The 114,766-nt window shown below is 67.5% G+C and carries 100 protein-coding genes and 5 tRNA genes (2 of these 105 cut by a window edge); 76 read left to right on the top strand and 29 right to left on the bottom strand.

The features are described 5' to 3' along the window. The 3 genes from BMX85_RS03625 to clpB all read left to right on the top strand — a co-directional run. Nucleotides 1-1,088 carry the final stretch of a DUF349 domain-containing protein gene (locus tag BMX85_RS03625; RefSeq protein WP_090314302.1) on the top strand. 1,435 nt of this gene lie to the left of the window's left edge, so 1,088 of the gene's 2,523 nt are visible here — the last part of the coding sequence; the start codon falls outside the window, past its left edge; it ends in the stop codon at nt 1,086-1,088. Then, the gene (locus BMX85_RS03620) at nt 1,085-1,555 is read left to right on the top strand and encodes a molybdenum cofactor biosynthesis protein MoaE (protein WP_090314301.1); all 471 of its coding nucleotides are present in this window, start codon (nt 1,085-1,087) and stop codon (nt 1,553-1,555) included. The genes BMX85_RS03625 and BMX85_RS03620 overlap by 4 nt, the downstream gene beginning before the upstream one ends. Before the next feature lie 102 nt (nt 1,556-1,657). Continuing rightward, nucleotides 1,658-4,258 (top strand): ATP-dependent chaperone ClpB, encoded by a 2,601-nt coding sequence (gene clpB / locus BMX85_RS03615; RefSeq protein ID WP_090314300.1) that lies wholly within the window; start codon nt 1,658-1,660, stop codon nt 4,256-4,258. 21 nt (nt 4,259-4,279) lie between these two features. Here the strand turns inward: clpB and BMX85_RS03610 are convergent, their stop codons facing one another. After that, nucleotides 4,280-5,071, bottom strand: a complete 792-nt coding sequence (locus BMX85_RS03610) for an AraC family transcriptional regulator (RefSeq protein WP_090314299.1) — start codon at nt 5,069-5,071, stop codon at nt 4,280-4,282. A gap of 114 nt (nt 5,072-5,185) precedes the next feature. On the opposite strand from BMX85_RS03610, the gene BMX85_RS03605 reads away from it, so the two are divergent. Beyond that, nucleotides 5,186-6,412, top strand: a complete 1,227-nt coding sequence (locus BMX85_RS03605) for an MFS transporter (RefSeq protein ID WP_090314298.1) — start codon at nt 5,186-5,188, stop codon at nt 6,410-6,412. A 37-nt stretch (nt 6,413-6,449) separates the two neighbouring features. Beyond that, nucleotides 6,450-6,944, top strand: a complete 495-nt coding sequence (rraA, locus tag BMX85_RS03600; RefSeq protein WP_090314297.1) for a ribonuclease E activity regulator RraA — start codon at nt 6,450-6,452, stop codon at nt 6,942-6,944. Nucleotides 6,945-7,009: 65 nt separating this feature from the next. Here rraA and BMX85_RS03595 read toward each other — a convergent pair whose 3' ends face one another. Together BMX85_RS03595 and BMX85_RS03590 are read right to left on the bottom strand one after the other, a co-directional pair. After that, complete coding sequence (locus BMX85_RS03595) at nt 7,010-7,246, bottom strand: hypothetical protein (protein ID WP_090314296.1); 237 nt, start codon at nt 7,244-7,246, stop codon at nt 7,010-7,012. After that, a complete protein-coding gene (locus tag BMX85_RS03590) occupies nt 7,243-7,500 on the bottom strand; it encodes a hypothetical protein (RefSeq protein ID WP_090314295.1) in 258 nt (85 codons plus the stop codon). The genes BMX85_RS03595 and BMX85_RS03590 overlap by 4 nt, the downstream gene beginning before the upstream one ends. Nucleotides 7,501-7,673: 173 nt before the next feature. On the opposite strand from BMX85_RS03590, the gene BMX85_RS03585 reads away from it, so the two are divergent. The 3 genes from BMX85_RS03585 (at nt 7,674) to BMX85_RS31290 (ending at nt 10,159) form a co-directional block, all read left to right on the top strand. Then, complete coding sequence (locus BMX85_RS03585; RefSeq protein WP_090314294.1) at nt 7,674-8,603, top strand: 23S rRNA (adenine(2030)-N(6))-methyltransferase RlmJ; 930 nt, start codon at nt 7,674-7,676, stop codon at nt 8,601-8,603. Nucleotides 8,604-8,701: 98 nt separating this feature from the next. Continuing rightward, nucleotides 8,702-9,970 (top strand): EAL and HDOD domain-containing protein, encoded by a 1,269-nt coding sequence (locus BMX85_RS03580; RefSeq protein WP_090314293.1) that lies wholly within the window; start codon nt 8,702-8,704, stop codon nt 9,968-9,970. A gap of 54 nt (nt 9,971-10,024) precedes the next feature. Beyond that, nucleotides 10,025-10,159, top strand: a complete 135-nt coding sequence (locus BMX85_RS31290; RefSeq protein ID WP_255372368.1) for a hypothetical protein — start codon at nt 10,025-10,027, stop codon at nt 10,157-10,159. 124 nt (nt 10,160-10,283) lie between these two features. Here BMX85_RS31290 and BMX85_RS03575 read toward each other — a convergent pair whose 3' ends face one another. Both BMX85_RS03575 and BMX85_RS03570 read right to left on the bottom strand, forming a co-directional pair. Then, nucleotides 10,284-11,009: an SAM-dependent methyltransferase gene (locus BMX85_RS03575; RefSeq protein WP_090314292.1), complete on the bottom strand. Its 726-nt coding sequence runs from the start codon at nt 11,007-11,009 to the stop codon at nt 10,284-10,286. 6 nt (nt 11,010-11,015) lie between these two features. Continuing rightward, the gene (locus BMX85_RS03570; RefSeq protein ID WP_090314291.1) at nt 11,016-11,645 is read right to left on the bottom strand and encodes a Maf-like protein; all 630 of its coding nucleotides are present in this window, start codon (nt 11,643-11,645) and stop codon (nt 11,016-11,018) included. 136 nt (nt 11,646-11,781) lie between these two features. Between BMX85_RS03570 and BMX85_RS03565 the strand changes: the two genes are divergently transcribed. From BMX85_RS03565 to BMX85_RS03430, 28 genes are all read left to right on the top strand, one after another. Beyond that, nucleotides 11,782-12,279, top strand: a complete 498-nt coding sequence (locus tag BMX85_RS03565) for a YceD family protein (protein ID WP_090314290.1) — start codon at nt 11,782-11,784, stop codon at nt 12,277-12,279. A gap of 206 nt (nt 12,280-12,485) precedes the next feature. Then, nucleotides 12,486-12,668, top strand: a complete 183-nt coding sequence (gene rpmF / locus BMX85_RS03560; protein ID WP_008449924.1) for a 50S ribosomal protein L32 — start codon at nt 12,486-12,488, stop codon at nt 12,666-12,668. A gap of 186 nt (nt 12,669-12,854) precedes the next feature. Next, entirely contained in the window at nt 12,855-13,916 is a 1,062-nt protein-coding gene (gene plsX, locus BMX85_RS03555) for a phosphate acyltransferase PlsX (RefSeq protein ID WP_090314289.1), read from the top strand. 15 nt (nt 13,917-13,931) lie between these two features. Beyond that, entirely contained in the window at nt 13,932-14,936 is a 1,005-nt protein-coding gene (locus BMX85_RS03550) for a beta-ketoacyl-ACP synthase III (RefSeq protein WP_090314288.1), read from the top strand. Nucleotides 14,937-15,065: 129 nt separating this feature from the next. Continuing rightward, nucleotides 15,066-16,007 (top strand): ACP S-malonyltransferase, encoded by a 942-nt coding sequence (fabD, locus tag BMX85_RS03545; protein WP_090314287.1) that lies wholly within the window; start codon nt 15,066-15,068, stop codon nt 16,005-16,007. Between the two features lie 59 nt (nt 16,008-16,066). After that, nucleotides 16,067-16,813 (top strand): 3-oxoacyl-ACP reductase FabG, encoded by a 747-nt coding sequence (fabG, locus tag BMX85_RS03540; protein WP_090314286.1) that lies wholly within the window; start codon nt 16,067-16,069, stop codon nt 16,811-16,813. Nucleotides 16,814-16,967: 154 nt separating this feature from the next. Next, on the top strand, nt 16,968-17,207 hold the full coding sequence (gene acpP / locus BMX85_RS03535; RefSeq protein ID WP_008449912.1) for an acyl carrier protein: 240 nt from the start codon (nt 16,968-16,970) through the stop codon (nt 17,205-17,207). Between the two features lie 31 nt (nt 17,208-17,238). Further along, a complete protein-coding gene (fabF, locus tag BMX85_RS03530; RefSeq protein WP_090314285.1) occupies nt 17,239-18,486 on the top strand; it encodes a beta-ketoacyl-ACP synthase II in 1,248 nt (415 codons plus the stop codon). A gap of 52 nt (nt 18,487-18,538) precedes the next feature. Further along, nucleotides 18,539-19,087, top strand: coding sequence for a hypothetical protein (locus BMX85_RS03525; protein ID WP_143067891.1), 549 nt, complete (start codon nt 18,539-18,541; stop codon nt 19,085-19,087). A 79-nt stretch (nt 19,088-19,166) separates the two neighbouring features. Beyond that, nucleotides 19,167-19,769, top strand: a complete 603-nt coding sequence (gene rpoE, locus BMX85_RS03520; RefSeq protein WP_090314283.1) for an RNA polymerase sigma factor RpoE — start codon at nt 19,167-19,169, stop codon at nt 19,767-19,769. Nucleotides 19,770-19,859: 90 nt separating this feature from the next. Continuing rightward, complete coding sequence (locus BMX85_RS03515) at nt 19,860-20,195, top strand: sigma-E factor negative regulatory protein (RefSeq protein WP_090314282.1); 336 nt, start codon at nt 19,860-19,862, stop codon at nt 20,193-20,195. Nucleotides 20,196-20,384: 189 nt separating this feature from the next. Continuing rightward, a complete protein-coding gene (locus tag BMX85_RS03510; RefSeq protein WP_373923153.1) occupies nt 20,385-21,920 on the top strand; it encodes a Do family serine endopeptidase in 1,536 nt (511 codons plus the stop codon). A gap of 53 nt (nt 21,921-21,973) precedes the next feature. Further along, on the top strand, nt 21,974-22,222 hold the full coding sequence (locus tag BMX85_RS03505) for a glutaredoxin family protein (RefSeq protein ID WP_090314280.1): 249 nt from the start codon (nt 21,974-21,976) through the stop codon (nt 22,220-22,222). Nucleotides 22,223-22,407: 185 nt separating this feature from the next. Continuing rightward, nucleotides 22,408-24,201, top strand: a complete 1,794-nt coding sequence (gene lepA / locus BMX85_RS03500; protein ID WP_090314279.1) for a translation elongation factor 4 — start codon at nt 22,408-22,410, stop codon at nt 24,199-24,201. After that, the gene (gene lepB, locus BMX85_RS03495) at nt 24,198-25,118 is read left to right on the top strand and encodes a signal peptidase I (protein ID WP_090314278.1); all 921 of its coding nucleotides are present in this window, start codon (nt 24,198-24,200) and stop codon (nt 25,116-25,118) included. Before lepA ends, lepB begins: the two co-directional genes overlap by 4 nt. 46 nt (nt 25,119-25,164) lie before the next feature. Continuing rightward, nucleotides 25,165-25,563 carry a DUF4845 domain-containing protein gene (locus BMX85_RS03490; protein ID WP_090314277.1) on the top strand — a complete coding sequence of 133 codons (399 nt, stop codon included), beginning with the start codon at nt 25,165-25,167 and terminating at the stop codon, nt 25,561-25,563. A gap of 54 nt (nt 25,564-25,617) precedes the next feature. Further along, the gene (gene rnc, locus BMX85_RS03485) at nt 25,618-26,424 is read left to right on the top strand and encodes a ribonuclease III (RefSeq protein WP_090314276.1); all 807 of its coding nucleotides are present in this window, start codon (nt 25,618-25,620) and stop codon (nt 26,422-26,424) included. 55 nt (nt 26,425-26,479) lie between these two features. Continuing rightward, nucleotides 26,480-27,382, top strand: coding sequence for a GTPase Era (gene era, locus BMX85_RS03480; protein WP_090314275.1), 903 nt, complete (start codon nt 26,480-26,482; stop codon nt 27,380-27,382). Between the two features lie 10 nt (nt 27,383-27,392). Further along, nucleotides 27,393-28,331 carry a DNA repair protein RecO gene (gene recO, locus BMX85_RS03475; protein WP_090314274.1) on the top strand — a complete coding sequence of 313 codons (939 nt, stop codon included), beginning with the start codon at nt 27,393-27,395 and terminating at the stop codon, nt 28,329-28,331. A gap of 53 nt (nt 28,332-28,384) precedes the next feature. Continuing rightward, nucleotides 28,385-29,143, top strand: a complete 759-nt coding sequence (gene pdxJ / locus BMX85_RS03470; protein WP_090314273.1) for a pyridoxine 5'-phosphate synthase — start codon at nt 28,385-28,387, stop codon at nt 29,141-29,143. Next, entirely contained in the window at nt 29,140-29,535 is a 396-nt protein-coding gene (acpS, locus tag BMX85_RS03465) for a holo-ACP synthase (RefSeq protein WP_090314272.1), read from the top strand. The genes pdxJ and acpS overlap by 4 nt, the downstream gene beginning before the upstream one ends. 21 nt (nt 29,536-29,556) lie before the next feature. Continuing rightward, on the top strand, nt 29,557-31,434 hold the full coding sequence (gene uvrC / locus BMX85_RS03460; RefSeq protein WP_090314271.1) for an excinuclease ABC subunit UvrC: 1,878 nt from the start codon (nt 29,557-29,559) through the stop codon (nt 31,432-31,434). A gap of 134 nt (nt 31,435-31,568) precedes the next feature. After that, nucleotides 31,569-32,150, top strand: a complete 582-nt coding sequence (gene pgsA, locus BMX85_RS03455) for a CDP-diacylglycerol--glycerol-3-phosphate 3-phosphatidyltransferase (RefSeq protein ID WP_090314270.1) — start codon at nt 31,569-31,571, stop codon at nt 32,148-32,150. A gap of 116 nt (nt 32,151-32,266) precedes the next feature. After that, a tRNA-Gly gene (locus BMX85_RS03450) sits at nt 32,267-32,342 on the top strand. A gap of 79 nt (nt 32,343-32,421) precedes the next feature. Then, nucleotides 32,422-32,497, top strand: a tRNA-Gly gene (locus tag BMX85_RS03445). 53 nt (nt 32,498-32,550) lie between these two features. Beyond that, a tRNA-Gly gene (locus BMX85_RS03440) sits at nt 32,551-32,626 on the top strand. Between the two features lie 54 nt (nt 32,627-32,680). Next, a tRNA-Cys gene (locus BMX85_RS03435) sits at nt 32,681-32,754 on the top strand. Nucleotides 32,755-32,771: 17 nt separating this feature from the next. Beyond that, nucleotides 32,772-32,847: transfer RNA gene (locus BMX85_RS03430), tRNA-Gly, on the top strand. Between the two features lie 116 nt (nt 32,848-32,963). On the opposite strand, the gene BMX85_RS03425 is transcribed toward BMX85_RS03430, so the two are convergent. Both BMX85_RS03425 and BMX85_RS03420 read right to left on the bottom strand, forming a co-directional pair. After that, entirely contained in the window at nt 32,964-33,218 is a 255-nt protein-coding gene (locus BMX85_RS03425; RefSeq protein ID WP_090314269.1) for a type II toxin-antitoxin system Phd/YefM family antitoxin, read from the bottom strand. Nucleotides 33,219-33,339: 121 nt separating this feature from the next. Next, nucleotides 33,340-33,624, bottom strand: a complete 285-nt coding sequence (locus BMX85_RS03420) for a hypothetical protein (RefSeq protein ID WP_090314268.1) — start codon at nt 33,622-33,624, stop codon at nt 33,340-33,342. Nucleotides 33,625-33,857: 233 nt separating this feature from the next. Between BMX85_RS03420 and BMX85_RS03415 the strand changes: the two genes are divergently transcribed. Beyond that, complete coding sequence (locus tag BMX85_RS03415) at nt 33,858-34,304, top strand: hypothetical protein (RefSeq protein WP_090314267.1); 447 nt, start codon at nt 33,858-33,860, stop codon at nt 34,302-34,304. Here the strand turns inward: BMX85_RS03415 and BMX85_RS03410 are convergent. Then, nucleotides 34,232-35,185 (bottom strand): LysR family transcriptional regulator, encoded by a 954-nt coding sequence (locus tag BMX85_RS03410; RefSeq protein ID WP_218147297.1) that lies wholly within the window; start codon nt 35,183-35,185, stop codon nt 34,232-34,234. The two genes, BMX85_RS03415 and BMX85_RS03410, sit on opposite strands and share 73 nt — an antisense overlap. A 243-nt stretch (nt 35,186-35,428) precedes the next feature. Here BMX85_RS03410 and BMX85_RS03405 point away from each other — a divergent pair, with 243 nt between their 5' ends. Next, the gene (locus BMX85_RS03405) at nt 35,429-35,869 is read left to right on the top strand and encodes a MarR family winged helix-turn-helix transcriptional regulator (RefSeq protein ID WP_090314266.1); all 441 of its coding nucleotides are present in this window, start codon (nt 35,429-35,431) and stop codon (nt 35,867-35,869) included. Nucleotides 35,870-36,005: 136 nt separating this feature from the next. Next, on the top strand, nt 36,006-36,977 hold the full coding sequence (locus tag BMX85_RS03400) for an alpha/beta fold hydrolase (protein WP_090314265.1): 972 nt from the start codon (nt 36,006-36,008) through the stop codon (nt 36,975-36,977). A gap of 2 nt (nt 36,978-36,979) precedes the next feature. On the opposite strand, the gene BMX85_RS03395 is transcribed toward BMX85_RS03400, so the two are convergent. Further along, entirely contained in the window at nt 36,980-37,795 is an 816-nt protein-coding gene (locus BMX85_RS03395) for an alpha/beta fold hydrolase (protein WP_090314264.1), read from the bottom strand. Nucleotides 37,796-37,839: 44 nt separating this feature from the next. Here BMX85_RS03395 and BMX85_RS03390 point away from each other — a divergent pair, with 44 nt between their 5' ends. The 3 genes from BMX85_RS03390 (at nt 37,840) to BMX85_RS03380 (ending at nt 39,925) form a co-directional block, all read left to right on the top strand. Further along, nucleotides 37,840-38,769 (top strand): AraC family transcriptional regulator, encoded by a 930-nt coding sequence (locus BMX85_RS03390; RefSeq protein WP_090314263.1) that lies wholly within the window; start codon nt 37,840-37,842, stop codon nt 38,767-38,769. 101 nt (nt 38,770-38,870) lie between these two features. Continuing rightward, nucleotides 38,871-39,416, top strand: coding sequence for a nuclear transport factor 2 family protein (locus BMX85_RS03385; protein ID WP_090314262.1), 546 nt, complete (start codon nt 38,871-38,873; stop codon nt 39,414-39,416). Nucleotides 39,417-39,433: 17 nt separating this feature from the next. Then, nucleotides 39,434-39,925, top strand: a complete 492-nt coding sequence (locus tag BMX85_RS03380; RefSeq protein ID WP_090314261.1) for an EF-hand domain-containing protein — start codon at nt 39,434-39,436, stop codon at nt 39,923-39,925. 46 nt (nt 39,926-39,971) lie between these two features. Here the strand turns inward: BMX85_RS03380 and BMX85_RS03375 are convergent, their stop codons facing one another. Beyond that, nucleotides 39,972-40,622, bottom strand: coding sequence for a glutathione S-transferase family protein (locus BMX85_RS03375; RefSeq protein ID WP_090314260.1), 651 nt, complete (start codon nt 40,620-40,622; stop codon nt 39,972-39,974). A gap of 143 nt (nt 40,623-40,765) precedes the next feature. On the opposite strand from BMX85_RS03375, the gene BMX85_RS03370 reads away from it, so the two are divergent. The 9 genes from BMX85_RS03370 (at nt 40,766) to BMX85_RS03325 (ending at nt 68,774) form a co-directional block, all read left to right on the top strand. Then, the gene (locus BMX85_RS03370; protein WP_090314259.1) at nt 40,766-41,329 is read left to right on the top strand and encodes a TetR/AcrR family transcriptional regulator; all 564 of its coding nucleotides are present in this window, start codon (nt 40,766-40,768) and stop codon (nt 41,327-41,329) included. Nucleotides 41,330-41,574: 245 nt separating this feature from the next. Further along, nucleotides 41,575-44,673 carry a putative Ig domain-containing protein gene (locus BMX85_RS03365; RefSeq protein WP_090314258.1) on the top strand — a complete coding sequence of 1,033 codons (3,099 nt, stop codon included), beginning with the start codon at nt 41,575-41,577 and terminating at the stop codon, nt 44,671-44,673. Further along, nucleotides 44,670-45,260: an NF038129 family PEP-CTERM protein gene (locus tag BMX85_RS30375; protein WP_090314257.1), complete on the top strand. Its 591-nt coding sequence runs from the start codon at nt 44,670-44,672 to the stop codon at nt 45,258-45,260. The genes BMX85_RS03365 and BMX85_RS30375 overlap by 4 nt, the downstream gene beginning before the upstream one ends. 213 nt (nt 45,261-45,473) lie before the next feature. After that, nucleotides 45,474-48,401 (top strand): sensor histidine kinase, encoded by a 2,928-nt coding sequence (locus BMX85_RS03355; protein WP_177196637.1) that lies wholly within the window; start codon nt 45,474-45,476, stop codon nt 48,399-48,401. A gap of 47 nt (nt 48,402-48,448) precedes the next feature. Next, a complete protein-coding gene (locus BMX85_RS03350) occupies nt 48,449-49,084 on the top strand; it encodes a response regulator (RefSeq protein WP_090314255.1) in 636 nt (211 codons plus the stop codon). Between the two features lie 184 nt (nt 49,085-49,268). Then, nucleotides 49,269-50,159, top strand: coding sequence for a LysR family transcriptional regulator (locus tag BMX85_RS03345; RefSeq protein ID WP_307172724.1), 891 nt, complete (start codon nt 49,269-49,271; stop codon nt 50,157-50,159). Between the two features lie 231 nt (nt 50,160-50,390). Further along, on the top strand, nt 50,391-66,872 hold the full coding sequence (locus BMX85_RS30370; RefSeq protein WP_177196636.1) for an autotransporter outer membrane beta-barrel domain-containing protein: 16,482 nt from the start codon (nt 50,391-50,393) through the stop codon (nt 66,870-66,872). Between the two features lie 97 nt (nt 66,873-66,969). Further along, on the top strand, nt 66,970-67,923 hold the full coding sequence (locus tag BMX85_RS03330; protein WP_090314251.1) for a GGDEF domain-containing protein: 954 nt from the start codon (nt 66,970-66,972) through the stop codon (nt 67,921-67,923). A 68-nt stretch (nt 67,924-67,991) separates the two neighbouring features. Then, nucleotides 67,992-68,774 carry a substrate-binding periplasmic protein gene (locus tag BMX85_RS03325; RefSeq protein ID WP_090314250.1) on the top strand — a complete coding sequence of 261 codons (783 nt, stop codon included), beginning with the start codon at nt 67,992-67,994 and terminating at the stop codon, nt 68,772-68,774. A gap of 65 nt (nt 68,775-68,839) precedes the next feature. On the opposite strand, the gene BMX85_RS03320 is transcribed toward BMX85_RS03325, so the two are convergent. Further along, entirely contained in the window at nt 68,840-69,928 is a 1,089-nt protein-coding gene (locus BMX85_RS03320; RefSeq protein WP_090314249.1) for a calcium:cation antiporter, read from the bottom strand. Between the two features lie 272 nt (nt 69,929-70,200). Between BMX85_RS03320 and BMX85_RS03315 the strand changes: the two genes are divergently transcribed. Further along, complete coding sequence (locus tag BMX85_RS03315) at nt 70,201-71,700, top strand: tryptophan halogenase family protein (protein WP_090314248.1); 1,500 nt, start codon at nt 70,201-70,203, stop codon at nt 71,698-71,700. Between the two features lie 33 nt (nt 71,701-71,733). On the opposite strand, the gene BMX85_RS03310 is transcribed toward BMX85_RS03315, so the two are convergent. From BMX85_RS03310 to BMX85_RS29925, 3 genes are all read right to left on the bottom strand, one after another. Beyond that, the gene (locus BMX85_RS03310; protein WP_090314247.1) at nt 71,734-72,027 is read right to left on the bottom strand and encodes a hypothetical protein; all 294 of its coding nucleotides are present in this window, start codon (nt 72,025-72,027) and stop codon (nt 71,734-71,736) included. A 241-nt stretch (nt 72,028-72,268) separates the two neighbouring features. Continuing rightward, entirely contained in the window at nt 72,269-73,114 is an 846-nt protein-coding gene (locus BMX85_RS03305) for a 3-keto-disaccharide hydrolase (RefSeq protein ID WP_090314246.1), read from the bottom strand. Between the two features lie 129 nt (nt 73,115-73,243). After that, nucleotides 73,244-73,477, bottom strand: a complete 234-nt coding sequence (locus BMX85_RS29925) for a hypothetical protein (RefSeq protein ID WP_143067890.1) — start codon at nt 73,475-73,477, stop codon at nt 73,244-73,246. A 50-nt stretch (nt 73,478-73,527) separates the two neighbouring features. Between BMX85_RS29925 and BMX85_RS03300 the strand changes: the two genes are divergently transcribed. Then, nucleotides 73,528-73,854 (top strand): NIPSNAP family protein, encoded by a 327-nt coding sequence (locus BMX85_RS03300; RefSeq protein WP_090314245.1) that lies wholly within the window; start codon nt 73,528-73,530, stop codon nt 73,852-73,854. A 93-nt stretch (nt 73,855-73,947) separates the two neighbouring features. Here BMX85_RS03300 and BMX85_RS03295 read toward each other — a convergent pair whose 3' ends face one another. Next, nucleotides 73,948-76,179 (bottom strand): NADP-dependent isocitrate dehydrogenase, encoded by a 2,232-nt coding sequence (locus BMX85_RS03295; RefSeq protein ID WP_090314244.1) that lies wholly within the window; start codon nt 76,177-76,179, stop codon nt 73,948-73,950. 299 nt (nt 76,180-76,478) lie between these two features. On the opposite strand from BMX85_RS03295, the gene BMX85_RS03290 reads away from it, so the two are divergent. From BMX85_RS03290 to BMX85_RS03275, 4 genes are all read left to right on the top strand, one after another. Continuing rightward, nucleotides 76,479-77,207, top strand: coding sequence for a Crp/Fnr family transcriptional regulator (locus tag BMX85_RS03290; protein WP_090314243.1), 729 nt, complete (start codon nt 76,479-76,481; stop codon nt 77,205-77,207). Beyond that, the gene (locus tag BMX85_RS03285; protein WP_090314242.1) at nt 77,204-78,895 is read left to right on the top strand and encodes a hybrid sensor histidine kinase/response regulator; all 1,692 of its coding nucleotides are present in this window, start codon (nt 77,204-77,206) and stop codon (nt 78,893-78,895) included. The genes BMX85_RS03290 and BMX85_RS03285 overlap by 4 nt, the downstream gene beginning before the upstream one ends. Further along, nucleotides 78,892-79,713 (top strand): response regulator, encoded by an 822-nt coding sequence (locus BMX85_RS03280; RefSeq protein WP_090314241.1) that lies wholly within the window; start codon nt 78,892-78,894, stop codon nt 79,711-79,713. Before BMX85_RS03285 ends, BMX85_RS03280 begins: the two co-directional genes overlap by 4 nt. 128 nt (nt 79,714-79,841) lie before the next feature. Further along, nucleotides 79,842-80,792 carry a bifunctional Delta(1)-pyrroline-2-carboxylate/Delta(1)-piperideine-2-carboxylate reductase gene (locus BMX85_RS03275; protein ID WP_090314240.1) on the top strand — a complete coding sequence of 317 codons (951 nt, stop codon included), beginning with the start codon at nt 79,842-79,844 and terminating at the stop codon, nt 80,790-80,792. Here the strand turns inward: BMX85_RS03275 and BMX85_RS03270 are convergent. From BMX85_RS03270 to BMX85_RS03240, 7 genes are read right to left on the bottom strand one after another with little or no spacing between them, the layout of a single operon-like run. Further along, nucleotides 80,783-81,745 carry a hypothetical protein gene (locus BMX85_RS03270; protein ID WP_090314239.1) on the bottom strand — a complete coding sequence of 321 codons (963 nt, stop codon included), beginning with the start codon at nt 81,743-81,745 and terminating at the stop codon, nt 80,783-80,785. The two genes, BMX85_RS03275 and BMX85_RS03270, sit on opposite strands and share 10 nt — an antisense overlap. 49 nt (nt 81,746-81,794) lie before the next feature. Next, complete coding sequence (locus BMX85_RS03265) at nt 81,795-82,538, bottom strand: hypothetical protein (RefSeq protein WP_090314238.1); 744 nt, start codon at nt 82,536-82,538, stop codon at nt 81,795-81,797. Between the two features lie 43 nt (nt 82,539-82,581). Further along, the gene (locus BMX85_RS03260; protein WP_177196635.1) at nt 82,582-83,541 is read right to left on the bottom strand and encodes a hypothetical protein; all 960 of its coding nucleotides are present in this window, start codon (nt 83,539-83,541) and stop codon (nt 82,582-82,584) included. Between the two features lie 59 nt (nt 83,542-83,600). Beyond that, entirely contained in the window at nt 83,601-84,032 is a 432-nt protein-coding gene (locus BMX85_RS03255) for a hypothetical protein (RefSeq protein WP_090314236.1), read from the bottom strand. After that, nucleotides 84,029-84,904: a CsgG/HfaB family protein gene (locus BMX85_RS03250; protein ID WP_090314235.1), complete on the bottom strand. Its 876-nt coding sequence runs from the start codon at nt 84,902-84,904 to the stop codon at nt 84,029-84,031. Before BMX85_RS03250 ends, BMX85_RS03255 begins: the two co-directional genes overlap by 4 nt. After that, nucleotides 84,901-85,359, bottom strand: coding sequence for a curli assembly protein CsgF (locus BMX85_RS03245; RefSeq protein ID WP_090314234.1), 459 nt, complete (start codon nt 85,357-85,359; stop codon nt 84,901-84,903). Before BMX85_RS03245 ends, BMX85_RS03250 begins: the two co-directional genes overlap by 4 nt. Nucleotides 85,360-85,375: 16 nt before the next feature. Then, nucleotides 85,376-85,810, bottom strand: coding sequence for a CsgE family curli-type amyloid fiber assembly protein (locus tag BMX85_RS03240; protein WP_090314233.1), 435 nt, complete (start codon nt 85,808-85,810; stop codon nt 85,376-85,378). Nucleotides 85,811-86,063: 253 nt separating this feature from the next. On the opposite strand from BMX85_RS03240, the gene BMX85_RS03235 reads away from it, so the two are divergent. Beyond that, nucleotides 86,064-86,396, top strand: a complete 333-nt coding sequence (locus BMX85_RS03235) for a DMT family transporter (protein WP_090314232.1) — start codon at nt 86,064-86,066, stop codon at nt 86,394-86,396. 38 nt (nt 86,397-86,434) lie between these two features. On the opposite strand, the gene BMX85_RS03230 is transcribed toward BMX85_RS03235, so the two are convergent. Beyond that, the gene (locus tag BMX85_RS03230; protein ID WP_090314231.1) at nt 86,435-87,457 is read right to left on the bottom strand and encodes a GlxA family transcriptional regulator; all 1,023 of its coding nucleotides are present in this window, start codon (nt 87,455-87,457) and stop codon (nt 86,435-86,437) included. A gap of 141 nt (nt 87,458-87,598) precedes the next feature. Between BMX85_RS03230 and BMX85_RS03225 the strand changes: the two genes are divergently transcribed. From BMX85_RS03225 to BMX85_RS03185, 9 genes are all read left to right on the top strand, one after another. Continuing rightward, a complete protein-coding gene (locus tag BMX85_RS03225; protein ID WP_090314230.1) occupies nt 87,599-88,705 on the top strand; it encodes an S-(hydroxymethyl)glutathione dehydrogenase/class III alcohol dehydrogenase in 1,107 nt (368 codons plus the stop codon). 36 nt (nt 88,706-88,741) lie between these two features. Beyond that, entirely contained in the window at nt 88,742-89,461 is a 720-nt protein-coding gene (locus tag BMX85_RS03220; RefSeq protein ID WP_143067889.1) for a transglycosylase domain-containing protein, read from the top strand. Between the two features lie 153 nt (nt 89,462-89,614). Then, nucleotides 89,615-90,190, top strand: coding sequence for a TerD family protein (locus tag BMX85_RS03215; RefSeq protein WP_090314228.1), 576 nt, complete (start codon nt 89,615-89,617; stop codon nt 90,188-90,190). Nucleotides 90,191-90,389: 199 nt separating this feature from the next. After that, the gene (locus BMX85_RS03210) at nt 90,390-91,436 is read left to right on the top strand and encodes an ATP-grasp domain-containing protein (protein WP_090314227.1); all 1,047 of its coding nucleotides are present in this window, start codon (nt 90,390-90,392) and stop codon (nt 91,434-91,436) included. Beyond that, the gene (locus BMX85_RS03205) at nt 91,433-92,635 is read left to right on the top strand and encodes a phosphoribosyltransferase domain-containing protein (RefSeq protein ID WP_090314226.1); all 1,203 of its coding nucleotides are present in this window, start codon (nt 91,433-91,435) and stop codon (nt 92,633-92,635) included. Before BMX85_RS03210 ends, BMX85_RS03205 begins: the two co-directional genes overlap by 4 nt. Beyond that, nucleotides 92,613-93,365, top strand: a complete 753-nt coding sequence (locus BMX85_RS03200; protein WP_090314225.1) for an HAD family hydrolase — start codon at nt 92,613-92,615, stop codon at nt 93,363-93,365. The genes BMX85_RS03205 and BMX85_RS03200 overlap by 23 nt, the downstream gene beginning before the upstream one ends. Beyond that, nucleotides 93,362-94,510, top strand: coding sequence for a cysteine protease StiP family protein (locus BMX85_RS03195; RefSeq protein WP_090314224.1), 1,149 nt, complete (start codon nt 93,362-93,364; stop codon nt 94,508-94,510). The genes BMX85_RS03200 and BMX85_RS03195 overlap by 4 nt, the downstream gene beginning before the upstream one ends. Then, complete coding sequence (locus tag BMX85_RS03190) at nt 94,503-95,459, top strand: HpcH/HpaI aldolase/citrate lyase family protein (RefSeq protein WP_090314223.1); 957 nt, start codon at nt 94,503-94,505, stop codon at nt 95,457-95,459. Before BMX85_RS03195 ends, BMX85_RS03190 begins: the two co-directional genes overlap by 8 nt. A 5-nt stretch (nt 95,460-95,464) precedes the next feature. Continuing rightward, a complete protein-coding gene (locus BMX85_RS03185; protein ID WP_090315193.1) occupies nt 95,465-96,700 on the top strand; it encodes a TerD family protein in 1,236 nt (411 codons plus the stop codon). A 4-nt stretch (nt 96,701-96,704) separates the two neighbouring features. On the opposite strand, the gene BMX85_RS03180 is transcribed toward BMX85_RS03185, so the two are convergent. The 4 genes from BMX85_RS03180 to BMX85_RS03165 form a co-directional block, all read right to left on the bottom strand. After that, nucleotides 96,705-98,075, bottom strand: a complete 1,371-nt coding sequence (locus BMX85_RS03180) for a chemotaxis protein CheW (RefSeq protein WP_090314222.1) — start codon at nt 98,073-98,075, stop codon at nt 96,705-96,707. 3 nt (nt 98,076-98,078) lie between these two features. Next, nucleotides 98,079-100,166 carry a methyl-accepting chemotaxis protein gene (locus tag BMX85_RS03175; RefSeq protein ID WP_143067888.1) on the bottom strand — a complete coding sequence of 696 codons (2,088 nt, stop codon included), beginning with the start codon at nt 100,164-100,166 and terminating at the stop codon, nt 98,079-98,081. Nucleotides 100,167-100,374: 208 nt separating this feature from the next. Beyond that, nucleotides 100,375-101,334: a sensor domain-containing diguanylate cyclase gene (locus tag BMX85_RS03170; protein ID WP_090314220.1), complete on the bottom strand. Its 960-nt coding sequence runs from the start codon at nt 101,332-101,334 to the stop codon at nt 100,375-100,377. Nucleotides 101,335-101,514: 180 nt separating this feature from the next. After that, nucleotides 101,515-102,033, bottom strand: a complete 519-nt coding sequence (locus BMX85_RS03165) for a hemerythrin domain-containing protein (RefSeq protein WP_090314219.1) — start codon at nt 102,031-102,033, stop codon at nt 101,515-101,517. A 28-nt stretch (nt 102,034-102,061) separates the two neighbouring features. On the opposite strand from BMX85_RS03165, the gene BMX85_RS29920 reads away from it, so the two are divergent. From BMX85_RS29920 to BMX85_RS03130, 7 genes are all read left to right on the top strand, one after another. Next, on the top strand, nt 102,062-102,313 hold the full coding sequence (locus tag BMX85_RS29920; RefSeq protein ID WP_143067887.1) for a hypothetical protein: 252 nt from the start codon (nt 102,062-102,064) through the stop codon (nt 102,311-102,313). Between the two features lie 236 nt (nt 102,314-102,549). Further along, the gene (locus BMX85_RS03155; RefSeq protein ID WP_090314217.1) at nt 102,550-104,562 is read left to right on the top strand and encodes a hybrid sensor histidine kinase/response regulator; all 2,013 of its coding nucleotides are present in this window, start codon (nt 102,550-102,552) and stop codon (nt 104,560-104,562) included. Nucleotides 104,563-104,695: 133 nt separating this feature from the next. After that, nucleotides 104,696-107,671 (top strand): glycoside hydrolase family 2 protein, encoded by a 2,976-nt coding sequence (locus BMX85_RS03150; RefSeq protein ID WP_090314216.1) that lies wholly within the window; start codon nt 104,696-104,698, stop codon nt 107,669-107,671. Nucleotides 107,672-107,779: 108 nt separating this feature from the next. Continuing rightward, nucleotides 107,780-108,457, top strand: a complete 678-nt coding sequence (locus tag BMX85_RS03145) for a GntR family transcriptional regulator (protein WP_307172693.1) — start codon at nt 107,780-107,782, stop codon at nt 108,455-108,457. Nucleotides 108,458-108,502: 45 nt separating this feature from the next. Beyond that, nucleotides 108,503-109,144, top strand: a complete 642-nt coding sequence (locus BMX85_RS03140; protein ID WP_090314214.1) for a TetR/AcrR family transcriptional regulator — start codon at nt 108,503-108,505, stop codon at nt 109,142-109,144. 118 nt (nt 109,145-109,262) lie between these two features. Further along, nucleotides 109,263-110,105 carry an oxidoreductase gene (locus tag BMX85_RS03135; RefSeq protein ID WP_090314213.1) on the top strand — a complete coding sequence of 281 codons (843 nt, stop codon included), beginning with the start codon at nt 109,263-109,265 and terminating at the stop codon, nt 110,103-110,105. A 21-nt stretch (nt 110,106-110,126) separates the two neighbouring features. Then, the gene (locus BMX85_RS03130) at nt 110,127-111,128 is read left to right on the top strand and encodes an NADP-dependent oxidoreductase (protein ID WP_090314212.1); all 1,002 of its coding nucleotides are present in this window, start codon (nt 110,127-110,129) and stop codon (nt 111,126-111,128) included. Between the two features lie 24 nt (nt 111,129-111,152). Here BMX85_RS03130 and BMX85_RS03125 read toward each other — a convergent pair whose 3' ends face one another. Together BMX85_RS03125 and BMX85_RS03120 are read right to left on the bottom strand one after the other, a co-directional pair. Continuing rightward, entirely contained in the window at nt 111,153-111,998 is an 846-nt protein-coding gene (locus BMX85_RS03125) for a universal stress protein (protein WP_090314211.1), read from the bottom strand. 8 nt (nt 111,999-112,006) lie between these two features. Beyond that, entirely contained in the window at nt 112,007-112,702 is a 696-nt protein-coding gene (locus BMX85_RS03120) for a Crp/Fnr family transcriptional regulator (RefSeq protein ID WP_177196634.1), read from the bottom strand. A gap of 337 nt (nt 112,703-113,039) precedes the next feature. Here BMX85_RS03120 and BMX85_RS03115 point away from each other — a divergent pair, with 337 nt between their 5' ends. Next, nucleotides 113,040-114,266, top strand: a complete 1,227-nt coding sequence (locus BMX85_RS03115; RefSeq protein ID WP_090314209.1) for an efflux RND transporter periplasmic adaptor subunit — start codon at nt 113,040-113,042, stop codon at nt 114,264-114,266. 11 nt (nt 114,267-114,277) lie between these two features. Continuing rightward, nucleotides 114,278-114,766, top strand: the 5' portion of a protein-coding gene (locus tag BMX85_RS03110) for an efflux RND transporter permease subunit (protein WP_090314208.1). It continues 2,844 nt past the right edge of the window; only the first 489 of its 3,333 coding nucleotides appear in the window; the start codon lies at nt 114,278-114,280; the stop codon falls past the right edge of the window.

Genomic DNA, 114,766 nt, shown 5'->3' with positions numbered 1-114,766 from the left:
TCGCCGCCGCCGGCCAGCGCCTGCGCCAGGTGTGGGGCCGGTTGGGCACCATCGACCGCAAGGAAAAGCGCAAGCTCGACCAGGCGTTCGACAAGGCGCTGGCGCAAATGCTGGCGCCGCTGTCGGAGCAGCGCAAGATCGAAACGGCCAAGCGCGAACAATTGATTGCCGAAGCGGAGCAGTTGCAGCCGTCGGAGCGCCACACGCTCGACAAGCTGCGCGGTTTGCAGGAGCGCTGGCAGGAGCAGGCCAAGGCGCTGCCGCTCGAGCGCAAGGTCGAGCAGGCGCTGTGGCAGCGTTTCCGCGCCGCCTGCGACGCGATCTTCGCCAAGCGCAAGGAGACCGCCCACGCCGCCGACCACGAGCGCAAGGAACATCTGCACGCGCGCGAGGCCATCTGCAAGGAACTGGAAACGGCCACCTTCAGCGGTGACGACAAGGCGCAACTGGCGGCCATCGCCAAGGCGCTGCGCGACGCCGCCGCCGCCTGGAACGCGTCCGGCACCGTGCCGCGCGCGGCCGAAGCCAAGATCGGACAGCGCTACCAGGCCGCCGTGGCGGCGGTGCAGGGTCAGGCGGAGGCGATCAAACGCCGCGCCGGCGCCGCCCAGGCCAACGCGTTGCGCGACAAGTTGCGGCTGTGCCAGGCGCTGGAGGCCGCGATCTGCGGTATCGACGGCGCCGACGGCATCGACGCGGCCGACTGGCAGGCCCGCTGGGCCGCCTTGCCGCCGCTGGCGACCGAATACGAGCGCGCGCTGCACGGACGCTTCACGGCCGGGCTGGCCGCGTTGGACGGCAAGCGCGAGGCCTACGCCGCGCAGCTGGAGCGCAACCGCGCCAAGCTGCTCGACGAGGTGCTGCGGCTGGAGATCGTCGCCGGCGTCGACAGCGGCGCCGAATTCGCCCGCGAGCGCCTGAAAATGCAGGTCGAGGTGCTGCAATCGTCGCTCAAGTCCGGCCAGAAGCCGCTGACGGCGGCCGCCGCGTACCTGCAACTGTGCGCGATGCCGGCCCTGGCCGACGCCCGCACCGCCAGCCGCATCGAGCAGCTGTTCCGCCGCATCGGCGCCTCGGAGCGCGCATGAGCTTGAATGAGCGCTTGAACCAGGTCCGTATCCAGACCGAAGATTTCGATCTGAGCGCCGAGGTGGCCGCCTTGCGCGCCGCCAATCCCAAGGTTGGCGCGATCGTCACGTTCGTCGGCGTGGTGCGCGACCTGAACGAGGGCGCGACGGTGGCGGAGCTGGAGCTGGAGCATTATCCGGGCATGACCGAGCAGTCGATCGGCGCCATCATCGAGCAGGCGAAACAGCGGTGGCCGACGTTCGGCGCGCTGGTGATCCATCGGGTCGGGCCGCTCAAGCCGCTCGATCAGATCGTCTTGGTGGCGGCCACGGCCGCGCATCGCGGCGAAGCGTTCGCGGCTTGCGAATTTATCATCGATTATCTGAAGACCGAAGCGCCGTTCTGGAAGAAGGAACAAACGCCCGACGGCGCGCGCTGGGTGGACGCCCGCGTCAGCGACGATGCCGCGCTGGCGAAGTGGCAATAGCGTCGGCGTCCACGCCGCAAACCGGCGCTAGGGGCGGACGCCCTTGAAAACCGCCGATATAACACTATCTACCTGATAAGTTAAATATATCGGAGCAATTCCATGCGGCAAGACAAACTCACCACCAAACTCCAGGAAGCCCTGTCGGACTCGCAGAGTCTGGCCGTGGGCAACGACAACCAATACATCGAGCCGGTGCACCTGCTGACGGCCCTGCTGAACCAGGACGACGGCAGCGCGCGCTCGCTGCTGCAACGCGCCGGCGTCAATGTCGGCGGCCTGACCAAGGCGCTCAAGGCCTCGCTCGACCGTCTGCCGAAAGTGTCCGGCACCGGCGGCGACGTCCAGGCCAGCCGCGAGCTGGTCTCCGTGCTCAACCTCGCCGATAAAGAGTCGCAGAAGCGGGTCGACCAGTTCATCTCCAGCGAGATGGTGCTGCTGGCGCTGGCCGACGACAAGTCCGACGCCGGCAAGCTGGCGCGCGAAAACGGCCTGTCCCGCAAATCGCTGGAATCGGCCATCGACACCGTGCGCGGTGGCGCCAAGGTCGACTCGCAGGAAGCCGAGGGCCAGCGCGAGGCGCTTAAAAAATACACGTTGGACCTGACCGAGCGCGCCCGCGCCGGCAAGCTCGATCCGGTGATCGGCCGCGACGACGAAATCCGCCGCGCGATCCAGGTGCTGCAGCGCCGCAGCAAGAACAATCCGGTGTTGATCGGTGAACCCGGCGTCGGCAAGACCGCCATCGTCGAAGGCCTGGCGCAGCGCATCGTCAACAACGAGGTGCCCGAGTCGCTCAAGGGCAAGCGGGTGCTGGCGCTCGACATGGCGGCGCTGGTCGCCGGCGCCAAGTATCGCGGCGAGTTCGAGGAACGCCTGAAGGCCGTGCTCAAGGAACTGGCCATGGACGAGGGGCAGACCATCGTCTTCATCGACGAGATGCACACGATGGTCGGCGCCGGCAAGGCCGAGGGCGCGATGGACGCCGGCAATATGCTGAAACCCGCGCTGGCCCGCGGCGAGCTGCATTGCGTCGGCGCCACCACGCTCGACGAATACCGCAAATACATCGAGAAGGACGCCGCGCTCGAGCGCCGCTTCCAGAAGATCCTGGTCGACGAGCCGACCGTGGAGGCGACCATCGCCATCCTGCGCGGTTTGCAGGACAAGTATGAGCTGCACCACAAGGTCGCCATCTCCGACGCCGCCATCATCGCGGCGGCCGAGCTGTCGCACCGCTACATCACCGACCGCTTCCTGCCCGACAAGGCGATCGATTTGATCGACGAGGCGGCGGCCAAGATCAAGATCGAGATCGATTCCAAGCCGGAGGTGATGGACAAGCTGGAACGCCGCCTGATCCAGCTGAAGATCGAGAAGGAAGCCGTCAAGAAGGAGAAGGACGAGGGCTCGCGCCGCCGCCTGGACCTGATCGAGGAAGAGATCGTGCGCCTGCAGCGCGAGCTGAACGACTTCGAGGAGATCCTCAAGGCCGAAAAAGCGGTGGTGCAGGGCAGCACCCATATCAAGGAAGAGATCGAGCGCATCAAGCTGCAGATGGAGCAGGCCACGCGCGAGAGCAACTGGCAGAAGGTCTCGGAACTGCAGTACGGGCGCCTGCCGCAACTGGAGGCGGAGCTGAAGCAGGCCGAGACGGCGTCCGCCAACGGCGTGTCGCTGGAAAAGAACACGCCGGCCAAACAGAAGCTGCTGCGCACCGAGGTCGGCGCCGAGGAAATCGCCGAAGTGGTGTCGCGCGCGACCGGCATTCCGGTGTCGCGCATGATGCAGGGCGAGCGTGACAAGCTGCTGCACATCGAGGAGAAGCTGCACGAGCGCGTGGTCGGCCAGGACGAGGCGATTGCCGCCGTCTCGGACGCGATCCGCCGTTCGCGCGCCGGCCTGTCCGATCCTAACCGTCCATATGGTTCGTTCATGTTCCTGGGACCGACCGGGGTCGGCAAGACCGAGCTGTCGAAGGCGCTGGCGGGCTTCCTGTTCGATACCGAGGAATCGATGATCCGCATCGACATGAGTGAATTCATGGAGAAGCATTCGGTGGCCCGCCTGATCGGCGCGCCGCCGGGCTACGTGGGTTACGACGAGGGCGGCTACCTGACCGAGGCGGTGCGCCGCAAGCCGTACAGCGTGATCCTGCTCGACGAGGTGGAGAAGGCGCATCCGGACGTGTTCAACGTGCTGCTGCAGGCGCTCGACGACGGCCGCATGACGGACGGGCAGGGGCGCACGGTGGACTTCAAGAACACCGTCATCATCATGACGTCCAACCTCGGCTCGCACAAGATCCAGGCGATGGAGGAGTCCGACCCCGGCGTCGTCAAGCTGGCGGTGATGGCGGAGGTGCGCTCGCACTTCCGGCCGGAGTTCATCAACCGTATCGATGAAATCGTCGTGTTCCATGGCCTCGACGAGAAGAACATCGGCGCCATCGCCAAGATCCAGCTGGCGATCCTGGAGCAGCGTCTGGCCAAGATGGAAATGACGCTGACGATGACCGACGCGGCGCTGCACAAGATCGCCGAGGCGGGCTACGATCCGGTGTATGGCGCGCGGCCGCTGAAGCGCGCGATCCAGCAGCAGATCGAGAATCCGCTGTCGAAGCTGATCCTGCAGGGGCGTTTCGGGCCGAAGGACACGATCCATATCGATGTCGACAACGGCGAGCTGTTGTTCCGCGCTTGATGGTATGACGTGGCGGCCCGCTCAGCGTTGATCGAAAAACGCTGACGGGCTGTTGCCGAACGTCTTCTTGAACATCGCGGAAAACGCCGACTGGCTGGCGTAGCCCAACTCCGCCGCCACCTGCGACAACGGCACGCCGCGCGCGATCAACGGCGCGGCGTGCGCCAGCCTGACCTGCTGGCGCCACTGCACGAAACCCATTCCCAATTCCCGCTCGAACAGCCGCGTCAACGTGCGGTCCGACGCGCCGACCTGGCCGGCCCACTGCTGCAAGGTGAGCTCCGCGCCGGGATCGGCGATCAATGCGTCGCACAACGACTTCAACCGTTTATCGGCCGGCAGCGGCACCCGGATCGGACGCACCGCGCAGCGCGGCAGCTCGTCCAGTATCAGCTCCCCCAGCAGGCGCTCCCTTCCTGATTGTTCATGTTGATCGTGCTGCTCCAGTGTGGCGATCAGCTCGCGCAGCAGGCCCGACACCTCCAGCACCCTGCATTCGTCTCCCGCAAACGGCGAGTGGCCGGCGTGCACGCACAGCGGCCGCAGGCGGGTCGGTTCGAGCACCGTGACCGCGTGCACCACGTTCGGCGCGATCCAGATCGCCCGCTGCGGCGGCACGATCCAGCTGCTGTTGTTGGCCGTCACCCGCATCACGCCCTGCACCGCGTAGGTAAATTGACCCCACGGATGGTGGTGCGACAGCAGGTGCGCATCGGCAGGCAGATCGCGGCCGGACATCGTCAGCGGACGCTCCGGCGTGGGGTGGTCGCAATCCCAGTTGAATTGCGTGTGGGTGACGATGGGAATTGGCATGGGGGGCGGTTTTGGCGCAATCGCGATAAAAGTTGTCGCCCTATCTTAAATCAGACTTCCACCGATTGCTACACTAGGCGCGTAACTTTGTAAAAGCTTAACAAGGAAGGCCGAATGACCCCAAACACATTGCTGCGCCAGGACGCCAAAGTCATCACGCTGGTCGGGCTGGCCCATGGCACCTCCCATTTCTATCACGTGATCCTGGCCGCGCTGATCCCGTGGCTCAAGCCCGAATTCCACCTCAGCTACGCCGAACTGGGCCTGCTGATGACTGTCTTTTTCACCGTCTCCGGCGTCGGCCAGGCGATGGCCGGCTTCGTGGTCGACCGCTTCGGCGCGCGCGCCGTCCTGTTCACCGGTATCGCGCTGCTGGGAGTGTCGGCGGTGATGCTGGCCAGCGCGCACAGCTACGTCCAGCTGATGGCCGGCGCCTTCGTCGCCGGCTGCGGCAACTGCGTGTTCCACCCGGCCGACTATACCTTGCTCAACCAGCGCGTCTCCAAGGCCAGGCTGACGCACGGGTTCTCGGTGCACGGCATCAGCGGCAATATCGGCTGGGCCTTGTCGCCGCTGTTCCTGACTTTCGCCGCCGCGCGCACCGACTGGCGCACCGCGTTGTTGGGCGCCGCGCTGCTGCCGCTGACGGTGCTGGCGGTGCTGCTGTGGAACCGCCACGCGCTGCGGCCGGAAGCGGTCGCCGCGCCGGCCGCCACGCCGGCCGGCGCACCGGCGCCCGCCGGCGCGCTCGATTTCCTGCGACTCAAGGTGGTGTGGATGTGCTTTGGCTTCTTCCTGATCTCGGCCGTCGCGCTGGCCGGCATCCAGACCTTCGCCGCCACCAGCCTGGTGAGCCTGTACGGCATGTCGCTGCAATGGGCGACGTCGGCCTACACCTGCTTCATGTTCGCGTCGGCGGTCGGCATGCTGTACGGCGGCTTCCTGGGCGCCGGCAGCCGCCACCACGACCGCATCATCATGCTGGCCTTCGCCAGCGCGGCCGTGCTGGCGCTGGTGCTCGCCGCCGCCGTGGTGCCGGCGTGGATGGCCATCGTGCTGATGGGGATGATCGGGCTGGTCACCGGCATCGCCGGGCCGTCGCGCGATCTGATGATCCGCGGCGCGGCGCCGGCCAACGCCACCGGACGCGTGTTCGGCGTCGTCTATTCGGGGCTGGACAGCGGCCTGGCGCTCGGCCCGTTGCTGTTCGGGGCGCTGATGGACGCCAATCATCCGGCCGGCGTGTTCGTCTTCATCGGCGTGTTCCAGGCGCTGGTGATCGTCACCACCATCGGCGTCGGCAACAACAGCCGCGTGGCCGGCGTCCCCAAAACAGCATAGAATTGGCTTCATCCCCATTCCGCCGCGAGGTAAGACGATGAGCTTTGCCACCACCGATTTGTGCGACGACCATCCCAATCTGCTGGAGGACGGGCGGCTCGCCGTGCTGCCGCCGGTGTTCCGGCACTTCGGCAAGCATGTGCGCTTTTCCGGGCGCGTCACCACCTTGAAGGTGCACGAGGATAACGCGCTGGTGCGCGCGGTGCTCGAGACGCAAGGCGACGGCAACGTGCTGGTGATCGACGGCGGCGGCAGCCTGCGGCGGGCGCTGGTCGGCGGACAACTGGGCTTGCTGGCGCAGGATAACGGCTGGGCCGGCATCATTGTCGACGGCTGCATCCGCGACACGGACGAAATCAATGCCTGCGAGATCGGCGTGCGCGCGCTCGGCGCCCATCCGCAAAAGAGCGCCAAGAAGGGCGCCGGCGAGCGCAACCTGCGCGTCCACATCGCCGGCGTCGCGGTCAATCCGGGCGACTGGATTTATGCCGATGCCGACGGCATTTTGGTGGCGCAACAGAAGCTGGCCTGAACCGGGGCGCCAGGCTAGGCACCGGTGGAAAAAAAGCCCCGGTCGGGGCTTGGTTTTGCACGCGCTCAGGCCTTGGGATGGGCCTTTTGCATGTGCTGGTCCAGATGCTGGCGCAGACGCTGCTGGAAAACCGTGGCGTCGTCGACGGCGCCCATGTCGTCGTCCACCTCCATCAGGTGGGTCTGATAGCCCTCCGCGAACGAGACGCTAGCCTCGACCTCGCCTTGTTTCCCCGACAGGGAGTGACCCTGCACGGCACCAAGAATGTTCCCTTGGTCGTCGGTGATGATGGTCATTTTCATACCACGCCTCCGCCTTGTAAGTTGTGAAAGGCGCCACCGATGCCGCGGTTGTGGATCTGCACGAAATAAGTGGCGTTGCCGTTGTTTTCCTTGCGCTTGGCCTGCTCGTCGGCGACGTGGACCGCACCCTGGTTGGGTGCTTTGACATCGGCCGACGCGAACTGCGTGCCGCGGTCGCCCGGGTAGCTGTAGCTCCAGAACGCCGTTGCACCGGGCGCCAGGAAGGTCAGCGGGCCTACATTGTTGAATGCCATAATCTCCTCCAAAAAATGCGTCGCACCGGCGAATGCCCGCGCGGCCACTTCATCTTAGTCACCGCGCCCGCGCCCGCTTTGATGCAAACGATGCGGGGCCTTTTTTGTCCGCCGGTGCTTTCTAGTGGATAATGCGGGATTGCGACGCACCATTTATTAGGAAGCACCAAGCTATGTTGAGTTACCGCCACGGCTTTCACGCTGGCAATCACGCCGACGTATTGAAGCATTTCGTGACCATCCAGCTGATGCAGTATCTGAACCAGAAAGATACCGCGTACAGCTACATCGATACGCACTCCGGCGCCGGCGTCTACGCGCTCGACAGCGCCTTCGCCTCCAAGAACGCCGAATACGACACCGGCATCGGCCCGCTGTGGGAGCGCACCGACCTGCCGGCGCCGATCAAGGAATACGTCGACCTGATCAAGGCCATGAACCCGAGCGGCAAGATGCGCTACTACCCGGGTTCGCCGTACATCGCCGACCAGGTCGCGCGCGAGCAGGACCGCCTGCGCCTGTTCGAGCTGCACCCGGCCGATTCGAAACTGCTGGCCGACAATTTCCGCAAGCTCGACGAGCACGCCGCCCAGCAGGGCATCCGTCCGACCACGCGCGGCAAGCGCGTGCTGGTCACCCGTGGCGACGGCTTCCAGGCGCTCAAGGCGCTGCTGCCGCCGCCTTCGCGCCGCGCGCTGGTGCTGATCGACCCGCCGTACGAAGACAAGATGGACTACAAAAAGGTCAAGGACACCCTGGCCGAGGCGCTGGGCCGGTTCCCGACCGGCACCTACGCGGTCTGGTATCCGCTGCTGCAACGTATGGAATCGCGCCAGTTCGCCGACAAGCTCAAGCAGTTGCCATGCAGCGACTGGCTCAACGTCGTGCTGACCACGCACACGCCGATGCCGGACGGCTTCGGCCTGCACAGCAGCGGCATGTTCATCCTGAACCCGCCGTACACGCTCGAGCCGATGCTCAAGGAAGTGATGCCGTGGCTGGTCAAGGCGCTGGCCAAGGACGGCGGCGCCAAATTCACGCTGGAGAGCGGCAAACCGACCTCTACGCGCAACACTGCCGTGCGCCGTCCTGTTACTCGATAGAAAAATGTTGTCAAGACGGTAGGTGCGGGTTAGTCTGGCGATGAGCGGGTCGCTCCGAGATGGCGACCCGGATAATGCCATCGCAGATTGGGAAATGAATGATGACAGCTCCGGAGCTGCCGCCGTCCAAGCTTGCGGACAATTTCTTTCTGGCCCGCCAGCCCATCCTTAACCGGGGGCAGCGGCTGGTCGGCTACGAATTGCTGTTTCGGGACGCGCACACCAACAATGCCGCCAACATCACCGACCAGGCCGCGGCGACGGCCACCGTGATCGCCCACGCGGCCGAGCTGGGCATGGGCCACGTGGTCGGCGACCAGATGGCCTTCGTCAACGTCGACGGCGTCGGCTTGATGAGCGATTTCATCCGCTTCCTGCCCAACGACAAAGTCATCCTCGAAATCCTCGAAACCGTCAAAGCCACGCCGGACGTGCTCGACCGCATCCGCGAGCTCAAGCAGGCCGGCTTCCGCTTCGCGCTCGACGACGTCGTCGGCGCGTCCGAGGACGTGCAAAAGTTGCGGTCGCTGTGCGACGTCATCAAGGTCGACATCCAGGACATGCAGCCCGGCACCTTGCCGGCGCTGGCGCGCGTGCTCAAAAATCCCAGGCAAAAGCTGCTGGCCGAAAAGGTGGAGACGGTCGAGGAGTTCCGCCAGTGCATGGATCTGGGCTTCGAATATTTCCAGGGATATTATTTCGCCCGCCCGGTGATCTTGAGCGGCAAGAAGATCTCGCCGTCGCAGCGCAGCGTGCTGCACCTGCTGGAACTGCTCGACGCCGACGCCAGCAGCCACGAGATCGAAAGCAGCGTCAAGCATGACGCCCTGATCACGTTGAACCTGCTGCGGCTGGTGAACACGCCGGCGGTCGGCACCCGTTACCGCATCAACTCGGTGGGGCACGCGCTGATGGTGCTGGGCCGGCGCCAGCTCAAGCGCTGGCTGCAGATCCTGCTGTACGTGAAGGGCGCGGGCGCGCAGGAATTCACCTCGCCGCTGCTGCAACTGGCGACCACGCGCGGCAAGACGATCGAGTTGCTGGTCGAGCACCTGCGGCCGGGGCAGCGGGTCAGCGCCGACATCGGGTTCACGGTCGGCGTGATGTCGCTGATGGACACCTTGTTCTCGATCCAGATGCGCGACGTGCTCGACAGCGTGAACGTGCTCGACGAGGTGAGGGCGGCGCTGTTGCATCGCAGCGGCGATTACGGCGGCATGCTCAGTTTGATCGAACACATCGAGCGCGGGCGCGACAGCCAGGTGTTGGCGCAGATGCTGAGCCAGATGTCGCTCAGGCCGGCGGACCTATACGCGATCCAGTTGGCCGCCATCGAATGGGTGACGGAATACACGCGCGGCTTTTAACGGCGGTGCCGGGGTCAAGTCTGGCATTCGGACACGGGCTGATCACTAGACCCCTTGGCATTGTTGATCGGCCTGGATGAGGTCTTGTGGCCGCAACTGGTGCTGACGACATTGTTTTGGCTGGTTGTCGTGGTGATCGGCAGGTTGGCGTGGCTGCGCCGGGGCAGGGCGATGCAGCGTGACAGCTGAGGTCGTGTCCAAATGTCAGACTTGACCCCCGCTGGTTTTGGTTGGCGTGGCTGCGCCGGGGCAGGGCGATGCAGCGTGACAGCTGAGGTCGTGTCCGAATGTCAGACTTGACCCCCGCTGGTTTTTATTGCGCGAGCAGCAGGAACACTGTCGGTTTCTTGTGGAAATCCGGGGCTTTGGCGCTTTTCCATTGCGCCGCAGTCATCGTGCGGATCGTTTCCGAGGCCAGGCTCAGATCCGTCGCCACGCACACCAACGTCGACGGCGCGCATGCGGCCACCAGCGCCTCCAGCATCGCGGCGTTGCGGTACGGCGTTTCGATAAACAGCTGCGTTTGCTTTTCCTTGCGCGAGCGCGTCTCCAGTTCCTTGATGCGCGTGGCGCGCTGCGCGGCGTCGGTCGGCAGATAGCCGTTGAAGGCGAAGCTCTGACCGTTGAGGCCGCTCGCCATCACCGCCAGCAGCAGCGACGACGGCCCCACCAGCGGGCGCACCGGGATGTTGTGCTGATGCGCCAGCCGCACCAGGTCGGCGCCGGGGTCGGCCACCGCCGGCACGCCGGCCTCCGACACCAGCCCGCCATCGCTGCCCGCCAGCAGCGGCGCCAGCAGGCCGGCCAGCGCGGCCGCCGGCGTGTTGACGTTCAGTTCGGCGATGGTGATCTCCTGCAGCGGCTTGGCCAGCGCATGGTTGGCGTTGACCAGCTTGAGGAAGGCGCGCGCGGTCTTGGCGTTCTCCGCCACGAAATAGTCGAGCTGCGAGGTGATCTGCTGTACCTGCTCGGGCAGGACGGAGGCGAGCGCTTCGGTCTCGCCCAGGGTGTTCGGTATTAAAAAGAGGGTGCCGGGCATATGAATCTACTTGATGTTGAAAAAGGAAACGCCTATCTTGCGCAGCATGCCTGTCAGCGCGATCAAAGGCAAGCCGGTGAGGGCGGTCGGGTCGCCGCTGTCGATGCGTTCGAGGATGGCGATGCCCAGCGCTTCGTTCTTGGCGCTGCCGGCGCAGTCGTACGGCTGTTCGATGCGCAGGTAGGCGTCCAGCTCGGCATCGGGCAGGTCGCGGAACTTGACGATGGTGCGGATGTCCTCGACCTGCGCGGCGGCGGCCTGGTTCGCGGCGCGGCCGTCCCACACGCACAGCGCGGTGTGGAACACCACTTCGCGCCCGCGCATCGTCTGCAGCTGGGCCAGCGCGTTGGCGTGGTCGCCCGGTTTGCCGATCTGTTCGCCGTCCAATGTGGCGACCTGGTCGGAGCCGATGACGATGCAGCCGGGCAGCCTGGCCGCCACGGCGGCCGCTTTTTCCCGCGCCAGCCGCAGCGCCGTGGCACTCGGCGTTTCGCCGGCCAGCGGCGACTCGTCGATGTCGGGCACGGCCACTTCGAACGGCAGTTGCAGCCGTGCTAATAATTCCTTCCGATAGGCCGAACTGGAGGCCAAAACGAGCCGTTGTGCGGGGATTTGAGCGGTTGCGCTTGATGTCATAGGGGGAATGTTATATGCTCTGTCGCCGGCTTGAACAGCGACGGAAAAAGACGAAAAACAGGAAAAAGCCGCGCAGGCTTTGACTTGATGCCGAAAACCCTGTTATTATCGCAGGTTTTCCGGGGAATTTTCTGTAATGAATGCTATTGTCATCGACGCTTTTGAGTTCTGTCGGAGCAACGGCAGCCAGCAAGGCGTGACGCCTGTTGCCGAAATGACCCGCCTGACCAAGGATTGTGCCGATACCTCGGGCACCATCACCTGGAAGGTCGCAGGAGGCACCGGCAAGATGGGCTTCCCGCAGTTGACGCTGTCGGTCGCCGGCACCGTGCAATTGGTCTGCCAGCGCTGCCTGACCCCCTACGCGCACACCATCGATTCGTCGACGTTGTTGATGCTGGGTAAGGACGATCAGCAGGCCGATGAAATCGAAGAAATGATCGACGACGAGACGATCGACGTGATCGTCGGCAGCCGCACCATGACGGTGGCGGACCTGGTGGAAGACGAAGCGCTGCTGGCCCTGCCGCATACGCCGAAACATGATGTCTGCCCCGACTCCGCGCTGCTGGACAAGGCAAAAAGCGAGAAGATCTCGCCGTTCGACGCCCTCAAGGGCCTCAAATCCGAATAAGCAGCAAAACCGCAAGACCGAATATGTAGTACGGAAAGTACGTGCCACGCACGTGTTGTAGTCGAGTATGGCAAGTCAGTAGGGCAATGTAGTAAATCTCAGTTTAACTATGCCGGTTCCGTTTTGCCGGCAGGATACTCGATTCGCATGTATTTGCTGGTCGAATGTGTTAAAATTTTAGAACTTATGTATTAGGAGTCATTAACATGGCCGTTCAACAGAACAAGAAGTCCCCTTCGAAGCGCGGTATGCACCGTTCGCACGATTTCCTGGTAGCTCCACAACTGGGTATCGAGCCAACCACCGGTGAAACCCACCTGCGTCACCACATCAGCCCTAACGGCTTTTATCGTGGCCGTAAAGTCCTGAAAACCAAAAACGACGAGTAATCGACGCTTTTGCTGGACCCGGAATAGGCGGTGCTGTCTTATGAAGCATCGCTTTTTCTTTTTTCATCGGCTGCAATCCTCTTTTGCACACCGTCATTTTGAAACGCGTAGACCTGGGTTTCAGTGGTCCGCCGCTTGCCGCAGCTTGCCCAGACAAGGGCTGGAGCGTGGTACTGAATCAAAACAATGACAATCAAAATTTCTATCGACTGCATGGGCGGAGATCACGGTCCATCGGTCACCATCCCCGCAGCTATATCCTTCGTCAAACGCGAACCCGAGGCTGAACTGATACTGGTCGGTTTGGAAGACGTCATCCGCGCAGAATTGAAAAAACATCACGCCGAAGCGCATCCGCGCCTGACCGTCGTGCATGCATCCGAACAAGTCACGATGGACGATCCGCTGGAAGTGGCCTTGCGCCGCAAGAAGGATTCGTCGATGCGCGTGGCCATCGAGCAGGTCAAGGGCGGCAGCGCCCAGGCTTGCGTCTCGGCCGGCAACACCGGCGCGCTGATGGCCGTGGCCCGCTACGTGCTCAAGACCATGACCGGCGTCGACCGTCCGGCCATCTGCAGCATCATGCCGAACCAAAAGGGCGGGCCGACCTACATGCTCGACTTGGGCGCCAACGTCGACTGCGAACCGCATCACCTGCACCAGTTCGCCATCATGGGGTCGGTGCTGGTCTCCGCCATGGAAAACATCGAGCGCCCGACCCTGGGCCTGCTCAACGTCGGCACCGAGGACATCAAGGGCAACGACGTCGTCAAGGCCACCAGCAAGCTGCTGCAGGCCGACCACGAGCGCGGCGCGTTGAACTTCTACGGCAACGTCGAAGGCAACGACATCTTCAAGGGCACCACCGATATCGTCGTCTGCGACGGCTTCGTCGGCAACGTCACCTTGAAGGCGGTGGAGGGCGTGGCGCGCTTCTTCGCCGACACCGTCAAGACCGAATTCAAACGCAATCCGCTGACGATGCTGAGCGCCCTGATCGGCGGCGGCGCGTTGAAAGCCATCAAGAACCGGCTGTCGCCGTCGCGCTATAACGGCGCCAGCCTGCTCGGTTTGCGCGGGCTGGTGTTCAAAAGCCACGGCGGCGCCGACGCATATTCTTTTGAATGGGCGATCAAGCGGGCGTATGATGCTGCAAAAAATGATGTGTTGCCGCACATTTCGACGTTAATCGCCGAACTCATGCCACGCAACACGGAAACCCCGGAAGTACCAAGCTCAACTATTTAGTGGATGGTAGACGGCATGACTTTGTACAGCAAAATTATCGGCACCGGCAGCTATCTGCCTGAGCGGCGTGTCACCAACCAGGATCTGACCGATCAACTCGCCGCCAAGGGCATCGAAACCTCGGACGAATGGATCGTCAGCCGCAGCGGCATCTCGGCGCGCCACTTCGCCGAGCCGGGCGAGAAGTCGTCCGACCTGGCCGTCAAGGCCGCCCAGCGCGCGCTCGACATGGCCGGCTTGCAAGCCAACGATATCGACCTGATCGTGCTGGCCAGCTCGACCCCCGATTTCTTCGGCAGCTTCCCGAGCACCGCCTGCGTCGTCCAGCAAAAGCTGGGCATCACCAACAACGGCGCCGCCGTCGACGTGCAGGCCGTTTGCAGCGGCTTCGTCTACGCCATGTCGACCGCCGACGCCTTCATCCGCGCCGGCATGAACAAGAACGTGCTGGTGATCGGCTCGGAAGTGTTCTCGCGCATCCTCGATTTCAACGACCGCACCACCTGCGTGCTGTTCGGCGACGGCGCCGGCGCCGTGGTGCTGACCGCGTCGCAAGAGCCGGGCATCCTGGCGACCGCGCTGCACGCGGACGGCCGCCATTCCGGCATCCTGTGCATGCCCGATTCGTTCGGCGGCGCCGTGGCCGGCGAGGCTTACCTGTACATGGACGGCCCGGCGGTGTTCAAGCTGGCGGTGTCGGTGCTGGAGAAGGTGGCGCACGAGGCGCTGGAGAAAGCCAATATGGCGCAAGACCAGATCGACTGGCTGATTCCGCACCAGGCCAACATCCGCATCATGAACAGCACCGCCAAGAAGCTCGGGCTGCCGCTGGAGAAGATGGTGGTCACCGTCGACCAGCACGGCAACACGTCGGCGGCGTCGATTCCGCTTGCGCTGGACGCCGCCGTGCGCGACGGCCGCGTCAAGAAGGGCCACAACATCATGATGGAAGGCGTCGGCGGCGGCTTCACCTGGGGCGCCGTGCTGGCCCGCATCACCGACGACCTGGGCGCCCGCTAAGGCCCGGGGCTGCTGTTGCGCGTGAATTAGAATTAGAACTCTAACGGGCTCCACGGTAGCGGCGCGGTCGTCATCGCGTGCTAGCGTAGCGGCCAATTAGCGAGATCAATCAATCGGATGGATGACGTAATGACTAAATTTGCTTTTGTATTTCCAGGCCAGGGTTCGCAGGCGATCGCGATGATGGACGGCTTCGCCGGCAACCCGGTGGTGGCGCAGACCATCGCCGAGGCGTCGGACGCGCTCAACTTCGACCTGGGCAAGCTGATGGCCGAAGGTCCCAAGGAAGAGCTGGACCTGACCACCAACACGCAGCCGGTCATGCTGACCGCCGCCGTCGCCACCTACCGCGCGTGGATCGCCGCCGGCGGGCCGGTGCCGTCCATCGTCGCCGGCCACAGCCTCGGTGAGTACTCGGCGCTGGTCGCCGCCGGCGTGATCGCCTTCAAGGACGCGGTGCCGCTGGTGCGCTTCCGCGCGCAAGCGATGCAGGAAGCCGTGCCGGTCGGGCAGGGCACGATGGCCGTGGTGCTGGGCCTGTCGGACGACGACGTGCGCGCCGCCTGCGCCGAGGCGGTCGCCGCCACGCCGGGTTCGGTGGTCGAGGCGGTCAACTTCAACGCGCCGGCCCAGGTGGTCATCGCCGGCGAAACCGCCGCCGTCGAGCGCGCCTGCGAAATCGCCAAGGCCAAGGGCGCCAAGCGCGCCATGAAGCTGCCGGTGTCGGCGCCATTCCACTCGTCGCTGCTCAAGCCGGCGTCGGACCGGCTGCGCGACTACATGGCCGAGCTGAACTTCTCGGCGCCGCAAATCGCGCTGATCAACAACGTCGACGTCGCCGTGCTCAACGATCCGGCCGCCATCAAGGACGCGCTGGTGCGCCAGGCCGCCGCGCCGGTGCGCTGGGTCGAGACGATGCAGCAAGTCGCCGCCGAGGGCATCACCCAGGTGGTCGAGTGCGGCCCCGGCAAGGTGCTGATGGGCTTGACCAAGCGCATCGACGCCACGCTGCTGGGCGACGCCATCACCGACCAGGCGTCGCTGGACCGTATTTTGACCTCGCTCAAGTAGGCGGCAGAGGCAAATCAAAGAACTTCAGGCACACTCGTTATTTACGTAGAAGGACAACCATGAATTTAGCAAATCAAGTCGCGCTGGTCACCGGCGCGTCGCGCGGGATCGGCAAGGCCATCGCGCAAGAACTGGCCCGCCAGGGCGCGCGCGTGATCGGCACCGCCACCACCGAGGCGGGCGCCGAGGCGATCAGCGCCTACCTGGCCGAGTTCGGCGCCGAGGCGGGCAAGGGCATGGTCCTGAACGTCACCGACGCCGCGCGCTGCGCGGCCGTCATCGACGAGATCGGCAAAACCTTCGGCGCCGTCGGCATCCTGGTCAACAACGCCGGCATCACGCAGGACCAGCTGGCCATGCGCATGAAGGACGAGGAATGGGACAGCGTCATCGCCACCAACCTCAGTTCGGTCGGCCGTTTGTCGCGCGCGGTACTGCGCGGCATGATGAAAGCGAAGACTGGGCGTATTATTAACATCACTTCGGTGGTGGCGTCGTCGGGCAATCCGGGCCAGATGAACTATGCCGCCGCCAAGGCCGGCGTCGAGGGCATGGGCCGCGCGCTGGCGCGCGAGATCGGCAGCCGCAATATCACCGTCAACAGTGTGGCGCCGGGCTTCATCGACACCGACATGACCAAGGCCCTGGGCGAAGAGCAACACGCGGCGCTGCTGACGCAGATTCCGCTGGCGCGCCTGGGCAAGCCGGAGGATATCGCCGCGGCGGTGGCCTTCCTGGCGTCGCCGCAAGCGGCCTATATCACCGGTACCACCTTGCACGTGAACGGCGGTATGTATATGAATTGACGGTTTTCGGCGTGAATAAAGCGCCGATTCCCGTCTTTTACCAGTGATTTCGAAAGAGTTTGCAGTAAATTAGCGGCAGACATCGAAATTAGTTTTTCAGTGCGCAAACCTGATAAAATGCGCGCTTTCCGTAACAAACAAATGGAGCCATAACATGTCGGATATCGAACAACGCGTTAAGAAAATCGTCGCTGAGCAACTGGGCGTCGCCGAAGCAGACATCAAGATCGAATCCTCGTTCGTCGACGACCTGGGCGCTGACTCGCTGGACACCGTCGAGCTGGTGATGGCCCTGGAAGACGAATTCGAAATGGAAATCCCTGACGAACAGGCAGAAAAGATCACGACCGTTCAGCAAGCGATCGACTACGCTACTGCACACGTCAAGGCCTGATTTACCGCCCGATCGACTTTAGGAGAATCGCTTGAGAGGTTCTAAAAACCGTCGTGTTGTCATTACCGGCCTGGGCGCCGTTTCCCCGATCGGCAACAACGTTGCCGACACGTGGGCGGCGGCGCTGGAAGGCAAATCCGGTATTGCCACCATCACCAAGTTTGACGCGCAAGCTTTCAGTACCCGTTTTGCCGGTGAAGTCAAAGGCTTCAACATCGAGGACTACATCTCGGCCAAGGAAGCCCGCCATATGGATACATTCATCCATTACGGCATGGCGGCCGGCATCCAGGCCGTGCAGGATTCCGGCGTGGTCGTGACCGAAGAGAACGCCGATCGCATCGGCGTCATCATCGGTTCCGGCATCGGCGGCCTGCCGATGATCGAAGAGCAGAAGGAAGACTACGACAAGCGCGGTCCGCGCCGTATCTCGCCGTTCTTCGTGCCGGCCTCGATCATCAACATGATCTCCGGCAACCTGTCGATCAAGTATGGCATGCGTGGCCCTAACCTGTCGATCGTGACGGCCTGCACCACCGGCCTGCACTGCATCGGCGCCGCCGCTCGGCTGATCGAGTACGGCGATGCCGACGTGATGGTGGCCGGCGGCGCGGAATCGACCATTTCGCCGCTGGGCCTGGGCGGTTTCGCCTCGGCCAAGGCGCTGTCGTCGCGCAACGACGATCCGGCCACCGCGTCGCGCCCATGGGACGCGGACCGCGACGGTTTCGTGCTCGGCGAGGGCGCCGGCGTGATGGTGCTCGAAGAGTACGAGCACGCCAAGGCGCGCGGCGCGACGATCTACGCCGAACTGCACGGCTTTGGCATGAGCGCCGACGCGTATCACATGACCTCGCCGTTGGAAGACGGCGCCGGCGGCAGCAAGTCGGCGCAAGCGGCGTTGCGCAACGCCGGTGTCAATCCCGACCAGGTGCAGTACGTGAACGCGCACGGCACCTCGACGCCGCAGGGCGACGTGGCCGAGGTGCAGGGCATCAAGCGCACCTTCGGCGAGCACGCCAAAAAGCTGGTGGTCAACTCGACCAAGTCGTTGACCGGCCACCTGCTGGGCGGCGCCGGCGGTCTGGAAGCGGTGTTTACGGTGCTGGCGGTCCACCATCAGGTGTCGCCGCCGACCATCAACATCTTCAACCAGGACCCCGCCTGCGACCTGGACTTCTGCGCCAATGTCGCCCGTCCGATGAAGATCGAGTACGCGCTGAAGAACTCGTTCGGCTTCGGCGGCACCAACGGCAGCCTGCTGTTCGGTAAAATGTAAAAAAGTTTGACTTCGCGTTGAACTAAATCCGGGCTCACCTGGTCCAACCAAAGTGAGCGAGGATTCGGCGCTGGCATTCGCCAGCGCCAGAATTGCCCAGCCTTGCGCTGGCGCTTCCAAGCTGTGTTGTTTCCCCCTATTTTTTGTGTACGCGTTTTGTGGTGCTGCCGTCATGTCGATTGCGGTGTCCGTCATCGTTCGCCCCTCGGCTGGCCTGCGTCTTTTGCATGCCGGGCTGTGTAGTTGCGTGACGATGTCGGGCGCCGTTTGTCCGGGCGTGCTGGCGCCGCTACTGTGTGTGTTGGCCGGCGTGTTCGGCTGGGTGATGGGGCGTCCCTGCGGTTTCGCGCTGCAGCTTGATATATCCGGTGTCGGCAGGTTGCGGCTGGCGGTATACCAAGAACCAGGGACGGTCCTGCGCCTGCTGGACGGGTCGACCTTGTGGCCGCGCATCCTGTTGTTGCGCCTGGGTGGCGACGACGGCAGGGTGCGGTGGGTGCTGGTGCTGCCCGACGGTGTCACGCGGCCCGAGCTGCGTGCGCTGTCGCTGGCGTGCCGTTCCGTTGCTGGACGCACTGAAATAAAAACGCCAACACTGTGAACTTCTTGCAGCGGGCTAACTCTATAGCATATATGACTATACGATTTGGCGATGCTGCAGGCCACTGAGGAATGCAGGAGTGACGACAGAACGTGAGTGTGACCAGATGCTGGTCGACCGGGTCCGGACCGGTGACAAGCAGGCGTTTGACATGCTGGTGGCGAAGTATCAACGCCGCCTGATGCGCTTGCTGTCGCGTATCGTGCACGACCCGGCCGAGGCCGAAGATGTGGTACAAGAGACGTTTATCAAGGCGTACCGGGCGCTGCGGCATTTTCGCGGCGACTCCGCCTTCTACACGTGGCTGTACCGCATCGGCATCAATACCGCCAAGAACTTCCTGGCGACGCAGGGCCGCCGCACGCCCACGTCGACCGAAGCGGACGCGGAACAAGCGGAAGCCTTTAACGATGGAGAGCATTTACGAGACATTAATACGCCGGAATCCATGCTGGCAAGCAAGCAGATCGCGCAGACGGTCAATGCGGCGATGGATGCCCTGCCTGTGGACTTGCGGACCGCGATCGCGTTGCGCGAGATCGAGGGATTGAGCTATGAGGAGATTTCAGACATCATGGCCTGTCCCATCGGCACCGTCCGCAGTCGCATATTCCGTGCCCGCGAAGTCATCGCTGAAAAATTGAAGCCTTTACTGGACATGCCGATTGACAAGCGCTGGTAAGGCAGTAATGATGGCAATTGTTGTTGGCGTCCGGAAAGTGTCGACTAGGCGGCACTTAGGTGGACGTGTTTTAAGATGGCGGGATACGCGATGGATACCCAGAAAAGACTGCACGAAAACATCTCGGCGCTGGCCGATGGTGAACTGCCGCACAGCGAACGGGAGCTGGCATTCGCCGCCCTCGACACTGCGGACGGGCAGGCGGCCTGGCGCGCTTACCACCTGATCGGCGACGCGCTGCGCGACGAGGCCGACGGCATCCTCAGCGACGGCTTCGGCGCGGCGCTGGCGCAGCGTCTGGACGCCGAGCCGGCCCACGAACTGTCCCCGTTCACGCCCGGCGCCGGCGATCCGGCCGCGCCGCCGTTCGACGCGCCGCCGCCGGAGGACTTCCCCGAGTCCCGGGCCGACGTGATCTTGCCCTAGCGCCGCCGTAACGCCGCCGTAACGCCGCCGTAATTCTGCCTTAAGCCAGCGGCCTTCACATACTCTTATAATAACTTTGCGCAAGCTGGCGGGCGACTTTTCGCTTACCATGTATGCTAACCACCCATGACGCCTGGCGCCACGGGTGGTTAAACGCATCCAAGAACTTTATAGAGACCGATACTTTCCATGAAAAACAATTTCACTGCTGGTGGTAAAACTCTTTCCGCGCTGCTGGTCGGCGCAAGCGTATGGATGTCTCCGGCCCTGCTGGGCATGGCGCCCGCGACGGCGGCCGCGCCGGTCACCGGCGCCGTGCTCGGCTTGCCCGATTTCGCCGATCTGGTCGACAAGGTTGGCCCGGCGGTGGTCAATATCCGCACCACCGAAGTGGTGAAGCAGGGCGGCCGCGGCGAGGAGCTGGGCGACGAGGAAATGCAGGAGTTCCTGCGCCGCTTCTTCGGCGGCGCCATTCCGCAGCCCGGCCCCGGCGGCAAGGCCACGCCACCGGGCCGGGGCAACCCGCGCGGACGCCGCCAGGCGCCGGAAGAGCCGGTCCAGCGCGGCGTCGGCTCCGGCTTCATCCTGTCGGCCGACGGCTATGTGATGACCAACGCCCACGTGGTCGAGGGCGCCGACGAGGTGTTCGTCACGTTGACCGACAAGCGCGAGTTCAAGGCCAAGGTGCTGGGCGCCGACGCCCGCACCGACGTCGCCGTGCTCAAGATCGAAGGCGACAAGCTGCCGTTCCTGATCATGGGCGACTCCGACAAGATCCGCGTCGGCGAATGGGTGATCGCCATCGGCTCGCCGTTCAACCTGGAAAACACCGTCACCGCCGGCATCATCTCGGCCAAGCAGCGCGACACCGGCGACTACCTGGCGCTGATCCAGAGCGACGTCGCCGTCAATCCCGGCAACTCGGGCGGTCCGCTGATCAATATGCGCGGCGAGGTGATCGGCATCAACTCGCAGATCGCCACCTTGTCCGGCGCCTACAACGGCATCTCGTTCGCGGTGCCGATCGACGAGGCGATCCGCGTCTCCGAGCAATTGAAGAAATCGGGCAAGGTCACGCGCGGCCGCATCGGCGTGCAGATCGGCGAAGTGAGCAAGGAAGTGGCCGAATCGCTGGGCTTGAAGAACGCGCAGGGCGCCGAGGTGTCGCTGGTCGAGCCGGGCGGTCCCGCCGACAAGGCCGGCATCAAGTCGGGCGACATCATCCTGAAATTCAACGGCGCGCCGGTGACCCGCTCGTCGGACCTGCCGCGTCTGGTGGGCGGCACCGCCATCAACAGCAAGGCGACCGTGACCGTGTGGCGCAAGGGCCAGCAGATCGACCTGCCGGTGGTGGTGGCCGAGCTGGAGCCGGAGAAGGGCGCCAAGGCGTCCAAAGGCAAAGGCAAGGGTGAGCAGGCCCAGCCTGAAGCGCAGGGCAAGCCCAACGCGCTGGGCCTGGTCGTCAGCGATTTGACGGCCGACCAGAAGAAGACGCTGGGCGTCGGCGGCGGCGTGGCGGTCGAGTCGGCCGAAGGGGTGGCGTCGCGCCTGCAGGAGGGCGACATCGTGCTGCAGCTGAATAACAGCGAGATCAAGGACGCCAAGCAGTTCAACGCGCTGGTGGCCAAGCTCGATCCGAAGAAACCGTCGGTGCTGCTGGTGCGCCGCGGCGAGGCGACGCAGTTTATTTCGTTGCGCCCGAGTTCGACCGCGAAAGAGAAGTAATCGCTGAATGACCCGTACCCCGGCGGCCTGGGGTGCGGGTGCCTCCGATCACCATGCACTTCACGCTATATTCCCGTGGCTACTGCCACCTGTGCCATGACATGCTGGACGCTTTGCTGCGCCTGCAAACCCCGTCGCGCCCGTTCACGGTCGACGTGATCGACATCGACACCTCGGACGACCCCAGCTTGCTGGCCCGCTTCGACGAGCTGGTGCCCGTGCTGTACGCCGATCTGTCCCAACCCGAGCTGTGCCACTACTTCCTCGACCAGCCCCGCGTGCTGGAGTTGCTCAATAAATAAGCAAATCCATGTCGCAGTGCAGAAGTCGGCCTTTCCCCTCTGAAATCCGGTAAAATGCGGGGTTAGCTACATTAGGCGCTCGCCAGGGCATTCCCGCCCCGCTCGGAGCGCTTTTTTTGTATTGCGCACAGGATGACACTCCCACGCGCGCCCGTCGTCTCACCCCCGTTTTTGAATATTTGTTAATGAACAACATACGCAATTTTTCCATCATCGCCCACATCGACCACGGTAAATCGACCCTGGCAGACCGCATCATTCAACTGTGCGGCGGCTTGTCCGACCGCGAGATGGAGGCGCAGGTGCTCGATTCGATGGATCTGGAGCGCGAACGCGGCATCACGATCAAGGCGCAAACCGCCGCCCTGCAATACAAGGCGCGCGACGGCGTGGTCTACAACCTGAACCTGATCGACACCCCCGGCCACGTCGACTTCTCGTATGAAGTGTCGCGCTCGCTGTCGGCGTGCGAAGGCGCGCTGCTGGTGGTCGACGCCTCGCAAGGCGTGGAAGCGCAGACCGTGGCCAACTGCTACACCGCGCTCGACCTGGGCGTCGAAGTGGTGCCGGTGCTTAACAAGATCGACTTGCCGAACGCCGATCCGCCGACCGCCATCGCCGAAATCGAAGACGTCATCGGCATCGAAGCGGGCGACGCCGTCCATTGCTCGGCCAAGACCGGCCTCGGCGTCGAGGACGTGCTCGAATCGATCATCGCCAAGGTGCCGCCGCCGAAGGGCGACCCGGACGCGCCGCTGCAGGCGCTGATCGTCGACTCGTGGTACGACCCGTACGTTGGCGTCGTCATGCTGGTGCGCGTGATCAACGGCACCCTGAAACCGAAAGACAAGATCAAACTGATGGCGACCGACTCGCTGCAGCTGGTCGAGGACGTCGGCATCTTCGCGCCGCGCTCGGTCTCGTTGCCGCAGCTGTCGGCCGGCCAGGTGGGCTTCATCATCGCCGGCATCAAGGAATTGAAGGCCGCCAAGGTGGGCGACACCGTCACCCTGGCCAACCGTCCGGCCGCCGCGCCGCTGCCGGGCTTCAAGGAAGTGCAGCCGCAGGTGTTCGCCGGCCTGTTCCCGGTCGAGGCCAACCAGTACGACGCGCTGCGCGACTCGCTGGAAAAATTGAAACTGAACGACGCCGCGCTGATGTACGAGCCGGAAGTGTCGCAGGCGCTGGGCTTCGGCTTCCGCTGCGGCTTCCTCGGCCTGCTGCACATGGAGATCGTCCAGGAGCGCCTGGAGCGCGAATTCGACATGGACCTGATCACCACGGCGCCGACCGTGGTGTACGAGGTCGTCATGCGCGACAACAGCATCCTGAAGGTGGACAATCCATCGAAGATGCCGGAGCCGACCAAGATCAACGAGATCCGCGAACCGATCGTCACGGTCAACCTGTACATGCCGCAAGAATACGTCGGCTCGGTGATCACCTTGTGCATCGGCAAGCGCGGCGTGCAGATGGACATGGCCTACCACGGCCGCCAGGTCAAGCTGGTGTACGAGATGCCGATGGGCGAGATCGTGCTCGACTTCTTCGACAAGCTGAAGTCGACCTCGCGCGGCTACGCCTCGATGGACTACGAGTTCAAGGAATACCGCGCCTCCGACGTCGTCAAGGTCGACATGCTGATCAACGGCGAAAAGGTCGATGCGCTGGCGATCATCGTGCACCGCTCCAACTCGGCCTACCGCGGCCGCCAGGTGGCCGCCAAGATGCGCGAACTGATTCCGCGCCAGATGTTCGACGTGGCGATCCAGGCCGCCATCGGTGTCAACGTGATCTCGCGTGAAAACGTCAAGGCATTGCGCAAGAACGTGCTGGCCAAGTGCTACGGCGGCGACATCAGCCGGAAGAAGAAGCTGCTCGAGAAGCAAAAAGCCGGTAAAAAACGCATGAAACAAGTGGGCTCGGTCGAGATTCCACAAGAGGCATTCCTGGCAATCTTACAAGTGGACGATAAATGAGCCTGCAAGTAATCTTAGGTAACTTCGCATTAATCCTGTTCGTGCTGATGGTGATCACGGGCGTGATCTGGTTCCTCGACGTGTTCTACCTGGCCAAGCAGCGCCGCGCCGCCGCCAACCGCGCGCTGGCCGAGTACGACGCGCGCAACGCCAAGCTGACCGCCGACGGCATCAAGGTCGACAACACCGGCAACCGCGCCGCGATCGAGGCCGGCATCCTGCGCCAGCCGGTGTGGATCGAGTATTCGGGCAGCTTCTTCCCGGTCATCGCGCTGGTGTTCTTCCTGCGCTCGTTCCTGTACGAGCCATTCAAGATCCCGTCGTCGTCGATGGTGCCGACCCTGCTGGTGGGCGATTTGATCCTGGTAAACAAGTTCACCTACGGCATCCGCTTGCCGGTGCTCAACCAGAAGGTCATCCAGATCAACGACCCGCAACGCGGCGACGTGATGGTGTTCAAATATCCGCGCGACATGAGCCAGGATTACATCAAGCGCGTCGTCGGCGTGCCGGGTGATAAGATCACGTATGCCAACAAGCGCTTGACCGTCAACGGCGTGGAAATCAAGTACACCGCGCTCGACGACTACCTGGACGACGAGCGTTTGGTGTACAACAAGCAATATCAGGAAGGCTTGACCGGCGTCACCCACCGCATTCTGAATAACGAACGCGCGCCGACGTTGAATCCGGCCGAAGTGCAGCAGTTCCCGTTCAAGGACGAGTCGTGCACCTACACCTACGACAGCTTCACGTGCGTGGTTCCGAAAGGGAACTACTTCATGATGGGTGATAATCGCGACAACAGCCTCGACAGCCGTTACTGGGGCTTCGTTCCTGACAAGAACATTGTCGGAAAAGCATTCTTTGTCTGGATGAACCTGGGTAATCTGCGCCGCATCGGCAGCATCCAGTAAGTGGACACCAGGTTGTCGAACGCGGGGCGGACCGAAAGGGACTAACATGCAATCAGTTCTTCAACACAGGCAACGCGGCATTTCACTGGTGGGACTGATCGTGGTGCTGGCCGCGCTGGGTTTCATCGGCGTGCTGGGGCTGAAGATCGTGCCCACCTACACCGAATACCGGGCGATCCAGAACGCCATCGTCACCGCCAAGTCCATCGGCGGCAATTCGGTGGTCGAGATCCAGAAGGCGTTCGACGCCAGCGCCACGACCGGGTACATCAGCTCGATCAACAGCCGCGATCTGGTCATCGGCAAGGAAAACGGCGAGATGGAAGTGAGTTTCGCGTACGAAAAGAAAATCCCGCTGGTCGGACCGGCCAGCCTGCTGCTCGAATACCAGGGCACGACCGCCAAGTCCGGCCTGCCGGCGGCGACGGCGAAAATCGATGAATAAGCCAGCCGATTAATTTAAAGCGTCGAAACGACGTCACACAGAACCGATCAAACAATGAATCTTCAGTTATTGCAAACCCGTTTAGGCTATACGTTCCAGGATGCCGGCCTGCTGCAGCAGGCCTTGACGCATCGTAGCCACAGCAGTTTGCATAACGAGCGGCTGGAGTTCCTCGGCGATTCGATCCTCAACTGCGTGGTGGCGTCGATCCTGTACGAACGGTACGTGGCGATCGACGAGGGCGACCTGTCGCGCCTGCGCGCCAACCTGGTCAAGCAACAGTCGCTGTACGAGATCGCCCAGAAGCTGGAGCTGTCGCAGTTCCTGCGCCTGGGCGAGGGCGAGTTGAAATCGGGCGGCTTCCGGCGTCCATCGATTCTGGCCGACACGCTTGAGGCGCTGTTAGGCGCCATTTTTTTGGATGGCGGCTTCAATCCGGCGCGCGACGTGATCCGCGCCTTCTACATCCCGATCCTCGACACCGTCGATCCGCAAACCCTGGGCAAGGACGCCAAGACCCTGCTGCAGGAATTCCTGCAAAGTAAGAAGATTTCGCTTCCGCTGTACAATGTGGTGGCCACCCATGGCGCCGCGCACAGCCAGGAATTCGAGATCGAATGCCTGGTGCCCAAGCTGGGCATCCAGGTCTACGGACGCGGCGGTAGCCGCCGCGCCGGCGAGCAGGCCGCCGCCAAGCTGGCGCTGGAAGTGGCCGAGCAGGCGTTGCTGAAGACCCCGGCCGCCGGCCGCAAGGCCAAGCCGCGCGCCGCCCAGCTCAAGCTGGCCGGCATCGCGACCGTGCAGGGCGAGGCGGGCGGCGACCAGCCGGCCGCGGCGCCGGCCAAGGCGGCCACCAAGTAATTGCTGGAATAAAGTATTACATAAAGCGCAACACCATACTCTGAAGCGATATAGCATGACTACCGAAACGACCCCCGCCAACTTCCGTTGTGGCTATATCGCCATTGTCGGCCGCCCCAACGTGGGCAAATCGACGTTGATGAACACGCTCATCGGCGCCAAGGTCAGCATCACCTCGCGCAAGGCGCAGACCACGCGCCACCGCATCACCGGCATCCAGACCCATGACGACGCGCAGTTCATCTACGTCGACACGCCGGGCTTCCAGACCCGCCACGCCAACGCGCTCAACAAAACGCTCAACAAGACCGTCACCAACACGCTGATCTCGTCGGATTTGATCCTGTACGTGATCGAGGCGGGCACCTTCGGCCCGGCCGACCAGCAGGTGATGGACTTGCTGCCGTCCGAAGTGCCGGTGATCCTGGTGATCAACAAGGCCGACCGGGTCAAGGACAAGGCGGTGTTGCTGCCGTTCGCCCAGCAGGTGGCAGCCAAGTTCAACTTCGCCGCCATCGTGCCGGTGTCGGCCAAGCTGCGCTTCCAGCTCGACGGCCTGGAAAAAGAGATCAAGAAATTCCTGCCGGAGAACCAGCCGATCTTCGGGCCGGACGACATCACCGACCGCAGCGAGAAATTCCTGGCGTCCGAGATCGTGCGCGAAAAACTGTTCCGCTTCGTCGGCGACGAGCTGCCATACACCAGCACCGTGCTGATCGAGCAATTCGAGCAGGAGGGCGACCTGCGCCGCGTGTTCGCCGCCATCCTGGTCGAGCGCGACACGCACAAGTCCATGATCATCGGTAACAAGGGCGCGCGCCTGAAGGAAGTGTCGACGCAGGCGCGGCTGGACATGGAAAAGCTGTTCGGCGGTCCGGTCTACCTGGAGATCTGGGTCAAGGTCAAATCCGGCTGGGCCGACAACGAAGCGGGTTTGCGCGCCTACGGCTACGAATAAAAGAGGACCGATGTCCAACACCACGCACGACGCCGAGGCTGATGCCGATAGCACGGCCGAACCGCGACAGGCAGCGCCTGGCGCGGAGCGTGGGGTGGTGCCCGTCCCTGTATCGGCGCCGGTGGTCGCCGACCCGGCCGCGCCCACAACTGCCACAACTGACACAACTCCCGCGACGCCCACAGCGCCCACAGCGCCCGCCAAGCGTGCGCGCGCGCCATCGCGCGAGCGCACCTTCGGCACCAAGGTCGCCGGCCAGCCGGCCTTCGTCCTGCACAGCTACCCCTACAAAGAAACCAGCCTGATCATCGACCTGTTCACGCGCGACTTCGGCCGCGTGGCGCTGATCGCCAAGGGCGCCAAGCGGCCGCACTCGCAATTGCGCGGCGTGCTGCAAACCTTCCAGCCGCTGTCGTCGAGCTGGGTCGGCAAATCGGAGCTGCGCACGCTGACCGACGCCGAATGGGTCGGCGGCATGCTGCCGCTGGAGAAAACCGCGCTGCTATGCGGCTTCTACCTCAACGAACTGCTGGTCAAGCTGCTGGCGCGCGACGACGCCCATCCGGCGCTGTTCGACCACTATGTCGCCACCTTGAACCAACTGGCGCACAACGAACCGGCGCCCATCGTCTTGCGAAAGTTCGAACGGGCCTTACTTAAGGAGACGGGGGTCTCGGCCGACCTGTCGCGCTGCACCGCCACGCGCGCGCCGGTGCGGGCCGACGTGGTCTACGTGGTCGATCCGGAGCGCGGTCCGCGTCCCGAGCGCGCGTCCGACCAGTCGCCGCGCGTGGCCGGCAAGACGCTGCTCGACATGGAGCGCGAAGACTACCAGGACGCCGCCACCCAGTCGCAGAGCAAGCAGCTGATGCGCTTCCTGCTGGCGCACCACCTGGGCGGCGCGCCGCTGAACACGCGCCAGATATTGATCGACCTGTCGCAGTTATAGGACAATCCGCAGTTAAAACACCCGCAGCGACAAAAACATAACGGTAAAGACAAATGAGCTACCTGCATCCTTCCGGCACCATCATCGACCTCGGCGTGAACATCGATCACGTCGCCACCTTGCGCAACGCGCGCGGCACCATGTATCCGGACCCGATCCGCGCCGCGCTGCTGGCCGAGCAGGCAGGCGCCGACTGCATCACCTTGCACCTGCGCGAAGACCGCCGCCACATCAAGGACGCCGACGTCATCGCGCTGGCGCCGCAGCTGCTCACCCGCATGAACCTGGAGGCGGCCGTCACGCAGGAGATGATCGATTTCGCCTGCCGCATCAAGCCGGCCGACGTCTGCCTGGTGCCGGAAAAGCGCACCGAGGTCACCACCGAGGGCGGCCTCGATGTCGTCACCCACTTCAACGCCGTGCAGGCGGCCGTCAGGCAGCTGCAGGCCGAGGGCATCCGCGTCAGCCTGTTCATCGACGCCGACGAGGCGCAGATCGCCGCCACGGTGGAAGCGGGCGCGCCGGTCATCGAGCTGCATACCGGCCGCTATGCCGACACCGAGGGCGCCGAGCAGCTGGCCGAGCTGGAAAGGGTGAAGCGCGGCGTGCTGTTTGGCGTCTCCAAGGGGCTGAAGGTCAACGCCGGCCACGGCCTGCACTACACCAACGTACAGGCCATCGCCGCCATTCCGGACATCGCGGAACTGAACATCGGCCACGCCATCGTCGCCCATTCGGTGTTCGTCGGCTGGGAGAACGCCGTGCGCGAAATGAAGGCCATCATGGTCTCGACCCGACTGGGGGCGCGGTGATCTACGGCATCGGCACCGATATCTGCAAAATCCCGCGCATCGAGGAGGCGCTGGCGCGCCACGGCGACCGCTTCGCGAAGAAGATATTGGGCCCGCAGGAGATGGAGAAGTACCTGGCGCGCAAGGCCAAGAACCCGGTGCGCGGCATCCGCTTCGTCGCCACGCGCTTCGCCGCCAAGGAAGCCTTCGCCAAGGCCATCGGCCTCGGTATCCGCATGCCGATGACATGGCCGGCCGCGCAGATGCTCAACGCGCCGAGCGGCAAGCCGATGATCGTGTGCAGCGGCGTACTGAAGGAATTCATGGACAAGAATAAGCTCACGACGCAGGTGACGGTCAGCGACGAGGCGGAATACGCCGTCGCCTTCGTCATCGTCGAGCAGCAGCAATAAGCAGGCCAACTGAGATTCGTAATGACCGACGTCGCACCAACCGCACCAACCTCACCGGCGCCCGACCCGCGCGAACAAGTGCTGGCCACCGTGGCCAAGCTGCCCAACCTGCCGGGCGTGTACCGCTATTTCGACGCCGAGGACAAGGTCCTCTACGTCGGCAAGGCGCGCGACCTGAAAAAACGCGTCTCCAGCTACTTCCAGAAGAACATCGCCAGCCCGCGCATCGCCATGATGGTCGAGCGCATCGCCCGGCTTGAAACCACGGTCACGCACAGCGAGGCCGAGGCGCTGATCCTTGAAAATAACCTGATCAAGGCGCTGGCGCCGCGCTTCAACATCCTGTTCCGCGACGATAAATCGTACCCGTACCTGAAGATCACCGGCGGCGACTCGCCGCGCATGGTCTACTACCGCGGCGCGGTCGACAGGAAAAACCAGTATTTCGGCCCGTTCCCCAGCTCGTGGGCGGTCAAGGAATCGATGCAGATCCTGCAGAAGGTGTTCTTGATCCGCACCTGCGAGGACAGCGTCTACTCGAACCGCACGCGCCCCTGCCTGCTGCACCAGATCGGCCGCTGCAGCGGACCGTGCGTCAATTTGATCAGCAAGGAAGACTACAAGGTCGACGTCGAAAACGCCGCGCGCTTCCTGCGCGGGCGCCAGAGCGAAGTGATGGAGGACCTGGAAAAGAAAATGCACGCCTACGCCGCCGACCTCAAATTCGAGCAGGCCGCGTCGGTGCGCAACCAGATCCAGTCGCTGTCGCGCGTGCTGCACCAGCAAAGCATGGAAACCACCGGCGACGCCGACGTCGACATCATCGCGGTGCTGGTGCAGGGCGGGCGCGCCTGCGTCAACCTGGCGATGGTGCGCGGCGGCCGCCACCTGGGCGACCGCGCCTACTTCCCCAATCATATCGGCGACGCCGCCGCCATCGCCGAGGACCCGATCGAGGTCGAGGTGCTGGCCGCCTTCCTGGTCCAGCACTACACCGAGAAATTCATCCCCGGCACGCTGATCCTGAATATCGAATTCGACCAGCCGGCGCTGATGGTGGCCTTGCAGGAGCAGTGCGGCCACCGCATCAACCTGATTTTCCAGCCGCAGGACCAGCGCCGCAAGTGGCTGGAACTGGCGCAGAAGGGCGCCGAGATTTCGCTGGCGCGCCTGCTGTCGGAGCAGGGCTCGCAGCAGTCGCGCACGCGCGCGCTGGTCGAGGCGCTGGCGCTGGAGCCGGAGGACGTCGACTTGCTGCGCATCGAATGCTTCGACATCTCGCACACCCAGGGCGAGGCGACGCAGGCGTCGTGCGTGGTGTTCCACCACCACCAGATGCAGAACGGCGAATACCGCCGCTACAACATCAACGACATCACCCCCGGCGACGATTACGCGGCGATGCGGCAGGTGCTGTTCCGCCGCTACGAGAAGGTGGCCAACGGCGACGGCGTCATGCCCGACGTGGTGCTGATCGACGGCGGCAAGGGCCAGATCGAGATGGCGCGCCAGGTGTTCGCGGAGCTCGGGCTCGATATCAGCCTGATCGTCGGCGTCGCGAAGGGGGAGGGGCGCCGCGTCGGCCTGGAGACGTTGATGTTCGTCGACGGCCGCGCGCCGCAGGAGCTGGGCAAGGAATCGGCGGCGCTGATGCTGGTGGCGCTGATCCGCGACGAGGCGCACCGCTTCGCCATCACCGGCATGCGCGCCAAGCGCGCCAAGACGCGCCAGACGTCGCGGCTGGAGGAGATCGAAGGCATCGGCGCCAAACGCCGCCAGCGCCTGCTGGCGCGCTTCGGCGGCCTGCGCGGCGTGGTCAACGCCAGCGTCGAGGACCTGAAACAGGTCGAAGGCATCTCCAGCGCGCTGGCCGAGGAAATCTACCGCCAGCTGCACTAGCGGCGTTGCGCAAGGACCGGGCGCCGGCGCCCGGGGCAAACGTGCTGGTTTAATGTGCGGCGGCAAGGTAGACTAGCGGCGCATAACAAAGTAGTCACAGCGGAAATATCACACCAGCACCTTCATTCAAGCCTATGCCTTTCAATATACCGATACTGTTAACCTGGTTGCGCGTCGCGCTGATTCCGCTGGTGGTGGGCGTCTACTATCTGCCGACGACGATGCTGCCGGTGGCCGATCAAAACCTGGCGGCGACGCTGGTGTTCATCGTCGCCGCCGTCACCGACTGGTTCGACGGTTTCCTGGCGCGCCGCTGGAACCAGACCTCGGCGTTCGGCGCCTTCCTCGATCCGGTGGCCGACAAGTTGATGGTGGCGGGGGCCTTGCTGGTGCTGGTGCAGCTGGACCGCGCCAACGCCGTGCTGTCGTTCGTCATCATCGGGCGCGAGATCGCCATCTCGGCGCTGCGCGAATGGATGGCGCAGATCGGCGCCTCCAAATCGGTCGCCGTCAGCTCGCTGGGCAAGATCAAGACCACCGCGCAGATGACCGCCATCCCGCTGCTGCTGTACCACGACGTGCTGTTCGGCGCGGTCGACACGCAGTTCTGGGGCGCGCGCCTGCTGGAGATCGCGGCCTTGCTGACGGTGTGGTCGATGTTCTACTATCTGCGCCTGGCGTGGCCCCTGATCAAGGAAAAAGCCGGCACGTTGTAGTGGCGGGCGCCGGAACGAAATAAACTATTTCCAATCTTTTTTATTCGACAAAGTTTTGACCATTGACAGCCGGCACAGATACTCTATAATGCTGGCCTGTTGTTGCTGATGACGACGCGGGAGTAGCTCAGTTGGTAGAGCGCAACCTTGCCAAGGTTGAGGTCGAGAGTTCGAGACTCTTCTCCCGCTCCAGTTTGATGGAGCGCCAAGCGTCAGAAAAAAGTAGGACTAGAATTAGCAACAAGTTGCTGCTATGATGTTGGACTCCGATGCGGGAGTAGCTCAGTTGGTAGAGCGCAACCTTGCCAAGGTTGAGGTCGAGAGTTCGAGACTCTTCTCCCGCTCCAGTTTCCCGGAAGCTGGCCGGCGTAGTAAAAAGTGGTAAAAACGTAACTCCAATGCGGGAGTAGCTCAGTTGGTAGAGCGCAACCTTGCCAAGGTTGAGGTCGAGAGTTCGAGACTCTTCTCCCGCTCCAGAATTCCGGATCGCAGCGCGTAACCCGCTGCGCTCTTAGTCAAAAGTTTCCTCTGGCGAGGTAGCAAAGCGGTTATGCAGCGGCCTGCAAAGCCGTGTAGACGGGTTCGACTCCCGTCCTCGCCTCCAGACAATTTGAACTCCAAGCGGGAGTAGCTCAGTTGGTAGAGCGCAACCTTGCCAAGGTTGAGGTCGAGAGTTCGAGACTCTTCTCCCGCTCCAGTATTGAAGAAGGGCAGCCATGTGGCTGCCCTTTTTGCACATGCCGTCACATTTCTGCCGGCCTTGCCCAGCGTGCCCTACGCAATTCGACACCATGTTGGTATCGAGAACAAACATCATGAGAAATCGGCAGGCCGGGTCTCGATTGCCACACGCGGCGGTTTGAACTCGAAGTCGGCATCCTCCGGCGTCGCTAACGCGTCGGCGATGTTACGCCGCTGCTTGTTGAGCCGCTGATAATCCCCAAAGGTCATCATGACGTGGGCAGGCCGACCCCGATCCGTTATAAATACCGGTCCGTTGCTTGTGGCCCGTTTGGCCTCGCTCACGCCTTCGTTAAATTCCCGGCTCGAAATGGTGGTAATTGTCATAGCGTCAATCCCGTGTGGTGGGTGATGTGGTGATGTTACTACGTGGGACGCACGGCTTCAGTGAGTGTGGTTAGAAAGGGCAGCCGGCGTGGCTGCCCGTTGAACGGATGGCGCGGACCGCTCAGGCGGTGACGTTGATGCGCTGACCGGTGGTCGGGTGGGGGCTGGCGGCCTGCTGGCCCACCACAGGGGGACGTTGCTCTTCCTGGGCGCCGCGCGCTTTCAGCAATTCGGCGAAGGTGGTTGGCAGACCGGACACCGGCTTGGGCAGCGGATGCTCGGTATCCAGGGAGGCATAGTAGGCCGCGTTCGGACTGGAGGCCCAGCCGCCGCCCGCCGATTTCCCTTGCGCCTGCATGTCCCGGATCCAGGCGGTGCCCGAGTTACTGATCGTTAGTGTGGTCATGTTGTTCCTTTGCTATTGGTTGAGGAAATATTTGATAGTTGCTCGTTGACTATACGTATTCGACGACCCTGTTTCTATGCCCATCTGCACAAGACTGTGATGTCGAAACTGGAACAATCGCCGAGCGGGGATTGTCCCGTTGCCGACAATGATGTAGTGCGTCAGGGCTGTCGCCATGTCGCCGGCGGTCCCCTACAATCGCCGCCATCGCACACCAACCACAGGGACCATCCATGCACAAGCTGATACAACTGCGCGAAGCCGGCGCGGGCATCGAGGAAATCGGCGCCATCCTTGCGCCCGACGTCGTGTTCCACAGTCCTATCTTGTCGCGCAGCGTCATCGGGCGCGAAGCCGTGGCGCGCGCCATGGTGGGCGCCATCGCCGTGCGCGAGGGCCACTACGTTACCGAAATGTCGGACGGTAAAATGACGCTGTTGGTGTGGCGCGGCACGGTCGATGGCCTGCCGCTCGATAGTTTTGAAATGCTGCTGCACGACGACGCCGGGCTGGTGGTCGAGCGTAGCGTCGCCATGCGGCCGTTCGCCTCGCTGCTGGCGTTCCGCCAGGCGTTCCACGAGCGGATGAAGGACGTGCTGGACCCCGCTTATTTCGCGTTGCAGTCCACGTCCACGCCGGCGTCGGCGGGGCCGTCGGACGCTTCTCGCGGCAAGGACTGATACAGCGCCGTGAACCAGTCGATGAAGGTGCGTAGCCGCTGCGGCATGTGGCGGTTGGGCCTGAATACGATGGACACCGGCCGTGGCGGCGCGGCGTACTCCCGCAGGATCTGGCGCAGCAGGCCGCGTGTCACTGCGGGACGCAAGGTGTACTCCGAGGCGCTGACGATGCCCAAGCCGGCCACGCCGCAGGCGAGGTAGGCATCGGCGTCATCGACGAAGACCGCGTGCGCCATCGGCACCTGCTCCAGCCGCTGGCCGACGGTGAATTCCCAAGGCCGGCTGCGGCCACCATGGTCCCACACATAGCCGACGCCGACATGGCGGGCAAGATCGGCCACGCTGCGCGGCTCGCCGTGCCGCCGCAGGTAGTCCGGCGAAGCGCAGGTGATGCGCGCCACCTCGCCGATGCGCTTGACGACCATGTTGGGATCGTCGCTGGCGCCGACCCGGATCGCACAATCGACGCCGGCCTCGATCAGGTTGACGCGGCGGTCCGAGATGGCCAGCTCGAAGTCGATCTCCGGATAGCGGGCGACGAACGCCGGCAGCGCGGGAATCAGCACGCCTTTCGCCATCGCCCCCGGCACGCCGACCTTCAGCCGTCCGCGCGGTCCCTGCCGGGCGCCGGCGGTGGCCGCCTCCATGTCGTCGATCTCGCTCAGCACCCTGGCGCAGCGCTCGTAGTACGCGCGGCCCTCGTCGGTTAGGGTGACATTGCGGGTGCTGCGGTTGAGCAGGCGCACCTTCAGACGCGCCTCCAGCGCCTGCACCATGCGCGACACCGACGCCGGCGGCAGGTGCAGCGCCTCGGCGGCGCGCACGAAGCTGGCCGCGTCGGCCACCCGCACGAACACCTGCATCGTGGCCAGGCGGTCCATCAACGCGGCGCGGCCTTGGCAAGGCGGCGGGCCGGGCAGGGGCCTTGCCTGGTGGGTGGGACGATGACAATCTCCATGAAATATCCGTGCGTCGCCGTTCGAGGGTCTCCATTTTACCTCTTTATGTGCAATTGCACACATAAAATTGGACGGGGTGGCGGTTTCGGCTCCAGGCCAACGCCGGTGCGGCGCCTGCGGTACACTGGCATCCGCACCGAACATCCTGTTATTGATTGAAACGCCATGACCAAGCAACCCGCCAAGCCACTCGCCATTTTGGACTGCAATTGCCTCGCTGTACGCCAGGCCGCGCGCGCGATCTCCTCGGTGTATGACCGGCATCTCGCGCCGACCGGCTTGAGTTCGTCGCAATTCAGTATCCTGGCCGCCATCCACGAGCGGCGCGACATGCCCGTGCAGGAATTGGCCGACGCGCTGGTGATGGACCGGACCAGCACGGTGCGGGCGCTGCAACCGCTGACGCGCGACGGCTACGTGCTGCAGCAGCCGGACCCGGCCTATCCACGCAAGCTGCTGCTGTCGCTGACGGCCGAGGGGCGCGCCACGTATAAGCAGGCGCGCAAGCACTGGCAGGCGGCGCAGGCGGAGTTCGAAGCCGGCGTCGGCCCGGCCGAGGCGGCGGCACTGCGACAGCAGCTGGCCGCCTGGAGCCGAAAACCGTAAGCTATCGAGCATCCATGATCGCGCAATGATCGCGCCGTAAGACCGTAGCGCGGCTTGCCGCTTGACAGCGGTCGCCGCGCATTTTACTATCTGCTTAATCTATCTACCGATAGATAGTTAACTTAACAGGACTATCATGACGATCAACCACACCACCACATCCCGCCGCACCTTGCTCGGCTCCCTGGCCGGCCTGGCCGCCCTTACCGGACTAGCGGCAGCCGCCAGCCCGGCCGCCGCAGCGACGGCGAAACCAGCCAAGCCGGTGCCATTGGCCCCGCTCACGTCCAGCACATTGACGCTGGACGACGGCACCACGCTGTACTACAAGGACTGGGGCAGCGGCCCGGCGGTGGTATTCAGCCACGGCTATCCATTGTCGTCGGACGCCTGGGAATACCAGATGCTGTTCCTGATGCAGCAAGGCTATCGCGTCATCGCCTGCGACCGCCGGGGCTTCGGCCGTTCGAGCCAGCCGGCCGGCGGCTACGACTACGACACCTTTGCCGACGACCTGGCGGCGCTGATCGACGCGCTCGACCTGAAGCAGGTCACGCTGGTGGGCCATTCGATGGGCGGCGGCGAAGTGGCGCGCTACATCGGCCGCCACGGCGAACGGCGCGTGGCCCGGGTGGCGCTGGTGGCCGCCGTCACGCCGTTCCTGCTGCAAACGCCGGACAACCCGGGCGGCGCGCCCAAAGCGCTGTTCGACACCTTCCGCGCCGCCGTGCAGGCCGACCGCTCGCAGTGGAACCGGGACGTGACCATGCCTTACTACAGCTACAACCGCGCCGGCGCCAAGGTGTCGGAAGGTGTGCGTGAGGACTACTGGCGCCAGGGCATGAACACCGGCGTGCTGGCCGCCTATCACGCGATCACCGCGTTTTCCGAAACCGACTTCCGCGCCGACCTGAAAAAAATCCGCGTGCCCACGCTGGTGGTGCACGGCGACGACGACCAGATCGTCCCGCTGGAAATTTCCGGCAAGCTGACGGCGCAACTGGTGCCCAACGCCACCTTGAAGGTCTACGAGGGCGGCTCGCACGGCCTGTTGATCACGCAGAAAGACCGGTTGAACGGCGATTTGCTGGCCTTCCTGCGCTCGTGATGCTACAGCCCGCCGACGCTGCCGACCGCGCCCAGGATGCTGTTGGCCACTTCGGCGGGATGTGAAATCAGCGCCACGTGGCTGGCGCCGCCGATGGCGCTGACACGGGCCTTGATCTGCGCCGCCTCCGCCTGCTGGAAGGCGCCGGGGATGATGCCGTCGGCGTCGCCGTACACCCACCACGACGGCTTGGTTTTCCAGGCGGCGGTGCCGACCTTATCGTCCAGCACATGGTTGAAGATCGGGCCCTGCACCGACGCCAGCACGGCGCGCTCGGCCGCCGGCACGTCCGGCGCGAAGCTGGCCGCGAAGGTGGGCGCGTCGAGCGACAGATAGCCGGCGCTGTCGACCACCAGGCCTTTTTGCCAGGCGCCGGCCGGGTAGGGCCTGGTGATGTCGTTGATCGACTGGCCGTCGCCGGGCGCGAAGGCCGACACGTACACCAGCGCCGCGACCTTGCTGTCATTGCCCGATTCCGTGATCACCGCGCCGCCGTAGGAGTGGCCCACCAGCACCACCTGGCCGCTTTGCGCGGCGATGGCGCGCCGCACGGTGGCGGCGTCGTCCGCCAGCGACTGGCGCGCCAATTGCACGGCCACCACCGTCAGGCCGCGTTGTTGCAGCAGCGGGATCACCTTGGACCAGCTCGAGCCGTCGGCCCAGGCGCCGTGCACCAGCACCACCGTGGTGGGTTTGATCTCGGCCGGCGCGGTGGCGGCGACTGCGTCGGAACCGCCGCAGCCGGACAGGGACAGGGTGCCGGCCAGCGCGGCAACCGCGAGCGCGATCGCGCCCAGGGGTTTGCGTAGTTGTTTCATGAGGTATTCCCGAAAATGAAAAAGAAATTGAAAGTGCTGCAGCGATGGACATCATAGGCACGCCCCTTCGGCGCGACCATGACGCGAACGCCTTGGTTCATGCCCCATCGTCCGAAACAGCGACCGTTCCGCCGGCCGATGCCGACCTGCTGTCGCAGGTGCTGACGCAGGTACGCCTGCGCGGCGGCGTCGTAGACCGGGCCGAATTAAGCGCGCGGTGGGCGCTGCGCTTTCCCGCCGGCGTCGCGCATTTTTACTATGTCGAGGAGGGCGCGGCGTGGCTGCAACTGGAAGGGCGAACGCCATTCCCGCTGGCGCGCGGCGACCTGCTGCTGTTGCCGCACCGGCAGCATCACACCCTGCGCGCGGGGCAGGGCGACGCGGCCTGCCGATTGATCTGGGGCCAGTTCCACTTTGACGGCGCCGCCGCGGCGGCTGTCGCAGCGGCGCTGCCGCCCATCCTGCATTTGCCAGCGCAAGACTCCGCCGCGCCACCGTGGCTGAACGCCATCACCCGTTTCCTGCTGCAGGAGGCCGATGGCGGCGGTCCCGGCTCGGCGCTAATGGTCTCGCGGTTGGTGGACTTGCTGGTCATACGGGCGCTGCGCGGCTGGGCCGAGGGCCAGGACCGGCACCCGGGCTGGGTTGCCGGCCTGTCGGAGCTCCGGCTGGGCAGGGCGCTGCGCGCCATCCACGCCGAGCCGCATCGTCACTGGACGGTGCAGGCGCTGGCGGAGCTGGCCGGCATGTCACGCTCGGCATTTGCGGAACGCTTCACCACGGCGGTGGGCAAGGCTCCGCTGCAATACGCGCAGCACTGGAAACTGACGCTGGCGCATGACATGCTGGCGCAGGGCACGCCGGTCGGTCGAACGGGATGGCGCAGCGGATACGCCTCGGAGGCCGCCTTCAGCCGGGCCTTCGCACGCCATTTTGGCTATGCGCCAAGCACGGTGCGCGGGCGGCGCGCTTGACTGAGTGTGTAATTGCACATATCATCGAGCCAGACTATCTGGCGGGGCGCTACGTGCCCGACACCCGGTGGTTTTTCAAAAAATATCTTCGAGGAGTTGTTATGCAAGCTTTTCCCGCCATCGCGCGCGTCAGCCCCGTGGACGCCGCCGACCGCGCCAGCGCCGTCGATTTCGTCAACCGTGTCAACTGGCTGTTTGAAACCTGGGACGTGGAAGGCATGATCGACGCCTTTCTGCCCGACGCCGTGGCCTACCACTTCCACGGCACCATCAGCGGCCACGCGGAAATCCGCCATTTCTTCGAACACGATTACCCGTATCTGATTCCGGGCGTGAGCCGTCATGCGACCAACCACGTTGTCGATGCGGATGGCGACGGCGTGCAGGTGCGCTATCACAACCTGCTGGTGCGCCACGCGTTGCCGCAGGATGCACCCGCGCTCGGCGCGGGGCAGGTGATGACCAGCCACGACGGCCTGCCGGCCATCTGGCTGTACTCGCCGATGCGCGACCGCCTGGTCCGCACGGCCGATGGCTGGAAGATCGCCGAGCGCTATATCGGCGGCTCGACCACCAATGCCGCCCTGACGCCGGCCGATACCTCGGCTGCCGCTTTCGAACGACTGATGCCGGTCCTGCCGGCCTGATAGACCAAGGAGATGAAATGAATGTTATCAAAGCCATGCCTTCCAACTTCGAGCCGCCTTTCGCCCTGAAGATAAAGGCGACCATGGCGCAACCCGACGCATCGAACGGACCGACCTTGCGCGCGCTGTCGTTTAGCGAAATGATCAACGGCACGGTCGCCGATGTCGTCGACGCCAACCACGATATGTTGATATCGCAGCAGGAGTACCTCGGTCAGATCGTGTCGGCCGGCGGCACGCAGGCGCAGTCGGACGCCTTGTACCGAAAGCTCGATGCCAACGGCGATGGCCAGGTGTCGTCGTTCGAGTTGCGCGACAGCCTCGCCGATCCAACGGCGGGAACAACCCACGACGCGTTGGTTAAGGAACTGTTCGACCAGATTCAGGCCGGGCAGTCGACAACGCGGCCGGCGGGTACGGTGCTTAACGCGCAGGGCCAGATCGCCGACGCGGCGTCGGTGGCGCGCTATATCTACACGCATTTCCCGGGCAATGTGGACGTGGTCTAGACGGCACCGGCCTGCATGAAAAGGGAGTCCCCGGGGACTCCTTTTTTTATTGTCCGCTGCGGTTTTTCACACTCGGACGCTCCGCCACCGTCGCTTGCCAGGCTTGCAGCGCCGGGTATTCGTCGGTGACCGTGATGCCGACGAAGGCCGCGTGCAGCAGCGCGCAGTAAACGGTGATGTCGGCCATCGAGAATTGTGCGCCGGCCAGGTAGGGCGACCTGGCCAGGATGCCGTCGAAATAGCGCATGCCGGTCTTGAATTTCTCCAGCTGGCGCCCGCCCCATTCCTTGCGGCCGCCCCAGTCCGGGCTCTTGTGGGCCTCGAGGGCGGCGCCCAGGCCCGGCGTGGCGTAGTGGAAGTAGCCGCCGATGCCATCGATCATCCAGTCGTCGGCGCGTTTCTGCATCATGTGGACCATGGCTTTTTCACGCGGCGTCTTGCCGGTCAGGACCGGGTTGCCATCGAGGTTGTCCAGGTATTCGGTGATCGCCACGCATTCGGCGATATGGGTGCCGTCGTCCAGCTCCAGCACCGGCACCACGCCGTTTGGATTCTTCGCCAGGAAGGGCGGTTGCTTGTGCTCGGCTGCGATCAGATCCACCGGGATGAAGGTGAACAACTGGTCGATGCCTTTCTCCGCGAGCACGATGCGGATGCGGGCGGGGTTGGGGAAGCCTGGGGTGTCATAGATTTTCATGTGGAGCTTTCTGTGAGTCTACCTTTCGGTAGATAGAGTAAAATAAACGATAGAGACGCCTTCCAGAGTTGTCTATCTATCGATAGGTAGATAATAGCTCCGGCGGTTTTGTCGCGTCAAGCGAAAATTTTCCAGGATCAGGTATGGCAAGCGATAAAAAACAGGAAGTGATGATGGCCGCAAGGCTGATGGTGCAGGCGCGGGGCTACAGCGCGCTGAGCTTCCGCGACCTCGCGGAGGCCGTCGGCGTCAAGAGTTCCAGCATCCATTACTATTTCCCGACCAAGGGCGACCTTGGCGCCGCCCTGGCGCGGCAGTACACGGACGAGTTCATGGAGTACCTGAACGGCCTGCAACAGCAGGGACTGGACTGGAAAACCTGCCTGGACAAATACGCCGACGTGTTTCGCGAAACACTGCTGCGCGAAAACCGTATGTGCATGGCGGGCGTGCTCGCGGCCGAGCGGCCCGGCCTGGCGCCGGAAGTGAGGGCGGAAGTCGAGCGCTTCACCGAACAGATCGTCGGCTGGCTGGCGCGCGTGCTGGCGGTGGGACATCCGCGCATGGACGCCGAGGCGGTGAAGGGCCGGGCGTTCGCGGTGTTCTCCGCTATCGAGGGCGCGCAACTGGTGGCGCGCGGCTGCGACGACGTGTCGGTCTTCGATAATACCCTAGCGGCCTACCGCGTGGCCGGTCTGTTGCCGTAAAGGATAAGGATCAGGTAAACCAGCGCTGTTGTTTGTTTGATACAGCCAATCGACAGTCTCGTGTTACATTCCTGACTCCCTTAATCAATTCCGCGATCGTGTGCGTTTTAAATTGTTATCGATAACCACCGTGGTTCGTTGGCCTATTCCGCAGTAACCGGGCTTTTTTTTGTCGGCATTTGTTATCGATAACATTATGTGTTGCAGGCAGGGGGACATCAGCATTTCTAACTATCAGGAGACATATGGACAACCAAACCCTTCAGGGCGTCAAGCGGCAAAGTCCGCAAGCGCCCGCCCACCGCAGCCTTACTCTGTGCGCCGCGATCACGTCGGCGCTGCTGGCTTTTTCGAGCCCTTGGGCGACGGCCATCAGCTTCGTCGCCACGCCCCAGGCCCAGCCGACGGTCAGCGACGCCGGCTTCAAACATCCGGCGCTCGGCTTCACGCTCGAGCAGCTCGAGTACGCCCGCCAGCAGGTCAGGGCCGACGTCGAGCCGTATAAAACCTACTACAACACCCTCGCCACGGTCTGCTGCAACTACGCCAACATCAACCTGCAGCCGACCAACCGCGACGCCACCAAGATCGACACGCCCAACACGCCCAACTTCAACAACGGCACCGCGCAGACCCGCCTGATCAACGATTCGCAGGGCGCGCTGACGCAATCGCTGCTGTACTACATGACCGGGCAGAACGAGTACCGCCGCAACGCCATGCGCATCCTGCGCACGTGGAGCAACATGAATCCCAACGGCTACGCCTACTACCCGGACGCCCACATCCACACCGGCGTGCCGCTGTTCCGCATGCTGCTGGCGGCCGAGATCATGCGCTACACGCCGGCCGATGCCGCCTACGCCGCCTATCCGCTGGCCTGGACCGCCACCGATACGCAAAAGCTCAAAGACAACCTGATCGACCCGATGGAGCGCACCTTCTTCGCCAGCAACGAGCGCTTCATGAACCAGCACGTGTATTCGATCGTCGGCCGCCTGGCCGGCGCCATCTTCACCGACAACCGCGCCCGCTACGACGAAACGGTGGAGTGGCTGACGGTCAACGCCAGCTCGACCCGGCCGGACATCAACGGCGGCATCCTGCCGCTGATCCCGTTGATCGATACCGACAACCCGCACAACACGGCGGGCTACCCGTTCTATCAGATCCAGGAAATGATGCGCGACCAGGCCCACGGCGGCGACAATGTCGACAACCTGATCGGCTTGCTGCGGCTGGTGACGTCGCAGGGCACCAAGGTCGACCCGTACACCGGCAAACCGTCCAGCGCCGGCGACGCCGTCAGCGTTTACAAATTCGGCGGCAACCGCGTGCTGATGGGCGCCGACGCCTATGCCCGCTTCATGCTGGGCCACGACACCCCGTGGGCCGACACCAGCGGCGGCACTTCGGGCATTTCCGAGGCTTACCGGGGACGGTTGAACCAGGTCGAAGGCATTTCCGAGGTCTACAACGTCTACAAGTACGAGGAGGGCGTGGACGTCGACACCGTGGCGCCGTATCTGGCGACGGCGGCCGCGCACGCGAACGGTCCCGTCACGCCATGGGGGCAGGCGAGCCCGGCGAACAAGGACATGGGCGCCGAGGCGTTCCTGACGCTGCCGAAGGCGCTGACCGGCGTCCCGCTGCCCGTCAACACCGGCATGCTGGAGACCGAGCGCAAGTCGGTCTACCTCAACGGCGACTGGACCACGGCGACGGAAGGCGAGCGCACCTACGGGCGCGCGCGGCTGACGCCCACCGGCGCCACGGTGGTGTTCCACGACATCGCCTACGCCGACCGCAGCAAGTACGCGCCGGTCGGCTTGATGGTGCGCACCAACGCCGTGACCAAGCTGGCCGCCAGCGCGACCGTGGGCGCCAGGCCGTGGAGCGAGATGACGGTGCCGGACACCGGCGGCCAATGGCGCTACATCGTGCCGGACAGCGCCAACGCGGCGACCGCCGGCAGGCGCCTGGGCGACAACATCATCTACTTCAAATTCTCCGGTCCGGAGGGCGCGACGGTCGATGTGGACTACGTCAACCTGGCCGCGCCAACGCAATTGACGCCGCCGCGTTTCACCATGCCGGTGTTCCCCGAGACGGAGCTGGTGGTACAGGGCATGCCCTATCAAGCCCTTTACACGGCCACCGACGCCAACGCCGCCGACACCGTGGTCTACAAGGCCGTCAGCGCGCCGCCGGGCGCCACGCTGGACACGACCACCGGCGCGCTGGCCTGGACCCCGGCCGCGCATCAAGTCGGCGTGCACGACCTGGTCGTCAGCGCGACGGACGGCGTCTCCATCAGCACCATGACGGCGCGCCTGAGCGTGCAGCCCGACCGCCAGACGGCGTTCGCCGCCGCGATGGGCGCCTATGACACGGGGTCGGCCTATACGACGCCATCGCTGGCGACGTTCAAGGCCGAGCTGGCGCCGTTGCGCCAGGCCATGGCGAGCGCGCCCGACGCCGAATTTCCGGCGCTGCTGAAAAAAGTGCAGGAAGTGACGCGCAAGCTGGAGCTGCTGAATCCCCGGCTGGCCTCGGACGGCAGCCTGGACTGGAGCAAGAACATGGTCACCCCGACCGTGCTGAGCCCGAACGCCATCCCGTCCTTGGTGGACGACGACTACACCACCACCTCCGGCGATTTGCGCAACGTCGTCACCCTCGACTTCGGCGAGAACTACCGCGTCGCCGCCAACGCCTTCGGCATCCGCGCGCGCTTCATGTTCGGCAACCGTTCCCAGGGCATCAATGTCTACGGCTCCAACGACAACGCCGGCTGGACTTTGCTGACCAGCCGCGAGACCACCGACACCGGCGGCCAGAACTTCGCCATGGAGGTCATTCCCGTGCTGCCCGGTCTGGAAAACCAGCGCTATCGGTACTTCATGGTGCGGGTCGACCATCCGGGTCCACCGACCGATCCGGCCTATCCCGGCATTTCCTCGTACAGCGAACTGCATTTCCACGGCTCGCGCTTCGATTTGCTGGCGCCGGTCGATGTCGGCGCCAGCGTCAGGATGCTGCAGTCGGGCCTGACGGTGAACCGTTTCACGCAAAAATATAGCGGCACGGTGTCCATCACCAACATCACCCAGCAGGCGCTCAAGGGGCCGTTGCACTTGCGCCTGGAGAACCTCACCGCCGGCGTCACGCTCGACAACGCGACCGGCGTCGACGACGGCGTGCCTTACATCACGCTGCCCGCCGGCGAGCTGGCGCCGGGCCAGGGTGTGACCTTGACCACCACCTTCAGCAACCCGTCCAGGGCGGCCATCGGCTATGGCCGCAGGCTCGTCAGTGCTAAATACCAGGGAGATCCGCAATGAACCATGTCAAATACCTGTTGGCGAAGCTGCTGCTGGCCGCCTGCTTGCTGGGCGGGGCGGGCCAGGCCGGCGCCGCGCCGCAGTACACCATCACCATCGACACCGCCACCCTGGGCAGCGGTCCGGCGTATCTGGGACTGTACTTCCTCGGGCTGGCCGATGCCGCGCCGGCCACGGCGACGGTGAGCAATCTGGCCGGGGCGTTTTCCGGCAAGCCCCAGCTCACCGGGGCGGTCACCGGCATGCCGCCAGGACCGCTGGTATTCGGCAACGCCGGCGCGGGCGGCGAGCTGGTGATGACGATCAGCCTGGGCGGCGTGCTGTCGTTCGACGTCGGCTTCACTTTGGGTGCCGGTGACGTGGGCACGACCTTCGGCTGGTCGCTGTTCGACGAGACCGGCTATCTCGGCGCGGACGGCGATCTGGGGACGGTGTCGCTGCAGCCCGGCGCCGCGCCGGGAGCGGTCTTCACGGTCAACAACGCCAGCGGCCTGAGTCATGTATCGGCGGTTCCGGAGCCGTCCGCCGCGCTGCTGATGATCGCCGGCATGCTGGGCCTGATGGCGCACGCGCGCCGCCGTCGTTAGGCGCGGCACGCGACCAGGGCGGGGCGAGGGCATTGAGCTTAGGCGGGCTATGCTGTAATCTGTTGCTTTTTGGTTACTAAGTATGCCGCCAGTATGATTTACCCGTCGCCCGCTCCCTTGGCCGGCGCGCCGCGCGCGCGCCGGCGTCGCGCCCCGTGGGCGGCGGCCTTTGCGGCCACGGCCACGATGGTGGCCACAGCGATGGCCACAGCGATGGCCACAGCGGCCGCCGGCGAGCCGCCGCCGTTCTGGCGCACCAATCTGTCGCACAAGGCGTGGATCAAGCAGGACGGCGCGCCGTCCGACGCCATGGCGATGGTGCAGGACCGCGCCGGCATGCTGTGGTTCGGCGCGTCGGACGGCCTGTTCCGCTTCGACGGCGTGCGCTTCGAACGGCTCGACGATATCGCCGGCAACAAGCTGCTGTCGCCCAACGTCCGTTCGCTGGCACTGTCCGGCGACGCGCTGTGGGTGGGCTACTCGCACGGCGGCATCTCCGTGTTCGAGCATGGCGCGGCGCGGCACTACGGCGAAGCCGAGGGCGTGCCGCCCAGCGCCATCCTGCAGATCGCCCAAAGCGGCGACGGCACCCGCTGGTTTTCCAGTCCCGCCGGCATCTACCGGCTCGACGGCGAGCGCTGGCGCCGGTTGTCGCCGGCCGACGGCGTGCCGCCCGGCGACCAGCCGACCTTCAATGTGCTGCGCGATGGCGGCCTGCTTGTCACGCAGGTTGACGGCTTGTACCGCCAGATCCCCGGCACGCACCGGTTCCGCCGCGTCGACGGCTTCGGCAGCATGCAGCCGAGCCAGCTGCTGTCCGATGGCCGGGTGCGGGTGTTTCGCTTCGGCATGCAGCCGCGCATCTTCGACCCGGGGACGGAGACGTCGGCGCCGCTGTCCTTGCCCGACGTCGGCGTCATGCCCTACAGCGTGCACCGCGACCGCCGCGGCGCCTGGTGGATCGGCCCCGGCGACGGCATGCGGCTGTACACGCCGGATTTCGCCTTGAAGAAACTGCTGCCGGCGCCCAATGGGTTCAGCGCCAGGCGCGTGTTCACCGGCCCGTTCGACGACCGCGAGGGCAATCTGTGGTTCATGACCGAGAACGGCGTCGACCGCATACGGGAAACCCGCTTGTCGGTGCAGGACATGCCGACCGGTAGCACCGATTTCAGCATCACCGCCGGCGCGGATGGCGAGGTCTGGATCAACAGCCACTCGTCGTTGCACGCGCTGTCGCCGCCGACGTTCGCCATCGCGGCCGACGGGCGCCGCATCGACAGCGCGATGGAGTCGGCCACCGCCGGCGCGCTTGCCGCCGACGGCACGCTGTGGTTCGGCAACGTCCACGCGCTGTGGCGGCGGCGCGATGGCGCGGTGCGGCGCTGGCCGCTGCCGCCGGCGCTGATACAGCAGCCGATGCAGGCGCTGGCGATCGGCGGCGACGGCCGGCTGTGGGTATCGATCATGCGGCGCGGCGTGCATACCTTCACGGACGGCGTCTGGCAGGCCGGCGGCGGCCACGCCGAACTGGCCGGGCGCGACGCCACCGCCTTGCACACCGACCCCTCGGGGCGGCTCTGGCTCGGCTACGCGGGCAACGCCATGGCGATGCTGGAGCACGGCAAAATCCGGCGCTTCGGCGCCGCCGACGGCCTGGCGGTCGGCAACGTGCTGGCGATGTTCAGCCGCCGGGGCACGCTGTGGGTCGGCGGCGACCAGGGCCTGGCCCGCTTCCACAATGGCCGCTTCGTCGCGCTCGACGACGGCGCCGGCCGGCCGTTCACCGGCGTCTCGGGCATCGTGCAGACGGCGGCGGGCGACCTGTGGCTGCACGGGCTCGATGGCCTGGTGCGCATCGGCGCCGCCGACCTGGCCGCCGCGACGCGCGCGGACGGCAAGGGCGGCCGGGTCGCCGCCGAGCGTTTCGACCATCTGGACGGCCACGAGGGCGTGCCGGCCCAGGTGCTGCCGCTCGAGACGCTGGTCGAAGCCGGCGACGGCCGCCTGTGGTACGCCACCTCCAGCAGCGTCGGGCTGATCGATCCGCGCCGCATCGTCCGCAACCCGGTGGCGCCGACGCCGCTGATCACCGCGCTCACCACCGACACGCGGCGCTACCGCGCCAGCGCCGGCCTCGGGCTGCCCAGGCACACGCACAACCTGCGCATCGACTTCACCGCCGCCGTGCTGTCGGTGCCGGAGCGGGCCCGCTTTCGCACCCGCCTGGTCGGGCAGGACCACGGCTGGCGCGACGCCGGCGCGCTGCGCCAGGCCTTCTACACCAACCTCGGTCCCGGCGACTACCGGTTCGAGGTGATGGCCGCCAACGAGGACGGCCTGTGGAGCGCCGCGCCGGCCAGCCTGGCGTTCCACATCGCCCCGGCGTTCTACCAGACGTTCTGGTTCAAGCTGGCGTGCGGCGCGCTGCTGGCCGCCGGCGCGTATCTGCTGCACCGGCGCCGGCTGGCCAGCCTGACGGCGCGCGCCGTCGAGCGCATGCGCGCCCAGCTCGAGGAGCGCGAGCGCATCGCCCGCACCCTGCACGACACCTTCCTGCAAAGCGTGCAAGGCCTGATCCTGCGCTTCCACGGCATCAAGCACGCGCTGCCCAAGGACGACGCGGCGCAGTCGCGCATCGACGCCGCCCTCGACGCCGCCGACGCCGTGCTCGACGAGGGGCGCGACCAATTGCTGGACCTGCGCGTGCACCACGCCTGCCGCGACGATCTGGCGCCGGCGCTGGCGGCCGCCGGCGACGCCGCGTGCGCCGAGCGCGGCGTGGCGTTTTCATTGCAAGAGCGCGGCGCGCGGCGCGCGCTGCGGGCCGACGCCCAGGACGAGTTGTACGCCATCGCCAAGGAGGCCATCGCCAACGCGCTGCACCATTCCGGCAGCGCCACCTTGGCCGCCGAGCTGGCGTATGGCGCGGCCGCGTTCACGCTGACCATCCGCGACCAGGGCAAGGGTTTCGGGCTGGCGCCGGGCGACGCGCCGGTGCCGCGGGGCGGGCGCCACTGGGGCCTGACCGGCATGCGCGAGCGCGCCGCGCGCATCGGCGGCGCGCTGCGGCTGCGCAGCGCGCCCGGCGCCGGCGCCACCGTCGAGGTGTCGCTGCCGGCCGCGCTGGCCTACCGGTAACGGCGCGCTTGTGTCAGAATGGACGCTCCCATTTTCCCCTGGTTTTTATGAGCGCCTTCACGCCGCTGCCGATCACGATCCTGAGCGTCGACGACCACCCGCTGTTCCAGCAGGGCATCGCCAGCGTCATCGCCGCCGAGCCGGACCTGTACCTGGTCGGCCAGGCCGCCAGCGGCGCCGAGGCGATCGCGCTGCATCGCGCGCTGCGTCCGGCCGTCACCTTGATGGACCTGCAAATGCCCGACATGGGCGGGGTCGAGGCCATCGCCGCCATCCGCGCCGAGTTTCCCGCCGCGCGCATCGTCGCGCTCACCACGCTCGAGGGCGACTGCCACGCGGCGCGCGCGATCATGTCCGGCGCGGTCGGCTACGTGTTCAAGAGCGCGGTGCGCAAAAGCCTGCTCGAGACGGTGCGCCACATCCACGCGGGCGGGCGCAGCATCCCGCCGTCGCTCGCGTTGGCGATGGCCCAGAGCCGCAACGGCAGCGTGGTCACGGCGCGCGAGGTGGACGTGCTCAGGCTGGTCGCGCGCGGCAACACCAACGCCGCCATCGCCGAGACGCTGGGCATCTCGAGCGAAACCGTCAAGGGCTACATGAGCAACATCCTGCTCAAGCTGCAGGCGCGCGACCGCGCGCACGCGGTGATGATCGCGCTCGAGCGCGGCATCCTCGGCCTCTGACGCCGCGCGCCGCCGGCCGCGCCGGCCCGATGGTGGCGGCGCGGTCGTGGCCCCCCATTTCAGGGGGGTAAACCGGCGCCATCTGCGCGGCGCACCACCCCGGCGGCGGGAAAATCAGGCAAGCTGGTCGCTACGACGACGACTTCCAACGGGGACCGCTTTGGCAATGGACCAGATACATCTCATGCGCGTGTTTGTCGCGGTGGGCGAACAAGAGAGTTTTTCCGGCGCGTCGCGGCGGCTCGAGCTCTCGCCGGCGGCCGTCACGCGCGCCGTGTCCGCGCTCGAGGCGCGCCTGGGCGTGACGCTGTTGCTGCGCACCACGCGCAACGTGCGCCTGACCGAGGCCGGCCGGCGCTACCTGGACAACAGCCGCGAAATCCTGGCCAGCATCGAGGAGGCGGGGCGGGCCGCCGCCGACGTCAACGCCGCGCCCAAGGGCCGCCTGTCGGTCGCCGCCTCGGTCTTGTACGGCAAGTCGTTCGTCGTGCCCTGCGTGGTCGAGTACCTGCGGCGCTATCCGGAGGTCGAGGTGCTGGCCCATTTCCTCGACCACAACGTCAACCTGGTCGACGAGGGCATCGACGTGGCGGTGAAGATCGGCCCGCTGCCCGATTCGAGCCTGAAGGCCATGCGCGTCGGCCAGGTGCGGCGCGTGCTGTGCGCCTCGCCGGAGTACCTGGCCACGCACGGCGTGCCGCGCCATCCGGGCGAGCTGCAGCGCCATACCGTGATCGCCGCGGCCGGGGTGTCGCCCGGCGCGGAATGGAAGTTCGGCGGCGCCGGCGAGCCGACCACGGTGCGGATGAAGCCGCGCCTGACCGTCACCAGCAACGACGCCGCGGTCGAGGCGGTGATCGCCGGCCTGGGCATCTCCCGGCTGCTGTGCTACCAGGTGGCCGCCGGCCTGGCCGAGGGCCGCCTGCGCATCATCCTGGCCGACTACGAGGAGGCGCCGTGGCCGGTGCACATCCTGCACCGCCACGGCACCCTGGGCTCGTCGAAGGTGCGCCACTTCATCGACCTGCTGGCGGCGTCGCTGCGCGCGCATCCCGGCATGCAGCACCGCGCCTGAGGCCTGGCCAGCGCCTGGCGGCGGGCGATTGTTTCAAAAATACCACATTCCGCTAGCACATTTCCGGGGTACGTGGCGCGCGATACGCGCCCCGGCGCGGCCCACCGTGCGGGTCGGCGCCGAAAATTGTGGTCTCGACATTAAAATTAAAAATTTGACATGTCAAAAAATTAAATATAAAGTTTCCCGCTCCGGGCCGCGTCGCGCCCGCCCGCCCGCCAGGAAACCACCATGAAATACGCCGCCGTCAACCCCCTCCGCCTGTCCTGCTCCATCCTCGCTCCGCTGGTCCCGGCCTTGTTGCTGTCGTCCTCGGCCATGGCGGGGACGGCGGCCACGCCCGGCACCAAGGTCGGCGACGTCGTCACCAATCCGGCCACCAACCAGGACGTCGAAGTGGTCGCCATCATCAACGACCCCAAAGGCAACCCGGCCTACGCGCTGACGGCCGACGCGGTCGGCATCCTGCTCACGACCACGCCCGGCAGCACCCTGTTCATGGAGGATCCGGCCCATCCGGGCACCATCCTCGAGTACCAGGTGGTGTCGGTGGTGCGCGACGCGCACAGTAACATGGTGTCGCAGGTCAACATCCGGCTGAGCACGGCGCCGGCGTCGGACCAGGGCACGCCGCAGGACGTGGTCGTACTGGCGCAGCAGGAGGCCAACCCGCTGCCGCGGCCGCCGAAAAATCCGCAGGTGGGCGCGGTGACGCCGAGCGTGCAGGCGAGCGGCCTGGTCAACAGCGTCGCGGTCGGCCGCGGCGGCTCCAACGGCCGCGACGGCTACGGCGTCAAGATCCCCTTCGTCGGCACCATCGGCCGCGACGCCACCGCCGGCGACGACGGCGGCGCCGGCGGCGACAACCGCGACCCGTCCAACCCCGGCGCGCCGCTCGTCATCGGCCGCGCCCATGGCAGCGTCACGGGCAGCGCCGCCAACACGGCCGGCATCCTGGTCGGCAGCGTCGGCGGCCGTGGCGGCGCCGGCGGCGACGCCTACTCGCTGTACGGCATCGACGCCGCCGCCGGCGGCGACGGCGGCCAGGGCGGCAACGTCAACGTCCGCAACGAGGTCGCCGTCACCATGGGCGGCACCAATTCCCACGGCCTGTACGCGTTCAGCCGCAGCGGCGACGCCGGCAACGGCGGCGACGGCTGGTCCGTGATCGGCGGTTCGTCCGGCGGCCGCGGCGGCGCCGCCCGCGCCGGCGGCACGGTCAACGTCGCCAACGCCGGCGCCATCGGCACCGCCGGCGATTCGGCGCACGGCATCTACGCGCTGAGCACCGGCGGCTCGGCCGGCGACGGCGGCGGCAGCTGGGCGGTGGTCGGCGGCGCCGGCGGCAGCGGCGCCAAGGGCGGCGACGGCGGCGCGGTGAGCGTGCGCAACGACGCCACCGTGGTCACCGAGGGCGTGGCGGCGCACGGCATCCTGGCGCAGAGCATCGGCGGCAGCGGCGGCAACGGCGGCTCGGCGGGGGCGCTGGTGGTCGCCTTCGGCGGCGGCGCCGAACAGGGCGGCAAGGGCGGCAACGTCGCCGTCGCCACCGGCGCCGGCTCCAACATCGTCACCAAGGGCGATTACTCGGCCGGCGTGGTGGCGCAAAGCATCGGCGGCGGCGGCGGCGACAGCGGCGCGGCCGCCGGCCTGGTGGCGATGGGGGCGTCGGGCGCGGCCGGCGCCGACGCCGGCACCGTCAGCATCGACAACGAGGGCGGCGCCATCACCACCTCGGGCGCGCGCGCCCACGGCGTGCTGGCGCAGAGCATCGGCGGCGGCGGCGGCAATTCGCGTTCCGCCAGCGGCCTGGCGAGCATCGGCGGCACGGCCTCCGGCGGCGGCGCCGGCAACACCGTGACGGTCGCCAGCGCGGCCGACATCACCACCGCCGGCGAAGGCTCGCACGGCATCTTCGCGCAGTCGATCGGCGGCGGCGGCGGTTCGGCCAGCGGCGGCCAAGGCGTGGTGGCGATCGGCGGCGCCGGCGCATCCGGCGGCGACGGCGGCGCCGTCACCGTGCGCAACAGCGGGGCCATCGCCACCGGCGCCAATGTGGTCGGCGCGGCGCCGGCGAGCGGCGACGACGCCCACGGGATCTTCGCGCAAAGCATCGGCGGCGGCGGCGGCGCCGGCGCCGGGGCCGGCGGCGTGTACGCGCTCGGCGGCAGCGGCTCGGTCGGCGGCAACGGCCGCGACGTCCTGGTGACCAACAGCGCCGGCGCCAGCATCGCCACCCGCGGCGACGGCAGCGCGGCCATCTTCGCGCAGTCGATCGGCGGCGGCGGCGGCGCCGGCGGCGCCAGCGCCGGGCTGTCGGCGCTGGGCGGCAGCGGCGACGGCGGCGGCGTCGGCGGCAACGTGCGCGTGGCCAACGCCGGGGCGCTCGAGACGGCCGGCGACGCCGCGCGCGGCATCATGGCGCAGTCGATCGGCGGCGGCGGCGGCAGCGGCGGCGGCGCCACCGGGCTGGCGGCGATCGGCGGCAGCGGCGGCGCCGGCGGTGGCCTGGCGCGCGACGCCGGCGGCGTGTCGATCAGCAACAGCGGCGCGGTCACCACCGAAGGCGCGCGCTCGGCCGCGCTGTACGCGCAGTCGGTCGGCGGCGGCGGCGGCAGCGGCGGCTCGTCCGGCGGCGCGCTCGGCATCGGCGGACGCGGCGGCGCCGCCGGCAACGGCGGCGCCGTCAGTTTCGACAACAGCGGCGCGATCGAGACCGGCGGCGCCGGCGCGGTGGGCATCTTCGCCCAATCGGTGGGCGGCGGCGGCGGCGACGGCGGCACCGCCGGCGGCCAGGTGGCGATCGGCGGCGGCGGCGGCGCCGGCGGCGACGGCGGCACGGTCGGCGGCGCCCAGGCCGGCATCATCCACACCGCCGGCGACGATGCCGCGGCGCTGCTGGCGCAATCGGTCGGCGGCGGCGGCGGCAACGGCGGCGGCGCCTACGCGGGCGGCCTGCTGGCCGGGCTGGCGCTGGGCGGCGGCGGCGGCGCCGGCGGCGTCGGCGGCAACGTCGCGTTGCGCCTGAGCGATGGCGCGGCGGCGCCGTCGCTGATCGTCACCACCGGCGCGCGCGCCACCGGCATCCTGGCGCAATCGGTGGGCGGCGGCGGCGGCAACGGCGGCAGCGCGCTGCAGGGCAGCGTCGGCGTCGGCGTGTCGCTGTCGGTGGCGCTGGGCGGTGGCGGCGCGCGCGGCGGCGCCGGCGGCCAGGTCGCGCTCGACGGCCGCGGCGACGTCTATACGGGCGGCGACGGCGCGGCCGCCGTGGTGCTGCAATCGGTCGGCGGCGGCGGCGGCAACGGCGGCGCCGGCATGGCGGCGGCCGGCACGGTCGGCGACGGCATCGCGCTGGGCCTGGCGGTGGGGGGCACGGCGGGCGGCGGCGGCGCCGGTGGCGCCGTGTCGGCCGATCTGGCCGCCCATCTGGAGACGCGCGGGGCCAATGCCAGCGCGCTGCTGGCGCAGTCGGTCGGCGGCGGCGGCGGCAACGGCGGCGCCACGGTGGCCGCCAGCGGCGCCATGGGCGCGCTCGGCGGCGCCGGCCTGGCGCTGGCCGTCGGCGGCGCCGGCGGCGACGGCGGCGACGGCGGCCGCGCCGACGTCACGCTCGACGGCTCGGTGTTCACGCTGGGCGAGCGCTCCGGCGGCGTGGTGGTCCAAAGCGTGGGCGGCGGCGGCGGCAACGGCGGCATGACGGTGGCGGCGGCGGCCGCCTCCGGCGGGGGCGCCGCCGCCGCGCTCAACGCGGCGCTGGGCGGCGCCGGCGGCCGCGGCGGCCGCGGCGGCCAGGTCGACGTGGCGCTGGTCGGCGACGTCGAAACGCGCGGCGCCGGCGCGGGCGGGGTGGTCGCGCAATCGGTCGGCGGCGGCGGCGGCAACAGCGGCCTGACGGTGGCGGCCGGCGCGGCCGGCGGCGTGGCCGCCACCGCCGTCACGCTCGCCGTCGGCGGCAGCGCCGGCGACGGCGGCAACGGCGGCACGGTGAGCGTGGCCTACCACGGCGACCTGCTGACCGGCGGCGCGCAGTCGGCCGGCATCCTGGCGCAAAGCATCGGCGGGGGCGGGGGCAACAGCGGCGCCACCGTCGCCGCCAGCCTGAGCGCCGCCGGCGGGGCCGCCGGCGGCGTCGCGGCGGCCGTCGGCGGCAGCGGCGGCGGCGCCGGCAACGGCGGGCGCGACGGCGAGCAGCGCGCCGTCACGCTCGCCACCGGCGGCAGCGTCACCACCCTGGGCGACGGCTCGGCCGGCATCGTCGGCCAGAGCGTGGGCGGCGGCGGCGGCCATGGCGGCTATGCCGTCAGCGCCACCGTGGCGGCCGGCACCGTCGCCGGCGGCGCGGTGGCGCTGGGCATCGGCGGCGCGGCCGGCGGCGGCGGCGCCGGCAAGGACGTCTACGCGCGCCTGGCGTCGGTGGTGCAGACCGCCGGCGCCGACGCCGCCGGCGTGCTGCTGCAATCGATCGGCGGCGGCGGCGGCAGCGGCGGCTTCAGCGTGGCCGGCGGCGCCGGCGCGGGCGTCGGCGTGGGCGCCGGCATCAGCGCCGCGCTCGGCGGCAAGGGTGGCAGCGGCGGCGCCGGCGGCGGCGTCGACGCCGCCTCCAGCGGCCCGCTGCTGACCGTCGGCGATCGTTCGGCGGCGTTCGTGGCGCAGTCGGTCGGCGGCGGCGGCGGCAGCGGCGGCTTCAGCGTGGCCGGCGCGGCGGCCGGGGCCGGCGCGGCCGGCGTCGGCGTGAGCCTCGGCCTGGGCGGCGGCGGCGGCGGCGGCGGTAGCGGCGGCGGGGTCGACGCGCGCGTCGCCGGCGCGGTGCAAACCCAGGGCGGCCAGTCGGCCGGCGTGGTGGCGCAATCGGTCGGCGGCGGCGGCGGCAACGGCGGCTTCGTCGTGGCGGCCGCGGCGGCCGGGGCCGGCGGGGGCGCCGGCGCCATCAGCGCCGGCCTGGGCGGCACCGGCGGTGGCGGCGGCGCCGGCGGCGACGTCAGCCTGGCGGTGGCCGACACCGTCGACACCTTCGGCCGCCAGTCCGGCGCGCTGATCGCGCAATCGATCGGCGGCGGCGGCGGCAATGGCGGCTTTAGCATCAGCGGCGGCGCGGCCGGGGCCGGCGGCGGCGGTGCCGCCGTCACGCTGGCGCTGGGCGGCGCGGGCGGGGTCGGCGGCAGCGGCGGCACGGTGCGCGCCACGGCGGCGGCGGCCCTCGCCACCCGCGGCGACGATGCCGGCGCGCTGCTGGCGCAATCGGTGGGCGGCGGCGGCGGCAACGGCGGCTTTAGCGTGGCCGCCGGCGGTGCCGGCGGCGGCGGCGGCGCGGCGGCGGTGGCGCTGTCGCTGGGCGGCCAGGGCGCCAGCGGCGCGACCGGCGGCGACGTCGCGGCCAGCGCGCTGGGCCCGCTCACCACGCTGGGCGCGCGCTCGGCGGCGTTCCTGGCGCAATCGCTGGGCGGGGGCGGCGGCAACGGCGGCTTCAGCGTGGCCGGCGGCGCGGCCGGCGCCGGCGTGGGCAACGGCGCCTACACGCTGGGCGTGGGCGGCGGCGGCGGCAGCGGCAACCGCGCCGGCGACGTCACGGCCGAGGTGGCCGGCCCGGTCTGGACCGGCGGCGCCCAGTCGGCCGGCGTGGCGGCGCAATCGATCGGCGGCGGCGGCGGCAACGGCGGCTTCGCCGTCACCGCCGGCGCGGCCGGCGCCGGCGCCGGCGCCGGCTCGGTCGGCCTGGGCATGGGCGGCACCGGCGGCAGCGGCGGCCACGGCGGCGACGTCGCGCTGACCGTGAGCGCCACCATCGGCACCGCCGGCGACCAGTCGGGCGCGCTGATCGCGCAATCGATCGGCGGCGGCGGCGGCAACGCCGGCTTCGCCATCACGGCCGACGCGGCCGGGGCCGGGGTCGGCGGCGCCGGCGTGGGCGCCAGCCTGGGCGGCAGCGGCGGCGCCGCCGGCGACGGCGGCACCGTGCGCGTGTCGGCGCTGGCGGCCATCGCCACCGGCGGCGACGATGCCGGCGCGGTGCTGGCGCAATCGATCGGCGGCGGCGGCGGCAACGGCGGCTTCAGCGTGGCCGGCACGGCGGCCGGGGCCGGTGGCGGCGCGGCCGCCCTGTCGCTGTCGGTGGGCGGCAGCGGCGGCGCCGGCGGCGTCGGCGGCGACGTCAGCGCCGCCGCCGGCGGCGCGCTCGCCACCGCCGGCGCGCGGGCGGCGGCGTTCGTGGCGCAATCGGTGGGCGGCGGCGGCGGCAACGGCGGCTTTAGCGTCGCCGGCAGCGCCGCCGGCGCCGGCGCCGGCAGCGGCGCCATCAGCGTCGGCCTGGGCGGCGCCGGCGGCAACGGCAACCGCGCCGGCGCCGTCACCGCCCGGGTCGACGGCGCGGTGCGCACCGGCGGCGAGCAGTCGCTCGGGGTGGCGGCGCAATCGATCGGCGGCGGCGGCGGCAGCGGCGGCTTCAATGTCAGCGCGGCGGCGGCCGGCGCCGGCGGCGGCAGCGCCGCCGTCAGCGTCGGCCTGGGCGGCGGCGGCGGCAGCGGCGGCGCCGGCGGCGCGGTCGCGCTCAACGTGACGGCCAGCGTCGACACGGCCGGCCGCCAGTCCGTCGGCGTGCTGGCGCAGTCGGTCGGCGGCGGCGGCGGCAGCGGCGGCTTCGTCATCGCGGCCGACGTCGCCGGGGCCGGGGCCGGCAGCGCCGGCGTCGGCCTCAGCCTCGGGGGCGCCGGCGGCGCCGGTGGCAGCGGCGGCAAGGTGACGCTGGCGGCCGGCGCCGACGCCGTCATCACCACCGGCGCCGACGACGCCGGCGGCGTGCTGGCGCAATCGGTCGGCGGCGGCGGCGGCAACGGCGGCTACAGCGTGGCCGGCAGCATCGCCGGCGCCGGCGCCGGCAGCGGCGCGGTGTCGCTGGCGGTCGGCGGCAAGGGCGCCGTCGGCGGCACCGGCGGCGACGTCGACGCCAGCGCCGCCGGCGCCATCACCACCGCCGGCGCGCGCGCGGCGGCGTTCGTGGCGCAATCGGTGGGCGGCGGCGGCGGCAACGGCGGCTTCAGCGTGGCCGCCGGCGCGGCCGGCGCCGGCACCGGCAGCGGCGCCATCAGCCTCGGCCTGGGCGGCGACGGCGGCGGCGGCAACCACGCCGGCGCCGTCACGGCGCTGGTGACGGGCGCGATCCAGACCGGCGGCGCGCAGTCGGCCGGGGTGCTGGCGCAATCGATCGGCGGCGGCGGCGGCAACGGCGGCTACGGCGTGACGGCGGCGGCGGCCGGCGCCGGCGGCGCGGCCGCCGCGGTGGCCATCGGCCTGGGCGGCACCGGCGGCGGCGGCGGCGACGGCGGCGCGGTCGAGGTGACGGTGCGCAACACCATCGACACGGCGGGGCGGCAGTCGGCCGGCCTGCTGGCGCAGTCGGTCGGCGGCGGCGGCGGCAACGGCGGCTACAGCGTGGCGGCCGGCGGCGCCGCCGCCGGCAGCGGCGCGGCCGGCATCGCCATCGGCCTGGGCGGACAGGGCGCCGGCGGCGGCCGCGGCGGCGCGGTCAGCGCCGCCGCCACCGCCGGCATCGTCACGCGGGCCGACGACGCGCCGGCGCTGCTGGCGCAATCGATCGGCGGCGGCGGCGGCAACGGCGGCTACAGCGTGGCGGCCGGCGCGGGCGCGGCCGGCGGCGCCGGCGCCGGCGTGTCGCTCAGCCTGGGCGGCGGCGGCGCCGCTGGCGGCGACGGCGGCCAGGTGCGCGCCAGCGCGGACGCCGACCTGATCACGCTGGGGGCGCGTTCGGCGGCGTTCCTGGCGCAGTCGCTCGGCGGCGGCGGCGGCAACGGCGGCTACAGCGTGGCCGCCGCCGCCGGCGCCGGCGGCACCGGCAGCGGCGCGCTCAACGCCGGCCTGGGCGGCAGCGGCGGCGGCGGCGGCGACGGCGGCGCGGTGGCGGCGCTGGTCGGCGGCGCGGTCCACACCGACGGCGAGCAAGCGCTGGGCGTGGCGGCGCAGTCGATCGGCGGCGGCGGCGGCAACGGCGGCTACAGCGCCAGCAGCGGCGCGGCCGGGGCCGGCACCAACGGCGCCGCCGTCAGCGTCGGCCTGGGCGGCAGCGGCGGCGGCGGCGGCGACGGCGGCGCGGTCGAGCTCGGCGTCGGCGGGCGCGTCACCACGCTGGGGCGGCAGGCCGGCGCGGTGCTGGCGCAATCGGTCGGCGGCGGCGGCGGCAACGGCGGCTACGCGCTGGCCGTCACGCTGGCCGGCGCCGGCGGCAACGCCGCCAGCGTGGCGCTGGGGCTGGGCGGCAGCGGCGGCCTGGGCGGCGACGGCGGCGCGGTCAAGGCGTCCACCGCGGGCGCCATCTTCACCGACGGCGACGGCGCCGGCGGCATCGTGGCGCAATCGGTGGGCGGCGGCGGCGGCAACGGCGGCTTTGCCGTCAGCGTGGCCGCCGGCGGCGCAGGCGGCGGCGCGGCGGCGGCCAGCGTCGGCCTCGGCGGCAGCGCCGGCGGCGGCGGCGGCGGCGCCGGCGTGGCGCTGACGGTGGCCAACACCGTCACCACGCAGGGCGACAACGCGGCGGCCATCGTGGCGCAATCGGTCGGCGGCGGCGGCGGCAACGGCGGCTTCGTCGTCGCCGCCGCGCTCGGCGGCAGCGGCGCCAACGCCGGCGCCGTCAGCGTCGGCCTGGGCGGCAGCGGCGGCGGCGGCGGCGCGGCCGGCGCCGTCAGCGCCGACGTGCGCGGCGACCTCTCGACGCTGGGCGTGAACGCCACCGCGCTGCTGGCGCAGTCGGTCGGCGGCGGCGGCGGCAACGGCGGCTTCAGCGTCGGCGCCGGCGGCGCCGGCACCCCCGGCGGCGCGGCGGCGGCGGCGGCGGCGGTGGCCATCGGCGGCAGCGGCGGCGGCGGCGGCGCCGGCGGCGCGGTGCGGGTCGACTACGCCGGCCAGATCGCCACCTGGGAAAGCGGCGCGGCCGGCGTGGTGGCGCAGTCGCTCGGCGGCGGCGGCGGCAACGGCGGCATGGCCGTCGCCGGCGCGGTCAGCGCCAGCTCGTCGAACGCGGCGGCGCTGGCGCTGGGCATCGGCGGCAGCGGCGGTGGCGGCGGCGCCGGCGGCCGGGTCGACAACACGGTGACCGGCAGCGTCGCCACCCACCAGGCCGGGGCCGGCGGCGTGCTGGCGCAGTCGCTCGGCGGCGGCGGCGGCAGCGGCGGCATCAGCGTCAGCGGCGCGGTGGCGCTGTCGGGCGGCGGCACCGGCGCGCTGGCGCTGGGCATCGGCGGCGCCGGCGGCGACGGCGGCGACGGCGGCGCGGTGGCCAACCGGGTCACGGGAACGGTGTGGACCGGGGGCGCCGACAGCGTCGGCATCGCCGCGCAATCGATCGGCGGCGGCGGCGGCAGCGGCGCGCTGAACGTGACCGGGGCGGTGGCGCTGTCGACCAACAACGCCGGCGCGGTGGGCGTGGGCATCGGCGGCAGCGGCGGGCGCGGCGGCAACGGCGGCCGGGTCGACAACGTCGTCGCCGCCTCCGTCAGCACCGGCGGCGACGGCGCGGCCGCGGTGCTGGCGCAGTCGCTGGGCGGCGGCGGCGGCAGCGGCGGCCTGAACGTGACCGGCCTGGTCGGCGTGAGCAGCAGCGGCGGCGCCGGCACGGTGGCCGTCGGCCTGGGCGGCGCCGGCGGCGGCGGCGGCGCCGGCGGCGACGTCAGCAGCGACGTCACCGGCAGCGTGCGCTCCGGCGGCGACCACGCGCCCGGCGTGGCCGCGCAAAGCGTGGGCGGCGGCGGCGGCAACGGCGGCATCAACGTCACCGGCCTGGTCGGCGTGGCGCAGGGCGCCAGCGGGATCAAGTCGGTCGCGCTCGGCGTGGGCGGCTTCGGCGGCGCCGGCGGCGACGGCGGCGCGGTGCGCAGCAGCTTCAGCGGCGCCGGCATCGCCACCGCCGGCGACCACTCGAGCGCGCTGCTGGCGCAGTCGCTCGGCGGCGGCGGCGGCAACGGCGGCCTGAACGTCAGCGGCGGCCTGTTCGTCAGCGGCGGCAGCGGCGCGGCCATCGGCGTCGGCCTGGGCGGCTTCGGCGGCGGCGGCGGCAACGGCGGCGACGTCACGCTGGTGGCCCGCGCCGACCTGTTGACCATGGGCGACGACGCCAACGGCGTGCTGGCGCAGTCGGTCGGCGGCGGCGGCGGCAGCGGCGCCGTCAATATCAGCCAGAGCCTGTCGATCAGCACCGACTCCGGCGGCACCAACGCGGCCGGCGCGACGCTGGGCATCGGCGGCTTCGGCGGCGCCGGCGGCGACGCCGGCGACGTCCGCGTCCAGTTCACCGGCAGCGTGGCGGCGGTGCCGATGTCGGCGCCCGACCCGCGCTATCCGCAACAGCTGACCGCGCGCGCCGGCGCCGCCTCGCACGGCGTGGCGGCGCAGTCGGTCGGCGGCGGCGGCGGCAACGGCGGCCTGAACGTCAGCGGCGGGATCGTCTACGCGGCCGGGCGCAGCAGCGGCCACGCGCTGGTGGCGGGGGTGGGCGGCTACGGCGGCGGCGGCGGCGACGCCGGCACGGTCGAGCTCACCGTCGACGGCGGCGACATCCGCGCCGGCGGCGCCGGCCATGCGGCGGTGCTGGCGCAGTCGGTGGGCGGCGGCGGCGGCAACGGCGCCATCAACGTCAGCGGCGGCATCTCGTCGTCGGCCGGGCTGGTGGTGGGGGTCGGCGGCGCGGCCGGCGACGCCGGCACCGGCGGCGCCGTGCACGCCGAGGTCGGCGGCACGGTGACCATGGCCGGCGACGCCGGCAAGGACAATTACAGCGCCGGCGTGCTGGCGCAAAGCGTCGGCGGCGGCGGCGGCAACGGCGGCATGAACGTCAGCGGCCAGCTGGTGATCGCCAAGCAGCAAGGCATGCCGTCGGTGACCCTGGGCATCGGCGGGGTCGGCGGCAGCGGCGCCGCCAGCGGCGACGTCTCGCTGGTGCGCCACGGCTACACCGGCGTGAGCGGCGACCGCACCGACGCCATCGTGGCGCAGAGCATCGCCGGCGGCGGCGGCAACGGCGGCCTGAACGCGACGGCCGCGCTCAATATGCAGGGCGACAGCGACGCCGGCGGCCGCGGCGACGTCGCCATCGCCGTCGGCGTGGGCGGCAGCGGCGGCCGCGGCGCCGACGCCGGCGACGTCGCCATCGAGGCCGACGGCGCGGTCGCCGCCAGCGGCGCCTACGGCCGCGGCGTGGTGGCCCAAAGCATCGGCGGCGGCGGCGGCAACGGCGGCATGAACGTGACCGCCTCGTTCGCGTCGGCCAGCTCGCCCATCACGGTCGGGGTCGGCGGCAGCGGGGCCGGCGGCGGCCACGGCGGCCAGGTCGCCATCGTCCGCGGCGGCGCCGGCGCGGCCACCGGCGCCATCGCCACCGCCGGCGCCAGCGGCCACGGCATCGAGGCCTCGAGCATCGGCGGCGGCGGCGGCGACGCCGGCATGAATTTCGTGGTGGCCTACACCAAGGCCGGCTCGGCCGACCAGGGCGCCGGCTTCGCCGCCACCCTGGTGCTGGGCGGGGCCGGCGGCAGCGCCGGCGACGGCGGCGCGGCGCGGGTGGCCAACTACAGCGACATCAGCACCGCCGGGGCCGGCGGCTACGGCATCCTGGCGCAGTCGCTCGGCGGCGGCGGCGGCAACGCCAGCTTCAACCTGGGCTTCACCTACGCCGACGCCGACCCGGCCGCCGGCACCAACCACAACGCCGGCTTCAAGCTGGCCGTCGGCGGCCAGCCGGGCGACGGCGGCGACGGCGCGGCGGTGACGGTCACCCAGGCCGGGCGCATCGGCACGGCCGGCGCCTCGGCGATCGGCATCCTGGCGCAATCGGTGGGCGGCGGCGGCGGCAACGCCGGCCTCGACATGAACATCATGCTCAACAGCGGCGGCGGCCTGGGCATGACGCTGGGCCGCGTCGGCGGCAGCGGCGGGCGCGGCGGCGACGTCGCGGTGCGCCAAAGCGGCGAGATCGCCACCGCCGGCGCCGGCGCGTTCGGCGTGCTGGCGCAGTCGCTGGGCAACGGCGGCGGCAACAGCTCGTCGAACGCGCTGCAGGTGACCGCCGCCGTCGAGCAGAAGGACGTGCCGGCGCAACAGATGATGGTCGCCGTCGGCCTCGAGGGCGGCGAGGGCGGCAGCGGCGGCGCCGTCGGCATCGACGCCGCCGGCCTGGTCGTCACCGCCGGCGCCGGCGCGCACGGGCTGTTCGCGCAAAGCGTGGGCGGCGGCGGCGGCAATGGCGGCAGCGCCAGCACGGTAGGCAAATTCGGCGCCGCGCCGAGCCTGGCGCTGGCGCTGGGCGGGACCGGCGGCGCCGGCGGCACCGGCGGCGCGGTCACGGTCGCCAGCGGCGCCGACGTCGGCACCAGCGGCGACAACGCGATCGGCATCGTGGCCCAGTCGGTGGGCGGCGGCGGCGGCACCGGCGGCGGCACCAGCACCGGCGGCCTGAAACAGGGCAACAGCGGCATGGCCGTCAGCCTCGGCGGCACCGGCGGCGTGGGCATGGCCGGCGCCGCGGTGCGGGTGGACAACCGCGGCCTGGTCGCGACCACCGGCGCGTCGGCGCACGGGGTGCTGGCGCAGAGCCTGGGCGGGGGCGGCGGCAACGCCGCCATGTCGCTCGACGCGGTCGGCATGGCGGCCAAGGAGGGACAGGCGCCGAGCCGGCTGGCGGTGGTGGTCGGCGGCACCGGCGGCGCCGGCGCGGTCGGCGGCGCGGTGCGGGTCGACAACCTGGGCGCGGTGCAGACGGCCGGCGCGCGCGCGGTCGGCGTGCTGGCGCAGTCGATCGGCGGCGGCGGCGGCGACGCCGACGCGGTGTCGGTGCTGACGGTGTCGGGCCAATCGGGCGGCGACAACATGTCGATGCTGGTCGGCGGCAGCGGCGGCAGCGGCGGCGCCGGCGGCGCGGTGGCGGTCAACAACGTCGCCGGCGCGCGCGCGCAGGACGGCGTGATCGTCACCAGCGGCGACCAGGCGCACGGCATCATGGCCATGAGCGTCGGCGGCGGCGGCGGCAACGGCAGCATGACGCGCAGCCTGAACCGGCCCGCGTACGGCGCCAACGCGACCACCGGCGACAGCTTCGCGATGGCGCTCGGCGGCGCCGGCGGCAGCGGCGGCACCGGCGGCGCGGTACGGGTCGACAATGGCGGCGCGATCCAGACCGGCGGCGCCGGCGCGCACGGCGTGATCGCGCAATCGGTGGGCGGCGGCGGCGGCAACGGCGGCGCCAGCATCAGCGGCGAGTTCGGCGCCACCGGCACGGCCGCGCGCCGGGCCGGGGCGCTGGCCATCGGCGGCAGCGGCGGCAGCGGCAACGCCGGCGGCGACGTCACGGTCGCCAACAGCGGCACCATCCGGGTCGATGGCGCGGGCGCCTACGGGGTGCTGGCGCAAAGCGTGGGCGGCGGCGGCGGCAACGGCGCGCTGGCCGCGGCCATCAGCAGCGGCCTGGTGGCCAATCCGACGCCGGCGGCGCTGCTGATGCAGGTCGCCGTCGGCGGCAGCGGCGGCGATGGCGGCGACGGCGGCAACGTGGCGGTCAACCACAGCGGCGCCATCGTCGCCAACGGCGCCGGTTCGTACGGCATCTTCGCGCAGTCGGTGTCGGGCGGCGGCGGCAACGCCGGCCTCAACCTGGGCGGGCCGGCCGGGCTGGCGGCCCAGTACGCGCTCGACACGTCGCTGGGCGGCGACGGCGCCAAGGGCACGGCCGGCACGGTCACCATCAACGGCAACGGCGACATCGTCATGACCGGCGCCAACAGCCACGCCAGCCTGGCGCAGTCGATCAACGGCGGCGGCGGCAACGTCGAGTTGTTCCTCGACTTCGCCAGCGAAGTCGACGGCGGCTTGCCGGCGCCGTCCAACGACAGCGTGGTGGAGCGGCTCACATCGGTGCTGCGGCAGGGCGCGCGCGCGGTCGCCGGCGCCGTCAGCGGCGCGCTGGCGGCGCCGCGCGCGGCGCCGGGCACCGCCGCGGCGGCGCCCGCGGCGGCGGCGGCCGACGGCGGCGCGCTGTCGTCGACGCTGGTGGGCCAGTCCTACACCGGCGGCGCGGCCTCGGCCGCGTCGCTGGCGCAATCGGTCGGCGGCGGCGGCGGCAGTTCCTACACCAGCGTCCAGCTCGACCCGGCGCGCGGCGTAGGGTTCGACTATGTCCTTGGCGCCGCCGGCGTCGGCGGCAGCGGCGGCGCGGTGGCGGTGACGCAACGCGGCGCCCTGGGCACGACCGGCGCGCAGTCGGCCGGCGCGCTGGTGCAGTCGGTCGGCGGCGGCGGCGGCACGACCACGCTCAACGTCGAACGGGGCGCCGCCACGACGGCCCCTTCGCCGGCCGCGGCCGGCTTGGCAGACGCCGTGCTGGCGCTGGGCGCCGAACGCGGCGCCGCCGGCAACGGCGGCGCGATCAGCGCCCGCTACAGCGGCGGCATCAGCACCGCCGGCGCCGCTTCGCCCGGCCTGGTGATCCAGAGCATCGGCGGCGGCGGCGGCCAGGGCGCGCTCGGCGGGCTCGACTCGCTGGCGCTGTCGCTCGGCGGCAAAGACGGCGCCAGCGGCGACGGCGGCAACCTCGATGTGGTCAACGACGGCGCCATCGTCACCCGCGGCGCGCTGTCGCACGGCGTGCTGCTGCAGTCGATCGGCGGCGGCGGCGGCGCGGTGCTCACCGACCTGGCGGCCGGCGCCATCGACGTCGCCCTCAGCGGCGCCAACCGCGGCAACGGCGGCGCCATCACCTTCGCCCAGCACGGCGACATCGTCGTCGGCGGCGCGCGCGCGGTCGGCGTGCTGGCGCAGTCGCTCGGCGGCGGCGGCGGCGCGGTCGACCGGGTGTTCGCCGGCAGCGCCGGCGGCGCCGGCAGCGCCGCCGGCGTGCGCCTGACCCTGGACGGCAACGTCGTGGCCGGCGGCAAGGAAGGGGTGGCGGTGCTGGCGCAATCGCTCGGCAGCGCCGGCGAGGGCGACATCACCATCACGCTGATGCCGGGCCGGCAGATCTTCGCCGGCACCGGGGGCACCGGGGTGTGGCTGGCCGGCGGCGCCCACAACACGCTGGTCAACCTGGGCACCATCGCCGTGGCCGACGGCCGGCAGGGCTGGGCGGTGCGCGCCGGCGACGGCGACGATGTCGTCGACAACCAGGGCGTGATGCTGGGACAGCTCGACCTGGGCGGCGGCGTCAACCGGCTCAACAACGGCGCCGGGCAAACGCTGGCCGCCGGCGAGCAGTTGTTGCTGGGCGACTTCCGCAGCGTGTTCGCCAACGCCGGCACGCTGTCGCCGGGCGACACGGGGCTGGTGCAGAAGACCCGCTTGAGCGGCAGTTACCAACAGGCCAGCTCGGCCACGACATTGGCCGAGCTCGACCTGGGCAGCGGCCGCCTCGACCAGCTCGACATCACTGGCACGGCCGCGTTGGCCGGGCGCGTCAAGGTGGCGCTGCTGCAACCGCAGCTGGCGCGGCCGGGCCGTGCGCAGGTGCCGCTGTTTACGGCGGCGATGGGCGTGACGGCCAACGCCGTGCAGCTGAGCACCGCGCCATCGGCGGTGATCAGCTACCAGTTGCTCTATCCAAACCCGCAGACGGCGGCGCTGGACTACACGATCGATTTCGCGCCGGCCGGCATGGGACCGGTGCAGCAAGCGGTGGGGCAGTATTTCAACCGCATCCAGCTGGCCGGCAGCAGCGAGGCCTTGGCCGGCAAGGTGGTGCAGTTGGTCTACACGCCAACGCTGGCGGCCTATCGCGCCACGCTGTCGGACATGACGCCGCAGTTCTATGCGCACCAGCAGGCCGACCTGCTGCGCGCCGGCGCCCGCTTCGGCCGCATCCTGGCCGACGATGGCGAGAACCGCCTCGGCGACAAGCAGCAGGCCGTCTGGTTCCAGTACGACAGCGAGCGCGGCGAGCAGGGCGCCAGCGCCGACTACCGCGAGGTGGCGCAGCAGACCGATCGCTACACGGTGGGGCTGCGCAAGGCGCTGGGCGGGGGATGGACGCTGGGCGGCGCGTTCGCCAGCGAACGCAACCGCTCGGACGGCGACGGCGGCCGCTGGAACGCGTCGGGCAAGACGTGGCACCTCGGCGCGGCGCTGAAGTACCAGTTCGGCGCCAGCGAGCTGGCGTTGATCCCCTCGTACAGCACCGCCACGCAGGACACGCGGCGCCATGGCGAGGTGGAGGCCTTCACGGCCAGCGCCAGCCGCCGGCTCAAAGCGGTCGGCGGCGCGCTGCGCTACGCCTATGAGTTCGGCGCCGGCGCAGCGCTGTACTTCCGGCCGACGCTGGACCTGGGGGCGACGCGGCTGTCGGCGCTGGGCGCGGCCGAGGCCGGCGCCGGCGCGACCGGCCTGCGCTTGGACGATTACTCGGAAAGCCACAAGTGGGTGCGTCCGGTGGCCAAGCTGGGGTATCGCCAGGTGGTCGGCGACGGCTACCAGGCGCATGTGCACGGCGATGTCGGCCTGCAGCGCTATGTCGGCAACGCGCTGACCACGGTGCGGGCCGGCTTTGTCGGCGCGCCGGGCGCGGCGGCGGGCATGCAACTGCCGCTGCCGCTGGGCCGCACGGTGACCGACGGCACGCTGGCGCTCGATCTCATCGCCAGCGGCAAGTTCTCGTTCGGGCTGCGTTACAACACCAACTTCCAGCAGCGGCGCGCGCTGGACCGCTACAGCATGAAGCTGGAGGGGGTATTCTGACGACGGCGGGGCGGGGGCGGCGCGATGGCGCGGAAATGCGTTCCCATGCGGGGCGTTTGCGCGCACAATGCATGCTCCCCACTTACTTACTTCACTTATGCTATTTTCGCCGACAGACCCCGCGACCGCCGCTGGCGATCCGGGCGTGTACCGCACCTTGCTCGAGTCGACCCGCGCCATTCCGTGGCGCATCGACTGGGCCACCATGGGTTTCAGTTATATCGGCCCGCAGATCGAGGCCTTGCTTGGCTGGAGCCAGTCGAGCTGGCTCTCGGCCAACGACTGGATCGAGCGCATCCACGAGGAGGACCGCCAGAAGACGGTCGACTTCTGCATCGCCCAGTCGCAGCAGGGCATCGACCACGAGGCCGACTACCGCGCCCTCACCCGCGACGGCGACTACGTCTGGATCCGCGACGTGGTGCACGTGGTGCGGCGCGAGGACGGCAGCGTCGACTCGCTGGTCGGCTTTATGTTCGATATCACCGAGCGCAAGCAGGCCGAGGACAAGATCTTGCAACTGCAGCGCGAGCTGGAGGTGTTGTCCTACCGCGACAGCCTGACCAACGTCGCCAACCGCCGCATGTTCGACACCCTGTATCCGGTCGAATGGGCCAAGGCGCGCGCCACCGGCGAGCCGTTGTCGGTGGTGGTCATCGATATCGACTATTTCAAACAATACAACGACCACTACGGCCACGTGCAGGGCGACGAGTGCCTGCGCCGCGTGGCGCGGGCGCTGGACGAGGGCGCCTCGCGCTCGCGCGACCTGTGCGCACGCTTGGGCGGGGAGGAATTCGTGTTGCTGCTGCCGGCGACGGACGAGGCGGCCGCGCGCAACGTGGCCGAGCGTTGCCGCAAGCTGCTGGCGCACAAGGCGCTGCCGCACGCGCGCTCGGGCGTGGGCCGCACGGTCACCGTCAGCGCCGGCGTCGGCACCATCGTGCCGGGCGAGCACGACGACCCGCACGTCTTCCTCGACCGGGTCGACCGGCGCCTGTACCAGGCCAAGTCGTCGGGCCGCGACCGCATCTGCGACGCCGAGGCGTGACGCCGGCATTTCAGTTATTCCAAAACTTGCCGATATAGGGGAAGGGAAAACACTAGGCGGCAGACGGCATGGGGATACGCGCAGCACTTTTCATTGTTATTTTGGCCACGGCCAACCCGGCCAACCCGGCCAATGGCGCCAAACAGGCCGCCGGCGCGGCAGCGGCGGCCGTGCCGGCCGTCACGCTGCGCATCGCCAGCGAGCGCATGCCACCGTCGAGCATGATGGTGGACGGCGTGCTCACCGGCCGCGAGACCGACAAGATACGCGAGCTGATGGCGCGCACCGGCACGCCATACACGCTTGAACTGTTGCCGTGGAAGCGGGCGTACGTGAACGCCCTGACCAACGATCACGCCTGCGTCTACTCCACCACGCGCACGCCGGAGCGCGAGCCGCTGTTCAAATGGGTGGGCGCGACCGATTTTGCCGAATGGCAGCTGTGGGGCCGCGTCGATGCGGGCCTGACGTTGAAGACCCTGGAGGATGCGCGCAAGCTGCGCATCGGCACCGCCAACGGCGACGCGCGCGATGAGTTCTTGCGTCGCCGCGGGTTCATCGTCGAGCCGGTCAACGAAGACCTTTTGAACGCGCAAAAATTATTGATGCGCCGTATCGACCTGTGGGCGGTCAGCGTTCGCAACGGCACCAAGGGGCCGCGCGGGTTGACCGGCTCCGAGGTGGCGCCGCTGCTCTCGTTCCACCGGGTACAGGTGTATTTGGCGTGTAACACCTCGGTGCCGGACGCCCTGGTCGAGCGGCTCAACGCCGCCGCCGCCGAGATGTGGCGCGACGGCACCATGGAGCGCATCGGCCGCAAGTACGAGAACTGGGCGCCACCGGGCAAGTGACGCCGGTGCGCCCGGCGCTTGCATCAATCAATACATCGAGGTGCCCGGGTCGAACACCGTCGCCGTCACGGCACGACCGTCACGAACAGGTACACCGCGAAGATCATCAGCAGCACCGTGCCCTGCATGATGGTGGTGCGGCCGCTGCCCAGCGACAGCGAGGTGACGATGATCGACAGCAGCAGCAGCACGGTCGACTTGACGTCGATGCCCAGGGTCAGGGTCCAGCCGTTGACCAGCGAGACGATCGCTACCGCCGGGATGGTCAGGCCGATGCTGGCCAGCGCCGAGCCGAGCGCCAGGTTCAGGCTGGTTTGCAGGCGGTTGGCGCGCGCCGCCTGGTAGGCGGCGATGCCTTCCGGCAGCAGCACCACGGCCGCGATGATGATGCCCACCAGCGCCTTGGGCGCGCCCATCTTGAGCACCGCCGCCTCCAGCGCCGGCGACAGCGATTTGGCCAGCAGCACCACGCCGCCCAGGCACACCAGCAGCAGCGCGCCGCTCCACCAGGCCAGCCTGGCCGGGGGCACCGGCGCGTGGTCGTCCTCGCCGCCGCTGGCCGGCAGGAAGTAGTCGCGGTGGCGCACCGTCTGCACGAATACGAACGTTCCATACAGCACCAGCGAAACCACGGCGATGAAAATCAGCTGGCTGCCGCTGTAGAACGGCCCCGGCGTGGTGGTGGTGTAGTTGGGCAGCACCATGGTCAGCACCGCGATCGCCGCCAGGGTGGTCAGCGCCGCCGACACGCCGCTCAAGGTGAAGGTTTGCTCGCCGTGGCGGCTGCCGCCGGCCAGCAGGCAGATGCCCACCATGCCGTTGAGGATCAGCATGACGGCGGCGAACACGGTGTCGCGCGCCAGCCCGGTGGTCTCGGCGCCGCCGGCGATCATCAGCGAGACGATCAGCGCCACCTCGATCGCGGTGACCGCCACCGCCAGCACCAATGTGCCGTAGGGCTCGCCGATTTTATGGGCCACCACCTCGGCATGGAACACCGCCGCCAGCACGCCCCAGAACAGGCTGATGGCCAGCACCACCAGATACGCGCCGCCCAGCAGCTCCTGGGCGCCGAGCGCCTTGCCGGCAAGCGCGAGCCAGCCGACGACGGGTCCGGCGATGGCCCAGGCGGGCAGGGTGGCGGATATTTTCATGGGCGGCTCATCGGAATAGGGTGAAGGGAAGGCGGACGATATCTTGCCAGCGCGTTAATTTTACCCGATGGGCCGGCGCCGCACCCGTCCCCGTCGCGTTCGGCATGCAGTGACGATGCGAGCGGCTCATGCCGCCGCCACCATTTCTGCAAGGGGCGGAGGCGCCCGCGTTGGTTGATATCGTTGCCCGGGTTAGTGGTTTTGGTAATTGCCGCGTGCTACGCTTGCTTGCACAATGTACCGTTTCGAATACTGATTGCAAGGGGTAGGGCATGGATGCGGCATACAAGAGCGCCTATCGGCGCATCGTCGTGGTCGGCGGCGGCGCCGCCGGCTGGATGGCGGCCACGGCGCTGGCCACCGCGCTGCCGGGCAGCGCGGTGGAGCTGGTCGAGTCGGAGGAGATCGGCATCATCGGCGTCGGCGAGGCGACTTTCCCTTCCATCCGCGCCTTCCACAAAATCCTCGGCATCGACGAGGCCGAGTTCCTGCGCGCCACCAATGGCACCTACAAGCTGGGCATCGAGTTTTGCGACTGGCGCGTGCGGGGCGAGCGCTATTTCCACACCTTCGGCGATTTCGGCGCGCTGGCCGGACCGCAGTCGCTGTGGGGCCAGCATCGGCGCCTGGGCGACGCCGCCCCGGGCGCGCTGGGCGAGCAATGCCTGCCCAGCGTGATGGCCAGCCAGGGGCGCTTCCAGGTGCCGCCGGAACAGGGGCAATTCTTCAACTACGCCTACCACTTCGACGCCGTGCTGTACGCCGGCTTCCTGCGCACGATGGCGTTGCGCAAGGGCGTGCGCCGCACCGAGGGCCGCATCGTCGACGTGGCGCGCCGCGCCGACGGCGGCGTCGGCCAGCTGCGGCTGGCGGACGGCCGGGTGGTGGAAGGCGACCTGTTCATCGACTGCTCCGGCTTCGCCTCACTACTGCTGGGCCGCACCCTGGAAGAACCCTTTGTCGACTTCAGCCATTGGCTGCCGGTCGACCGCGCCTGGGCCTGTCCGGCCGAGCGTAGCGGAACCGCGTTGGCGCCGTACACGCGGGCGACGGCGCTGGAAGGCGGCTGGGCGTGGCGCATCCCGCTGAGCAACCGGACCGGCCATGGCCACGTGTTCGCCAGCCGCCACATCGACGAGGAGCGGGCGCTGTCGCAACTGCTGGCGCAAATGGACGCCCCGGCGCTGGCCGAACCGCGCCTGCTGCGCTTCGCCACCGGCCATCGCGCGCGCTTCTGGGTGCGCAACGTGGTGGCGCTGGGCTTGTCCTCCGGTTTCCTGGAGCCGCTCGAATCGACCAGCATTTTCCTGGTCCAGAGCGGCCTCGGACGACTGATCGAAGCGCTGTTGCCGGGCACGGCGCCGGACGCGCGCACGCTGGCCGACTACAACAGCGGCATGGTGCGCCAGTTCGAGCGCGTGCGCGACTTCATTATCCTGCACTACCGCCTGACGGCCAGGCGCGACAGCGCGCTGTGGCGCACCATGGCGACGATGGAACTGCCGGACACGCTGGCCTTCAAGATCCACGCGTGGCGCCAGACCGGCGCGCTGCACCAGTACGGCGACGAGGGCTTCGACGCCACCAGCTGGCTGGCGATCCACGCCGGCATGGGGCACTGGCCCGAGCACGCCGACCCGGCGCTGCGCGAGGTGGCGCCGGAAGCGGCGTTGCTGGGCTTGCGGCAGCGGCGCGAGGGCATCGCCGCCGCCGTGGCGGCCATGCCCACTCACGACGACTATTTGCGCGCCGTGCTGGCGCAGCGCGCATAAAGATACCGCCTCCGCCCGGAAACCGGGCCGCTGCTATCGCATCGCGATTTGGAGTGCCAGCACGAGCAGGAACAGCGCCGGCACCCCGTTCAGCAGCAGTCCGATCCAACCGCACCATGCGCTTTCGCCTCCGCGTATCAGGCTGGCCAGCGCGGTCGCCAGTCCCGCCAGCATTCCGATCGACAGCACGATTCCCGCGAGCCCCATGCAGCGCAAACCAAAATCACCGCATTGCGATTGCCCGCCCGAAAACGCGCCGTTGGCCGCGCCCAAGCCCGCAGCGAACGTGATCAGTGCGATGGCGATGCTGATGAAGTCCAGTCTCATTGTTCGTCGTCTTTTCGATGTGCCCTCCGGGGCGAATTAGGTAGCCGCGCCGGTGGGCGTGCTGTCCTCCGCGGTGGGCTGCATCATACCGCAGTTGCGGCATGATCGTTTCTCTAACATTTAGCTGCCAGGACGACCATGCCTACTCCGATCACCATCGCCAAGAACGGCACCATCCCGCTGGACATGTTGTCCAACCTGGTCAACCGCCACGGCTCAGCTAGCGCGTTTCAGCCTCGAGTCAGCCGGGTTTGCCTGCCGGGGCCGGCGGCGGCACCGGCCCATCCAGTTTCCTCACCTGGATGTCCTTGAAGAACGCCTCGGCGCCCTCGGACTGGATCGAGAACTTGCCGCGAGTGAGCGGGATCATTTTGCCGTTCACCAACTGACGCGAATTGGCCATGCGCAGCACCTCGTGGCCGTTGACGATGTGCACCAGCGTTTTGCCGTCGGCGATCACTTCCATCGTGTTCCATTCGCCGCTGGGCTTTTCGAAATTGCCTTTCTTCAGGATGCGCGCCTTGATGTCCTTGCGCAGCGGCAGCGACGGTTCGTAGCGGTAGAATTTCCAGTCGCCCTGGTTGGCGTCGCCGACATGGGCGTCGACCGCCACGCCGTCGAGGCTGTGGTAGTCGGCGCAATCGCCTTCCTGCAGCTGGAACTCGTGGCTGCGCATCCAGTGTCCGTCCTGCGCGCCTTCCTTGCCGACGGCGTAGTACAGCAGGCCGCTGTCGCGCATCACGTTCTCGCGCGGCGGCCACTTCTTGACGCCCCATTTGAACGCGAATTTGAGGTGGAAGTTTTCATACTCGTCGAGCGTCGAGACGCTGCCCCATTCCTCGCCCGACACGCGCAGCATGCCGTCGACCACGGAAAACACCTTGCGCGCGTCGTTGTCGACCCCGCGCACCGAAGTCGGCGCCTTCATGCCGTCGGTGGTCGGCTGCATGCTGACGTAGGTGCTCCAGCCGCCCAGGTCCTTGCCGTTGAACAGCGATTTCCACGGACCGGCCTCGGCGGCGGACGCCGCGCAGCCCAGCGCGAGCAGGGCGCCCAGCAAGGCGGTTTTGGTGAACAGGTTTTTCATGGCGTTTCGTCTCCTTTTTTGGAAAAAAACGAATCTATCACGGGGCGCCGGGAGCGCGTCCGAAAAAGCCGGGATTGCCGATTTCGTTATAAAAATCTCCGAATTTGGACAGCGGCCCGCGCGCGCTGTTCAAGGAAGCTTTTTGGACGCCCGCGCCATGTCGATGGCCTCGTCGATGTAGCGCACCGCCTGGTCGGTGCCGTGCGGCGCTTTCAGGAAGCGCCGCAGGCCCTCGTACGTCGGGCTGAATAAAGGTTGTCCCCGACGGCGGGCGCTGTCAGCTCCGATGGCCGTCGCGGCCGCCGCAACGGCGCGCCGCAGCGCCGCTGTGGTGTAATTGGGACGACTTCCGGATAGAATCACCCGCCGGCCACGCCACAGGCCGTTCCGCCACTTTTCCCAGGAGAGAAATAATGATTTACGAACTACGCGTCTACCACTGCGCCGCCGGCCGGCTGCCGGCCTTGCACCAGCGCTTTTCGCACGTGACGCTGCCGCTGTGGCACAAGCATGGCATCGAGCAGGCCGGCTTCTTCACCACCGTGGTCGGTCCGAGCAACCAGACCTTGACCTACTTGCTGAAATGGGAAAGCCTGGCCGAGCGCGAGGCCAAGTGGAACGCCTTCGCCACCGATCCGGAATGGACGGCCGCGCGCGCCGCGTCGGAGGCCGACGGCGTCATCGTCGAGCGCATCGATAACTCCTTCCTGGAGCCGACCGCGTATTCGGCGCTGCGCTGACGGCTGACCGGGATAAAAAAAGGGAAGCCCGCGGGCTTCCCTTTTTGCCGAGGCGGCGCGGCGGCGGGCGCCGCGCCGTTCTGCGGTCGACGGTTAGATGCTGTCGAGCGCGGCGTTGAAGCTGGCGCTAGGACGCATCGCCGCTTCGGTCTTGGACGGGTCCGGATAGTAGTAGCCGCCGATGTCGATCGGCTTGCCCTGCACGTCGTTGAGCTCGCCGACGATCTTGCCTTCGTTGTCGGCCAGCGTCTTGGCCAGCGGCGCGAAGTGCGCTTGCAGCTCGGCGTCGTCGGTCTGCGCCGCCAGCGCCTGGGCCCAGTACAGCGACAGGTAGAAATGGCTGCCACGGTTGTCGAGCTCGCCGGTCCGCGACGATGGCGACTTGCTGTTGTCGAGCAGTTTGCCGGTGGCGACGTCCAGGGTCTGCGCCAGGATCTTGGCCTTGGCGTTGCCTTCCTTGATGCCCAGCTCTTCCAGCGACACGGCCAGCGCCAGGAATTCGCCCAGCGAATCCCAACGCAGGTGGTTTTCTTCCACCAGCTGCTTGACGTGCTTCGGCGCCGAACCGCCGGCGCCGGTCTCGTACATGCCGCCACCGGCCATCAGCGGCACGATCGACAGCATCTTGGCGCTGGTGCCCAGTTCCAGGATCGGGAACAGGTCGGTCAGATAGTCGCGCAGGATGTTGCCGGTCACCGAGATGGTGTCGAGGCCGCGCGAGACGCGCTCCAGCGTGTAGCGCATGGCGCGCGTCTGCGACATGATGTGGATGTCCAGGCCGCTGGTGTCGTGGTCCTTCAGGTACAGCTGGACCTTCTTGATCACTTCGGCTTCGTGCGGACGGTAGGTGTCGAGCCAGAACACGGCCGGCATGCCGGACTGGCGCGCGCGGGTGACGGCCAGCTTGACCCAGTCGCGGATCGGCGCGTCCTTGACCTGGCACATGCGCCAGATGTCGCCCGCTTCGACGGTTTGGCTCAGCAGCACTTCGCCGGTGTCGAGGTCGGTGATGTTGGCGATGCCGCCTTCGGCCACTTCAAACGTCTTGTCGTGCGAGCCGTATTCCTCGGCCTGCTGGGCCATCAGGCCGACGTTGGGCACGGTGCCCATGGTGGTCGGGTCGAAGTTGCCGTGCCATTTGCAGAAGTTGATCATCTCCTGGTAAATGCGGGCGAAGGTCGACTCCGGCATGACCGCCTTGACGTCGGCGGTGCGGCCGTCGGCGCCCCACATCTTGCCGCCGATGCGGATCATGGCCGGCATCGAGGCGTCGACGATGACGTCGTTGGGCGAATGGAAGTTGGTGATGCCCTTGGCCGAATCGACCATGGCCAGCTTCGGACGGTGCTCCAGGCAGGCGTGCAGGTCCTTCATGACCTCTTCCTTCTGCGACGACGGCAGCTTCTCGATCTTGTCGTACAGGTTGACCATGCCGTTGTTGACGTTCACGCCCAGTTCCTCGAACAGCTTGGCGTGCTTCTCGAACGCGTCCTTGTAGAAGATGCGCACGCAGTGGCCGAACACGATCGGGTGCGACACCTTCATCATCGTCGCCTTGACGTGCAACGAGAACATCACGCCGGTCTTGTAGGCGTCGTCGATTTCCTTCTCGTAGAAGTCCAGCAGCGCTTTCTTGCTCATGAACATAGAGTCGATGATCTCGCCGGCCTGCAGCGCGACCTTCGGCTTGAGCACGATGGCCTTGCCGGAGGTGGTGATCAGTTCCATCTTGACGTTGCGGGCCTTGTCGAGGGTCATCGACTTTTCACCGTGGTAGAAGTCGCCGCCGTGCATGTGCGACACGTGGGTGCGCGAAGCCTGGCTCCATTCGCCCATCGAGTGCGGGTGCTTGCGGGCGTATTCCTTGACGGCCTTCGGCGCGCGGCGGTCGGAGTTGCCTTCGCGCAGGACCGGGTTCACGGCCGAGCCGGTGCACTTGCTGTAGCGCGCCTTGAGGGCTTTTTCCTCGTCGGTTTTCGGGTCTTCCGGGAAGTCGGGCAGGGCGTAGCCCTTTTCCTGCAGTTCGCGGATGGCGGCCTGCAACTGGGCCACCGAGGCCGAGATGTTGGGCAGTTTGATGATGTTGGCTTCCGGCTTGAGCGTCAGCGCGCCCAGTTCGGCCAGCGTGTTCGGGACTTTTTGTGCGTCGGTCAGGAATTCCGGGAATTCGGCCAGCACGCGGGAGGCGACGGAAATATCTTTGGCGACAACGTCGACGCCGGCCGGCGCGGTGAACTTCTTGATAATCGGTAGCAGGGAATACGTCGCCAGCAACGGCGCCTCGTCAGTCAGTGTGTAGATGATTTTTGACTTTTCTGTTGACATGTCATTCCCTTGTATACGGTAGTGTAGTTAATGATCCCGGTCCGGGGGCAGGATAGTCTGCGCAACCCGGGCGGATGGTGCGTCGGCGCGGTCGCCATTTTCACTCAAGCGCTTATTTTAGGACAATCCGGGCGTACATGGGCGGAAACCCCTGCAAAGGACGAGGTCGCAAGGCGGTTTTTTGCCGTTTCAGGGGCTGGCGGGGGGCTCGACGCCCCGAATGTGTTATCCTGCGGCACGGTCCTCGTTCACCGTCCCCGCCGCCCGCCTAGTTGACGACTGGAAAAACAAGTTTCTCCATGCGTCTTAACGATCCCAACCAAAACCATCTGCTGGCAGCCCTGCTGGAGTCCGATTTCGCGCGCCTGTCGCCGCACCTCGAACCGATCATGATGCGGCTGGGGGACGTGCTGTACGAGTCCGGCGGACAGTTGCAATATGTATATTTCCCGACCTCCGCCATCGTGTCGCTGCACTACGTGCTGGAGAACGGCGGCTCGTCCGAGATCGCCGGCGTCGGCAACGAGGGCATCCTGGGCATCTCCCTGTTTATGGGCGGAAATACAACGCCGAGCCGCGCGGTGGTGCAGACGGCCGGCCACGGCTACCGGCTCAAGTCGCACATCCTCATGGACGAGTTCAACCGCGCCGGACCCGTCATGCGGCTGTTGCTGCGCTACACGCAGGCGCTGCTGACGCAAATGTCGCAGACGGCCGTCTGCAACCGCCACCACACGGTCGAGCAGCAACTGTGCCGCTGGCTGCTGCTCACGCTCGACCGCCTGCCGGGCAACGAGCTGACGATGACGCAGGAATTGATCGCCAATATGCTCGGCGTGCGCCGCGAAGGGGTCACCGTGGCCGCCGGCAAGCTGCAGGAAAACGGCTATATCAGCTACCGCCGCGGCCATATCACCGTGCTCGACCGGGTCGGCCTGGAGGCCGAGGTGTGCGAGTGCTACGAGGTGGTCAAAAAGGAATTCGCGCGGCTGATGTCAGACGTGCGTCAACGCCAGGGAAACAAATGAGCCACAACAAGACCGACGCGCCGTTGCTCAAGGCCGACGCCTTGCAGCAGGCTATCTTTAAAAGCGCCAATTTTTCCTGCATCGCCACCGACGCCCAGGGCGTCATCCAACTGTTCAACGTTGGCGCCGAGCGCATGCTCGGCTACAGCGCGGAGGAGGTGGTCAACCTGATCACGCCGGCCGGCATTTCGGACGCCCAGGAGATGATCGAACGCGCCGAGGCGCTCAGCCTCGAGCTGGGCACCCCAATCCGTCCCGGCTTCGAGGCGCTGATCTTCAAGGCCTCGCGCGGCATCGAGGATACCTACGAGCTGACCTATGTGCGCAAGGACGGCAGCCGCTTCCCGGCGATCGTCTCGGTCAGTCCGCTGCGCGACGGCGACGACAAGATCATCGGCTATCTGCTGATCGGCACCGACAACACGGCCCGCAAGCAGGTCGAGGAGGCGCAGGCGCGGCTCGACGCCCGCTTGCGCGAGCAACAACTGGCGCTGCAGGAGACCAACGTCGAGCTGGAGGCCGCGCGCGCCGCCGCCGACAAGGCCAACCGGGCCAAGTCGGAGTTCCTGTCGAGCATGAGCCACGAGCTGCGCACGCCGCTGAACGCCGTGCTTGGCTTCGCCCAGCTGCTGGCGTCGGACAAACCGCCGCCGACGCCGTCGCAGCTGCGCTCGATCGACCAGATCCTCAAGGGCGGCTGGTATCTGCTGCAACTGATTAACGAGATCCTCGACCTGGCCATGATCGAATCGGGCAAGGTGACGATGTCGCAGGAATCGATGGGGCTGTCCGACGTGCTCAAGGATTGCCAGGCGATGGTCGGTCCGCAGGCGCAAAAGCGCGGCATCCGGCTGGTGTTCACGCCGATGGCGCGGCCGTTCTTCGTCCACGCCGACCGCACCCGCGTCAAGCAGGTGATGATCAATCTGCTGTCGAACGCGATCAAGTACAACCGCGTCGGCGGCAGCGTGACGGTGACCTGCGGCGAGGGCAGCGACGGCATGGTGCGCGTCAGCGTGGCCGACACCGGCGCCGGCCTGAGCCAGGAGCAGATCGTCCACCTGTTCGAGCCGTTCAACCGCCTCGGCCAGGAGGAGGGCGGCGAGGAGGGCACCGGCATCGGCCTGGTCGTCACCAAGCAACTGGTCGAACTGATGCACGGCGCCATCGGCGTCGACAGCGCGGTCGGCGCCGGCACCACCTTCTGGGTCGAGCTCGCCGCCAGCGACGAGCCGGTGCTGGAGATGGCCGCCTTCGACACCAACACCTACACCGATCAGCAGATCGACGCCGCGCCGCGCACCTTGCTGTACGTCGAGGACAATCCGGCCAACCTGAACCTGGTCGAGCAACTGATCACGCGCCGTCCCGACCTCAAGCTGCTGACGGCGATCGACGGCTACGCCGGCATCCAGCTGGCGCGCACCTACCAGCCCGACGTGATCCTGATGGACATCAACCTGCCGGGCGTGAGCGGTTTCGGCTGCCTGAAAATCCTGCAGGAGGACCCCTCCACGGCCCACATCCCGGTGATGGCGCTGTCGGCCAACGCCATGCCGCGCGACATCGAAAAAGGCGAGGAGGCCGGTTTCTTCCGCTATCTCACCAAGCCCATCAACGTGGCCCAGTTCATGGACGCGCTGGACCTGGCGCTGGCGTTCGCCGCCGCCCATAAGGAAGTGCAATGATAGACGCGACCCAGCTGTTAAATGCCAGCATCCTCATCGTCGACGACCAGGAAGCCAACGTCATGCTGCTCGAGCGCATGCTCAGCAACGCCGGCTACACCCAGGTCACCAGCACGATGGACCCGTTCGGCGTGGCCGCGCTGCACCTGGCCAACCACTACGACCTGATCCTGCTCGACCTGCAAATGCCGGGCATGGACGGCTTCGAGGTGCTCGAAGCGCTCAAGTTGATCGAGCCCGACGGCTATGTGCCGGTGCTGGTGGTGACCGCCCAGCCGGGCCACAAGCTGCGCGCGCTGCAAGCGGGCGCCAAGGACTTCGTCGCCAAGCCGTTCGAGCTGGTCGAGGTCGAGACGCGCATCCACAACATGCTCGAGGTGCGCCTGCTGCACCGCCAGCTCAACCGTTACAACCAGGAGCTCGAGCACCAGGTGATGCAGCGCACGGCCGAGCTGCGCGCCAGCGAGGCGCGCTTCCAGCGCTTCGCCGAGCTGTCGAGCGACTGGTACTGGGAACAGGACGCCGACGGCAAACTGAACCACTGGTCGGGACCGGTGATGGACATGGTCGGCATCGGCGCCAGCGCCGCCGACGGCTGGGACGTGGCCGAGCGCGCCACGCTGGAGGCCAATATCGCCGAGCGCAAGCCGTTCCTCGATTTCGTCTACCGGCGCACCGCGCCGAACGGCCGGGTGCAGTATCTGCAGGTCAGCGGCGAGCCGATGTTCGACGACGCCAGCCGCTTTGTCGGCTACCGCGGCGTCGGCCGCGATGTGACGGCGATGGCGGCGATGTTCGCGGCGGCGCCCGGACACTGACGGTAACATAACGCGGAGGCGCGTCGGGCGGATTCGGCGCAACGCCGTATCGGCCAAGCGTGCGCCGCGTGCGGCTGATGGCCGATTACGCTACGCTAATCCACCCGACGTGAATTGGAGGAACGCCGATGCTGCTGCCCAACGAATCGCTGTTGATCGACGCGCTGCCATTCCCCGCGTTGATCGAGGCCTTGCGCGCCGCCTTCGCCGCCGGCGCCGACGTCCCCCTGCGCCACACCCACCACCTCGGCGCCGGCGACAGCGCCGGCATCTCGCTGCTGATGCCGGCCTGGGACGCCGACGGCTTCTACGGCGTCAAGATCGTCAACATCTACAGCAACAACCACAAGCGCAATAAACCCGGCCTGCACGCCACCTACATCCTGCACGACGCCACCACCGGCGAGCCGCTGGCCATCTTCGACGGCAACGTCATCACCTCGCGCCGCACCGCCGCCGCCTCGGCGCTCGGCGTCGACTATCTGGCCCGCCGGAATGCGCGCTCGCTGCTGGTGTGCGGCGCGGGGCGGGTCGGCAGCTTGCTGGCGCCCGCCATCGCCACCGTGCGCCAGCTCGACGACATCATGGTCTGGGATATCGACACCGGCGCCTCGCAGCGCACCGTGCAGGCGTTGCGCGCGCAAGGCTTGCCCGCTCGCGTGGCGCCCGCGCTGGAGCCTGCCGCGCGCGGCGCCGACATCATCACCTGCGCCACGCTCGCCGGCGAACCGTTCCTGCGCGCCGAATGGCTGGCGGCGGGCAGCCACGTCGATCTGGTCGGCGGCTTCACGCCGCGGATGTGCGAGGCCGAGCCGGCGTGCTTCGCCGGCGCCGGCGTCTGGGTCGACACGGCCGAAGCGACGCAAAAGTCCGGCGACATCCTCAACGCCATCGCCGCCGGCTGCCTGGGCAGCGACGGCATACGCGGCGACCTGGCGGCGCTGGCGCGCGGACGATGCGCCGCCCGCACCTCGTCCGACCAACGCACGGTGTTCAAGGCGGTCGGCACGGCCCTGGAAGACCTTGCCGCCGCCAAGCTGGCCTACAAACAGCTCGTGCGCGGCGACACTCAGTGCTGATGGATGCCGGCGCTGTTGGCGCTGCCCGTCTGCGTGATACCGGCGACAAAGCCCTCGCCGATCTGCGTGATCGAGGCCACATTCGGCGTAAGGGACCAGGGACCGGATTGCGTCACCGACGCGGTGTTGAGCGTGCCCGTCTGGATGACGGTCGCGCCGTTCGAACCGGTATACTGGCTGACGGCGGCGCTGTTGGCGTTGCCCGTTTGCGTGGTTGACGCGCCGCCGGACTCGCGGATATCGGTGACCGCCAGATTGCCCGCGCCGTCCTGGCTGATATAGGCATCGGTCGCGAAACCGGTCCAGGCCATGCTGCCGCGCGCCTCGTTGCCGGTGCCGGTCTGGCGGATGCCGATGCCGGAATAGAAGGCGTTGTCGTACGTGACCGTGGCCCGGTTGTCCGAGCCGTCCTGGTAGATCGGCAAGCCGGCGTAGCCCGACTGGATGCGCCTGGTCGTGATGACATTGCCCGACCCGTACTGGGAGGGGCGGAAGCTGAGCGCCCCCGAGCCTTCGACCCGGTCGTCGATCATGTTGCGTTCGCCATGCTGCTCGACCCGGATGGTCGATTCGTACGCGCCGTTCTGCATCAGGCTGGCGATGTTGCCCGTGCCGGACTGGTTGATATACGAGAAGCCGAAAAAGCCCCCCTCATGATGCCGCAAGGTCAGCTGGTTGGCGTTCCCCGACTGACTGATCTCGACGATCATGGCGGCCGTCTCGCTCATCAGCACGCCGCCGGTGCGGCCGGCGGGGTCGCCGATCAGGTTGTTGTTGCCCGATTGAACGATGGAGATGGTCGCGCGTTCACCGGCCGAGCGCTGCTCGACGTAAGCCTGGTTGCCGGCGCCCGTTTGCGCGACGCTGGCGGTGGTGGGCTCCTGTGCCCACGCGGCGGACATGGCAAGCGACAGCGCCAGGCCGACGGCGACGGTGGATGTTGAATGGTTCATGCTAGCTCCTTGATGCGATGGAAAAACGTGGAGGAACGGCGCCGGCGCTTCAATGCTGGTGGATGCCCGCCCGGTGGCCGCTGCCCGTCTGCGTGGTGGCGGCGGTGAAGCCGCCGCCGGTTTGGGAGATCCAGGCGGTGGTGACCGTCGTGTTGGTCTGGCTGGCGGTCGCCTGGTTGCCCATGCCCAGCTGGCGGATCTCGACGAACGAGTAGTCGGCCCGGTCGTGCGTGACCGCCGCCCGGTTGCCGATGCCTTCCTGCGTCACGTCCGGCCCGCCGAAGCCGGACCAGCTGCGTGCCAGGCTGATCACGTTGTCCGCGCCGGACTGCGATGCGGTGAAGCCGAACGCCAGGATGTCGGCGCCGGCCGAATCGATCAGGTTGCGCTCGCCGTGCTGCTCGATGCGCACCACCGATTCGTAGGCGCTGTTCTGCCGGATCGACGCGAAGTTGCCGTTGCCCGCCTGGTTGACGAAGGCCAGATCGAAATCGCCCGAGGTTTGCCCGAACGCCGCCTGGTTGTTGTCGCCCAGCTGGTTGACGGTGATCCGCATGCGGTCGGTGTCGCGCTGCAGGATGCCGCCGGTCCGGCCGCCAGGGTCGCCCACGCCGTTGTGGTTGCCGTTTTGGATGACGGTCACCTGCGATTCGCTGGTGACCCGCTGCTGTTCGACATACGACTGGTTGCCGACGCCGGTTTGCGTGATGGCGGCGCTGGCCGCATCCTGCGCGGACGCGCCGCACGCGGCCAGCAGCAACGCGGCGGCGACGGTGAACATGGCGGAGTTCATGGCGGCTCCTTGCGATGGGAGGGAAGGGGACGGCGGAGCCGGCTCAATGCTGATAGATGCCGGCGGCGTTGCCGCTACCGGTCTGGGTGATGTTGGCGACAAAGCCCTCGCCTACCTGCGTGATCCAGGCGCTGTTGGCCAGCGCCGCCGGCGACACGGGCGAGCCGGTTTGGGAGATCGACGCCGTGTTGAGGTTACCGCTCTGCAGGATCGTCGACTCGTTCAGGAACTGGCTTTGACTGACGTCCGCGATGTTCTGGTTGCCGGTCTGCGTGATCGTCGACACGGTCTGGCTGCCGCCGAGGTTGGCGGTGGCCTGGTTTTCGTTCCCGGTCTGCACGATGAACAACGTGGTCGATTGCGTGCCGAAATGGTTGACAGTCGCCAGATTGTCCATGCCTTGCTGGCTGATGTTGGCGGACGAGAGGAACGCGTTGTCCTGGGTGACCTTGGCCAGATTGCGGTCGCCTTGCTGGCTCACGATCGGCCCCGAGAACGCGGACAGGTCGGTGGTCACGATGACGAGGTTGTCAGCGCCCGACTGGGTGACGGCGGTACCGGCCGCCAAACTGTCGGTGGTGAAAGTGTCGACCACATTGCGCTCGCCTTGTTGCTGGATGTTCGCCGTCGATTCGGACACGGAGTTCTGCAAAACGGTGGCGACATTGTCCACGCCGGACTGCACGATCGCGCTGAAATTGCGCACGCCCATATTTTGCTGATGGGTTAGCGTATTGTTGTCGCCCGTCTGGGCGACCGTGATCATCGAACCATCGAGGTCGCGCTGCAGGATGCCGCCGGTGCGGGTGGCCGGGTCGCCCACCGTATTGTTGTTGCCCGTTTGCGTGACCGACACGCCGGCCCGGGTGGCCCGATCCTGTTCGACATAGGACTGATTGCCGTTGCCGGTTTGGGTGAGTGCGGCGCTGTTCGGAAACTGCGCCGACGCGCTGGCGGCGGCCAGCAGCAGGCTGGCGGCGATGGTGGAAAGTGCGTAGTTCATGATGACTCCTTTGTTGAGGTGAAACATTGGTGGAACGGGATTGCGGGATCGGACGGGATTCAATGCTGAATCATGGTGGCGCGCTTGCCGTTGCCGGTCTGGGTGATGCGCGCGCTCGTGTCGTGACCGTATTGCTCGATGCGCGCGCTGTTGGCGTTGCCGTGCTGATCGACCAGTGCGCTGTTGCCCGTGCCGCCCTGGATGACAGTCGCTTCGTTACCCTTGCCGTCCTGCTGGAGCTCGACGGTGTTGGCGACGCCGTCCTGCGCCACCGTCGCCGTGTTTTGGCGGCCGCGCTGCGAGGCCGCCAGCCTGTGCTCGCGGCCGCGCTGGTCTGTCGCGATCGTGTTCATGACGCCGTGCTGGCCGACCGAGGCCAGCGAGCCGCCGCCCAGCAAGCCGCCTGGCGGCAATTCCGGGCTGGCCAGATCGCCGGCCGTGGCCAACCGCGCGGCGAGCAGCGCGGCGGCCATCGCAAGCCGGGCGCTCATGGCATCCCCGCCGCCGCGTCATAGCGGGTGTCGCGGTCGGTGGCGTAGCGCTGCACCACCGGATCGGCCCAGCGCGCCGGATCTTGCAGTGCCCAGTGGCCTTCGCGCACGCCCTGGACGATCAGATGGGCCACGCCGGCCTCGATCGCCTCGTTGACGCACAGCTGGGTCGGCTCGTTGCGCGTCATGCCGGCCTCCAGCTCCAGCAAATCCTTGACGTTGACGAACTTGAACACGCTCGGATGCACCTCGTACGCGTAGACGGTCTTGGTGGTCGACACGCTTTGCAGGATCTGGCCGCTGCGGATGTCGATGGTGCGTAGGCCGACGGTGACCTGGTCGACCCGGTACTGGGTGCTGACGCCGATACCCAGAAAGCGCGCGCCGGCGCCGCCGGTGCGCACATTGCTTTCGAACGCGGTGATGCCGCCCTCGATCAGCACCGACGCCGCCAGCAGCGGCGGAATCTGCACCGCCGGCGTGCCGGCCGGCTGCGGCATCTCCAGCGCGCGCACGATCTTGCGCTCGGTCAGCAGGTTTTGCAGGTTCTCGCGTTCGACCGGGATGAACCAGCCCGATTCCTTGAGCGCCTTGATTAGCATCGACGACGCCCCTTGCGTGACGGCTGTGGAGAACGAGCTGTCCGGCGCCGGCTTGTATTGCCCGGTCTGGTCCCTGATGCCGTAGACGGCCACTGCCACCTTGCCTTTGGGCGGCGGCAGCTGGCGCAGATCTCCCGTGGCGGCGGTCGACGGCGTCAGCTGGGCGTGCTGGCGCGCCACCGACGGCGGGTGGGTGATGGCGCAGCCGGACGCCAGCAAGGCCGCCGCCGCCACGGCGAGCGGCGCGTCGCGTCGCAGCATGGTATTCATTGCGCCACCTCGAACGAGGTCGAGGCGCCGGTCGCCTTGTCGGTGGTGGTGATGCGCAGCATGCCGCCGCCGAGGTCGACCACATTGATGGTGAAGTTTTGCGTGGAGAACGTTCCCGGCACCAGCTTGCCGTCGGCGCCGGTCAGCTTGGAGGTGGCGGCGGCGGCCAGTTGGCTGAGCACCGTGCGTTCCAGCGTCTGGTTGAACTGCGCCAACGGCGACTGGTCCAGCAGCGAGCGTCCCGGGCTATCCTTGCCGACGTGGGTGTTGGTGGCCGTCGCGGTGGCCAGCAGATGCTGGCCGTTGGCCGGATAGCCGCCGAACGCCGGGTTCACCGGCTGATAGACGATGTCGGTCGCGCCGGCGCCGGAGGCCAGCAGCGTGGCGCAGACGGCGACGCGGGCGGCGAGGCGGGCGGCGGTGCGGACACGGCGTGTCGATCGGAGGATGGGCATGGCGGGCTCCTGGTTGTCAGAATTCATCGGGGGCCAGGTCGGCGTCCCGGATCAGCTTGCGTTCGACGTCGGTTTGCAGCACCGTTTGCCAGACCGCATCGGCCGCGTTTTCGCTCAGTGAGCGGATGGCCGCGCGGGCCGGCGGCAGGCGGGTTTGAAACACGCGGCGCTGCGCGAAGCCGATCCACACCTCGCTGCCCAGGCGCGCCGACGGACGTTCGTTGATCGACAGCGTGTAGTGCTCGCTGCCTTCCTTGTCGCGCCACGCGGCCAAAAAATACTGCGAGAAATCATGGCCGGCGATGGTGACCGTCTGCACCGTCACCACGCCCGCCGCCGCCGCCGCCACCGTCTCCGGCGCAGGCGCCGGATCGGCCGCCGGGGCGGTGGCGCTGCAGGGGCCGCTCAGCGCTAGCAGGATCGCGGCGACGACGGTGTGATCGGTTGACATGTGAGCTCGCTGAGATGGGGGCGGGGGAAGGGGTGAAGTTCAAGGGGTGAAGTTCAAGGGGTGAAGTTCAGTATAGGAGCCGAGTTCCCCCGCAAATTGACGGCGATCATGCGGACTCGTCGAGAGGCGTCAAGAAGACGGCCTCAATTTGTATGCTGGAAATTGCTTGATTTGCGCACAGCCCGTCTGGTTTGAACAGACTGGTTTCGGCGGCGAAACTTATGCATACTGGCCGCTCAACAGGAGGTGCACAATGAACAAATGGCTGATGCTGGGTATTGCGATCGTCGCGGAAACCATCGCCACGTCCGCGCTGAAATCGAGCGAAGGGTTTTCCAAGCTGGTGCCGTCGGCGATCGTGCTGGTGGGCTATGGCGTGGCGTTTTATTTTCTGTCGCTGACATTGCGCTCGATACCGGTGGGCATCGCATATGCGGTGTGGTCGGGTGTGGGCATCGTCCTCATCACGGCGGTCGGCTGGGCGTTCTTCGGTCAAAAGATGGATGCGCCGGCGCTGATCGGCATGGCCTTGATCATCGCCGGCGTGGTGGTCATGAACGTGTTTTCGAGCGCGGGCGCGCATTGAGCGGATGGCGTCTCGTGCGCCGTCCGGGTCGCCGTTGTTTAGTCGGGCGCCAGTTGCAATCCGGTCGTCGCGAACCGCTCCCGGTATAGCTTGGGCGTGATGCCGAGCTTTTTCTGGAACACGCGCCGCATATGCGCTTCATCGCTGAAGCTGGCGCGCGCGGCCACTGTCTTGATCGGCAACGCCAGATCCGCCAGCAACTGCGTGGCGCGCTCGAAACGGCACGCCTCGATGAACGCTTGCGTGCTCAAACCCACTTCCTGCTGGAACACGCGGGTGAAATTGCGCTCGCTCATCATCGCCCGCTGCGCCAGCTGGGCGACCGACAGCTTTTCATGCAGGTTGTCCAGTATCCAGTTCTGGATGTCGCGGATGTTGGGCTTGGCCGTGCGCTCGCTCAGCAAATGCGCGCTGAACTGCGACTGTCCGCCCGGCCGCTTCAGATACACCACCATCTCGGTCGCCACTTCCAGCGCCAGGTCGCGGCCGAAATCCTCTTCCACCAGGGCCAGCGCCAGGTCGATGCCGGCCGTCACGCCCGCCGACGTCCACAGATTGTCCGAGCGGATGAAAATCGCATCGGCTTCCACCGAGATCGACGGGAAGTCGGCCTGCAGCCGGTCGGCCACGCTCCAGTGCGTGGTGGCGCGTTTGCCGTCCAGCACGCCGGCCGCCGCGAGGAAAAACGCGCCCGAACACAGCGCCGCCAGCCGTCGCAGGCGCGGCGCCGAGGCCGCCACCCAGGCGACGATATCCGGGCCGGCGGCTAGCGCGGCCTGGATGTGGCGGGCACCGACGACGATGGCGTCGTCCGGCAGCGACAACGGGCTCAGCGCCTTGGTGGCGTCGAGCGACATCAGGGTATCCGAGCGCACCGGGCCGACCGCGGTGGAGGCGATGCGCACGTCGTAGCCGGGCGCGCGGCCACGCCGTTGGAGGTGGAGGTTGGCGTACTCGAAAACCGACATCGGTCCGATCGCTTCCATCGCCTTGAAGCCGGGATAGACAACGATGTCGACATTCCTGGCGACGGTCCTGGCGGCCGCTGGCTTGGCGTTCATGTGTTGAGGGTCACTGTTGGTCCTTAAAATCCGGTCATTATGGCACCATTTCCGGCCATTCTCATTCGTGCGGAGGCGCTTTGCCCGGGGCGGGCGGCACAATGGCGGGCTCCAATATCGCTCTATGACGGGAACCTGACCATGAAAACCAAAGCTGCCATCGCGTGGCGCGCCGGCGCGCCGCTGACCATCGAAGAAGTCGACCTGCAAGGCCCCAAGGCCGGCGAGGTGCTGATCGAGCTCAAGGCCACCGGCATTTGCCACACCGATTACTACACCTTGTCGGGCGCCGATCCGGAAGGCATTTTCCCCGCCATCCTCGGCCATGAGGGCGCCGGCATCGTCGTCGATGTCGGCCCCGGCGTCAAGACCCTGAAAAAAGACGACCATGTGATTCCGCTGTACACGCCGGAATGCCGCGAGTGCAAGTTCTGCCTGTCGCGCAAAACCAATCTGTGCCAGGCGATCCGCTCGACCCAGGGTCGCGGCCTGATGCCGGACGCCACCAGCCGCTTCTCGCTGGACGGCAAGCCGCTGTTCCATTACATGGGCACGTCGACCTTCTCCAACTACATCGTGGTGCCGGAAATCGCGCTGGCCAAGATCCGCGAGGACGCGCCGTTCGATAAAGTCTGCTACATCGGTTGCGGCGTGACCACCGGCGTCGGCGCGGTGCTGTTCTCGGCCAAGGTGGAGGCGGGCGCCAACGTGGTCGTGTTCGGCCTCGGCGGCATCGGCCTGAACGTGATCCAGGCGGCGCGCATGGTCGGCGCCGACAAGATCATCGGTGTCGACATCAACCCGGCGCGCCAGGCGATCGCGCGCAAGTTCGGCATGACGCATTTCATCAATCCGAACGACGTCGAGAACGTGGTCGACAGCATCGTGCAGCTGACCGACGGCGGCGCCGACTACAGTTTCGAGTGCGTCGGCAACACCACGCTGATGCGCCAGGCGCTCGAGTGCACGCACAAGGGCTGGGGCAAGTCGTTCATCATCGGCGTGGCGGCGGCCGGGCAGGAGATTTCCACCCGTCCGTTCCAGCTGGTGACGGGACGCGAGTGGCGCGGCTCGGCCTTCGGCGGCGCGCGCGGCCGCACCGACGTGCCGAAGATCGTCGACTGGTACATGGAGGGCAAGCTCAATATCGACGACCTGATCACGCACCGGCTGCCGCTCGAACGCATCAACGAAGGTTTCGACCTGATGAAAAGCGGCGAGTCGATCCGCTCGGTGGTGCTGTACTAGTTAATATATGACAGCGGCCTGTGCCGCAGCGTAAAATTGACATCTTTTGCTCAGGTCAAGGATGTCACCGTGATGCGTTTCGCGTGCAAGACCGTGCTGGCGATCTTCCTGCTGGCGGCCGCCTATCTCGGGCTGGTCGCCGTCTGGGCATCGGCATCCTTCCACGCCGTCATGGAGGCGGCCCCGGCGCCGCCCACGATGCCGCTGTCGGCGCGCCAGACCGCCATCCTGCTGCGGGTCGAGGACCCCACTTTTTTCAAACATCCCGGCGTGAGCCTGGCCGAGGGGCAGGGCGTCGCCACGATCTCGTCGGCGGTCGCGCGCGACCTGTATCTGTCCGACCGGCCGCTGGCCGGCGTCTCCGGCGTGCTGCAGCGTTTTTACGGCCGCGTGTTCGATTGCTGCAAGAAGGTCGACCCGGGCCGCGACGTGATGGCGTTGGTGTTGAACGCCAAATTACCCAAGCGCAACCAGCTGGCGCTGTACGTGGCCGACGTTTACATGGGCAGCCACGACGGCAAACGGGTCACCGGGCTGGCGATGGCGGCCGACACCTATCTGGGCAAGCCGCTCGACGAGGCCAGCGAGGCGGAATTCATCGGCCTGGTGGCGATGATCAAGGCGCCCAACCACTACCATCCGCTGCTGCACCCCGAACAGCTTGCCGTCCGCGTGGCGCGGATCCAGGCGTTGCTTGACGGAAAATGCCAGCCCGACGGCTGGTTCGATACCGATTACGACGCGTGCGCGCAATAGTTAATGTAAGATCGATTGAAAGATTATATTCGGACAGTATTGATTTTCCCGCAAATGTCGCCACATACTTTGGGATGAAATTTAAAGGCCGTTCCGCGACATGGTGTCGGGGGACGCATGTTGATAATTTGAAACTTTAAATGGGAGACCAGTATGGCGATCAGTTTGCAAAAAGGCGGTAACGTCAACCTCAGCAAGGAAGCACCCGGCCTGACCAAGGTCGTTATCGGCCTGGGCTGGGACCCGCGCGCCACCGACGGCGCCGCGTTCGACCTCGACGGCAGCGCCTTCATGCTCAAGGCCGATGGCAAGGTGCGCGGCGATAGCGACTTCATCTTCTACAACAACCTCAAATCGACCGACGGCGCGCTGGTCCACAACGGCGACAACACCACCGGCCAGGGCGACGGCGACGACGAGACCCTGACCGTCGACCTGTCCACCGTGCCGGCCGAAATCGACCGTCTGTCGTTTTGCGTCACCATCCACGAAGCCGAACAGCGCAAGCAAAACTTCGGCATGATCGGCAAGGCCTTTATCCGCTGCCTGAACGCCAACGGCAATGCCGAACTGGCCCGCTACGACCTGTCGGAAGATAGCTCGGTGGAAACGGCAATGATTTTCGGCGAGCTGTATCGCGCCGGCGCCGAGTGGAAATTCAAGGCGGTCGGCCAGGGCTTCAAAGGCGGCCTCGGTCCGCTGGCGCGCTCGTTCGGCGTCAACGCTTAATACTTAGTACCAGTAAGCAATCCGGCGCCGGTCGTGCGCCGAACGTTCAAACCGGGAGGCCTTCGTCTCCCGGTTTGCTCGTGCGCGCGAGGTCTGTGCCCGCGCCGCCACACATCTTATTTATCATCGATCGACATGGGGACTGCATGAGCATTTATTTGAGCACGGGAACGCACACCGACCTGTCCGGAGCGTTGCCGTGAGCGCGCCGGAACGGGTATGCCGCGTCTGGTATAACAGCGCCTTCTCGTCCATCGCGAACGTGCTCACGCTCATCCGCGAGGCCGACCACGCCGGTCGCTTCCATACGATGTATACGCACCCGCATGCCCACACCCCGGCCGCCGGCGCCGCGCACGAGTTCCACCTCGAGCCGAAAGGCTTGACGGCGGCTGATTATGTCGACTGGTGCCTGCAATTTTGCCGCGAACACCGGATCGACGTGTTCGCGCCGGCCAAGCACGCGTCCGCGCTGAGCGCGGCGCCCGGGCGCTTCCTCGAGCATGGCGTGCGCGTGCTCAGCGCGGCGGCCGCCGACCAGCTCGACATCATCGACGACAAGGCCGCCTTCTACGCCGGCGTCGATCTGCCGCTGGCGCCGCCGCCGGACTTCCGCATCTTCAAGGACATCGCCCAGTTCGAGGCCGCCCACGCCGAGCTGCGTCCGCTGCACAAGGAGCTGTGCGTCAAGCCGGCGCGCTCGGTCTACGGCCTGGGCTTCAGCGTACTGGACGAGGAGCGCAGCAGCGCCGCGTTGCTGCTGGCCGGCGCCAGCTACCGCATCGGCCTGGGCGACCTGCGCCGCGGCTTGGCCGAGCTGGAAACCTTCCGCACCATGTTGCTGATGGAATACCTCGACGGCTACGAATACAGCGTCGATTGCGTTGGCGCCAACGGCCATCTGGTCGCTGCGGTGGCCCGCAAGAAGCTGCCGCAGCCGGGCCAAGGCCAGGTGATCGACATGCGCGCCGACATCGTCGAGTCGTGCGCCAAGCTGGCCGCCGACTTCGGCCTGAGCGGCATGTTCAACGTGCAGTTCCGCGAAGGCCGGGGCGGCCTGCGCCTGCTCGAGATCAACGCCCGCGCCTCGGGCGGCATCGGCATGGCCTGCCTGGCGGGACCGAACCTGCCTTACCTGGCGCTGGTCGGCTTTGTCGACGGCCATGAAGGGTTCGGGCCGGAACAACTGGCGGTGCGCGACGGCCTGCGCGTGGGCGAGCTGGGCACGGCGGTGGCATTGCCATGAACGGGCCATCGCCATTGCCCGCGCCGTTTCCAGCCGATGTCGAGGTGGAACTGCCGACCGGCACGCTGGAACTGCGCGTGACCGGCAGCGAGTTTCCGCCCGACAGCCTGCTGGGCTTTGCCGCGCGCGACAACGCCAAGCGCGGCTTCCTGTTCCTGAGCAAGGTGCTGGGCAAGCACTGGCCGGTGACGCCGCAACGCATGGCCGAGATCCACGAGCGCCTGGCGGCCGGCGTGCCGGATCTGCCGGGGCCGGTTGTGTTCATCTCGATGGCCGAAACCGGCATCGGCCTGGGGCAGGGCATGTTCGAGGCCTGGCAACGCGCCCATCCGGACCAGCCGGCGCTGTTCCTGCACACCACCCGCTACCGGGTCGGCGACGAAGCGCTGATCGAATTCGAGGAGGCGCACAGCCATGCGCCGCGCCAGTTCCTGCACTGGCCGGCCGATCCGGCGCAGCGCGCGCTGTTCACCGGCATGCGCTCGCTGGTGCTGGTCGACGACGAGGCCAGCACCGGCAACACCTTCGTCAACCTGCTGAACGCTTGCCGCCAGGTGCAGCCCGGGGCGAAGCCGACCCTCGGTCACCTGCATCTGGCGGTGATCACCAATTTCATGGGCGAGCAGGGCGTCGCGGCCTTGGCGGAACGGTGCGCGCTGCCGATGACCTTGGGCGCCTGCCTGCACGGCAGCTACCGTTTCACGCCGGGGGCGATGGAATCGGCCGCGGCGCCGGCGCAGCGTTTCGACGCCGACGCCGAGCGCGGCGCCAGCGACCGGTTCGGCCGCCGCGGCCGCACCACGCCGCTGCGCCTGCCGCCGGCGCTGGTGTCCGGTCTGGCCGCCGACATCGCCGACGGCCAGACCGTGCTGGTGCTGGGCACTGGCGAATTCATGCACGCGGCCTATGCGCTCGGCGCCGGGCTGGCGCGCGACGGTGTCGAGGTGCTGGTGCAGTCGACCACGCGCTCGCCGATCCGCCGCTGGGGCGCGGTGGCCCACGCCCTGGCGTTCGCCGACAACTATGGCGAAGGCATCCCCAATTTTTTGTACAACGTCGCCCCCGGTCAGTACGACCATGTTTTCATTTGCCACGAGACGCCGCCCAACGCCGCGTTGTTCGAGCTGGCCGCGCTGCTCAAGGCGCGTCTGTTCCATTTTAAGAGTGAGGCCTCGATTGAAGAAATTCCTGTTTGCTGACCTGGACGACACACTGTTCCAATCGCTGGAAAAGTGCGCCGGGCGCGACGACCTCGAACCGGCGGCCGTGCTCAAGGACGGCGTCGCCTGTTCGTTCACCACCGCCGGCCAGCGCGCGATGTTCGAATTCATGAATGACGGCATGACCATCATTCCCGCGACGGCGCGCAACCAGGACGCCTACGGCCGCGTCAAGATCGACTTCACCAGCTACGCCGTGATCAACTACGGCGGCGTGGTGCTGCTGCCGGACGGCAGCGCCGACCGTTCCTGGCTCGAACGCATGCGCCCGGCGATGCTGGCCGCGCAGGACGGCCTGGCCGAACTGGGCCGCCTGATCGACGCCTACGTGGAAGCCGCCGGCCAGCGCAGCCGCACCCGCATCGTCGAGGATTATTCGATTCCTTTCTATCTGCTGATCAAGGACGCCGACAAGATCGCCGCCCGGCTCGAGCCGATCGAGCGCGAGGTGGTGCGCCCGTGGCTGGAAGCGCGCGGCCACGACTATTTCGTCCACCGCAACGCCAACAACCTGGCGATCCTGCCCAACGCGCTGAACAAGTCGCACGCGGTGGCCTACGTGACCGAGCTGCTGCGCGCCGAGCATGGCGCTATCCTGACCTTCGGCATCGGCGACAGCCGTTCCGACGCGCGCTTCATGGCCGCCTGCGACTACGCCATCGTGCCGCGCGGCACGCAACTGGCCGGGGTCGCCCTGGAGCCGCTATGAACTTCAGCGGCAGCTACCATGGCGACGACGTGCGCTTCCTGCTCAAGCCGCTGGCGCTGGCCTCGTTCGTCGACGTGCCCGACAAGGAACGCCTGATCCAGTCGGGACAGCGCCATTACAGCGAGATGCTGTCGCGCGAGTCGCTGCCGTCGCCGCGCTACCTGGACGTGTTCGGCCAGGCCTGCGCGGCCAACCTGCAGCGCATGGCGCGCGACTGCGTGACCCTGGCCGGCCTGATCGCGCGCCGCCGCGCCGGCCCGGTGACGCTGGTCTCGCTGGCGCGCGCCGGCACGCCGGTCGGCGTGGTGCTCAAGCGCCTGCTCGGCGGCGTGTTCGGCCGCGAGGTCGCGCATTATTCGCTGTCCATCATCCGCGACCGCGGCATCGACCAGGTCGCGCTGGAATATATCCTGGCGCAGGGCCACGCGCCGGAATCGATCGTCTTCGTCGACGGCTGGACCGGCAAGGGCGTCATCGCCGCCGAACTGCACGCCAGCATGGCGCTGTTCAATGCGCGCCACGGCTGCGCCATCGACAGCGGCCTGTACGTGCTGTCCGACCTGGCCGGCGTGGCCGCCTGCGCCGCCGGCCATGACGATTACCTGATCCCGTCGAGCATCCTGAACGCCACCGTGTCCGGCCTGGTCAGCCGCTCGATCCTGAACGACGCGATCGGCCCGGACGACTTCCACGGCTGCGTCTACTACGCCGAGTTCGAGCCGCAGGACCAGTCGCGCGCCTTCGCCGACCGCCTGGTCGAACTGGCGCGACAATGGGCCGAAGGGCCGGCCGCGATCGACGCCGTCATCGGCCCGGCCAGCGAGCCGGCCAGCGCCACCACCGCGTTGGCCGACCTCGCCACCGAGACCGCGCGCGCGACGGCGGCGCAGGTGTCGCGCGGCTACATGCGGACGGCCAAGCGCGCGCACGGCGTCGCCGACCGCAACCTGATCAAACCCGGCCTGGGCGAGGCGACGCGCGTGTTGCTGCGGCGCTCGCCGGACAGGCTGATCGTGCGCGACGCGGCCAGTGCCGACGTCGCCCATTTGCTGGTGCTGGCACGCGAAAAAGACGTGCCGGTGCAACTCGATCCGGAGCTGCCATACCAGGCCGTTTCCATCATCAGGAGTATCGCCGATGGTTAAGACACTAGGGGCTTCGCTGTACGTGCCGGCGACCCACAAATATCTGATGGACGTCGCCAGCGGCACGCGCCTGGGCAATGTGCGCTCGCTGATCATGTGCACCGAGGACGCGGTCGCCGACCGTGAGCTCAGCTACGCCTTGTTCAACCTGTCGCTGGTGCTGGCCAATATGCCGGTCGATAGCCAGGCCGAGCGCTTCGTGCGCGTGCGCAACCTGGATGTGATGACGCGGGTGCTGGCCATGCCGGGCGCCGACAAGCTGACCGGCTTCGTCATTCCCAAGGCCACCCAGTACAACCTGCCGATGTACTGCAACCTGGTGCGCGACACCGCGCACGTGCTGATGCCGACGCTGGAGACGGCCGAGGTGTTCTACGACGCCGAGATGCACGCGCTGCGCCATCTGATCGGCTCGCCCGGCATCCGCGAGCGGGTGGTGGCGCTGCGCATCGGCGGCAACGACCTGCTGGCGCTGCTGGGCTTGCGCCGGCCGCGCAACATGACGATCTACCGCACGCCGCTGGGGCCGGTGATCGGCCGCCTGGTGACGACCTTCCGTCCGCACGGCTTCGCGCTGACGGCGCCGGTGTTCGAGCATCTGGACCTGCCGCAACTGCTGGCCGAGGAGGTCAACGAAGACCTGGCGCACGGCATGGTGGGCAAGACGGCGATCCATCCGAGCCAGATCGATCCGATCGAAAGCCATTACCGCGTCTCCGCCAGCGACCTGGAGGAGGCCTCCGCCATCCTGCGGCCGGACAGCCCGGCGGTGTTCGCGATGAACCAGTCGATGTGCGAGGTGGCGACCCATCGCGCCTGGGCCGAGAGCACGCTTGAACGCTCGCGGCTGTTCGGATCGCATCCGCGCCAGGGGCAGGATGCGATGCCGACCGCAACGCCGCCGGTCGCAACTTCGCCGATGTTAACGAGTCAAACTATTCTGAGGTGATCGAAATGAAACAATTCTCGCGTGGACAAAAAAGCAAACTCGACGACCTGGGCTGCGGCCAGTCGTTCACCGTCGATGTGGAACTGAAGATCGCCGGCACCAGCGCCGACGTCTCGTGCTTCGGCCTCGACGCCGGCGAGCGCCTGTCGGACGACCGTTACATGGTGTTCTACAACCAGCTGGCCAGCCCCGGCGACGCCGTCAAGCTGAGCATCTCGGGCGACCGTTCCAGCTTCGCCGTCAACCTGGCGGCGCTGCCGGAGTCGATCTCCAAGCTGGTGTTCACCGCCGCCATCGACAGCGGCGCGATGCGCTCGCTGGGCCAGGGCAGCGTGACGGTCGGCGGCGTGGCGCAGTTCCCGCTGGCCGGCGCCGACTTCCAGGACGAGAAGGCGGTGATCCTGGCCGAGATCTATCGCAAGGACGGGCTGTGGCGTTTCGGCGCCGTGGGGCAGGGCTTCAATGGCGGCTTGTCGGCGTTGCTGACGCATTTCGGCGGCAGCGAGAGCGCGTCGGCTTCGGCCCCTTCGGCCGCGGCGGCTCCTCCGTCGGCGCCGGCACCGGCGCCGGCGCCGCAGGCCAAGGTGTCGCTGTCGAAGATCACACTGGAGAAGCGCGGCGACAAGATCTCGCTGGAGAAATCGGCGTCGCGCGGTTTCGGCCGCATCCATGTCAACCTGAACTGGGCCCGCTCGGGCGCCGTCGCGCCGGTCGAGAAGGGCGGCTTCCTGTCCAAGCTGACCGGCGGCCTGCGCCCGTCCAAGGGACTGGATCTGGACCTGGCGTGCATGTTCGAGCTCAACGACGGCTCCAAGGGCGTGGTGCAGGCGCTGGGCAACAGTTTCGGCAACTTCGACGCCAAGCCTTACATCCAGCTGGCCGCCGACGACCGCACCGGGGCCAATGTCGATGGCGAGAATTTGACGATCAACGGCCAGCGCTTCGACGAGATCAAGCGGGCCCTGATTTTCGCGTTCATCTACGAGGGCGCGCCGAACTGGGCGGCGACCGATGGCGTCGTCACGATCAACGTGCCGGACCAGCCGCCGATCGAGGTGCGCCTGGACCAGGGCGCCAGCCAGCGCATGTGCGCGATCGCCATGATCGAGAATGTCGGCGGCAAGCTGCAGGTGACCAAGCTGATCGATTACATCGTGCCGGAAGGCGGCAAGAGCATGCACGAGGTGATGGATCGCAAATACAACTTCGGCATGAAGTGGGTGGCCGGCAGCAAGGGCTGATCGCCTAGCGGTTCGCCAGGTCGACGGTGCGGTAACTGACCTGCTCGCTGCCTTCGCCGGTGGTGATGAATTCCACCGGCCCGGCGCCGGCCAGCGCCATCCGGTACAGCCATCCCGTATGGGGCGGAATCAGCAGCAGCACGTGGCGCACCACGCACCCGGCGTAGCCGTTCGCCCCCTTGACGACGATGATGCGCGCGCTGGGCTTGGCCGACGACGGCTCCGGCCCGGTGCGCAGATCGACCAGCCGCACCGCCTGTCCGCGCCATTCGATATTGGCCGCCAAGCGCTCCAGCCCATCCATGTGCTCGGCCCGCAGCGGCAGGATCTCCTCCATCGCATCGATCGACGCCGCGCACGACTGATCGGTCTGGAAGACGATATAGGCGCTGGTGTTGGCGCGTTGCGCCTCCCGTTTGTCCTGCGTCGGCGCGCCGCTGCGGCTGATGCTGGCCTCCGGCGTCCTGGCGAACAGCAGCGCCGTGTCGATGACCCGGACCTCGCCGCTGCCTTCCTCGAAGATGGTGGCGGCGATGCCGCCGTCCGGCGCGACCGCGCCGGCGACCGCCAACGGCCGCAGCTCGATCGCCTCGCGCACCAGCAAACCAAGCGTCAGTCCGTCGCGCCGCACGATGGCCAACAGACGGCCGCGCCCATCGTCGGGCTGGCCGAGCAGCGCGCCGGCGTCGACCACCGGGATGGTGCGGTCGCGCCATTTGCAATAGCGGTTGCTGCCGGCGGTGCCGACGGCAAGTAGTTCGGGCAGCGGGATCACCTCGGCCAGCTCGGCGGCGGGCAACGCCACGCGGACGTCGCCCACCGCCAGCAGCGCGCTCAGCACCTTCTCGTGTTCCGCTTGCGCTTCGGGGGCCGATGGCGGCGCCCCGGCGTCGCCGTCGGACTCGTGCCAGGCCGACGCCAGCGCGATCAAGCGGCCGACGTCGAGGATGCTGAGCACCAGTCCCATGTCCGCCGACTTGACGACGGTGTGGAACACTTCCTCGCCGTCGTCGTCGTGATGCACTTGCGACATAGCCTGCGGCGCGACATCGGTCAAGCCACGGATGCTGTCGACCTTGAGGCCGATGGTGCGCCGGCCGTCGCTGAGCATCATGACGCGCTCGGCGATTTCCACGTCCGCCGGTGGCGCGCCCAGCTCGACCCAGCGCGCCAGATCGACCACCGGCACCAGCCGCCCGGCGTGCTCGGCCACGCCGCACAGCGCGCCCTGGCGGCGCGGCAGCGCGCTCAGCGCGCCCTTGGCGGGGATGGCTTGCAGCACCGCGTCGATCGCCACGCCGATGTTGACCGCGCCAACCGCCGCCACGGCCAGCCGCAGCGCGCCCGCGGCCGGCGCCGATTCCTGAGCTGCCATGCGTCAGCGCTCCGTCGCCATGCTCTCCAGCTCCGTCAGCAGCGACGAGGCGTCGCGCGTCGCCGCCGCCTGCGCCGACGTCGACGCGTGGATCTGGTCGATCGACGCGCTGGTCTTGGCGACCGACTGCACGATGCGCTCGAACGCCGCCTCGACGTCGCCCGACAGCCGCGTGCCTTCGCCGACCCGGTTGACGGTCTCGTTGATCAGCTTGGCGATCTCGCGGGTGGCCAGCGCCGACTTTTCGGCCAGCTTGCGCACCTCGTTGGCGACCACCGAGAAGCCGTAGCCGTGCTCGCCGGCGCGCGCCGCCTCGATCGCCGCGTTGAACGCCAGCAGGTGGGTCTGCCCGGCGATGTCGCTGATGGTGTCGATGATTTCATGCACCGCCCCCGATGACTGCTGGATGGCGACGATGGCGTCCTTGGAGCGCGCCAGCAGCTTGCTGCCGTCGGCCGCCTCCGCCTGGGTCTGGCCGGCCAGGCCGGCGCTTTGCTGCGAGCCCTGGGCGATGCCGGCGATCGATAAGGTCAGCTCGCCGAGCACGCCCGAGATGGCCTTGACCTTTTGCGTGACCATTTCCTCGCGGTTGACCTGCTCGGTCACGTCCATGGCGAACTTGACCACCTTGTAGGCCTTGCCGTTGATGTCCAGGATCGGATTGTAGGTGGCCAAAATCCAGATCTCGGCGCCGTGCTTGCCGACCCGCTTGAAGCGGCCGGACTGGAATTCCCCCTGCCCGAGGTCGGCCCAGAAGTTGCGGTACTCGGCGCTCTTGACCATGTCGGCGTCGCAGAACATGCTGTGGTGCTGGCCGACGACTTCGTCTTCCACATAGCCCATGGTGCGCAGGAAGTTCTCGTTGACGGAGATGATGTTGCCGCGCATGTCGAATTCGATGACCGCCTGCGAGCGGCCCAGCGCGTCGAGCTTGCCCTTGGTCTCGGCGCTGCGCATTTTTTGCTGGGTGATGTCGGTGGCGAACTTGACCACCTTGACCGGCTTGCCGTCGGCGTCGAAGATCGGGTTGTACGACGCCAAAATCCACACTTCCTTGCCCGCTTTGGTGACGCGCCGGTACTCGCCGGCGTTGAATTCGCCGCGCCCGAGGCGCTCCCAGAACGCCACGTACTCGGGCGAGTGGAAGAAGGCCGGATCGCAGAACATGCGGTGGTGCTGGCCGCGCACCTCGTCGAGCGTGTAGCCCATGACGGCCAGGAAGTTGTCGTTGGCCGACAGTACCTTGCCGTGCAAGTCGAATTCGATGACGGCCTGGACCCTGTCGACGGCCTGGTTCTTGCCTTCGAAGTTGGCGTTGCGCATTTTCTCGGCCGTGATGTCGGTGGCGAACTTGACCACCTTGAACGGCTTGCCGTCGGCGCCGAAGATCGGGTTGTAGGTCGCCTGGATCCAGATGGCGTTGCCTTGCTTGCCGATGCGCTTGAATTCGCCGGCGTGGAATTCGCCCTTGGCCAGGTCGGCCCAAAAGCTGCGGTACTCGTGCGAACGGCTGAACGCGCCCTCGCAGAACATCGAGTGGTGCTTGCCGACCACCTCGTCGCGCTGGTAGCCCATGGTCTTGAGGAAGTTGTCGTTGGCGTGCAGGATGCGGCCGGTCAGGTCGAATTCGATCTCCGCCTGCGCGCGGTCGACCGCCATCATCTTGCCCTCGAAGTCGGCATTGCGCAGCGTCTGTTCGGTGATGTCGGTGGCGAACTTGATCACCTTGAACGGTTTGCCGTCGGGGCCGATGACGGGATTGTACGAGGCCTGCAACCAGACCGGCTTGCCGCTTTTGTGCAGGCGCATGTATTCGCCGCTGCTGGGGCGGCCCGCCGCCAGCTCCAGCCACAGGGCGCGGTATTCGTCGGAAGCGGCGAATTCGGGCGTGCAAAACATGCGGTGGTGTTTGCCGACGATCTCGTCCTTGGTGTAGCCCATGGCCTCGAGGAAGTTTTGGTTGGCGTGGGTGACAATGCCGGTCAGATCGAACTCGATCAGCGCCTGGCTGCGGTTGATGGCGTCGAGCACCGACATGGCGATGCTCAGGCGGGAATCGCAAGTACCGATCTCTTCAATAGAACTGTGCATGATGACCTAACCTGTGGAAACTGCTGGAGAAGGTTAAGTGTAGCCCTGAAGAAACCTTTAGCGCGAGCAAAAGGCACCGCAGTTCTGCCCGCCGCGCCCGCTTGCGTTGTTATCGCGCGTCAATTCCACTCTTGTGAGCACAATCGTGTTGCAAGTGATGCGGCAATGTTACCAGCCGTACAAGCGTGCACCGGGCCCAGCGTGGACGCTAGCGCTTGGCGGCCTTGATCGCATACATCCGCGCGTCGCCCTCGGCGAGCAGCGTGCCGATCTCGCGGTGCGTGGCCGGTTCGAATTCCACCATGCCGGACGAAAACGCCAACGCATAGCCGCGTTGGGCTTCGGTGTTGTAGGCGCCGATGACGGCGGAGAATTTGTCGATGACCATCGCCGCTTCGGCTTGCGCCGCGCTGGTCAGCAGGACGACGAATTCGTCGCCGCCCAGGCGGGCGAACAGGTCGGTGCTGCGGAAGCTCCTGCGCATGGCGTCGGCGAAGGCGACCAGCGCGCGGTCGCCCTCGGCGTGGCCGAACGTATCGTTGATGGGCTTGAACCGGTCGAGGTCGATAAACACCAGCGTCGCCGGCGCGCCCTGCCTGGCGCAGAAGTTGAGGCTGTATTGGGCCAGCTGCATGAAGCCGCGGCGGTTGGAAATCTGGGTCAGGTCGTCGGTGGTGGCCTTCTGAAAAGCGCTCAGCTCGTCTTCGACCATGGCCGCCAGATCGCGCAGCGCGATCGCGTCTTCCTCGTCGAAGCCGCGCGCCTCGGTGTCGATGATGCACAGCGTGCCGATCTTGAAGCCGCCGGCCGAGCGCAGCGGGCAGCCGGCGTAGAAGCGGATATGCGGCGCGCCCGTCACCAGCGGATTGTCGGCGAAACGCGGGTCGGCAAGGGCGTCGGCGATCAGGAAAATGTCGTCGCCGAGGATGGCGTGGCCGCAGAAGGAGATACTGCGCGGGGTTTCGCTGGCGGGCAGGCTTTCGTTCGATTTGAACCATTGGCGGTTCTCGTCGATGATGCTGACCAGCGCGATGGGCACGCGGAACATGCGTTTGGCCATGCGCGTGAGGCGGTCGAAGCGCTCCTCGGCCGGCGTGTCGAGGATCTCCATCGAACGCAGCGCCGTCAGGCGACTGGCTTCATTGCTGGGTGTGACGGGTGCTTGCAACCGGCTCTCCTTGCGCAGTGGGACGGCATCGTTTGCCGATTCTACACAAGCGGATAGGGCGCGGCCAGAGCGACCGGTAATGGTGTTGCTATATAGCACGCCGCCCCGGCTGGCTGGCGGCGGGAGCGGCGTGGAGAGCAAGTGCGCCGGGCTGTGGTCAGCCCGGCAAGCCGGTTCGGCTTAGTGCGGCAGCGAAGGTACAGGCAGCTCGACTTCTTCCTTGCGGGCGGCGATGGCTGCGCCCAGCGCGGCCATGTCCAACTTGGCTTTGCGTGCTTTCGGGAACATTTCTTTCTCTTCTTCTTCGACGTGATGCTCGATGTACTCCGACAAGACCTTGACCTTGGCGTCGTACAGATCTTCGCCCGGTTCCATTTCGAGGATTTGCGCGATCAGATCCTTGGCGGAAGCGTGCTCCACGGTCGCTTCGTCGACCAGATCCTCGGCGTCGCCGCTGGCTTCGCGCACGGCGGTGTAGAAGATTTCTTCCTCGGCGGTCGCGTGTTTGGTCAGTTCCAGGCAGATCTGGGTAGCGAGTTTCTTTTTGCTAGCCGTCGAACGGTCGCTCAGGTTCTCGTATTTTTCAAACAGTTCCTTGACGTTCTTGTGGTCCTGGGTCAGCAGTTCGATCGCGTCGATGGAATCGCTGCCTTGCGGCGCGCGCGGCGCCTTGCTCTTGGCGGTGGTAGTGGTGCTCATGTCATTTGCCTCGTATCGGTAAGAGTGGATGGATTATTTCGACTTCGAGCCGGAAGAAGATTTGCCGGCGGTCGATTTGGTCGACGATTCGCTGGCCGATGCCTTGCTGCCGGACGTGGCCGACTGGCTGTTGCCTTTGCCGCTGCCACCGTTGCCGGAGCTCTTGGCGGTGCCCGTTTCTTCCACTTTGCTGTTGCCGCCGTTTTTACCGCCTTGGGTTGGTTTGCTCATCATCTTCTCCTGGGATTTGACTGGTTGTGCCGCTGAAGTGTTCAACTAAGTTGGAACCGAGTTTGAAACTAACTAAGTCAGAACTGAGTTTGCAGCTGATTTAGCAACGGATACGTTTTGCTATGGACCCATAGTAGACGCGCACTCAGCCGCCCGCTGTAGGAGCGTTGCCTGTGTCGCTGTAGGTCGTGTTACCCAAGAGTTGTGTGCCCAGATGCTACAATCGGATACCCACCAATCCAGCCACTGCTTCCGGCCAAGGTCGCATTCCTTAAAGAAATCCGCATGACGTCTGAGACTTCCCTTATCGTGCAATCGCTGCCGTTTGCCATCCTTGTGCTCGACGCCGGTCCTGAATATGCCATTCTCCACGCTTCAGACGAATACCTCGCCGCTACGCTGACCACGCGCGCCGATCTGATCGGGAGGCCGCTGTTCGACGCCTTCCCGGGCGAGACCGCCGAAGCCGAGGGGCCGATACGGCTGCGCGCCTCGCTCGAATCGGTGTTGCGCACCGGCCGCACGCACGCGATGGAGGTGCAGCGCTACGACGTTCCGGATCGCCAAGGTGGCGGATTCATCGTCAAGTCCTGGCTGCCGACCAACATTCCGGTGCCGGGCGAGGACGGCCGCGTGCGCTTCATCCTGCACCGCGTCTACGACCTCACCGCCATCCTCGCCAGCGAGGACGGGCAGGGGGTGGGCAGCCAGCCGGCGCATTTGACGCGTTCGTTGCAAGACTTGCGGCAACTGGCCGAACTGATGCGCGAGGGCGAGGGCCGGCGCCGCAACGCCGAGGCGCGCGCCACCGAGGCGGGCGAGCGGCTGGAGCTGGCCGTCGCCGCCGGCGAGCTGGGCACGTTTTACTGTCCCATGCCGATGGGGAAGATCTTCTGGAACGACAAGTGCAAGGAGCATTTCTTCCTGCCCGAGGACGCCGAGGTCGACTTCGATGTGTTCTACAGCCGCATCCATCCGGACGACCGCGACCACACCCGCGCGGCGGTCGACGCCAGCGTGGTGGACGGGAAGGGCTACGACGTCGAATACCGGGTGCTGGCGCCGGACGGGCGCGAGCGCTGGCTGCGCGCCAAGGGCCGCACCTATTACGACCGCGCCGGCGCGCCGACCCGCTTCGACGGCATCACCATCGACATCAGCGACACCAAGCGCATCCAGGCCGAACTGGCGCGCAGCAACCAGCAGAAGGACGATTTCCTGGCCATGCTGGCGCACGAATTGCGCAATCCGCTGGCGCCGATCACCGCCGCCGCCGACCTGCTGGCCATCGCGCCGCCGGAGCCGGCGCGCATCGCCCGAATGAGCGAGGTGCTGTCGCGCCAGGCGCGGCACATGTCGGCCATGCTCGACGACCTGCTCGATGTCTCGCGCGTGACGCGCGGCGTGGTCGAGCTGAATAAGACCGTGATCGATTGCAAGCAGGTGGTGGCCGCCGCGCTGGAACAGGTCCAGCCGCTGACGGAGAAGCGCGGCCACAAGGTGAGCACGCACATCACCTACGAGCAGGCGCAGGTGGTCGGCGACGAAAAGCGGCTGGTGCAGGTGCTGGCCAATTTGCTCAACAACGCGGCCAAGTACACGCCGGCCAGGGGCGCGATCGAGCTGGCGCTGCGCGTCGATGGCGGCGAGGTGGTCGTCACGGTGGCCGACAACGGCGCCGGCATCGGCGCCGACCTGCTGCCGCATGTGTTCGAACTGTTCGTGCAGGGCGCGCGCACCCCGGACCGCGCGCAGGGCGGGCTGGGGCTGGGGCTGCCGCTGGTCAAGAGCCTCGTGGGGCTGCATGGCGGCCGCGTCGCCGCCAGCAGCGGCGGTCCCGGCGCCGGCAGCGTATTCGAGGTGCGGCTGCCGCGCCATCAGTCGGCCGACGCCGGCGCCGGCGCCACGGGCGGCCTGGCGCCGCAGGCGGGGCAGGCGTTGCGCATCGTCGTGGTCGACGACAACGCCGACGCCGCGTGGACGCTGGCCACCTGCCTGCGGGCGGTCGGCCACAGCGTCGAGGAAATGACCAATCCGCGCGCGGCGCTGGCCATCCCGCCGGAGCGGGTGCCGGACGTGTTCCTGCTCGACATCGGCATGCCCGACATCGACGGCCACGAGCTGGCGCGCCGGCTGCGCGGGCAGCCGCACACGGCCGGGACCCGACTGATCGCCGTCACCGGCTACGGCAACATCGAGGAAAAGGCCGGCGGCAAGGGCGATTTCGACCGCTACCTGGTCAAGCCGGTCAACTTCGGCAAGCTGATGCAGATGCTGGACGACGTGATGACCACGTAACCAGGCCGGTTCGGCGCGCCTCGCTTTGCTCACCTTGTTGATCAATGCGTCCGGAGGGCCTTTTCCGGGGCACTAAAATGCTAATATTTTAGTGCGGGCGGATTGGTGTCGGCCCTACTCATCGAAAGCGCATATGACCCGTCGACGTTTTCCGGCCGCGACTTTGCCGGCGTTCTTGATCACCTGCTGCATCGCGCTGCCGTTCCCGGCGCAAGCCGAACGCCTGACCTACAACTTCAACCCCGACTGGCGGCTGGCCGTCGCCGATCCGGCCGACGCGGCGCAAACCGGCTTCGACGACCAGGCCTGGAAGCGCGTGACGTTGCCGCGCGCGTGGAACGAGGACGACGCCTTCGGCAAGGACATCGTCGACCAGTCGACCGGCGTGGCTTGGTACCGCAAGCGCTTCACCCTGCCGGCGGCCGCGCGCGGACGCAAGGTGTTCCTGGAATTCGAGGGCGCGCGCCAGGCGGCCGAGGTGTCCGTCAACGGCCAGCGCATCGGCTTGCACGAGAACGGCATCAACGCCTTCGGCTTCGATATCACCGCCGCGCTGGTCGACGGCGCGAACACGGTCGCGGTGCGCACCGATAACAGCTGGGACTACCGCGAAAAGGCCACCGGCCAGCGCTATCAGTGGTCCGACAAGAACTTCAACGCCAACTACGGCGGCTTGTCGAAGAACGTGCGGCTGCACGTGACGGACAAGCTGTATCAAACCTTGCCGCTGTATTCGAGCCTGGGCACCACCGGCGTGTATGTGTACGCGAGCGACTTCGACATCCCCGGCCGGCGGGCCACGGTGACCGCCGAATCGCAGGTGCGCAACGAGCATGACCGGCCACGCACCTTCAGCTACGAGGTGCGGATACGCGACCGCGAAGGGCGGCAAGTGGCCGCCTTCGGTTCGCCCGCGCAGACGCTGGCGCCGGGCGCGACGACGGTGGTCAAGGCCAGCGCGAAGGTCGGGGACCTGCACTTCTGGAGCTGGGGCTACGGCTACCTGTACGACGTGCAGACCATCCTGAAGGTCGACGGCAAGCCGGTCGACGAGCTGGCGACGCGCACCGGTTTCCGCAAGACCGGCTTCGCCGACGGCATGGTCAAGCTGAACGACCGCGTGCTGCAGATGAAGGGCTACGCGCAGCGCACCTCCAACGAGTGGCCGGCGGTCGGCATGTCGGTGCCGGCCTGGCTGAGCGACTACAGCAACGGCCTGGCGCTGGCCAGCAACGCCAACCTGATACGCTGGATGCACATCACGCCGTGGAAGCAGGATGTCGAATCGCTCGACCGCCTCGGCTTGATGCAGGCGATGCCGCCGGGCGATTCGGAGGCCGACGTCACCGGCCGGCGCTGGGAACAGCGCATTGAAGTCATGCGCGACGCGATCATCTACAACCGCAATAGCCCGAGCATCATCTTCTACGAGAGCGGCAACCGTGGCGTGAGCGAGCCGCACATGCTGGAGATGAAGGCGCTGCGCGACCGCTTCGACCCGCACGGCGGCCGCGCCTCCGGTAGCCGCGAGATGCTCGGCGCGCGCCTGCAGCAGGTGGCGGAATATGGCGGCGAGATGCTGTACGTGAACAAGAGCGCGCGCATTCCGATGTGGGCGATGGAGTATTCCCGCGACGAGGGCGCGCGCAAGTTCTGGGACGACTTGACGCCGCCGTTCCACAAGGACGGCGACGGTCCGCTGCACAAGGGGCAGGACGCCAGCGTCTACAACCGCAACCAGGACACGCACGCGATCGAGAACGTCAAGCGCTGGTACGACTACTGGCGCGAGCGGCCCGGCACCGGCACGCGCGTGTCGTCGGGTGGCGTCAACATCGTTTTCTCGGACAGTAACACCCACCATCGCGGCGCCGAGAACTACCGACGCAGCGGCGAGGTCGATGCGATGCGCATACCGAAGGATGGCTTCTACGCGCATCAGGTCATGTGGGACGGCTGGGTCGATGTCGAGAAGCCGCGCGCCCACATCGTCGGCCACTGGAACTACCAGCCCCGCACCACCAAGGCGGTGACGGTGATCTCCAGCGCCGACAAGGTGGAGCTGCGCCTGAACGGCAAGCCGCTCGCGCAGCAAGGCCGCCAGAGCGAACGCTTTCTGTTCACCTTCGACGACGTCGCGTGGCAGCCGGGCGAGCTGAAAGCGGTGGGCTTCGACGCCGCCGGCAAGCAGGTGTGCGAAGCGGTGCTGGCGACGGCGGGCGCTCCCGCCGCGCTCAAACTGACGTCGATCACGTCGCCGTCGGGTCTTCACGCCGACGGCGCCGATCTGGCGCTGGTGCAGGTGGAGGTGGTCGACGCGCAGGGCCGCCGCAATCCGGTCGCGCTGGACACCGTCAGCTTCGACCTGCAAGGCCCGGCCGAATGGCGCGGCGGTATCGCGCAGGGCCCCCACAACCACGTGCTGGCCAGGACCTTGCCGGTCGAAGGTGGCGTGAACCGGGTGCTGATCCGCAGCGCCACGCAGGCCGGCAAGATCGTGGTGCGCGCCAGCGCGCCCGGTCTGGCGGGCGCCGAACTGGCGTTGGACGCGCTGCCGGCGGCATCGGTCGACGGCTTGTCGACGCGTTTGCCGGGCGCGGACCTGCCCGTGCATCTGGAGCGCGGGCCGACGCCCGCAACGCCGTCGTACAAGGTGACGCGGGTGGCGGTGCGGCCGGCATCGGCGGAAGCGGCCAGCAACGCGGCCGATGTCGCCAATTCCTATGACGACGACGAAACCACCAGGTGGGTCAGCAAGCCGGGCGAGGGCACGCCGTCGATCACCTACCGGCTGGCGCAAGCGGCCACGTTGAACGAGATCGCGATGAAGTTGTCGGGTTGGCGCGAACGCAGTTACCCGCTCAGGATCTCGGTCGACGGCGAAGTGGTTTTCTCCGGCATGACGCCGAAAAGCCTGGGCTACGTGACGCTTCCGCTCAAGCCGCGCCGGGGCAGCTTGGTCAAGGTGGAGCTGAACGGCGTGGCCGAGGAGGGCAACACCGTCAAGATGACGGAGGTGGCGAACCAGGCGATCGTCGACACCGGCGCCAACACCACGCCAAAGGGTGTGCTGTCGATCGTCGAAATCGAGTTTTACCGGGCGCCGTGAGGCGCGCCATGGGACTGTCTGGTGATGCTGATATGTTAATATATGAGCCCTTGTCACATGCCAGTCTTCCCCTCTATGGCTTTGCAATCGCCGCCGGGTGCTTTTTCGTTGGATCGTACGCGTAACGCCACCGCGCAAGTGTTCGAACATCTGCGCGAAAAGATCGTCACCAATGTGCTGGCGCCGGGCACCGTGCTCGCGCGGCAGCAACTGGCCGATTACTTCAAACTGTCGATCACGCCGATCCGCGACGCGCTGCTGCGGCTGGAGGAGGAGCGGTTGGTGGACATCTATCCCCAGCACCTGACGCGCGTGAGCGCCATCGACCTGACGTCGGCGCGCCAGGCGCACGTGCTGCGGCTGTCGGTGGAACTGGAGATGGCGCACCAGTTGTGCGGGCGCCGTCCCCCGGCGTTGGATGGCGACCTGGCCGACCTGCTGGCGCGCCAACGCCTGGCCCTGACGCGCGGCGACCTGGAAAGCTTCGCCCGCGCCGACCTGGAATTCCACCAGACTTTGTACATGGCCGCCGATGTGGCCGACCTGTGGCATCTGGTGCGGCGCTTGAGCGGCAATCTGGATCGGCTGCGCCGCCTGCATCTTCCCCTCAACAGCAAGGCCCAGCGCATACTGGACGATCACAGCGAGATCGCCGACGCCATCGCCGCCGGTAATTCGGAGCAGGCCCGCAACGCGGTGCGCCGTCATCTGTCCGGCACCCTGTCGGAGCTGGACGCGCTGCGCGAGAAGTATCCCGACTTCGTGTTGCCGCCCGTGCAGGCGTAATTCATCAAAATAACGCCGGCTTGGCGCTTTCCCGAAAAATCGGATATGATGATCGTCATGCAGAAGGATAAATCAATCAAACCGGTCGCGAAAGCCAAAGCGCCGCAACTGCGCGCGACGCAGGCGCGCAAGGAAGTGACGCACGAGCGCATCCTGGAAGTGGCCGCGCGGGCGATACGCCGCAGCGGCTACGATGGCACCGGCGTGGCCGACATCATGAAGGAAGCTGGCTTGACGCACGGTGGTTTCTACGCCCACTTCGCCTCGCGCGAGGCGTTGCTGGCCGAAGCGGCCGACCGCGCCCGCGCCGAGGCGCTGGGATGGACGGCCCAGGTCTTCGAGGCCGCGCCCAAGGGGCAGGGCTTGCAGGCTTTGATGCAGGCGTATCTGTCGGATGAGCACATGAACGGCGTCGAACGCGGTTGCGCGGTCTCCGCGGTGGGCTCGGAGATGCACCGCCAGGCGCCGGAAGTGCGGCACGTGGCGACGCAACACATCCAGCAGTTGATCGATATCGTGGCAAAACAGATACCGGAGGGCGGCGACCGCGGCGCGCACGACGAGGCCATGGTGAGAATCAGCGCGATGGTGGGTACGGTGGTGCTGGCGAGGGCGGTGGATGATCCGGCGCTGGCGAAATCGCTGCGCGAAGCGGCACTCAAGTATTTTGCACCGGTGGGCGAGTAACTTCGTCCACCAGGCGGCGGCCGGGACGGCCGTTTTTTTTAAACCATAATATGACGATCGTCATATTTAACTTTTTACACCACGCGTCCAGCAATGGGCTGACAATGAGGGGATCACCATGAACAACAAGATTGCAATCGTAACCGGCGCATCGTCGGGAATCGGCGAGGCAACGGCGCGGTCGCTGGCCCAGGCCGGGTACACGGTCTACGGCACCAGCCGCAAGGGCGGGTCGGCTTCGCAGCGCGGGTTCGAGATGCTGGCGCTGGACGTCACCAGCGATGAATCGGTGGCGGCGCTGGTGGCCGAGGTGGTGCGCCGGCACGGGCGCATCGACCTGCTGGTCAATAACGCCGGTTTCGGCGTGGCGCCGGCGGCGGCGCAGGAGAGCAGCATCGAACAGGCGCAGGCCATCTTCGACACCAATTTCTTCGGCCTGGTGCGGATGACGCGCGCGGTGCTGCCGCACATGCGCCGGCAGCGCGAGGGACGCATCCTGAACATCAGCTCCGTGCTTGGTTTGGTGGCGCTGCCGTATGCGGCGCTGTACTGCGCCACCAAGCACGCGGTCGAGGGATATTCGGAGTCGCTCGACCAGGAGCTGCGCACCCAGGGCGTGCGGGTATCGCTGATCGAACCGGCGTATGTGAAGACGCCGTTCGACGCCAACCAGTTGCAGGCGGACGCCCAACTGCCGGAGTACCGCGCGCTGCGCGCCGCGCTGGCGGACACGGTGAAGCAGGCCATGGAGAAGGCCGATGGCCCGGAGGTGGTGGCCGCCACCGTGCTGAAGGCCGCGCGCGACGCCCGCCCGAAGGTGCGCTACACGTCGGGCGCGATGGCCGGCCGCCTGCGGGCGCTGCGCCGCTTCGCGCCCGCCGCGCTGGTGGAAGCGGGCATCCGCAAGGATTTGAAGCTCGACTCGCAGCCGGCGGTAGGTCCCGCCGCCGCGCTGGAATAATAACGTTCACCGGAGAGGGACATGAAGGCATATATCATTGACCGTTACGGCAAAGCCGATGTGGTGCGCGCCGGCGAGGCGGCGCAGCCGGAGCTGCGCGCCGACGACGTGCTGGTGCGGATCCACGCCGCCAGCGTCAACCCGCTGGACCTTAAAATCCGCGACGGCGAATTCAAACTGCTGCTGCCGTATCGGCTGCCGCTCATCCTGGGCAATGACATGGCCGGCGTGGTGGTGCGGGTGGGCGCGGCCGTGCGGCGCTTCAACGTCGGCGACGAGGTGTATGCGCGGCCGGACGACGACCGTATCGGCACGTTCGCCGAATTCATCGCGATCAAGGAAGAGTCGCTGGCGCTCAAGCCGAGGACACTGACGATGGAGCAGGCCGCGGCGATGCCGCTGGTGGCCCTGACGGCGTGGCAGGCGCTGGTCGAAAAAGGCCAATTGAAGCAGGGCCAGAAGGTGCTGATACATGCCGGTACCGGCGGCGTGGGGACGGTCGCCATCCAGCTGGCCAGGCATCTGGGCGCCACCGTCGCCACGACCGCCAGCGCGGCCAACGCGGCAATGTTAAAACAGCTGGGCGCCGATATCGTCATCGACTACAAGCAAGACGATTTCGCGCTGCGGCTGCGCGACTACGATCTGGTGCTCGATTCCCAGGGCGGCGCGACGCTGAAAAAGTCGCTGAGCGTGCTCAAGCCGGGCGGGAAAGTCATCGGCATCGCCGGCCCGCCGGACCCCGATTTCGCCAAGGCGCGCGGCGTGAACGCGCTGGTGGCGCTGGTCATGCGCATGCTCAGTTACGGCATCCGCAGCAAGGCGAGGGCGGCCGGCGTCAGCTACTCCTTCCTGTACATGCGCGCCAGCGGCGAGCAGCTGCGGCAGATCGCCGAATTGATCGACGCCGGCGCCATCCGCCCGGTGATCGACCGCGTGTTCCCGTTCGAGCAGGCCAGGGAGGCGTTGGCCTACGTCGAAACGGGCAGGTCGAAGGGAAAAGTCGTCATCAAGGTGGGTTGAGCGCCGCGTTGGCTTGCTGGCAGGTCAATGGGACATCAAGACGGGCAGCGTCATCGACTGCAAAACCGTGCGCGTGACGCCGCCCAGCAGCACCTCGCGCCAGCGCATATGCCCGTACGCGCCCATCACCAGCAGGTCGGCATCGATATCGGCCGCCAGCGACAGCAAGGCGTTGCCTACGTCGAGTCCCGGCGGCGTGTCCTGCCGCAGCACCTCGACATTGACGCCATGCCGGGCCAGGAACAGCGCGATGTCGGCGCCCGGCTGCTCGCCATGCACGCCGTACTGGCGGTCCGGATTGAACAGGGCGAGTGTGACCTTGCCGCTGCGCCGCAGCAGCGGCAGCGCGTCGGTGACGGCGCGGACGGCGGAACGGCTGCCGTCCCACGCCACCAGCGCGTGACGGTCGATGCGGTCGAACCGGCCGGCATAGGGCACCACCAGCACCGGCCGGCCACCTTGCAGCGCCGCGTATTCGGGCAGGTCGCGCAGCGCGCCGGTTTCGCTGTCGTCGGGATCGTGCTGGCCGACCACCACCAGATCGGCGTAGCGGGCCTGCAGGACGATGCTGTACTGCGCCGTGTCGTCGCTCAGGCGGCGTTCGATGGCGTCGACGCCGGCGGCGCGCGCGACCTTCTCGAAATTGTCCAGCGTCCGGCCGGCCTCGGCCCGGCAGGCTTCCAGCTCGCCCTCGGGAATGGGCGCGGCCATCATCATCGGACTGGCGCCGTACAGTTGCTGCACGTAGCCGCTGACGGCGGCGCCGATCAGGTATCCCTGTTGGTCGCCAGCCAGGCGTGCGGCCAGTGCGATACGGGCGTCGGTGCGGCGCGAGCGGTCCACGTGGACCAGGATGGATTTGTAAGACATGATGCCTCCTATGAAGAAATGGCGATCGCCTGCAGGGCGTCGGCGTCGAGTAACTCGATGCGGCGGTTCTGGACTTCCAGCAGGCCGGCCGCGCGGAACTGCGTCAGTTGGCGGCTCACGCTTTCCAGCGCGAGACCGAGGTGCGAGGCGATGTCGTCGCGCGACATGCGCAATTCGAACGCTGGCGCCGGCGGCGCGGGCGCGTGGTGGCTGGTGGCCAGGTCCATCAGGAAGGCGGCCAGCCGCTGCGGCGCCTTGGCGTTGCCGAGCAATAACATGTTGTTCTGCTGGCGCGCCAGCTCGGTGCCGAACAGCGCGTGAAAACGCAGCAGCAGGGTGCTGCGCTGCTGGATCAGGCTGGTGAGCATCGCATACGAGATCGCGCACACCGTGCTGTCGCACAGCGCGACGGCGTCGCAGCGGTAGCTGTGCGAGGCCAGCGCATCGAGGCCGAGCAGTTGCCCCGGCAGGTAGAAGCCGAGCACCTGTGGCCGGCCGTCGGGCATCGGCCGTTCGGCTTTGATCTGTCCACTTGCCACGATGAACACATGCTCGAGCGGCGTGCCGCGCCGATAGAGCCGTTCGTGCCGCTTCAGGTGCTGGCGGCGCGCGACCGTGTGTTCAAAGCTTCGCAGTTCCGCCGGATCGAGGCCGGCCGGCAGGCAATGCTCGCGGGTGGGACAGTCGCGGCAGGTCGATGGCAAGCCTGCGCCAGGCGGTTCGGAGCGGGGTACTGCTGATGTGGACGGCAACATGTGTATGACCTGAGGCAAAGTATGGATAGCCTAGCAAGTCTTAAGTCAAAAAAAATTGATCTGCGTCAAATTCCTTCGGCTTCGCGCCAATGGCGGTTTTTTCGGCTTTTTCCGAACGCTGTAGTCTGTTCGATCGTTAAACTTAATGACAATCCAATATTTTTTTGTCAGAATTCAACTACTTAATTGAGTATCAATTTGTTAGTTTCGCTATTCGCCTCAACTCGTTAGGATCACCCGCAGCTCACCAGTCACTTAGCGCTTGTCACCGTTATTGGAGTCAACGATGGAAATTCTGGCCGTACAGTCACGCTCGCGTTGGGCGAAAACCTCCTTCATGTGCGGCCTGGCGCTGACCCTGGCGGCTTGCGGCAAGGGCGATGACGGCGGCCAGCACGGCGGCGGGCCGCCGCCGGTGTCGGTGGCGCCGGTGGTCCAGCGCGAAGTGCAGGAGTTCGACGAATTCACGGCCAGGCTGGAAGCGCCGAACACCGTCGAGATCCGCTCGCGAGTGGCCGGCATGCTGACCAAGGTGCATTTCCGCGAGGGGCAAGTGGTCAACAAGGGCGACCGGCTGTTCACCATCGATCCGCGTCCGTTCGCCGCCGAGGCGGCGCGGCTGGAGGCGCAACTGCTGGCGGCGAAAACCCAGGGCGAGCTCAATAAAACCGAATTGGCGCGCGCCGAAAGACTGGTGTCGGTGCGCGGCGTCAGCCAGCAGGAAATCGATCAGTTGCGCGCGGCGCTGGCCAGCGCCCAGGCCAACGTCAAGGCCGCCGAGGCGGCGCTGGTGCAGGCCAGGCTCAATCTGGAGTTCACCAATATCACCGCGCCGGTCACGGGCCGCACCTCGCGCGCCAACATCACCGAGGGCAACCTGGTGAGCATCGGCGATCCGGTGCTGACGACGGTGGTGTCGAGCGACCGTGTCTACGCCTACTTCGACGCCAGCGAGGCGATCTATCTGAAATATATGCGCTCGGCGCGCGATGGCTCGCGCGGCTCGTCGCGCGACACGCCCAACGAGGTGCGTCTCGGCCTGGCGAACGAGGAGGGCTTCCCGCACGCCGGCAAGATGGACTTCGTCGACAACCGCCTCAATCCGGCCACCGCGTCGATGCGTGGGCGCGCCGTATTCGACAACAAGGACGGCCTGTATACGCCCGGACTGTTCGCGCGGCTGCAACTGGTCGGCAGCGGCAAGTACACGGCGACGATGGTGCTGGACCGTGCCATCAGCACCGACCAGACGCGCAAGGTGGTGCTCGTGGTCGGCAAGAACAACATCGTCGACCAGCGCGAGGTCAAGACCGGCGCGCTGATCGGCGCCATGCGCGCCGTCACCGGCGTCAAACCCGGCGAACTGGTGATCGTCGACGGACTGCTGCGCGCCATGCCCGGCGCGCCGGTCACGCCGCAGCAGCTCAAGGTCGATGACAAGGGCGTGCCGATTCCTGCGCCGCCGCCGGGCGCGCCCGGTGCTCCGGCCGCTCCCGCCGCCGCCAAGAGCTGAGGGGCGCACGCATGGATATCTCACGGTTTTTCATTGATCGTCCGCGCTTCGCCACCGTTCTTTCGCTGTTCATTTTCCTGGTCGGCGTGCTGGCCATTTTTCAGCTGCCGATTTCGGAGTATCCCGAGGTGGCGCCGCCGCAGATCGTGGTGCGCGCCCAGTTCCCGGGCGCTAACCCGCGCGTGATTTCGGAGACCGTGGCCGCGCCGCTGGAGGAGCAGATCAACGGCCTGGAAAACATGCTGTATTTCGAGAGCCGCGCCACCGCCGACGGCAGCATGGCGCTGACGGTGACGTTCAAGATCGGCACCGTGCCGGAGCAGGCCGAGACGGCGGTGCAGAACCGCATCAACCGCGCCTTGCCACGGTTGCCGGAGATCGTGCGCACCATCGGTGTGACCACAGAGAAGCAGTCGCCCAACCTGACCATGGTGGTGCACATGGTCAGCCCCGACAACAGCCACGACGCGCTTTATCTGCGCAACTACGCCAACCTGAAT

It is taken from the genome of Duganella sp. CF517 (assembly GCF_900110275.1).
Classification (GTDB): domain Bacteria; phylum Pseudomonadota; class Gammaproteobacteria; order Burkholderiales; family Burkholderiaceae_D; genus Rugamonas.
The sequence above is the reverse complement of the archived record's forward strand: the minus strand, read 5'-3'. Positions and strand labels throughout refer to the sequence as shown.

Coding starts and splice junctions, on each gene's coding strand:
- BMX85_RS03620 (WP_090314301.1), top strand. CDS start 1,085: ATGAGCTTGAATGAGCGCTTGAACCAGGTCCGTATCCAGACCGAAGAT.
- clpB (WP_090314300.1), top strand. CDS start 1,658: ATGCGGCAAGACAAACTCACCACCAAACTCCAGGAAGCCCTGTCGGAC.
- BMX85_RS03610 (WP_090314299.1), bottom strand. CDS start 5,071: ATGCCAATTCCCATCGTCACCCACACGCAATTCAACTGGGATTGCGAC.
- BMX85_RS03605 (WP_090314298.1), top strand. CDS start 5,186: ATGACCCCAAACACATTGCTGCGCCAGGACGCCAAAGTCATCACGCTG.
- rraA (WP_090314297.1), top strand. CDS start 6,450: ATGAGCTTTGCCACCACCGATTTGTGCGACGACCATCCCAATCTGCTG.
- BMX85_RS03595 (WP_090314296.1), bottom strand. CDS start 7,246: ATGAAAATGACCATCATCACCGACGACCAAGGGAACATTCTTGGTGCC.
- BMX85_RS03590 (WP_090314295.1), bottom strand. CDS start 7,500: ATGGCATTCAACAATGTAGGCCCGCTGACCTTCCTGGCGCCCGGTGCA.
- BMX85_RS03585 (WP_090314294.1), top strand. CDS start 7,674: ATGTTGAGTTACCGCCACGGCTTTCACGCTGGCAATCACGCCGACGTA.
- BMX85_RS03580 (WP_090314293.1), top strand. CDS start 8,702: ATGATGACAGCTCCGGAGCTGCCGCCGTCCAAGCTTGCGGACAATTTC.
- BMX85_RS03575 (WP_090314292.1), bottom strand. CDS start 11,009: ATGCCCGGCACCCTCTTTTTAATACCGAACACCCTGGGCGAGACCGAA.
- BMX85_RS03570 (WP_090314291.1), bottom strand. CDS start 11,645: ATGACATCAAGCGCAACCGCTCAAATCCCCGCACAACGGCTCGTTTTG.
- BMX85_RS03565 (WP_090314290.1), top strand. CDS start 11,782: ATGAATGCTATTGTCATCGACGCTTTTGAGTTCTGTCGGAGCAACGGC.
- rpmF (WP_008449924.1), top strand. CDS start 12,486: ATGGCCGTTCAACAGAACAAGAAGTCCCCTTCGAAGCGCGGTATGCAC.
- plsX (WP_090314289.1), top strand. CDS start 12,855: ATGACAATCAAAATTTCTATCGACTGCATGGGCGGAGATCACGGTCCA.
- BMX85_RS03550 (WP_090314288.1), top strand. CDS start 13,932: ATGACTTTGTACAGCAAAATTATCGGCACCGGCAGCTATCTGCCTGAG.
- fabD (WP_090314287.1), top strand. CDS start 15,066: ATGACTAAATTTGCTTTTGTATTTCCAGGCCAGGGTTCGCAGGCGATC.
- fabG (WP_090314286.1), top strand. CDS start 16,067: ATGAATTTAGCAAATCAAGTCGCGCTGGTCACCGGCGCGTCGCGCGGG.
- acpP (WP_008449912.1), top strand. CDS start 16,968: ATGTCGGATATCGAACAACGCGTTAAGAAAATCGTCGCTGAGCAACTG.
- BMX85_RS03515 (WP_090314282.1), top strand. CDS start 19,860: ATGGATACCCAGAAAAGACTGCACGAAAACATCTCGGCGCTGGCCGAT.
- BMX85_RS03510 (WP_373923153.1), top strand. CDS start 20,385: ATGAAAAACAATTTCACTGCTGGTGGTAAAACTCTTTCCGCGCTGCTG.
- BMX85_RS03505 (WP_090314280.1), top strand. CDS start 21,974: ATGCACTTCACGCTATATTCCCGTGGCTACTGCCACCTGTGCCATGAC.
- lepA (WP_090314279.1), top strand. CDS start 22,408: ATGAACAACATACGCAATTTTTCCATCATCGCCCACATCGACCACGGT.
- lepB (WP_090314278.1), top strand. CDS start 24,198: ATGAGCCTGCAAGTAATCTTAGGTAACTTCGCATTAATCCTGTTCGTG.
- BMX85_RS03490 (WP_090314277.1), top strand. CDS start 25,165: ATGCAATCAGTTCTTCAACACAGGCAACGCGGCATTTCACTGGTGGGA.
- rnc (WP_090314276.1), top strand. CDS start 25,618: ATGAATCTTCAGTTATTGCAAACCCGTTTAGGCTATACGTTCCAGGAT.
- era (WP_090314275.1), top strand. CDS start 26,480: ATGACTACCGAAACGACCCCCGCCAACTTCCGTTGTGGCTATATCGCC.
- recO (WP_090314274.1), top strand. CDS start 27,393: ATGTCCAACACCACGCACGACGCCGAGGCTGATGCCGATAGCACGGCC.
- pdxJ (WP_090314273.1), top strand. CDS start 28,385: ATGAGCTACCTGCATCCTTCCGGCACCATCATCGACCTCGGCGTGAAC.
- uvrC (WP_090314271.1), top strand. CDS start 29,557: ATGACCGACGTCGCACCAACCGCACCAACCTCACCGGCGCCCGACCCG.
- pgsA (WP_090314270.1), top strand. CDS start 31,569: ATGCCTTTCAATATACCGATACTGTTAACCTGGTTGCGCGTCGCGCTG.
- BMX85_RS03425 (WP_090314269.1), bottom strand. CDS start 33,218: ATGACAATTACCACCATTTCGAGCCGGGAATTTAACGAAGGCGTGAGC.
- BMX85_RS03420 (WP_090314268.1), bottom strand. CDS start 33,624: ATGACCACACTAACGATCAGTAACTCGGGCACCGCCTGGATCCGGGAC.
- BMX85_RS03415 (WP_090314267.1), top strand. CDS start 33,858: ATGCACAAGCTGATACAACTGCGCGAAGCCGGCGCGGGCATCGAGGAA.
- BMX85_RS03410 (WP_218147297.1), bottom strand. CDS start 35,185: ATGGACCGCCTGGCCACGATGCAGGTGTTCGTGCGGGTGGCCGACGCG.
- BMX85_RS03405 (WP_090314266.1), top strand. CDS start 35,429: ATGACCAAGCAACCCGCCAAGCCACTCGCCATTTTGGACTGCAATTGC.
- BMX85_RS03400 (WP_090314265.1), top strand. CDS start 36,006: ATGACGATCAACCACACCACCACATCCCGCCGCACCTTGCTCGGCTCC.
- BMX85_RS03395 (WP_090314264.1), bottom strand. CDS start 37,795: ATGAAACAACTACGCAAACCCCTGGGCGCGATCGCGCTCGCGGTTGCC.
- BMX85_RS03390 (WP_090314263.1), top strand. CDS start 37,840: ATGGACATCATAGGCACGCCCCTTCGGCGCGACCATGACGCGAACGCC.
- BMX85_RS03385 (WP_090314262.1), top strand. CDS start 38,871: ATGCAAGCTTTTCCCGCCATCGCGCGCGTCAGCCCCGTGGACGCCGCC.
- BMX85_RS03380 (WP_090314261.1), top strand. CDS start 39,434: ATGAATGTTATCAAAGCCATGCCTTCCAACTTCGAGCCGCCTTTCGCC.
- BMX85_RS03375 (WP_090314260.1), bottom strand. CDS start 40,622: ATGAAAATCTATGACACCCCAGGCTTCCCCAACCCCGCCCGCATCCGC.
- BMX85_RS03370 (WP_090314259.1), top strand. CDS start 40,766: ATGGCAAGCGATAAAAAACAGGAAGTGATGATGGCCGCAAGGCTGATG.
- BMX85_RS03365 (WP_090314258.1), top strand. CDS start 41,575: ATGGACAACCAAACCCTTCAGGGCGTCAAGCGGCAAAGTCCGCAAGCG.
- BMX85_RS30375 (WP_090314257.1), top strand. CDS start 44,670: ATGAACCATGTCAAATACCTGTTGGCGAAGCTGCTGCTGGCCGCCTGC.
- BMX85_RS03355 (WP_177196637.1), top strand. CDS start 45,474: ATGGCCACAGCGGCCGCCGGCGAGCCGCCGCCGTTCTGGCGCACCAAT.
- BMX85_RS03350 (WP_090314255.1), top strand. CDS start 48,449: ATGAGCGCCTTCACGCCGCTGCCGATCACGATCCTGAGCGTCGACGAC.
- BMX85_RS03345 (WP_307172724.1), top strand. CDS start 49,269: ATGCGCGTGTTTGTCGCGGTGGGCGAACAAGAGAGTTTTTCCGGCGCG.
- BMX85_RS30370 (WP_177196636.1), top strand. CDS start 50,391: ATGAAATACGCCGCCGTCAACCCCCTCCGCCTGTCCTGCTCCATCCTC.
- BMX85_RS03330 (WP_090314251.1), top strand. CDS start 66,970: ATGCTATTTTCGCCGACAGACCCCGCGACCGCCGCTGGCGATCCGGGC.
- BMX85_RS03325 (WP_090314250.1), top strand. CDS start 67,992: ATGGGGATACGCGCAGCACTTTTCATTGTTATTTTGGCCACGGCCAAC.
- BMX85_RS03320 (WP_090314249.1), bottom strand. CDS start 69,928: ATGAAAATATCCGCCACCCTGCCCGCCTGGGCCATCGCCGGACCCGTC.
- BMX85_RS03315 (WP_090314248.1), top strand. CDS start 70,201: ATGGATGCGGCATACAAGAGCGCCTATCGGCGCATCGTCGTGGTCGGC.
- BMX85_RS03310 (WP_090314247.1), bottom strand. CDS start 72,027: ATGAGACTGGACTTCATCAGCATCGCCATCGCACTGATCACGTTCGCT.
- BMX85_RS03305 (WP_090314246.1), bottom strand. CDS start 73,114: ATGAAAAACCTGTTCACCAAAACCGCCTTGCTGGGCGCCCTGCTCGCG.
- BMX85_RS03300 (WP_090314245.1), top strand. CDS start 73,528: ATGATTTACGAACTACGCGTCTACCACTGCGCCGCCGGCCGGCTGCCG.
- BMX85_RS03295 (WP_090314244.1), bottom strand. CDS start 76,179: ATGTCAACAGAAAAGTCAAAAATCATCTACACACTGACTGACGAGGCG.
- BMX85_RS03290 (WP_090314243.1), top strand. CDS start 76,479: ATGCGTCTTAACGATCCCAACCAAAACCATCTGCTGGCAGCCCTGCTG.
- BMX85_RS03285 (WP_090314242.1), top strand. CDS start 77,204: ATGAGCCACAACAAGACCGACGCGCCGTTGCTCAAGGCCGACGCCTTG.
- BMX85_RS03280 (WP_090314241.1), top strand. CDS start 78,892: ATGATAGACGCGACCCAGCTGTTAAATGCCAGCATCCTCATCGTCGAC.
- BMX85_RS03275 (WP_090314240.1), top strand. CDS start 79,842: ATGCTGCTGCCCAACGAATCGCTGTTGATCGACGCGCTGCCATTCCCC.
- BMX85_RS03270 (WP_090314239.1), bottom strand. CDS start 81,745: ATGAACCATTCAACATCCACCGTCGCCGTCGGCCTGGCGCTGTCGCTT.
- BMX85_RS03265 (WP_090314238.1), bottom strand. CDS start 82,538: ATGAACTCCGCCATGTTCACCGTCGCCGCCGCGTTGCTGCTGGCCGCG.
- BMX85_RS03260 (WP_177196635.1), bottom strand. CDS start 83,541: ATGAACTACGCACTTTCCACCATCGCCGCCAGCCTGCTGCTGGCCGCC.
- BMX85_RS03255 (WP_090314236.1), bottom strand. CDS start 84,032: ATGAGCGCCCGGCTTGCGATGGCCGCCGCGCTGCTCGCCGCGCGGTTG.
- BMX85_RS03250 (WP_090314235.1), bottom strand. CDS start 84,904: ATGAATACCATGCTGCGACGCGACGCGCCGCTCGCCGTGGCGGCGGCG.
- BMX85_RS03245 (WP_090314234.1), bottom strand. CDS start 85,359: ATGCCCATCCTCCGATCGACACGCCGTGTCCGCACCGCCGCCCGCCTC.
- BMX85_RS03240 (WP_090314233.1), bottom strand. CDS start 85,810: ATGTCAACCGATCACACCGTCGTCGCCGCGATCCTGCTAGCGCTGAGC.
- BMX85_RS03235 (WP_090314232.1), top strand. CDS start 86,064: ATGAACAAATGGCTGATGCTGGGTATTGCGATCGTCGCGGAAACCATC.
- BMX85_RS03230 (WP_090314231.1), bottom strand. CDS start 87,457: ATGAACGCCAAGCCAGCGGCCGCCAGGACCGTCGCCAGGAATGTCGAC.
- BMX85_RS03225 (WP_090314230.1), top strand. CDS start 87,599: ATGAAAACCAAAGCTGCCATCGCGTGGCGCGCCGGCGCGCCGCTGACC.
- BMX85_RS03215 (WP_090314228.1), top strand. CDS start 89,615: ATGGCGATCAGTTTGCAAAAAGGCGGTAACGTCAACCTCAGCAAGGAA.
- BMX85_RS03205 (WP_090314226.1), top strand. CDS start 91,433: ATGAACGGGCCATCGCCATTGCCCGCGCCGTTTCCAGCCGATGTCGAG.
- BMX85_RS03195 (WP_090314224.1), top strand. CDS start 93,362: ATGAACTTCAGCGGCAGCTACCATGGCGACGACGTGCGCTTCCTGCTC.
- BMX85_RS03190 (WP_090314223.1), top strand. CDS start 94,503: ATGGTTAAGACACTAGGGGCTTCGCTGTACGTGCCGGCGACCCACAAA.
- BMX85_RS03185 (WP_090315193.1), top strand. CDS start 95,465: ATGAAACAATTCTCGCGTGGACAAAAAAGCAAACTCGACGACCTGGGC.
- BMX85_RS03180 (WP_090314222.1), bottom strand. CDS start 98,075: ATGGCAGCTCAGGAATCGGCGCCGGCCGCGGGCGCGCTGCGGCTGGCC.
- BMX85_RS03175 (WP_143067888.1), bottom strand. CDS start 100,166: ATGCACAGTTCTATTGAAGAGATCGGTACTTGCGATTCCCGCCTGAGC.
- BMX85_RS03165 (WP_090314219.1), bottom strand. CDS start 102,033: ATGAGCACCACTACCACCGCCAAGAGCAAGGCGCCGCGCGCGCCGCAA.
- BMX85_RS29920 (WP_143067887.1), top strand. CDS start 102,062: ATGGATTATTTCGACTTCGAGCCGGAAGAAGATTTGCCGGCGGTCGAT.
- BMX85_RS03155 (WP_090314217.1), top strand. CDS start 102,550: ATGACGTCTGAGACTTCCCTTATCGTGCAATCGCTGCCGTTTGCCATC.
- BMX85_RS03150 (WP_090314216.1), top strand. CDS start 104,696: ATGACCCGTCGACGTTTTCCGGCCGCGACTTTGCCGGCGTTCTTGATC.
- BMX85_RS03140 (WP_090314214.1), top strand. CDS start 108,503: ATGATGATCGTCATGCAGAAGGATAAATCAATCAAACCGGTCGCGAAA.
- BMX85_RS03135 (WP_090314213.1), top strand. CDS start 109,263: ATGAACAACAAGATTGCAATCGTAACCGGCGCATCGTCGGGAATCGGC.
- BMX85_RS03130 (WP_090314212.1), top strand. CDS start 110,127: ATGAAGGCATATATCATTGACCGTTACGGCAAAGCCGATGTGGTGCGC.
- BMX85_RS03125 (WP_090314211.1), bottom strand. CDS start 111,998: ATGTCTTACAAATCCATCCTGGTCCACGTGGACCGCTCGCGCCGCACC.
- BMX85_RS03115 (WP_090314209.1), top strand. CDS start 113,040: ATGGAAATTCTGGCCGTACAGTCACGCTCGCGTTGGGCGAAAACCTCC.